Raw genomic sequence first — 113,388 nt, forward strand, 5'->3', positions numbered from 1 at the left:
GTCAATATGGAATACCGGCTGGCGCCCGCGCACACCTATCCCAGCGGCACGCAAGATGTGGCGGCGGCGGTGGCCTGGGTGCGGGAGAACATCGCTCGATACGGCGGCGACCCGCGGCAGATCCATCTGATGGGGCATTCCGCCGGCGCGGCGCACGCGGCCTCGTATGCCTATGACTCGCGCCACCAGCCTGCCGCCGGCCATGGCCTGGCGGGGCTGATCGTCGTCAGCGGCCGGGTGCGCGCGGAGAACATCGCCGAAAACCCGAATGCCCGCAAAGTGGAAGCCTATTACGGCAGCGATGCCTCGCGCTACGACGACGTCTCGCCGGTGTCGCACGCCGGCGCGCAAAGCCCGCCCACCATGGTGGCCTACGCCGAATACGAGAACCCCCTGATAGACCTGTATTGCCTGGAGCTGGCGAACCGGCTGGCCGCCGCCAAGCGCCGGTCACCGCGCATGGCCTATGCGCGCGGCCACAACCATACGTCCATCATCGCGCACTTCAATACCGCCGAGGACTGGCTGGGCGGGGAAATCATGGCCTTTATTCAAGACTGCGCGCGCCAGGCGCTACGCTAGCCGGCACGCGCCCCCTTCTACCCGCTCGGAATCTGGAGATCCATCGTGGCTAAATTGCAGTTGAGTCTGGGCGTGTGCGATTACGATCGCACGCGCGCGGTCCTGGACGGACGCGCGCCTGTCGAAGGCTGCGACATCATCGGCGTGCCGGTCGAACCGGAGGAAGCCTTCCATCGCGCCTTCCGCTTCCAGGAATTCGACATTACCGAGATGTCCCTGAGCAGCCATACGATGATGACCTCGCGCGGGCAGAACGAGTACGTGGCGATCCCGGCCTTCGTTTCGCGGCTGTTCCGCCATTCCGGCGTGTACATCCGCACCGACCGCGGCATCCGCGACGGCGCCGACCTGGCCGGCAAGAAGATCGGTCTGCCCGAGTACCAGATCACCGCCAACGTGTGGATACGCGGCATCCTGCAGGACGACTTCGGCCTGAAACCGGCGTCGGTGCACTGGCGCCGCGGCGGCCTGGAAGACGCCGGCCGCGGCGAACGCGCGCCGATCAAGCTGCCCGACGATATCGATCTGCGGCAGATTCCGGACGACAAGACCCTGTCGGGCATGCTGGAGGCCGGCGAGCTGGACGGCCTGATCAGCGCGCGGGCGCCTTCCTGTTTCCTGAAGGGCGCGCCCAATGTCGACCGGCTGTTTCCCAACTATCGCGAAACCGAGGCCGACTATTTCCGCCGCACCGGCATCTTCCCGACCATGCACGTGATCGGCATCCGCAAGTCGCTGGTGGACCAGCATCCCTGGCTTCCGGTCAGCGTCTTCAAGGCGTTCATCAAGGCCAAGGGATTCGCGATGTACGAACTGGGCCAGATCGGCCACCTGTTCAACAGCCTGCCCTGGGGTGTGGCCGAGTTCGAGGACGCGCGCAAGCTGATGGGCGAGGACTACTGGAGCTACGGCTTCGAAGCCAACAAGCACGTGCTGGAGACTTTTACCCGCTATCACCACGAGCAAGGCCTGTCGGCGCGCAAGGTGGCGCCGGAGGAATTGTTCGCCGAGTCCTCGCTGGACCTGACCAAGATCTAGCGCCTTTCCATATGCCTAGCCGGGGATAGCCGTGAAGCCCGCGCCATTCAATCTGCACCTGCCCGGCACGGTGCAGGATACCCTGAGACTGCTTGCCGGCTCGCCCAATGCGCGCGTCATCGCCGGCGGGCAGTCGCTCATGCCCATGCTGAACCTGCGCCTGGCGATGCCGGACGACGTCATCGATCTGAACGGCGTCGAAGGGCTCAGCTATATCCGCGAGGACGGCGACGAAATCGCCATCGGCGCCATGACGCGTCAGCGCGATCTGGAATTTTCCGCGCTGGTGCGCGAGCGCTTGCCGGTGCTGCACGCCGCCATCCTGAACGTCGGCCATCGGCAGACGCGCAATCGCGGCACCATCGGCGGCAGCCTGTGCCACATGGACCCTTCGGCGGAGCTGCCGACCATGTGCGTGCTGCTGGACGCGCGCATGGTGATCCAGAGCGAGCGCGGACGCCGCGAGGTGGCGGCGCGCGACTTCGGGCTGGGCCTGATGACGACCAGCCTGGCGGCGGATGAACTCCTGACGGAAATCCGCGTGCGGCCATGGCGGGCCGGGCATGGCTGGCACTTCGTCGAATACGCGCGCCGGCATGGCGACTTTGCCGTGGCATCGGCCAGCGCGCTGGTGGAACGGGATGGCGGCGGCAAGCTGAGCCGTGCGGCGCTGGCGCTGGGCGGCGTGTGCCCGGCGCCGGTGCGCCTGCCCGAAGCGGAACGCCTGCTGGTCGAAGGCAATGGCGATCGGGAGGCGCTGCGGGCCGCGGCGGAGCAGGCTCGTCTCTGCGATGCCCTGGAGGATCCCGCCTATCCCGCGTGGTACCGCCAGCGGCTGGCCGCGCGGCTGCTGCACGACGCCATGGAACAAGCGCTGGCGCGCGCCGCCGGCACGCGCGGGAGCATGCAATGAACGACGCCGACAACGAAATGAACAACGACCCCAGGAACGCGTTGCACCCCATCGTGCTGCACGTCAACGGCGAAAAGCGGCCGGCCATCGTCGAATCCCGCACCACGCTGGCCGACTGCCTGCGCAATGAACTGGGCCTGACCGGCACGCACCTGGGCTGCGAACATGGCGTCTGCGGCGCCTGTACGGTGCTGGTGGACGGCCACAGCGCGCGCAGCTGCCTGATGCTGGCGCGCCAGGCCGAGCGCTACGACGTGCGGACCGTCGAGGCGCTGGAAGAGCAAGGCCGGCTCAACACCCTGCAACAGGCTTTCCACGACCTGCATGGCCTGCAGTGCGGCTTCTGTACGCCGGGCATCCTGATGACGCTGACGGAGCTGCTGCGCGAGCAGCCGGATGCCGACGAGCCGGCGATACGCGATGCGCTGTCCGGCCATCTGTGCCGCTGCACTGGCTATCAGAACATCGTCGCCGCGGCCATGGAGGCGCTGCGCCGCCAGCGAGGTCTCTCAGCATGAACCTCAGCATGAACCCGATGTACCGTTACGACGAGAATTCCGGCGGCGCGGGCGAGGCGCGCGCCGCCAAGGATGCGCCGGCGCAGGACGCGCCGGCCACGGCATCCCGCGCGCGGGACGAAGGCAAGATCGGCCGCCGCGTGGAACGCATCGAGGACGGCCCATTGCTGCGCGGCAAGGGCAAATACGTCGGCGACGTCGATATTCCGGGCGGCCTGTACGCCGCCTTCGTGCGCAGTCCGCATGCGCACGCCCGGATCCGCGGCATCGACACGGCAGCGGCGCTGCGGCGCGAAGGCGTGGTGGCCGTCATCACGGCCGCCGAGATGTCGCGCTACCTGACCAATCTGCGCATGCCGCTGGGCTTTCCCACCACGGCGCTGCCCACCGGCATCACGCCCTTCGTGCTGACGCCCGACGAAGTGTGCTTCGTCGGCGAGGCGCTCGCGCTGGTCATCGCCACCAGCCGCTATGCCGCCGAGGATGGCGCCGGCGACGTGCAGGTGGACTATGAAACGCTACCCGCCGTCGGCGATTGCCGCCAGGCGTTGGATCCCGGCGCCCCACGCGTGCGCACGGAATTCCCGGACAATGCGCTGACCCGCTTCACCGTTGCCTACGGCGATTGCGACCAGGCCTTCGCGCAGGCGGCGCACGTGTTCCAGGATTCCCTGCACCAGCACCGCGGTGGCGCGCACCCGATGGAGGGGCGCGGGGTCGTGGCGGAATACGACGAGCTGCGCGATACGCTGACGGTATGGTCTTCCACCCAGATGGCGCACGAACTGCAATTTACGCTGGCCGAGCTGCTGGGCGTCGCGGAGACGCGCATCCGCGTGATCGCGCCTGACGTGGGCGGCGGCTTCGGCGCGAAATTCCTGATCTACCCGGAGGAAATCGCCATCGCGGCGGTGGCGTTCCATCTGCGCCTACCGGTGAAATGGATAGAAGACCGCGCGGAGCACTTCCTGTGCTCGATCCAGGAACGCGATCAATACTGGGATGTGGAAGTGGCGGTGGACGCCGACGCCCGCGTGCTGGGCATCCGCGGCCGCATGGTGCACGACCAGGGGGCCTATACGCCGCAGGGCATCAATTGCCCGTACAACGCGGTGACGGGCGTGACGGGGCCATATGTGGTGCCGAATTTTCACGTCGATGCCGTCGTGGCGCAGACCAACAAGGTCTACACCATCCCGGTACGCGGCGCCGGCTACCCGGAAGGCGCCTTCGTCATGGAGCGCCTGCTGGACCGCATCGCGCAAGGGATGGGGCTGGACCGCGCGGAAGTGCGGCGGCGCAACCTGGTGACGGTCGACAAGCTGCCTTACGTCAAGCCGCTGAAGCAGCGTTCCGGCAAGCCCATTACCCTGGATACGGGCGACTACCTGCAAAGCCAGGACACGGTGCTGCGCGCCATCGACTATGCCGGTTTCGCGCGGCGCAAGGCCGAGGCGCGCGCGCAGGGGCGCTATATCGGTATCGGCCTGGCCAATGCGGTCAAGGGTACGGGCCGCGGGCCGTTCGAATCCGCGTCGGTGCGTATCTCGGCCACCGGCCACATCAGCGCCGCGACGGGGGCGATGGCCATGGGCCAGGGCTTGCGCACCGCCATGGCGCAGATCGTCGCCGACGTGCTCCGCGTGCCGGTGGGCGACGTGCACGTGATGTCCGGCGATACCTCGGCGATTTCCATGGGCATCGGCGGCTTCGCCAGCCGCCAGACCGTGACGGGCGGGTCGTCGATGCTGTTGGCCGCGCGTCAGGTCGAGAAGAAGGCGCGCAAGGTGGCCGCCCATGTGTTGAAGGTGGACGAGCAGGACCTGGAGCTGCTGGACGGCAAGGTGCGGCTGCGCGATCAGCCCGATAAGTTCGTCACGCTGGCGCAGATCGCGCGTACCCTGCGCGGCATACCCGGCTACGACCTGCCGCCGGATACGGGGGCGGGCCTGGAAGCGACGGTGTGCTGGGAACCCGATGCCATGACCTACGCCAACGCCTGCCATGCCTGCGAGGTGGAAGTCGATCCGGATACGGGGAATGTGGCGATCCTGCGCTACGTCGCTTTGCAGGACTGCGGGCGGCTGATCAATCCCCTGATCGTGGAAGGCCAGATACACGGCGGAATCGTGCATGGCATCGGCAATGCCTTGTTCGAGTACATGCGCTATGACGAGAACGCGCAGCCCTTGACGACGACCTTCGCCGACTATCTGTTGCCGACGTCGACGGAAATCCCGCATCTGGAGCTGATCTTTACGCAGAGTCCCACGGATGCGAGTCCGCTGGGGGTGAAGGGCGTGGGGGAAGTGGGGACCATACCGGTGACGTCCGCCATTGCGTCGGCCATCGATGACGCGCTGTCGGATTTCGGTATCCATGTGACCGCGATTCCGGTGGATCCGGTGCGGCTGGTGCAGCAGATGGATGAGGCGGCCGCCTGAGGCCGGCGGCCGCGCCTGGCCGGCCGCGCCTAGCCGGCCGCGCCTGGCCAGCCGCGCCTGGCCGGCGTCAGTGGGTGCCGATGATATAGCCGATAGCCAGGCAGGCCGCCGCGATGGCGGCGACCGCGGTCGCCTGCCAGACGCGCAGCTCCTTGTAGATATCGCGGCCGGGCGCCGTGATGGCGGCGCCGCCCTGCTCCATCGCCGTGGACGGCGCGGCTTGCCGCGTGGAAGCGGCGCCGAACGAGGCGTCGCCGACCCCCGCGGCGTTGGCCGCGCCGGCGCCGGCCGGCGCGAAGCTGCCCTTGAAGCGCGCGAAGAACTCGGCCGCCATCCGCTTGGCCACGCCATCGATGAGCCTTGAACCGACCTGGGCCAGCTTGCCCGAGACTTCCGCGCTTGCGGTATAGGCCAGCTGCGTGGCGGGCGCACCGGCGTCGCCGGCGGGCGCCAGCGCAACCGTCGCGCTGCCTTTTCCGAACCCCGCCGCTCCGCCCGAACCCTCGAAGGACAGCGCGTAACCATGCGGAGGATCGGCGTCGCGAATAGCCAGCCGGCCCTGGAAACGCGCCTTCACCGGCCCGACCGCCGCGAGCATGCTGACGCGGTATTCATTGTCGGCCTGCCGTTCGATCGATTCACAGCCCGGAATACAGGCCTTCAATATCTCGGGGTCATTCAGCGCAGCCCAAACCGCATCCCGCGTGGCGGGAATGCGTTGTTCTCCGGTCATTTCCATTGCAGCCCGCTCCGGGTTCTGGGAAGGCATGCACTCTAAATTACCTTGACCATACAGTCAATAAAACAGCGGATTATCCCATCGATGGTGCGGCGTGCGGGCCGACGGTGCGGCATGGGCCGACCCGGTGCATCGCCATCGCTCGAGCGCCGCTTCAAGGCCGGCGTTCCCTTAGCCCATCCGGCACATATATGGCTGTATTGAAAGGATTTTCAGGGTCGAATAACGACATCCTCATGGGCGATCCGCATGACGGCCATAGCGTCTCCGCTCCGTCTGGCGCATGTTCCGGATGTGCCAGCCTCAGGGTAAACACTGCGTCCCGACGCGGGTTTTAATCTTGTGTTGATTAACCATGTAGTCAATAATTTCGACACCGCCGCGGCGTTCAGGGCGGCCAGATTCATTCGATATCACGAGGGGCATATGAAAACCGCAACCTTCCTGCAGCGCGCCATCCTGGGCGCGGCGATCTGCCTGGGCTTGGCGTCCGGCGGCAGCGCCGCGGCTGCCGAGAAGCTCAAGCTAGTCTTCCCGACTTCGTCCGCCACGCTCGCCCTGCCTTACCTGGTGGCGCAGAAGAAAGGCTGGCTGGACGCGGAGGCCATCCAGGTCAGCGGCGACTCCAATGCCGTGCGCGCGCTGCTGGCGGGCACGGGCGACGTCGCCATCGTCGGCGCCTTCAATGCCTTCGCCGCCGCCGGCGAAGGCGCCAAGTTCAAGGCCATAGGTACCTGGCAAGGCATCAACGACTACGAACTGGTGGTGGCCAGCGACATCGGCACCATGAAAGACATCGAAGGCAAGATCTTCGCGGGCACCGGCCCCGGCGGTCCGCCGGAAGAATTCGGCAAACTGCTGTTCCGCAAGAACGGCGTGGATGCCTCCAAGGTGCGGTTCATCGCCGTCTCCGGCGGGCACGCCAACATCGTGCAGGCCCTGATGGCCGGACGGGCGTCGGCGGGCATGGTCAACACGCTGAGCGCCGTGACCGGCGTGCGCACCGGCAAGATCAAGATCCTGGTCAGCATGGGCTCCGCCTATCCGCAGATCGGCTATGTCTACAACCTGGTGCGCAACGATCGCATCGACGACCCCGCGCTCAAACCCAGGCTGCAGCAGCTGACGCTGGCCGGCATCAAGGCGTCCCGCTACATCATGGATCATCCCGATGAGGCCGTGCAGATCCTGGTGGAGCGCTACCCGGACCTGGACAAAGGCCTGGCCACCGACGTCGTGCAGGAGCTGAACCGCAACAAGGTCTGGGGCGTGAACGGCGGCATCTCCAAGGAACAGGTGGCCGCCACGCTGGACGTCTTCAAGAGCACCGGCATGCTCAAGGCGGACGTCGATCCGGCCCAGATGTTCGATTACCGCTTCATCGATGCCGCGCTGAAGGAAGTGGGAGGGAAATAACGTGGGAAGCCTTTCTATCCTGAGGAACGCCGGCGCCGCGATGTTCACCGGCAGCGCGGCGGTCACCGCCGGCAGCGCCGCCGCTCCCATGCCCGCGCCGGGCGCGCCCATGGTCGACATCCGCGGGCTGAGCAAGTATTACTTCGTACGCGACACCGAAAGCGGCGGCGAGCCGCGCCGCATCGTCGCGCTCGACAAGGTCGACGCCACCATCGCGCGCGGCGAGTTCATCTCCCTGCTCGGTCCCAGCGGCTGCGGCAAGACCACGCTGCTGCGCATCGCCGCCGGCCTGACGCAATGGGCGGAAGGCTCCATCGCCATCGGCGGCCAGCCGGTGAACGGGCCGCGCAAGGACGCCTGTATGGTGTTCCAGCATTTCGGTCTGCTGCCCTGGCGCAGCGTCATCGCCAACGTCGGCTTCCCCCTGGAACTGGACGGCGTGCCGCTGAAGGAGCGCACCGAGCGCGGCATGGAGCTGCTGAAACTGGTCGGCCTGACCAAATACGCATCGCACTATCCCCATGAGCTGTCCGGCGGCATGCAGCAGCGGGTCGCCATCGCCCGCGCGCTGATGCGCCAGCCCAAGGTGCTGTTCATGGACGAGCCCTTCGGCGCCCTGGACGCGCAGACGCGCGAAAAGCTGCAGGAAGACTTCCTGAAGATCTGGGCGAACATCGGCACCACCGTCATGTTCGTCACGCACAGCATCGACGAAGCGCTGGTCCTGTCGGACCGGATTTTCGTTTTTACGCCCAGCCCCGGGCGCCTGAAAGCTATCGTCGATTCGCCCTTGAAGGACGAACGGCTGGGCGGCGACCCGCGCGCCCATCGGGCCTATGGCGACGCACGCCACGAACTGCGCAGCATGTTGATGGAGAGTCCGCAATGAGTTCCGCCGTAAGCGCATCCAAGCCTTCCGCCGCGGAAGCGCGGCCGGCCGGCCCGAAATGGTGGGTCGCGCATCCGAACATCGTCCGCTGCCTGTCGGTGGCGGTCTTCCTGCTGCTTTGGGAATACTTCGGACGCAAGATCGACCCGCTGTTCCTGGCGCCGCCCAGCCGCATCTTCGCGGCGGCCGTCGAACTGACCAACAGCGGCGAACTGGGCCGCGCCTTGATGGCGACGCTCTACCCCTTCGTCATCGGCATGGTCATCAGCGTGGTCGCGGGCGTGGTGCTTGGCATCGCCATGGCGCAATCCCGGCTGTTCGAGTACATCATCGATCCCTTCGTCAACGCCTTCTACGCCATACCGCGTATCGCGCTGGTACCGCTGATCATGCTGTGGGCCGGCCTGGATACCACCGGGAAGATCGTGATCCTGGTGTCCAACGCGATCTTCCCGGTGATCATCAACACCTACGCCGGTATCCGCGACGTGCGCGGCTCCATACTGGAAGTAGGCAAGGCCTATGGCGCCACGCGGCCGCAGATCTTCTTCAAGATCCTGCTGCCGTCGGCCGTGCCCTTCATCATGACCGGCATCCGCCTGACAGTGGGCCAGGCCATCATCGGCATCATCGTGGCCGAGTTCCTGACCGCTCAGACCGGCCTGGGCGGCATGATCGTCTACTACGCCAATCTGTTCGCCACCGCCAAGCTGTTCGTGCCCATCATCGTCATCGGCGTCCTGGGCGTGGCGCTGACCGAGCTGGTGCAGCTGGTCGAACGGCGCTTCTCGCGCTGGCGCAAGCTGGAGCAGGACCGTGGCTGAGCAGGAACGCGGCCGCGCGCCGCAGCGCATTGCCCTGATCGGCTTCGGCGCGATGGGCGGACACGTTCATCGCGCATTGGCGGACGACGCAGGGCTGCGCATCACGGACGTGATCGTGCCGCCCGAGCTTGTCGACGAAACGCAGGCCAGGCTGCAAGGCCAGGCCCGCGTCGTCGGCAAGGTGGGCGATATCGATACGCCGCCGGATTTTGCGCTGGAGTGCGCCGGACACCAGGCCGTCGCGGGCACGGTGCCGCAGCTGCTGGCGCGCGGCGTGGACGTGATCATCGCTTCGGTGGGCGCGCTCAGCCAGGATGGCCTGCTTGAATCCCTGGAACGCGCCGCCTTGCAAGGCGGCGCACAGCTGACGCTGGTGCCGGGGGCGGTGGCTGGCATCGACGCACTGGCGGCGGCGCGCCAGCAAGGCCTGGTGTCCGTGGAATATATCGGCCGCAAGGCGCCCGCCGGCTGGCGCGGCACGGCCGCGGAACGGAAGCTGGACCTGGACGCGCTGGCCAAACCCACCGTGTTCTTCGAAGGCACGGCGCGCGAGGCCGCGGCGCTCTATCCCAAGAACGCCAACGTGGCCGCCATGGTGGGTCTGGCGGGCATAGGCCTGGACCGCACGCGCGTAACGCTGGTGGCCGATCCAGCCGCACTGCGCAACCATCACCGCATCATCGCGCGCGGCGAATTCGGCGACCTCGACATCCAGACAGCGGGTGTCACGCTGCCGGACAATCCCAAGACCTCGATGCTGGCCGCGCTGTCCATCGTGCGCGCGGTGCGCAATCGCGTGGCGGGCGTGGTGATCTGATCCGGACGGCGCCGCTTCAGGCCGACGCGGCCTGGCCGGCGCCGTCAGGCACGGCGTCCGTGGCGTCCGCGGCGTCGGGCCGCAGATAGCGCAGCACCATTTCGGCGGCGTGATCCAGGCGCTGCTTGATACGCTGCGCCGTCATCAGCCTTTGGCCGAAGATGGCCTCGAAGGTGTAGCGGTTGCTGACGTAATGCGCGGTCAGCGAAGTAATCGAGATATACAGGTCGACCGCGTCTATGTTTTCGCGGAACAGGCCTTCGTGCTGTCCACGCCGCAGCAGGTCGCGGATGGTGTCGAGCAGCGGGTTGTACATCTCGCGGATCACGGCGGACGTGACGATGTGCTTGCCCTGGTTCAGGTTCTCGCTGGAGAGAATGCGCTGGAACTCCGGAAAGCGCACCCATACCTGCCCGGTGAACACGACCAGCCGGCGCATGCCGTTGACCGGGTCCATGCCGCGTAGCTGCAGGTCCTTCTGGCGTGAGCGGATGGCGTCGTAGGTGTACTCCAGCACCGCGGTGAACAGGTCGTCCTTGTTGCCGAAGTGGTGGTAAAGCACGTTCTTGTTGATGCCGGCCCGCAGCGCGATCTCGTCGACCCGCCCGCCGTCGTAGCCCTTGCTGGAGAATTCCGCCAGCGCGGCCTGGATAATGGTTTCGCGCGTCTTGCGCGAGCTTTCACGGCGCACCACCGGCCGCGCTTTGTCGCGCGGCGGGCGTGCCTCGATCGGTGCGTCTTGGGAGCTCATGTCGGCGTTTTGATGATCTTGCTTGATGGCGCGGCGATGGCCCGACGGTGGTCCGGCAAAGGCCCGGCGGCCGCGGCCGGCACAGTTGGCCCATACGTGGCCAATACGTGGCCGATATAGGGCGGATATGTGGCCAGTATCCGGCCGGAACGGCGGCGGCGATGCAGCGCATCGGCCTGCCGCCATTCTAGACGAGAATGCGGTCGGGGCAGCCGCGCTCAGGACAGATGGGTCGCATCCAGGTGAGCGGAGCGGCGCTTGAACAGTTCTTCGTCGGCATAGCCCATGGTCTCCGGACGGGCGCGGCCCAGCATGACCTGGAAATAGACCGGCTCCAGGCTGCGGTTCTCGTAGCCGTGGATGACCCCGGGCGGACACGCGATGCACTCCCACGGCCCCAGGCGCGTCCAGCGGGGTTCGCCGCCCTCTTCCTGAATGAAGACATCCAGGAAGCCCTGCAGGACGAAGAACACTTCCTCGACCTCGTGCGTGTGGGCGGCGTTGCCCTGCCCCGGGTTGACGAACATGATGCTGAGCGTGAAGCCCCGCGCCGGAATCACGGTGGTATCGCCCACCTTGCCCGATCCGCCCGCCCCGATGAAGCGGTGCTGGGCGCGCTTGTAGCCTTCGATTTTGGCGTCTTCGAATGCATTCCAATCGGGCACGCGGTTGGAGAACCGCGCGACGTACTTCTGCTCGATTTCTTCCAGGGTGGCGTTGGCCAATTCGGGGGGCCGCGGATGACGGGCGATAGCCATTACAGGGACTCCATGGTGGGATTTTCCGGGCCGCGACGGCGGCTTCGGCATGTCGACCAGATTAATTAAAATTGACTAAATAGTCAATTTTAAGAACCACGCGACGCGCCCCACTGGCGCCTCCCCGGAGCAGAATACGGGATTTCCCCTACGCAGCTCTCGCATGGGCGAGCCACGCCGCCGTCTGATGCCGGCTGAAGTTAGACTATTTAGACAGGAAACAGAATCACCGGAGCCGCCAAAGCAGCGCGGCCAGCACTAGGGCTGGCCGCGTGGCACGCAATGCGGTCGGGACGCGATCGCCGGATGACCGGCGTCGGCGGGCGCCCGGCGCGGGAGGCCCGGCGCCGGCGTCTTCTTACGGATACAGGCCGCGCACCTGGCGCGCCTGCAGGATGCGCGTGCACGCCACGATGAACGCGGCGGTGCGCAGCGTCACCTTGTGCTCGCGCGCCACCTGGGACACGGCGGCGTAGGCGTCGCGCATGATGCGCTCCAGGCGATGGTTGATCTCTTCTTCCGTCCAGAAGAAGCTGGAGAAGTCCTGCACCCATTCAAAGTAGCTGACCGTCACGCCGCCGGCGTTGGCCACGACGTCGGGCACGACCAGGATGCCCTTGTCGAACAGGATGTCGTCCGCCTCCGGCGTGGTCGGGCCGTTGGCGCCTTCCACCACCACCTTGGCGTTGATTCCCGCGGCGTTCGTGCTGTTGATCTGCCCTTCCAGCGCGGCGGGAATCAGGAATTCGGTTTCCAGCTTCCAGAAGTCGGCCGGATCCAGCGCCTGCGCTTTCTCGTAGCCGCCCACGCCGCCATTCTGCGAAACGTGCACCAGCAGCTCCGGCACATCCAGGCCGAATTCGTTATAGATGGTGCCGGTATGGTCCTGCACCGCGATGATCTTGGCGCCCACGCCGTGGAACAGGCGCGCCGCCGTGCCGCCGACATTGCCGAAGCCCTGCACGATCACGCGGGCGCCGTTGACGTCGAAGCCCAGGTCGCGGGCCGCCTCGCAGCCGACCACGAACACGCCGCGCCCGGTGGCCTCCACGCGGCCCAGGCTGCCGCCCAGCGCCACCGGTTTGCCGGTGACCACGCCGGTGGCCGTGGAGCCCTCGTTCATGGAATAGGTATCCATCATCCACGCCATGATCTGGGCGTTGGTATTCACGTCGGGCGCGGGAATGTCCTTGGACGGACCGATGATGACGCCGATTTCGCTGGTGTAGCGGCGCGTGATGCGTTCCAGCTCGGCCTGGGACAAGCCGCGCGGGTCCACGCGTATGCCGCCCTTGGCGCCGCCGTAGGGCAGGTTGACCGCCGCATTCTTGATGGACATCCAGGCCGCCAGGGCCATGACTTCGGACAAGGTGACGTCCTGGTGGAAGCGCACGCCCCCCTTGCCCGGACCACGAGAGGTGTTGTGCTGGACGCGGTAGCCCTCGAAATGGGCGATGCGGCCGTTGTCCAGTTCCACCGGCACGTCGACGATCAGCGCGCGCTTGGGACGTTTCAGGGTTTCGACCCAGCGGCCCAGCGCCCCGAGATAGGGCGTGACCCGGTCGACCTGTTGCAGATAGATACCCCAGGGGCCGAGATCGTCGGGATTCAGGTACGACGGCAAAGCATGGGTAGGCGTTTGTTGCATTCGAACTGCTCCTCACGTGTGGTCGCGCACATTGTAGACGCAACACAGATCGCCGTCCCCGTTAAATTAATAAATTAACTTAAAGGGGACGCATAGGAACGTTTCCAAGAAACAACGTAATTTCAACGCGACAGCGTGGGAATACTTGCCCTACATGCCCAGATACGCCTGCCGCACTTCGTCGGAAGCCGCCAGTTCGGCGGCGTCGCCCGACAGCGCGACCGCGCCGCTCTGCATCACATAGGCGCGGGTCGCCACATCGAGGGCCGCGTTCATGTTCTGCTCGACCAGCAGCACCGACAGACCCTCCTGCTTGTTCAGGGCGGCCAGCGCGTCGAAGACCTGCTCCACCAGCAGCGGCGACAGCCCGAGGCTGGGCTCATCGACCAGCAGCAGCCGCGGGCCGCTCATCAGCGCGCGGCCGATGGCCAGCATCTGGCGCTCGCCGCCCGACATGGTGCCGGCCAGCTGCGTCCGGCGCTCCTTCAGCCGGGGGAACACGTCGTAGACATGCTCCAGCCGCTGGCGGTAGACCGCCTCGCCGGGCACGGTATAGGCACCCAGGCGCAGATTCTGTTCGACGGGCTGGCGGGCGAAGACCCGCGCGCCTTCCGGAATCATCGCGATGCCGCGCTTGACCAGTTTTTCCGGGCGAGTGCCGGTAATCTCCTGCCCTTCGAAGAAAACCCGTCCGGACGCCGGGCGCACGGTGCCGACGATAGCCGCCAGCGTGCTCGATTTGCCGGCGCCGTTGGCGCCCAGCAGCGCGGTGATTTCGCCCGGACGCACCTCCAGCGAAATCCCGCGCACCGCCTGCACGCCGCCGTAGGCCACGTGCAGGTCCTCTACTTTGAGCATCGCGTCAGGCACGGTGCTTTCTCCCCAAATAAGCCTCGATCACCGCGGGATCGCGCACGATGTCCTGCGGCGGCCCTTCCGCGATGGTCTGGCCAAAGTTCAGCACCAGGACGCGCTGCGCCAGGCGCATCACCACTTCGAGCACGTGCTCGACGATGATCAGCGTGACGCCGGCGCCGTGGATGCGGCGCAGGATTTCACTGAGCGCGATGGCTTCGGTGGGATTGAGGCCCCCCGCCACCTCGTCCAGCAGCAGCATGCGCGGCTCGGTGGCCAGCGCGCGCGCCAGCTCCACCCGTTTCTGGCCCGCCACGTTCAGTCCCGCCGCCTTGACGTCGGCGCGGTCGGCCAGGCCGACCAGCTCCAGGACTTTCTGCGCCGCATGGCGGGCGTCGTTCAGGCGCGGATGGCGCAACAGCGCACCCACCATGGTGTTTTCCAGCACCGTCATCTGGCCGAAGTTGCGCGGGATCTGGTACGTGCGCACCAGGCCCATCGCCGCCACCTCCTCGGGCTTGCGGCCCAGCATGGACTGGCCGTTGAACGTCACGGTGCCGGAGGTCGGCGCATGATGCCCGACCAGGCCATTGAAGAGCGTGCTTTTGCCCGCGCCGTTCGGACCGATGATGGCAACGATTTCGCCGGCCTGCACATCCAGGCTGATGTCCTTGTTGGCGACCAGGCCGCCGAAGCGTTTGGTCAGTTGTTTGACTTCAAGCAGAGCCACGGCGCCCCCTCAAGGTGATCAGGCCGCCGGGCAGGAACATGGTCACCAGCAGAATGGCCAAACCGAATACCAGCAGGTCCAGGCCCAGGCCGGAACTGCCCCACATCACACGCGTGCCTTCGGACAGCGGCAGCAGCACGGCGGCGCCTATCCACGGCCCCACCAGCGTGCCCACGCCGCCCAGGATGGCGACCAGCACCACCTGCACCGACATGGTCAGGCTGAACGTCGACTCCGGATCGATGAAGCCGACGTACATGGCGAAGAACCCGCCCCAGGCGCCCGTCACGGCGGCCGACAGCACGAAGGCCAGCATCTTGTAGCGATCGGCGGGCACGCCGAGGCTGCGCGCGGCGGCCTCGTCGCCGTTGATGGCGCGCCAGTAGAAGCCGGTACGCGAATGCACCAGGAAATACGTCAGCAGGAAAGTCAGCAAGGCCAGCGCCACCGCGATCCAGTAGTAAGGCGTCTTGGTGCGGAACAGCAGCATCAGGGGCGAATCGCCGATGGGTGCTTCGACACCGACCGCGCCGCCGGCCCAGTCCCAGTTGATCATCAGCAGCAGGCCGATCTGCAGCAGGGCGATGGTCGCCATGGCGAAGTAGTGCCCCGACAACCGCAGGGTCGGGCCGCCAACCACCCAGGCCAGGACGGCCGACACCAGCGCGCCGGCCGGGATGCCCAGCAGCGGCGTCACTTTCAGGTGATGCAGCAGCAGGATGGTCGTGTAGGCGCCCACGCCGACGAACACGCCGTGCCCGAAGGAGATGCGGCCCAGGAATCCGCCGACCAGGTTCCACGCCGCGCCCAGCGCGCCGAACATCAGCACCAGCAACAGCACCTGGATGGTGAACTGATCCTTGATGAACAGGGGCGCCAGGGCGAACAGCACCGCCACCACGAAAGCGGCGACCAGCGGCGCGCGGGAATGCCTGGCCTTGGCCGGCATCGCCGCGGTCATATCCATTTGTTTTACGGTATTCATATCACCACCGCCCGAACAGGCCGCGCGGCCGGTACCAGAGAACCAGAATGAACAGGATGAACACCGACACCGTCTTCAAGGCGGGCGCGACGAAATAGCCCGTCATCGCCTCGATGATGCCGATCAGGATGCCCGCGATGAAGGCGCCGGGCAGCGAACCGAAACCGCCCATGCAGACCGCGACGAAGGCCAGCAGTCCGAATACGGTGCCCACCGAGGGAAACACGTAGAAGAAGGTCGTCAGCAGCGCGCCCGCCAGGCCCACCGCGGCGCTGCCCAGCATCCATACCTGCGCGTTGACGCGGTCCGGCGAAATGCCGACCAGCGCCGCGACCTCGCGGTCTTCCGCCACGGCTTGCAGCGCATGGCCCCAGCGCGTGCGATAGACCAGCACGAACAGCGCGATCACCACCAGCAGCGCGATCAGGCCCGTGACCACCTGGGGCCGCCCGATCGAGATCCCGGCCAGGGTCACGCTGCCGGACACCAGGGTGTCGGGCAGGTTGCGGTAGTCCGGCGTGAAGGCGATGAACGCCAGCTGCCGCAGCACCAGGCCCAGGCCGAAGGTGGCCAGGATGATGGCCATCGGCGGCCCTTTCTGCAGGCGCTTGATGATCAGGGCATACGTCAGGAAACCGACGAAACCCAGCAATATGGCGACCAGCGGCGCCGACAGCGTCGGGTCCACGTGGCCCAGCGTAAAGAACCAGTAGGCGGCGTACATGGCCAGCATCAGGAATTCGCCGTGGGCGAAATTGATGACGTCCGTGATACCCCAGATCAGGGCCAGGCCGACCGCCACGGCGGCGTAGATCAGGCCGTTGAACAGCCCGGCGTAAAGCGCTTCAAACATGCGGGACTCCTGCGGCGGGCCCCGGCGGACCCGCCGCGTCTTGCGTTGCACCAGCGTGCCGGCCGATTACTTCCAGGTGAAGGGAAGCGCGGGCAGCGACTTGTCGGCGTTGAAGTTGGCCGGCCATACGGTCTGGTAGCCCGGGCCCTTCATTTGCAGGATCAGGCCGGCGCCCTTGCTGTTCTGGCCCTTGTCGTCGAACTTGACGCCGGACCACGGCATGGCGATCTGGTTGCCGTTCAGGTCGGTGGCGGCCAGCGCCTTGCGGATGGCTTCGGGATCGGTGGAACCGGCGCGGTTGATGGCGTCGGCCAGCACCAGCACGCCTTGCATGGAACGGGCGTTGTTGCCGTTCAGGTCCTTGCCGGTCTTGGCCTTGTACAGCTCGTTGACCTTCTTCAGGATGGGCTGGTTGGCGGCGATGTCGTTGCTCCACACGTCGCGGGTCAGTACGCCCTGCACCTGCGCGCCGACTTCCTGCACGAAGCGCGAATCGATGAAGCCGGCGTCGTTGGCCAGGAAGATGGGCGGCGCGTACTTGGCCTCGCGCATGGTGCGCACGAACAGCATGGCGTCGGACGTGTAGCTGGCGAAGATCGCCACGTCGGGCTTGGCATTGGCCAGCTTCTGCACTTCGGAGGTCACCGAGGCCGAGCCTGCCGTGTAGGCGATGTTGGCGACGATTTCGCGCTTGTACTGCTTGGCGAACTTCTCCAGCGCCTTGTAGGTGTTGACGCCGAAGTCGGTGTTTTCGTACACCACCGCGATGCGCTTGGTCGGCTGGTCCTTGATGCCGTCCAGGAACTGCATCATGTTTTCGATGAAGGTCTCATCGGTGGGCGAGGTGCGGAAGAACCACTTGTAGCCGCGCTCGGTCAGGTCGGGACTGCTCGATTCGCCGTTCAGGTACGGGATGCCGGCCTGTTCCGCGACGCGGCTGGCCGTCTTGGTCACGGCGGACTGGTAGGCGCCGGTCAAGGCCACCACCTTTTCCTGCTGGATCAGGCGCTGCGCGTCGGCCAGGCCGACTTCCGGCTTGCCTTGCGAATCGCCGAAGACGACTTCGATCTTGGCGCCGCCCAGCTTCGGCAGACCCGCGCCTTCCGCCAGCGGCAGGCCCTTCAGTTCCGGATGCGGGTTGTTGACGATGTCGACCGCCAATTCGATGGCGGCCTTGATTTCCGCGCCGGTGGATGCCAGCGCGCCGCTGAGCGGATAGATGGCGCCGATGCGCACGGTCTTGTCCTGCGCGGCGGCGGGCTGCCCGAACGTCAGCGCGAGACACGCGGCGGCGCTCGCGATCAGCTTGAATTTCATAATTGCTCCTGGGAATCTGACAACTCAATAAAGGGAAACTGCCGACAGCAAGCTTATCCGCTGCGTCGCCGCAAGACCGCCCGAACAAACCCTGACAGAATCGGTAACGACTGCCGGGATGCAGGGCCGTTCGCGGCGGCGAACGGTGCGCCCGGCCGGCGCCGCGCGCAATGGCGTGGCGCCGGCCGGACACTTCCAAACGAGGATTGCGGCGACTCGCGCCGGGTATCGCGGATCAGGCTACACACACCGCGCGTCGCACGTACGGGGCCTGCGCCCAGCCGCGACGCCCGGCATCACAAGGCCGCGACCCGGCTGTTGATCAGGTCGGTCACCAGCATATGGCCGGGCGCGTGGGTGATGCAGAATTCCGGCTTGACCGCGGCGACGACCGATTGCGGCGTGACGCCGCAGGCCCAGAACACGGGCACTTCACCGGCACGGATGTCCACGGCATCGCCGTAATCGGGCTTATCGATGTCGGCGATGCCGATGGCCGCGGGGTCGCCGAAATGCACGGGCGCCCCATGCACGGACGGAAAGCGCGAGGTGACCTGGATGGCGCGGATGGCGTCGGCCGGCTTGAGCGGCCGCATCGACACCACCAGCGGTCCGGAAAAACGCCCGGCCGCGGCGGTCGGTACATTGGTCCGGTACATGGGCACGTTGCGGCCCTGCTCGATGTGGCGCACCGGCAGGCCGTTGTCCAGCATGGCCTCTTCGAAGGAGAAAGAGCAGCCGATCAGGAAGGACACCAGGTCGTCGCGCCACACGTGGCGCACGTCCAGAGGCTCTTCGACCAGCACGCCGTCCTTCCAGACCCGGTAGCGCGGAATGTCGGTGCGGATGTCGATGTCGACGCCCAGTTCGGGCAAGGACGGATCGCCCGGCTCGGACACCGCCAGAATGGGGCACGGCTTGGGATTGCGCAGGCAGAAGCGCAGGAACTCGTCGGCCAGGGCCTTGGGCAGGATGGCCAGGTTGGCCTGGACATGGCCGGGCGCCACGTTCGCGGTCGGACCGGTCATGGCGCCGGAGCGCGCGTCCAGCCTGGCCTGATAAGGCGCCGAAGGCGCCGCGGCGCCGGATTGATGCGGTAGAGCGGACATCATCGATTCCCCATGTGAATCATGCATTCTTGTCTGATGGCGCATTGCACCGTACCGGCTCTTGCACTGTCCAATCACATGTTCCGATGAACCGCGATCACAATTTCTTATCACGACCCCTTCCAGGCCTGTTTTCACGGGGAAAACACCCGTATCCGCGTATGGCTCACTTTTCGTCCTTGGGCGCCCTACGCCGGGTAATCCCTAGGCCGGGACCGGGCAGCGGCGCGGGATCCAGGGTGAGCGAACCGCCGCCGGCGCGGGCGGCGTCCTCGCGCGCGATGTACTGCGCGGCCTGCGCAACGGTACGCGCGACGTGGCTGTCGGGACCCTGCATCCAGCAGGCGGTGTAGTTGAGCGGCGGCAGGTCCGGCGCCTGCACGTCCAGGATCTGCAGCAGGCCCTGCGCCAATTCGCGCCCCAGGATGACGGGGGCGATGACCGCCGTACCGATGCCGTCCAGGGTCATGCGCACGATCACGCTCAGCGCGGAACTGCCGTACATGCGCGGGGCCTGCACGCCGCCTTCGATCAGGATGCGGCGTACCGCGCGGTGCGGGTCCGTGTTGGACGTATAGGTGATGACCGGCCAGCGTCCCAGCCGCTTCAGCGAGATCGGCGGACGTCCCAGCTTGAGCTGCGGGCTGGCGATCCAGGCCAGCGGGTAGCGGCACAGGTGGATGTTTTCGACGCGCGGCTCATCCATGGGGCCGAGCAGGAAGGCCAGATCGATCTGGTGCGACGACAGCTGCGTGCGCAGGGCCGTGCTGGTGTCCACCTGGATTTCCACCATCAGCGCGGGATAGGCCTCGTGCATGTATTCCATCAGGCTGGGCAGCCAGGTATGGACGATGGATTCCGAGACGCCCAGGCGCAGGGTGCCGCTCATCACATTCTGCGCCGCGGCGGCGCGCTGCATGTCGGTGCGCATCTGCAGCATGCGCTCGGCGTGCGACAGCAGTTCATAGCCCTTGGCGGTCAGCGTGATGCCGCGGGAATCGCGTTCGAACAGGCGCACGCCCAGGCCCGATTCCAGCGACGCGATGCGCTGCGAAATGGCCGGCTGGGTGGCGTTGAGCTTTTCCGCGGCGGCGCGGAAACCGCCCAGGCGGGCGACCCAGAAGAAGGTCTCTATGTTGCGCAGGTCGATCATGAACGGCGGACGCGGCGGCCATCAGGAAAATTGATCGCCGTGAGCGTATCATGGCGGCCGGCTAGAGGAGATGAAGCTTATGTCGTCGCGGGCACAACCAGCCCCTGCGCGCACGGATGCGAGGACCGCGGCGGCGCCGCTGTCTTCGTCCACGCAGCCGCTGCTGGGCATCGGCCTGCTGCTGCTTTCCATGTGGGTCCTATCCACGCTGGATGCCAGCGGCAAATGGGTGATGGCCGCCGGCGTACCCATGCTGTTGCTATCGTGGGTGCGCTATGCCGCGCATCTGGCGGTGGCCCTGGCCCTGATCGTCCCGGTGCGCGGGTGGCGCATCCTCGCCAGCCGCCGGCCACGTGAACAGGTATTGCGCGGCGGCGCCATGCTGTGCGCGACCCTGCTCTTCTTCACCACACTGCGCTACCTGCCGCAGGCCGAAGCCACCGCCATCAACTTCCTGGCGCCCTTGATCGTGCTGCTGCTCGCGCCATGGGTGCTGCGCGAACCGCCGCGCCTGTCGCGCTGGGTAGCCGCGGGCATCGCCTTCCTGGGCGTGCTTATCGTGATCCGGCCGGGCGGCGGCCTGGACCCCACCGGCACGATGTTCGGCCTGATCGGGGCATTCTGCTTCTCCGTGCAATACATCGCCAGCCGGCGCGTGGCCGCCGACGACCCGCTGACCTCGGTCATCTGGAGCGGCGGCGTCGGGACCGTGGTGCTGTCCGTCGCCCTGCCCTACGCGATACCCGCCGCGCTTCCCGTACTGCGCGACCTCGATCCCTTGCACTGGTGCGTGCTGGTCTCCACCGGCGTCACCGGGTGCATCGGCCATCTGCTGCAGATCGCCGCCTATCGGAAAGCGCCGGCGTCGACACTGGCGCCCTTCACCTACCTGCAGATCGTCAGCTCGACGACGACGGGCTGGCTGATCTGGGGGCACTTTCCTGACGCGCTGACCTGGCTGGGCATCGCCGTGATCTGCGGCAGCGGCATCACGATAGGCATCCTGGAATGGCGCCGCGCGCGGCCGCGGGCCGGAGCCGGCGGGCGCTGAGCGGTTTGCTCCGTTTGCGGTAGCAGGCGACGCCAGCCCATCCGGCGCCGGGTCGCGCGCCTATACTGGCCGTAAAAAAACACTCGCGGACAGCGGCATGCCCGGGCCGGCCGGCGTGACCGCGTTGCCCATTCCGGCGCCTGGGCCTCGATGCCCGCGCGCCGCGCCGGCCACGCACGCGGGGCGTACCCATGCCCCGTCAAAAGGGGGTATTCATGTTCACACTGTCCAGCACCGCCTTGGACGATCTCAAGGCCAACACACGCGGGCGTGTCGTCCTTCCCGCCGATCCCGACTACGACGAAGTACGCAAGGTATGGAACGCGATGATCGACCGGCGTCCGGCCGCCATCGTGCGCTGCGCCGGCGTGGCCGATATCCGCCGCGCCGTCCTGTTCGCGCGCGAACACGGCGTGCCGCTGACCATACGCGGCGCCGGCCACAACATTGCCGGCAGCGCGATTTGCGACGGCGGCCTCATGATGGACCTGTCGCTGATGCGTTCCGTCCGCATCGACCCCGCCGCGCGGCGCGCGTGGGTCGAACCGGGCGCCACGCTGGCCGACTTCGACCACGAAGCGCAAGCCTTCGGCCTGGCCACGCCGGTGGGCATCAATTCGACCACCGGCATCGCCGGCCTGACCCTGGGCGGCGGCTTCGGCTGGCTGAGCCGACGCTATGGGATGACGATAGACAACCTGCGCGCCGCCGACGTGATTACCGCCGACGGCGAACTCGTCCGCGCGAGTCCCAACACGCATGAAGACCTGTTCTGGGCCCTCCGCGGCGGCGGCGGCAATTTCGGCGCGGTGTCGATGTTCGAATTCCAGCTGCATCCCGTGGGACCGCAGATCTACGGCGGCCTGGTCGTTTTCCCGATGGCGCAGGCGCGCGAGGCGCTGCACGCGTACCGCGAAGCCGCGCGATCCATGCCGGAAGAATTGACCGTATGGGCGGTACTGCGCAAGGCGCCGCCATTGCCCTTCCTGCCGGCGGAGGCGCACGGCCAGCCGGTCATCGTCTTCGCGGTCTGCTATAGCGGCCCGGTGCAGAACGGCCCGCCGGTGACGGAGCCCATACGGCAATTCGGCACGGCGTATGGCGAGCATCTGGGCGCCATGCCCTATACCGCCTGGCAGAAGGCCTTCGACCCGCTGCTGACGCCGGGCGCGCGCAACTATTGGAAGTCGCATGACTTCGGCGACCTGTCGGACGATCTGTTCGACACGCTGATCGATTCGGCGTCGCGCCTGCCGTCCCCGCAATGCGAGATCTTCCTGGGACAGCTGGGCGGCCACGCCGGCCGCATAGCGCCCGACGCCATGGCCTATCCGAACCGCGATGCGAAATTCATCGTCAATGTGCATTCGCGCTGGGACAGCCCCGCGGACGACGCGGCCTGCATCGGCTGGGCGCGCGAGTTCTTCGGCGCGGCGGCGCCTTTCGCGCTGGGCAGCGTGTACGTGAACTTCATGACGGAAGAAGAGTCCGCGCGCATCAACGCCGCCTACGGCGTCAACTACACGCGGCTGCGCGCGATCAAGGGCCGCTACGATCCGCACAACCTGTTCCGGCATAACCAGAACATTCCGCCCGTCACGCGGGCGGGATGAAATCCCGGTGAAGGCCCGGTGGCCGCCTGACCACGCCGTCGTCAGGCGGACTCGACCACCCGTCCCGCCGCCAGCACCAGCTGCCGTTCGCAGCGCGCCGCCAGGCCGGGATCGTGGGTGACGAGTACAAGGGTGGCGCCGTGCTCGCGATGCAGTTCGAAGATGAGGTCGATGACGCGTTCGCCGGTGGCCGCGTCCAGGCTGCCGGTGGGCTCGTCGGCGAACAGCAGATCGGGCTTGACCACGAAGGCGCGGGCCAGGGACACGCGCTGCTGCTCGCCGCCCGATAGCGTCCTGGGGTAATGATGGAGGCGGTCGCCCAGGCCCACGCGCTCCAGCATGCCGCGCGCCGCGTCGCGCGCCGGCTGCCCCGCCAATTCCAGCGGCAGCATGACGTTTTCCAGGGCCGTCAGGTTCGGCAGCAGCTGGAAGGACTGGAACACGAAGCCGACGTGATGGGCCCGCAGCCGCGCGCGGCCGTCCTCGTCCAGGGCGAATAGGTCGCGGCCCGCCAGCATCACGGAGCCGCTGCTGGGAACGTCCAGGCCGGCCAGCAGTCCCAACAGGGTCGACTTGCCGGACCCGGAGCTGCCCGTGATCGCCAGGGCCGTGCCGGCCGGGACCGTAAAATCGATACTGTCCAATATGTCCAGCATGCCGCCCGCGTCGGCGACCTGCTTGCCCAGCCCACGCACCTCTATCGCGTTACCCGTATCCATGCGCCCGCTCATCCGTTTGTTGTTCGCCGCCATCCTGACCGTGCTGACGGTCCAGGTCCAGGCTCAGACCGCCGCAGCTCCCGCCAGTTCCAACGGCAATAAGACCATACTTGTGGTGGGCGATAGTCTATCCGCCGAATATGGCATCGCGCGCGGTACCGGATGGGTGCCGCTGCTGGGCCGCCGCCTGGCCCAGGAATATCCCGGCTGGTCGGTGTTCAATGCCAGCATCAGCGGCGACACGACCAGCGGCGGGCTGACGCGCCTGCCGGCCTTGCTGCGGCAACAGCATCCGGCGATCGTGATCCTGGAACTGGGCTCCAACGACGCCCTGCGCGGCCTGCCGCTGGCCATGACCGAGCAGAACCTGACGGCGATGGCGCAACAGGCGAAACGGGCCGGCGCGGCGGTATTGGTGGTCGGCATGCAAATTCCGCCGAACTACGGCCGCGCCTACACGGATCAGTTCCGCGATCTGTTCAGCAAGGTAGCCAAGGCGGAGAATGCCGGGCTGGTGCCTTTCCTGATGGAAGGCATCGCCACCAATCGGGACCTGTTCCAGCCGGATGGGATACATCCCAACGAACAGGGGCAGCCACGGCTGCTGGAAAATGTGTGGGCGGGGCTGGAGCCGATGCTGAAGTGACCGCGGGGCCGGCCTGACACGGCGTGGCCTTGGCTTGACGCAGTCTGGGGCGGCCTTGGCTTGACACGGGCCGGCGCGGCCCGGCCTGGCCCGGCCCGGCCGTAATCCGGCATCGCTGGACCGCATGGAATCGCCGCGGGCAGCGGCTTGCGGGCCGCCGCCCCGGGCGGACGATCAGCCCGTCTGCTGCTCGGTATCGCCGCCCTGCAGGACGCGCGCCGCCTCGGGCGCGATTTCCACCTTGTATTGCTGGCGCAGCATCTTCAGCACGGCTTCGTTCTCGGCCTGGCCCCAGGCGCCCGACAGTTGCTGCTTCAAGCTGGCCAGCGCGTCCGCGTCGGTCTTGCCCGGTTCCACCTTGTCGATGCGCGCGACCACATAGTCGTCGCCGTCACGCGCGCCGGCATAGGAAGGCAGCGGCGCAGCCGGTGCGCGCATCACGGCATCCAGCACCGGACGCGACATGTTCTGGGGATTCTGCCGCGACACGTCGACCGCCCCGCCGAAACCGTCGGCGGGCGCCGCGGGATTCTTGCGCAGCGTTTCCAGCGCCTGCTGGCCGGCCTTGGCGGCGGCGTCCGCGGCGCGCGTTTCGATCAGCCGCTGGCGGATCTTGTCCTTCAACTGATCCAGCGGCGGCACGTGGGCCGGCGTATTGGCGGACACGCGCACCACCACCATCGTGTCGGAGGAAAGCTCGATCACGCCGGAATTCTGCTTGTCGCGCAGGACTTCCGGGCTGAACAGGGCCTGCCGCACGCGCGGGTTGTCCAGCAGCGCCGAATCGGGGCTGGCCGATGCCGCGTCCGGACCCGCCTGGTCCTGCGGCAGCAGGCCGGTACGGGTGATGCCGCCGGCCTGGCGTATTTTCAGGCCCAGCGCATCGGCGGCCGGCTGCAGGCTGTCGCGCTGGTCGTAGACCAGCGACGTCAGCTTGGTCGCCATGTCCGAAAAGCGCGACGACGCGATCTGCTTGCGGATCTCTTCCGTGATCTGGTCGCGGACTTCCGCCAGCGGCTTGGTCTGCGCCGGCTGCAGGTCCGTCAACTGCACGATGTGCAGGCCGAACGGGCTTTCGATCACGCCGGACACCTGGCCCTTCTTCAGGCCGTCCACGGCTTTCTGCAGCGACGGCGTCAGCATGCCCGGACCGATCCAGCCCAGGTCGCCGCCCTTGCTGCTGGAACCGGCATCCTCGGAATACTTCTTGGCCAGGTCGGCGAAGGCGCCGGGATTGGCGGCGGCCTGCTTGGCGATGTCCTCGGCCTTGGCGCGGGCGGCCTTGCGCTGCGCGTCGCTGGCGTCGGCCGCCAGCTTGATCATGATGTGGCTGGCGCGCCGGCGTTCGGGCTGGCCGAAGCGGCTCTTGTTCTGCTCGTAGTACTTGGCGATGTCGTCGTCGCTGACCTTGATGCCGGCGCTGGCGGCCGCTTCGTCCAGCACGAGGTACTGGGCCTGGACCTGGTCTGGCACCTGGTACTGCTGCTTGTTATCGTCGTACCACTTCTGGATGTCGGCGTCGCTGACCTGCACCTGGCCCTTGTAGTCGGCCGCGGCAAAGCGGCGGGTCAGGACATGGCGGGTCTCGGTCAGGGCGTGATCGATGGATGCCGCCACCTCGGCCGGCAGCCGGGCCGACTGCGAGATCGGATCCAGCACCCGGCCCACGGCCAGGTCGCGACGCAGGCCGGCCTCGAAGGCGGCGGGCGTCAGGCCTTGGGCGGCCAGCGCGGCGCGGTAGCGTTCCGGGGAAAACTTGCCGTTGTCCTGCACCGCGGGATTCGACGCGATCGTATTGCGCAGGGTCTCGTCCGATACCGAAAAGCGGTTGTCGGCGGCGGCGGCCGCCAGCAGCCGCTGGTTGATCAGCTGATCGAGCAGCCGTTCGCGCATGGCCGGCGTATCGAACAGCGCGGGATCGAATTGCGCGCCCATCATCTGACGGTACTGGTCCAGCTGGTCGCGCCGGGCCTGGTCGTATTCGCGTTGCGTGATGGGCTTGCCGTTGACCGTCGCCATCTTGGGCTCTTCGGACATGAAGCTGCTGTAGCTTTGCACGCCGAAGAAGGCAAAGGTCGGAACGATCAGGATCAGCAGGATGAACTGCATCCAACGCTGATGGTTGCGGATGAAATCGAACATGAGGTCCCTGTAGCGGCGGACGCGTGAAAACACATGTGAAAAACACATGCCCGGCGCAAAAAAAAAGCGAACCGGATTCGCCTCGCTTTCTTACTGGTTAGTACCGGATCAGCGCGCTGGAGTTTAACACTTCCGGCAGGGGTGATCCGCTGCGGTATCCTTGGCGCATTGCGCTGACGAATCGCACAGGAACCGCTGTCATGGATACTCCCCTTCCCGCCTGGCCTTACCCCCGCCTGATCGCCCATCGCGGCGGCGGCAGACTGGCTCCCGAAAATACCATGGCCGCCATGCGCGCCGGCGCCGGGCACGGCTACCGGATGTTCGAATACGACGTGAAGCTGAGCAAGGACAATGCGCTGATCCTGCTGCACGACGACGACGTCGACCGCACCACCAACGGCCACGGGCCGGCCGGCGGCATGACCTACGCCGAACTGGCCGCGCTGGATGCCGGCGCCTGGCATTCCCCCGCCTTCGCCGGCGCCCGCATCCCGACGCTGGAAGAAGTCGCCCGCTATACCGTGGAACAAGGCATCGCCAGCAACGTTGAAATCAAGCCGTACCCGGGCCGGGACGCCGAAACCGGCACCGCCGTGGCGCTGGCGGCGCGCGAACTGTGGCGCGCGGCGGCGGTGCCTCCGCTACTGTCGTCATTTTCCGAAGTAGCGCTGGCCGCCGCGCATGTGGCGGCGCCGCAGTTGCCCCGCGGGCTGCTGGTCGAGCGGATCCCCATGGACTGGCGCGACCGCATGGTCCAGCACGATTGCATCGCCTTGAACGTCAACCAGAAAGACGTCACGCCGGAGCTGGTCAAGATGGTGCACGCGGCGGGCTACCGGCTGACGGCCTGGACGGTGAACGATCCGGCGCGCGTGCGTCAGCTGCTGGATTGGGGCGTGGACGGCATCTTCACCGACGAGCTGGCGGCCATCCGGCCCGACGCCTGAGCGGCGCGCCAGACCGGAGCCCCGCCTTGTTCAGCTACCGCCACGCCTTTCACGCCGGCAATCATGCCGACGTGCTCAAACACGCCATCCTGATCCACGTGCTGGATTACCTGGGGCAGAAGGACACGCCTTACTGGGTCATCGACACGCACGCCGGCGCGGGCCTGTACCGGCTCGATAGCGATTGGGCCAGCAAGAACGCCGAATTCGCCGACGGCATCGGGCGGCTCTGGGAGGCCGGCGACGCCCCGCCCCTGCTGGCCCGCTACATCGAGCGGATCCGCGACTACAACCGCGACGGCAGGCTGCGGCACTATCCCGGTTCGCCGTGGCTGGCGCTGGACGCGCTGCGCGAACACGATCGCCTGCGGCTGTTCGAAGCCCATCCGACCGAGGCCGAGGTCCTGGTCGGCAATCTGGAAAAGCACGGCGGCCTGGCTTTGCGGCAAACCACCATCTTCGACACCGATGGCTTCGAAGGCATGAAGGCGCTGCTGCCCCCGCCGCCCCGGCGGGGCCTGGTGCTGATCGATCCTTCCTACGAGGACAAGCAGGACTACCGCCGGGTGGCGCTGGCCGTGAAGGAGGGCTTGAAGCGCTTCGCCACCGGGCTGTATGCGGTGTGGTATCCGCAGGTGCAACGGCGCGAATCGCTGGAGCTGCCGCGCCAGCTGGAGAAAGCGGGCAAGCGCTGGCTGCACGTGTCGCTGTCGGTGAAGAAGCCGGCGACGGACGGCTTCGGCCTGCACGGCAGCGGCATGTTCCTGGTCAATCCGCCGTGGACGCTGGCGGCGCAGCTGAAAGAAGCGATGCCGTGGCTGACGGAACGGCTGGCGCAGGACGAACGGGCGCGCTACACGCTGGACGCGGCCGAAGGCTGACCGCGTCCAGCTCGCCCTAGCGGCTGGCCTGCGCCGGCGGCTGCTGCGCCTGGACGGTGTGCTCCGTCCAGCCGCCGCCCAGCACGCGGTACAAATCCACCAGGTTGGTCAGGCGCGACAGGCGCGTCTGCACCAGCACCTGCTGCGAGTCGTACAGCGAACGCTGCGAATCCAGCACGTTCAGATAGCTATCCACCCCCTGCCGGAAGCGCTGCTGCGACAGGTCGTAGGCGCGCTGGTTGGCCTGCACCAGCAATTGCTGCGCGCGGATCTGGTCGTCTATCGTGCCGCGCCCCGCCAGCGCGTCCGCCACGTCGCGGAAAGCCGACTGGATGGCGCGCTCGTAGTTGGCGATCTCGATGCGCTTCTGCACCTTGGCCAGGTCCAGGTTGGCCTGCAGCGAACCGCCGGCGAAGATGGGCACGGCGATCTGCGGCGCGAAGCTCCATACGCCCTGCCCGCCGTCGAACAGGCGTCCCAGGCTGGCGCTGGCGGTGCCCGCGCTGGCCGTCAGCGAGATGGTCGGGAAAAAGGCCGCGCGCGCCGCGCCGATGTTGGCGTTGGCGGCTTCCAGCTGATGTTCCGCCGCGCGGATATCCGGCCGGCGTTCCAGCAGTTCGGAAGGCAGGCCCGCCGGCAAGGTGGTGGGCATCATGGCATCGTTCAATGCCGACGGCGTTTCCAATTTGACGCGCACGTCCTGCGGCAGCGGATTGCCCAGCAGCAGCACCAGCGCATTCATATCCTGCGCCACCTGGCGCTCGAACTGGGCCTGATTGCGTTCGGCCGTGCGCACCGAGACCTCGGCCTGGCTCAGGTCGAGCGCGGTCGCGATGTCGTTGTCGTAGCTCTGCTTGGTCAGCTCGTAGGAATCGCGCTGGCTCTTCAGCGTATCGCGCGTCAATTGCAGCAATTCCTGGTCGCTGCGCAAGGTCAGGTAGGCCGTCGCCACTTCCGACACCAGCGACAGCTGCGTGGCCGTGCGCGTCTCGTCCTGCGCCAGGTAGAGCTGCAGCGCCTGCTCGCTCAGGCTGCGGATGCGCCCGAACAGGTCCAGCTCCCAGGACGAGATGCTGGCCCCGACCTGATACGTGCGGGAGGTTGCCGCGCTGCCGCTGCGCGACAGATCGGCCGGCGTGCGTTGCGCGGTTTCCTGGGCGCCCACCGCCACGGTGGGCAGCAGTTCGGCGCGCTGGATGCGGTACTGCGCCCGCGCGGCTTCGACATTCAAGGCCGCCACGCGCAGATCGCGGTTGTTCTCCAGCGACAGCGCGATCAACTGCTGCAACAGCGGATCCGTGAAGAACTCGCGCCAGCCCACATCGGCCGTCGCGACACCGCCCGCGGGCGCGGCCGCCTGGTTGGCCGACCGGTAGGCCGGGCCGCTGGGATAGGCGGCGTCAATGGGCGCCGCGGGGCGCTCGTAGTCCGGCATCAGGGTGCAGCCCGCCAGCGCCGCCGCGAAGGCGGCCGACAGGGAAAAGCGCAGCGTCGTTCTCATTGTTGTGATGGTCATTCGGCGTGTCCCCCTTCCGGGACGGACGGAGCCGAACGGTGTTTCGGATCGTTGGGGTCGTGCGGATCGCCGCGTTCGCTATGCCGCTTGACCCGGAACAGGCGCAGCATGGCCACGAAGAAAGTCGGCACGAAGAAGATGGCCAGGAAGGTCGCCGTCAGCATGCCGCCGATCACACCCGTGCCGATGGCGTTCTGGCTGCCCGAACCCGCGCCGTTGGCGATGGCCAGCGGCACGACGCCCAGGATGAAGGCCATCGACGTCATCAGGATGGGCCGCAGGCGCTGGCGCGCCGCGTGGATCGCCGCTTCGGTCAGGCTGGCGCCGGACTCGTAGTGCTCCTTGGCGAACTCCACGATAAGAATGGCGTTCTTCGCCGCCAGCCCCACCGTGGTCAGCAGCCCCACCTGGAAATACACGTCGTTCGACAGGCCGCGCAGCAACGTGGCGGCCAGCGCGCCGATGATCCCCAGCGGGACCACCATCATCACCGCGGTGGGTATCGACCAGCTTTCGTACAAGGCGGCCAGGCACAGGAACACCACGATCAGCGAAATCGCGTACAGCGCCGGCGCCTGCGAGCCGGACAGCCGCTCTTCGTACGACAGGCCGGTCCATTCGTAGCCGATGCCGGGCGGCATGGTGGCGGCCAGGCGCTGCATTTCCGCCATCGCTTCGCCCGTACTATGGCCCGGCGCCGGCTGGCCCAGGATTTCATAGGCCGGCACGCCGTTGTAGCGATTCAGCTTCTGCGGGCCGTAGCTCCATTCGGCCGAGGCGAAGGCCGAGAACGGCACCATATCGCCCTGCGCATTGCGCACGTACCACTTGTTCAGGTCGTCCGGCAGCATGCGCGAGCTGGGCATGCCCTGCACGTACACCTTCTTGACGCGGCCGCGGTCGATGAAGTCGTTGACGTAGGTCGAGCCCCAGGCGGTGGTCAACACGCTGTTCAGGTCCTGGATGGAAACGCCCAGCACCCGCGCCTTTTCGCGGTCGATCTTCAGGCGGTATTGCGGCGCGTCTTCCACGCTGTTGGGCCGCACGCCGGCCAGGATGGGGCTTTTCGCGGCTTCCCCCAGCAGCTTGTTGCGGGCATTCAGCAGGGCGTCGTGGCCCAGGCCGGCCCGGTCCAGCAGCATGAAGTCGAAGCCGGTGGCATTACCCAGTTCCAGCACGGCCGGCGGCGCGAAGGCGGCCACCTGGGCATCGCGGATATTCTTGGCGAAGTACCCCGAAGCGCGCGCCGCCAGCGCGGCCACCTTCTGATTGGCGTGCGAACGATCGCCCCAATCCTTCAGCTTCACGAACATCATGCCGGCGTTCTGGCCGCGGCCGCCGAAGTTGAAGCCGTTGATGGAGAAGACCGACGCCACCGTGTCCTTCTCGTCTTCCAGCAGGTACTTGGTCGCCTTATCGATGACCGCCTGGGTACGCTCGGCGGTGGCGCCGGAAGGCGTGGCCACCTGCACGAACAGGATGCCCTGGTCTTCGTCCGGCAGGAAAGACGTCGGAATGCGCATGAACAGGAACACCATCCCGGCCACGATCAAGGCGTAGATCAGCATCAGCCGCGGCGTGCGGTTCAGCACGCGCGCGACGGTGTTGGCGTAGCCATGGCTGCCGCGGTTGAAGGCGCGGTTGAACCAGCCAAAGAAGCCGGTCTTGGCTTCGTGGTGGTCCTTGTGGATGGGCTTGAGCAGCGTCGCGCACAGCGCCGGCGTGAAGACCAGGGCGACCAGCACCGACAAGGCCATCGACGACACGATGGTGATGGAGAACTGCCGGTAGATCACGCCCGTGGAGCCGCCGAAGAAGGCCATGGGGATGAACACCGCGGCCAGCACCATGGCGATGCCGACCAGCGCGCCGGTGATCTGCTCCATGGACTTGCGCGTGGCCTGCCGTGGCGTCAGCCCTTCTTCGGCCATCACCCGTTCGACGTTTTCCACCACCACGATGGCGTCGTCCACCAGCAGGCCGATGGCCAGCACCATGCCGAACATGGTCAGCGTATTGATGGAATAACCGAATGCCGCCAGGACGCCGAAGGTTCCAAGCAGCACCACCGGCACCGCAAGCGTGGGAATCAGCGTGGCGCGCAGGTTCTGCAGGAACAGGTACATGACCAGGAACACCAGCACGATGGCTTCGCCCAGGGTCTTGAACACGTCCTCGATGGAAAGCTCGACAAACGGCGTGGTGTCGTAGGGATAGACCACCTCCATGCCCGGCGGGAAGAACGGCTTCAGGCCATCGATGGTGTGGCGGATGGCCTCGGCGGTGTCCAGGGCATTGGCGCCGCTGGCCAGTTTGATCGCCAGGCCGGCCGCGGGCTTGCCGTTGTACAAGCTGTCGATGGTGTAGGTCTGCGCGCCCAGCGCGACGGTGCCGACGTCACGCAGGCGCACCTGCGAGCCGTCCGGATTCACTTTGAGCAGGATGTTGGCGAACTGATCCGCCGTCTGCAGGCGGCTGGGGCCGATGATGGTGGCGGTCAGGTCCTGGCCGCGCACGGCCGGCAGGCCGCCCAGCTGGCCGGTGGACACCTGCACGTTCTGCGTCGAAATCGCGTTGACCACGTCGATGGTGGTCAGGTTGTAGTTCAGCAGCTTGGCGGGGTCCAGCCAGATGCGCATCGCGTACTGCGAGCCGAACAGCTGGAAGTCGCCCACGCCGCTGGTACGGCTGATGGGATCCTGCACATAGGACGCCACATAATCGGACAGGTCGGCGCGCGTCATGCTGCCGTCGGTCGAGATGAAGCCGGCCACCAGCAGGAAGTTCTTGGTCGCCTTCGTGACCCGGATGCCCTGCTGCTGCACTTCCTGCGGCAGCAGCGGCTGCGCCAGCGACAGCTTGTTCTGCACCTGGACCTGGGCGGTATCGGGATTGGTGCCCTGGCCGAAGGTCAGCGTGATGGTCACGCTGCCGTCCGCGGCGCTTTCCGAACTCATGTATTCCAGGTTGTCCAGGCCGTTCATCTGCTGTTCGATGACCTGGACGACCGTATCCTGCACCGTCTGCGCCGACGCACCGGGATAGTTCACCTGGATGCTGATCGACGGCGGCGCGATGGCGGGATACTGTGACACCGGCAGACGCAGGATGGACAGCGCGCCCGCCAGCATCATGACGATGGCGATCACCCAGGCGAAGACCGGCCTTTCGATAAAAAACTTAGCCATGCTTGAAACTCCTTGCCGGCCTTACTGGGCCGGCGCGGCCGGGGCCGGCGCCGTCGACGTCGGCTGGGCGCTGACCTCGTTCGCCGTCACGTCCATGCCAGGGCGTATGGTTTGTACGCCTTCGACCACGACTTTGTCGCCGGGCTTCAGGCCGCTGGTCACCAGCCAGTTGGGGCCGATGGCGCGGTCGGTGGTCAGCTCGCGCACCTGGATCTTGCCTTGCGCGTCGACGACATAGGCGATCGGCGTGCCGCGCTGGTTGCGCGATACGCCGCGCTGCGGCACCAGCAGGCCTTCGGTGGCCACGCCGTCCACCAGCTTGGCGCGCACGAACATGCCCGGCAGCAGCCGATGCTCCGGATTGGGGAACACCGCCCGCAGCGTGACCGAGCCGGTGCTCTGGTCCACCGTCACTTCGGAAAACTGCAGTTTGCCGTCGTGGTTGTACTGCGTGCCGTCTTCCAGCGTCAGGACGACCTGGGCCGCCTGCTCGCCCGCGGCGCGCTTGATTTCGCCCTTGGCCAGCTGGTCCTGCAGGCGCAGCAGCTGTACGCTGGACTGCACGACGTCGACGTAGATGGGGTCGATCTGCTGGATGGAGGCCAGCGCATTGGTCTGGTTGGCCGTCACCAGCGCGCCTTCGGTCACGGTCGAGCGGCCAATGATGCCGTCGATGGGCGACAGCACCTTGGTATAGACCAGGTTGATGCGCGCGGTATCGACGGCCGCCTTGGCGGACAGCACATCGGCCTTGGCCTGGTCGCGCGACGCCACGGCATCGTCATAGGTCTGGCGGCTGATGGCGCGCGTTTCGGTCAGCGGCTTGTAGCGCTCGGCCAGCAGGGTCGCGGTCTTGACCTGGGCCTCGGCGCGCGCCAGCGCGGCGCGCTGGCTGTCCAGCGTGGCCTGGTACAAGGCGGGGTCGATCTGGTACAGCTGCTGGCCGGCCTTGACCGTGCCGCCTTCCGTGAACAGGCGCTTGAGGATGATGCCGTTGACCTGCGGCCGCACTTCGGCCACGCGGAAAGGCGACGTGCGTCCCGGCAGTTCGGTGGTCAGCGATACCGGCTGCGCCTTCAGGGTCACCACGCCGACGGTGGGCTTGGACGGGGCGGGGGCCGCATTGTCTTTCTTGCCGCAAGCAGCCAGCGTAAGCGCAAGCACGCCAACGGCGGCCGCCGCGGCCGCGCGCCCGGCAGTCTTCTTATTCATAAGATGCATTTCCTGATTCCAGCTGGAGCCGGCCGGCCATCGCCGACCGTCGTCACTATCGCGGCAGGACGTCCGGCGGAGCGCCGCGCCCGTCTTGCTGCATTGCAAAAGCCCAGATTTTGCACTATTCCATCCGCGTAACAAAGGCTGGGGCCACGAAAACATAGTTCCACTGGTGAGACAATCGGTGAGAAAATTCCGGCATGACAAAACGCCTGCAAACCATGGAGCTGTTCGTCGAAGTCGCCCGCGCGAAAAGCTTCAGCCGCGCCGCGCTGGTCCTCGGCATTCCCAAGTCCACCCTGTCGCGCCAGGTGGCGGAGCTGGAGCGGTCGCTGGGCGTGCAATTGCTCAGCCGCACCACTCGCAAGGTCGAATTGACCGATGCCGGCTCGCGCTATTTCGAGCGCTGCCAGCACATCGTCGCGGAAGCGCAGATCGCCGACGAGGAGATCCTGGGCCTGGCCAGCACGCCCGCCGGCCCGCTGCGCGTAAACATGCCGGTGGACTTCGGCACCGACTTCCTGGCCGAATCGCTGATGGCGTTCTCGCGCCGCTATCCCGACGTCACCTTCCACCTGGACATGGCGGCGCCGGAACACGCGGGCAAGGTCTTCCAGTCCTGCGACGTCGCGATCGAGATCGGCGAATTGCAATCGGCCACCCGTATCGCACGGAAGCTCGGATCGATATCGGCCTATCTGTACGCGTCGCCGGAGTACCTCGCCAGCCACGGCGTGCCGGGACATCCGGACGATCTGACGATACATGAGTGCATGGAGTTCCGCACGACCCTGGGCGCGCGCGTGACTCCGTGGCCGCTGCACAGGAACGGTGAACGTGTCGAATTCCATCCGGGAAAGCGCTTTTCGCTGAACAGCGCCAGCATGATACGGCGGCTGGCGACGCTGGGCGCGGGCATCGCGGTGCTGAGCGACGTCAGCGCGTCGCAGGAAGTGGGGGCCGGCCGGCTGCAGCGCGTGCTGCCGGACTGGGAGGTAGGGCCCTTTCCCGTCTACGCGGTGACGGAAACCCGTTTGCTGCCCGTCAAGACCCGCATATTCGTCGAGTTCCTGACGGAGCGGCTACAGCACGAGTGGTCACGCCAAGGCAAGGGTAGCGCAGCGCCCTTGCCGGCCATGTGGGCTGAAACCGACTGAAATAGCTGATACGGCCCTGCCCGCCGCAGGGTTAATGCTCCCAGGGCGGCACCGAGCGGTAATCGCTGGCAAGCCCCTTGGCGAGCCCGTCGGCAAGCCGTTCGCGCAAGTCCCGCGCGGCGTCGTCACGGCCCAGCAGCACCAGCGCGGCCAATACCTGCCAGTCCGCGCCGACTTCGAAGAAATCGCGCAGGCGCGCCCGCGTATCGCTGCGGCCGAAACCGTCCGTGCCCAGCGTGCGGTAAGGCGCGCCGACCCAGGCGCGTATCTGTTCAGGGACCGCCCGCACATAATCGCTGGCGGCCAGGGTGGGCAGCGGCGACGCCTGCCATTGCGCCTCCAGCCAGGACGGCGCCGTTTCCTTGCCCAGCAGGCGCGCGCGCTCCACCGTGCGCGCTTCGCGCGCCAGTTCCGAGAAGCTGGTCACGCTCCAGACCTCCGCGGCAATGCCGTGGTCGTCGCGCAGGCGCCGCGCGGCGACCAGCGCTTCGCCCACCATGGCGCCGGCGGCCGCCAAGCGGATCGCCGGCTTGCCATCCGCCGGGCGCATGCGATACGTGCCGCGCAGGATGCCTTCGCGTACATCGGCGCCGGCCGGCATATCGGGCTGCGCGAGGTTCTCGTTCGTGACGGTCAGGTAATAGAACTCATCGCGCTGCTCGTGCAGCATGCGCCGCAGCCCGGCCTCGACGATGACCGCGACCTCGTAGGCGAAGGCGGGATCGTAGGCGCGGCAGTTCGGAATGGTCGCCGCCACGATATGGCTGCTGCCGTCCTGGTGCTGCAGGCCCTCGCCGCCCAGCGTGGTGCGGCCCGACGTGGCGCCGACCAGGAAGCCGCGCGTGCGCTGGTCCGCCGCCGCCCAGATCAGGTCGCCGACCCGCTGGAAGCCGAACATGGAGTAGTAGATGTAGAACGGCAGCATGGGCAGGCCGTTGACGGAATAGCTGGTGCCCGCCGCGATCCATGAGGACAGCGCGCCGGCCTCGGTAATGCCTTCCTCCAGGATCTGGCCGTCGCGCGCTTCGCGGTAATGCAGCACGGAGCCGATGTCTTCCGGTTCGTACAGCTGGCCTTGCGACGAATAAATCCCGACCTGCCGGAACAGGTTCGCCATGCCGAAGGTGCGCGCCTCGTCGGCCACGATGGGCACGATGCGCGGGCCGATATGCGAGTCTTTCAGCAAGGCCGTCAGCATGCGGACGATGGCCATGGTGCTGGACATTTCCTTGCCGCGCGGCGCCAGCGCGAAAGCGGCCCAGGCGTCGGCCAGCGGCGTCGGCAACGACGGCGCGGAGGACCGGCGGCGCGGCACGCAACCGCCGAGTTCGGCGCGGCGTTCGCGCAGGTAGCGCATTTCCGCGCTATCCGCGTCGGGACGGTAGAAGGCCAGCGCCGCGCACTCGGCATCGCCGATAGGCAGGGCGAAGCGATCGCGGAAGGCCAGCAAGGCTTCCACGTCCAGCTTCTTTTGCTGATGCGTGGTCATCTTGCCCTGCCCCGCCTCGCCCATGCCGTAGCCCTTCTTGGTCTGCGCCAGGATCACGGTCGGTTGTCCGGCATGCCGCACCGCGCGGTGATAGGCCGCGTGGATCTTGGCGATATCGTGGCCGCCGCGGCGCAGCCTGTCGATGGCCTCGTCCGACCAATCGGCGACCAGCGCCGCCAGCGCCGGATCGCGATCGAAGAACTGGCGGCGGTTGTAGGCGCCGTCCTTGGCGGCGAAAGTCTGGAACTGGCCGTCGACGGTATGGGAAAACGCCCGCGCCAGCGCGCCTGTCGTATCGCGGCTAAGCAGCGGATCCCAATCGCTGCCCCAGACCAGCTTGATGACGTTCCAGCCGGCCCCCGCGTACAGCGTTTCCAGTTCGTCGATGATGCGGCCGTTGCCGCGCACCGGCCCGTCCAGGCGCTGCAGATTGCAGTTCACGACGAACACCAGATTGTCCAGCCGTTCGCGCGCGGCCAGGGTCAGCGCGGCGACCGATTCGGGCTCGTCCATCTCGCCGTCGCCGAAGATGCCCCAGACCTTGCGATCGGAAGGCGGCACCAGCCCGCGGTGCTCCAGGTAGCGCATGAAGCGGGCTTGATAGATGGCGTTGATGGGACCGATGCCCATGGACCCGGTGGGAAACTGCCAGAAATCCGGCATCAGCCAGGGATGCGGATAGGAAGACAGGCCGCGCAGGCCGTGCTCGGCCGCGGTGATCTCGCGGCGGAAATGCGCCAGGTCCGCCTCGCCCAGGAAGCCTTCCAGGAAAGCGCGCGCGTAAACGCCGGGGGCGGAATGCGGCTGCATGTACACCAGGTCGCCGCCATGGCCGGCGGTGGGCGCGCGCCAGAAGTGATTGAAGCCGACTTCGAACAGATCCGCGGCGGACGCATAGCTGGCGATATGCCCGCCGAGTTCGCCGTGTGCCTGGTTGGCGCGAACCACCATGGCCAGGGCGTTCCAGCGGTTGATGGAGGCGATGCGTTCTTCGATGCGCAAATCGCCCGGAAACGGCGGCTCCAGTTCCGCCGGGATGGTATTCAGGTACGCGGAGGCGACGGGGCCGTGCCCGCGCACACCGAGACGGGCGGCATGGGCCAGCAGTTCTTCCAGCACGAACGCGGCGCGCGCCGGGCCTTCCGCCGCGACCAGCGAGGCAAGCGCGTCGCGCCATTCGGCGGTTTCCACGGGGTCGCTGTCCCGCGGGATGCGGAGGCCGGCGGCCGCGCCAGGGGCGGCGCTACCGGGTGGCGCGTCGCCGGCCACGACGGCCTTGGCCATGCTCGCGCGCTGCGCGGTATCGGTATCGAACATGCCGGTCTCCGTTGGTATGGCGGCGCGCGGTAGGACCTCGCGGCGGCGCAGGACTGAATTACCCCCCGATCATGCTAATCGCGCGACCACGGCATAGGGCTTTGAAATATGCACACGGCGGACCTCTGTACGGCATAAAATGCCGCCACATAACACCCTGGAGGCATTTCATGCCGACACCTGTTCTGGACGCCATTGATCGCCGCATCCTGGAAGTCCTGCAGACCGACGCCAGCATCACCAACGTGGAACTGGCGCGCCGCGTACACCTGTCGCCTTCTCCCTGCCTGGCGCGGGTGAAGGCGCTGGAAGCCGCCGGCGTGATCCGCGGCTACGTGGCCCTGGCCGATCCGCTGACGCTGGGCCTGAGCCTGAACGTGTTCATCCAGGTCAGCCTGGAAAAACAGATCGAACCGGAACTGGAGCGCTTTCAGCAGGCGATGGCGGCCTACCCCGAGGTCATGGAGTGTTATCTGATGACGGGCGATGCCGATTACCTGCTGCGCGTCGTGGTGCCGGATATGCGCGGGCTGGAGCGCTTCATCGTCAGCGACCTGTCGCGAATACCGGGCGTGAAGAACATCCGGTCCGGATTCGCGCTCAAGCAGGTGAAGTACCAGACGGCGCTGCCCTTGCCGCAGTGAACCGGCGCGGCTCAGCCCGCGGCCGCGCCGCGCAGGCCGGAGATCGTCAGGCGCGGTGACAGCGCGTCCTGGCTGACGCGCAGCTCCAGCAGCGCCGGCTTGCCCGCCGCCCGCGCTCGTTCGAAGGCAGCGGGGAAATCATCCGTGCGTTCGACCACCTCGCCATACGCCCCGTAGGCCTGCGCCATCCGGGCGAAGTCCGGATTGCGCAGTTCGGTGGCGCATACCCTGCCGGGATAATGGCGTTCCTGGTGCATGCGGATACTCCCGTACATGCCGTTGTTGACCACGATCACCAGGATATTCAGCCCGTACTGCACCGCCGTGGCCAGCTCCTGCCCGTTCATCAGGAAGCAGCCGTCGCCGGCGAAGCAGACCACGGTGCGATCGGGATGCGCCAGTTGGGCGGCCACCGCCGCCGGCATGCCGTAGCCCATGGTGCCGCTGGTGGGCGCCAGCTGGGTGCGCATCCCCCGGTACTGGTAGAAGCGCTGCACCCACAGGGTGTAATTGCCGGCGCCATTGGTGATGATGGCGTCGGCCGGCAGGTGCTCGCGCAGGAAAACCATGACGCGGCCCATATCGACCGGGCCCGGCATGGCGCCGGGTTGCAGATTGTCCAGATAATCGGCGCGCGCGCTTTGCGTCCATTCCCGCCAGGGCGCGGGCGCGGCGGGCGCCGGCAGGGCCGCGGCGGCGGCGGCGAATGCCGGCATGGCGGCGTTCATGATGAGATCGGCGTGGTAGACATGCCCCAGCTCTTCCGGATCCGCGTGGATGTGGATCAGGCTTTGCGCGGGGCGCGGCACGTCCAGCAGGGTATAGCCGTTGGTGGTGGTTTCGCCCAGGCGCGCGCCGACGGCCAGGATGAGGTCGGCTTCCTTGATGCGCCGGGCCAGGCGCGGGTCCATGCCCAGGCCCGCTTCGCCGACGTAGTTCGGATGCTGGTTGTCCAGCAGGTCCTGGCGGCGGAAGGCGCAGGCCACCGGCAGATCGAAGGCCGCGGCGAACGCGCCCAGGTTTTCGCTGGCCTGGCGCGTCCAGCCGCCGCCCCCCAGGATGACCAGCGGCCGCCGCGCCCGCGCCAGGCGCTCGCCCATTTCGCGCATGGCGTCGGCGGGCGGACTGGCCTGGGCGCGCTGGAACGGCGGGCTGTCCGCGACGGCGGCGCTTTCCGCCAGCATGTCCTCCGGCAGCGCCAGGACCACCGGGCCCGGACGTCCCGATGTCGCGACATGGAAGGCACGGTTGATGTATTCCGGGATGCGCGCCGCGCTATCAATCTGGTCCACCCACTTGGCGATGTGGCCATACATGTGCCGATAGTCGATTTCCTGCCAGGCTTCGCGGCCCATGCAATCGCGGGCTACCTGGCCGACGAACAGGATTAGGGGCGTGGAATCCTGCCGCGCGGTGTGCACGCCGATGCTGGCATTGGTGGCGCCCGGGCCGCGCGTGACGAAGCAGATGCCCGGCTTGCCGGTCAGTTTGCCGTGGGCCTCCGCCATATGGGCCGCCCCGCCCTCCTGCCGGCACACCACCAGGCGGATGGCGTCGCGCGCGTCATGGAAGGCGTCGATGGCCGCCAGAAAGCTTTCGCCGGGCACGCAGAAGGCCGTGTCGACGCCATGAATGCGCAGCGCGTCTATCAGGATCTGGCCGCCGGTGCGGGATGCGGGCTGGGTGGGGGTCATGGTGTCTCCTTATCAATTATCAATAGTCGATGCCGCCGCGCGCGCGGTCCGCGATGTTGTCCGCCATGCGCGCATCGGCGCCGTCCGCGATGTCGCCCGCCATGCGCGCGGCGCCCGCGCGTACATGCCGGTCAGTACGCATGCCTCGGCCTGCGTCCGCGCCGGCCATGGTCGTGGAAGCCGCCGGGCCGGCGCCGTGCGCGGCCGATAGCGGGGTATCCGCGCGGCACAGGAAGCCGTGCCGCAGGCCCGCCACGTCGGGGCAGCCGAGCAAGGCCAGATCGACATCGATCTCGCGGCGCAGCAGCGTCAGCGCGTGGGCAACGCCGCGCTGGCCGCCGGCAGCCAATCCATACAAGGCGGGCCGGCCGACGAAGGCCGCGGCGGCTCCCAGCGCCAAGGCCTTGAGCACGTCCGTGCCGCGGCGCACGCCACCGTCCAGGAGCAATGTCAGCCCCGGCGCGGCGGCGGCGATGGCCGGCAGCGCGTCCAGCGATGCGATGCTGCCGTCCAGCTGCCGGCCGCCATGGTTCGACACGAAAATGCCGTCCAGGCCGAGCGCGCTCGCGGTCGCCGCGTCCTGCGCGCGCAGCACGCCCTTGACCAGCAGGCGGCCGCGCCAGCGGTCGCGTATCCACGCGATCTCCTCCCAGGTCATGGCGGCGCGGCCCGCCCGATGGTCGCCCCGCGTCGCCGTGATGATGGGCCCGCCCCGGTCGGCGGTGAAGTTCTCGAAATGCGGAATGCCCTGCCGCAGCAGCGTGCGCGCAAAGGTCTGCAGGGCCCAGCGCGGCCGGATGGCGCCGCCCCACAGCAGGCGCGGGCTCAGCCGCAAGGGAATGCTGAAGCCGTTGCGCAGTTCGTTCTCGCGCGTGGAGGCGATGGGCACGTCCACCGTTACCACCAGCACCGGTATGCCGGCCCGTTCCAGCCTTTGCAGCAAGGGCGCGATCACGTCACGCCGCGCGGGCAGATAGCCCTGGTACCACATGTCCGGATTGGCGGCGGCCACGCGCTCCAGCGGCGTCGTCGACGCGGCGCTGAGCACGAAAGGCACCTGCGCGGCGCGCGCCGCCTGGGCCAGCGCCACGTCGCCGTCGTAGCCGCACAGGCTGACCACGCCCATGGGGCTGATGCCGATGGGCGAGGCATAGCGCACGCCGAACAGCTCCACCGCCTGCGAGCGCACCGAGACGTCGACCAGCGGCCGCGGCAGGAAGCGCCAGCGATCAAAGGCGTCGCGATTGGCGCGCAGCGAAGCGTGATCCTCGCTGGCGCCGCTGACGTAGCCGTAGATGCTGGGCGGCAGACGGCGCCGGGCGGCGTCCGCCAGGTCGGCGATGGACAGGGCCGATTCCACGGGCATGGCGTGTCCCTCCTCGTTATCGAGCCACGGCGCCCGCGCCCCGCGCGCCGGGCCGGCCCGCGCCGGCGTCGATGCCTCCGGCGGTTTCCGGAACGATGAACGCGCCGATCAGGTACACCAGCGTAATGCCGGCGATGAAGCAGGCCAGCGTGAGCGGCAGGTCCGCGGGCGTGCCGGCGAACAGCGAGACGAAGGTCGGCATCATGCCGCCGATGGCGAAACCCATGTTCCAGGATAAACCCGTGCCGGTGGCGCGCACTTCGGTGGGAAAGCGTTCATTCAGGAAGATCAGGATGGGCGCGTAGCCGATGCTGCCCAGCGCGCTGAGCAGCACCACATAGGCGCCAGCCGTCATCGTACTGGTCGTCCCGGGCAACAGCATGTACAGCGTGGGACTCGCCAGCAGCTGCAGGATGCCGACGACGATAAACGTGCGCTTGCGTCCGATCAGCGTGCTCAGATGCCCGATGAGGATGCTAGCCACCACCACGACGACGCTGCCCAGCATGAGCATGGCGGCGGCCGTCCCGTTGGGCACCTGGTTGACCACCTTCAGGAAAGTCGGCAGATAGCCGGACGTCAGGTAATAGCTGCTGCCGCCGCCCAGCGTCAGCAGCAGATTGACGAACAGGATGCCGCGATAGTCGCGCGAAAAAATGGCGCGCAGCGGGGAACGTGCAAGCCCCTGCGCCGGCGCGCCATCCGCGCGTCCGGCCTGCGCGGCGCGCGCTGCCTTTTGCGCGGCCAGCGTCTTCCATAGCGGCGATTCCTCCAGGCGGCTGAAGACGAACAGTCCCAGCAGCGAGCTGATGATGCCGGTAAAGAACATGCAGCGCCATCCCCAGGTATCGAAGCTGGGGCCGGGGAACAGGGCCGACATCGCCAGGTACGTCAGCGAAGCCAGCAAAGCGCCCACGCCGGCGCCGCCGCCGCCGATCAAGCCCGACACGGCGCCGCGGTGCCGCTCGGCCACCGACTCGGTGCCTATGGTGTGGGTGGACGCCACGACGCCGCCGACGAACACGCCTTGCACCAGCCGCAGCACCAGGAACAGGATGGGCGCCAGCAGGCCGGCCTGGGCCACGGTGGGCAGCAGGCCGAAGGCGGCGGTGGACACACCGACGCCCACGACGGCCACCGTCATGGCGCCCTTGCGGCCCTTGCGGTCGGCGTAGGAGCCGAACAGCGCCGACCCCAGCGGGCGCATCAGCAGCGTCACGGCGAAGGACGCATAGACCGCCGCCAGGGACAACATGGCGTGCTCGGATGGAAAGAACAGCCGCCCCACCACGGGAGCGACATAGAGCAGGACGAACAGATCGAACAGGTCGAGCGCCCACCCCATGCACGACGCGACCACCGCGCCGATGACTTGCCGGTTGCTCGGCGGCGTCGCCGTCTCCTGGATTACCGCGGACATTTGGTCTCCTCTTTGATTGTCGCGCCGCGCGCCTTGCGCGGCGATGCTGCGTATGGCGGGCTCATCACGGCGTGCCGGCCCGTGCCTGGCGCGCCATGGCGTCGGCGATTTTTTCGGCGATCATGATGGTCGGGATATTGGTATTGGCCGCGGGCAGCCGCGGCATCAGCGATGCATCCACGACCCGCAGGCCGGGTACGCCGTGGACGCGGCCCTGCGTATCGGTCACGGCCGCGCGGTCGCGCGCATCGCCCATGCGGCAGGTGCCGCTGGCATGCCAGACGCCGAACACGTACGACTTGATGAAGTCGGCCAGCGCGCGGTCGTCGGCCAGCAGCGGCGCCATGCGCAGGCCGCGCGTGACGAAACGCTCGATCAGTCCCTGGCGCAACGGGCCTGCCGCGTCCAGCGCCGCGCCTAGCGCCGCGGTCAGCCAGGCATTGCCGCGGCCGACGCGGCTCAGCGCCTTGACGCGCGGCGAGAACGCGGCGGGAAAGAAGTCGCGCGGGTCGCCGCCGAAACCGGCGGCGCGCACCACCCCGGCCAGCATGCGCACGCCGACCATCAAGCGCGCCATATCGCGCTCGTCGTCCAGCAGATTCAGGTCCACGCGCGGCGGCGCCTGCGGATCGACCGGATCCAGCGCTACGCGGCCGCGCGAGTATGGCCGGTTGCACCACAGGAAAAACAGGCCGAGGCGGCTGCCCAATGCATGCCAGGCCGCGCGCGTCGCGCTGGACAGGTACAGGTCGGAGGCCTCGCAGCCCGGCACGCCGGAAGACAGGCGCGCGGCCGTCATGCTGGCGCGGCGCTGCGTCCGCGGCGCACGCCAGCGCGGCGCCAGGTAATGGCAGAACGTCAAGGAAGGATGGTCCTGCAGGTTGCGGCCCACGCCGGGCAGGTCCGCCACACAGGATATGCCCAGGGCGTGCAGGCCGGCGGCATCGCCGATGCCCGCGCGCAGCATCAGCGCGGGCGTCTGCAGCGCGCCCGCGCACAACACGACCTCGCGCGCGGCCAATTCCAGCCGGGCGCCGCTGCCCGCATCGCGCGCCGACACGCCCGTCGCGCGGCCACGGTCCATCCGTATCCCTTCCACCCGCACCCTGGCCAGGATGTCCAGATTGGAACGCGCGCGCGTGGCGGCATCCAGATAGGCGGTGGCGCTGGACACGCGGCTATCGTCCCGATTGGAAAAGGCGCCCGGAAAGCAGCCGTCGCCGAACTCGCCGTTCTGGTCACGCAGCAGCGGCAACCCGTTGCGGCGCAGGCCATCGGCGAAGGCCGTGCAGAACGGCGGCCAGTCGGCCGGCGCGATGCGCCGTATCGCGATCGGCCCGTCGCGGCCATGCAGGTCGCCATCGGGAAAATCCAGGTCGCATTCCAGCCGGCGGAAGTACGGCAGTACATCGTCCCACCCCCAGCCGGCGGCGCCGCTCGCGGCCCAATCGTCGTAGTCGCGCGGCAGGCCGCGGTTGGCCGACTGCACATTGATGCTGGAGCCGCCGCCCATCACCCTGCCCTGCTCATAGACGCGCGGCGGCGCGCCGGCCGTGGGGCTGGCCTTCAGCTCCGGCCAGATCCAGCGATCGCCGCAGAAGACCGGCATGGGGTAGCTGTCGAGGATCTCCGGCGGCACGCGGCCGGGCGGCGTGTCGTCGCCGGCTTCGAGCAAGGCCACGCGCACGTCCGGCCGCGCGGACAGCCGATGCGCCAGCACGCAGCCGGCCGATCCGCCCCCCACGATCACATAGTCGTACATCGCGCCTGGCGAGCCCGCCATCGACGCCTCCTGGTCATGAAAAGGGTTGGCGATGATGCGGCCTCAACTGCCGCGGAAGGTCGGCGCGCGCTTGCCGTGGAAGGCCTCGACGCCCTCGCGGAAATCGTCGCTGCTGCGCAGGCGGCTATAGCAATGCCCTTCCAGCTCGATGGATGCCGACAGCGAGGCGTCCTCGGTGTCGTTCAGCAGCTTCTTGGCGGTGCGCTGCGCCAGGGGCGAGAAGCCCACCAGTTCGGCCACCAGCTTGTCGGTGGCGGCTTCCAGCTGGCCGTCGGGCACGATTTCCGTTGCGATGCCCCAGTCGTAGGCCTGCTGGCCGGAGATCCGGCGCGAACGCATGACCACGTCCTTGGTGCGCGTGATGCCGACCATTTTCTGCAGGCGCGCCGAGCCGCCGGAGCCTGGTATCTGGCCGAGCTTTTGTTCGGGAAGCGCGTACTGCGTAGTTTCGGTGACCAGGCGGAAATCGCAGGCCAGGGAGATCTCGAAACCGACGCCGAAGCAATAGCCGCGGTTGGCGGCGATCACCGGCTTGGCGCAGCGCGCCGGCGCGGCGATGTTCCAGGCCAGCTTGGACACGTGCTCGGGCGAGGCTTCCAGGAAGCCCTTGATGTCGCCGCCGCTGGAGAAATGTTCGCCGACGGCGCGCAGCACGATCACGCGCACGCGGTCGTCGGCATCCAGGGCCTCGAACACCAGGCGCAGCTGGTCGCGTTCCGCCATGGAGATGATGTTGAAGGGCGGCCGCTCCAGCACGATATCGGCGCGCGCCCGGGCCGCATCGATGTGGACCTGGAAGCCATCGAATTCGTCGAGCAGCGTGTGGGCGGGATGGTTGATTTGCGGCATCAGAGCAATCTCCTGATTCGGTTGGATGTTCAGTGGCCCGTATCCGGGGCGTCGCCGGAAGGACGCAGTCCTTCCCAGCGCCGCACGAGGCCGGCGGGTTCGATATCGAAAAGGTCCAGTACGCGGCCGACCGTGTGATCGACCATGTCTTCGATCGAGGTGGGACGCGCATAGAAGGCCGGCACGGGCGGCAGGATGATGCCGCCCATGGTCGTGACGGCGGTCATGTTCTGCAGATGCGCCAGGTTCAGCGGCGTTTCGCGCACCATCAGCACCAGCCGCCGCCGCTCTTTCAGCACCACGTCGGCGGCGCGGCTGACCAGATTGTCGGCAAGGCCGTGCGCCACGCTGGCCAGGGTCTTCATGGAGCAAGGCGCCACCACCATGCCGGCGGTGCGGAACGATCCGCTGGAAACCACCGCGCCGATGTTCTTGACGTTGTGCACCACGTCGGCCAGCGCCTCGATATCGCTACGGCGCATGTCCAGCTCCTGGGCGGCCGTCAAGGCGCCCGAGGCCGACATCACCAGGTGCGTTTCCCATTCCGGCATGGCCTTGAGCACTTGCAGCAGGCGCACGCCATAGACGGCGCCGCTGGCGCCGGTGATGGCGACGATCAGCCGCTGCGTCATTGCCCCGCCCCGGCGCCGGTGAAATCCACGCGCGCCGACGTATCGATCTCGGCCGCCAGGTCGACATCGTCTTCGCCCGGCACGCGCACCTTGGTGAATACATGTTCGTGATAGACCACCGGGCGGGTGGCGTCCAGGCCCATCTTGGCGCTGATGCCCTGCTGGTGGGACGGCGCCGTCTCGCCGTCGCCGCGATCCCAGCCGACGGTCGTGGACGGGTCCAGCACCGAACCCTGGGCCCCGGGGATCACCACCAGGTCGCGGTCGGCCTGGAAACGCGTGGCCACCGCCCATTCCACCTGCTGCGGATCGTGGACTTCCACGTCGTCATCGACGACGATGACCTGCTTGATGTCGTAGTGCGCGCCGAAGGCCGCGCAGATCACGTTCTTGGGCTGGCCTTCGTGCGTCTTGCGCAGCTTCACGTACAGGTGATAGCGCCCTACTCCGCCGATGGCCAGGTGCACGTCCAGTACGTTGGGAAAGCTGCGCTGCAGGTGCGCCAGCAGGGTCGCCTCGCGCGGGATGGAGCCCAGCAGCAGGTGCTCCATTTCCGCCGGAACGATGGTGTGGTAGATGGGATCGCGGCGATGCGTGATGGCGTCCACCGTGATGACCTCGCGCTCCTCGCGCGCGCTGTAGTACTTGGGAAACTCGCCGAACGGCCCTTCGGGTTCCAGCTCGCCCGGCACGATGCGGCCCTCGATGACGATCTCGCTGTCGGCCGGCACGCGCACCTCGTTGGTCCGGCACTTGACCACGCGCAGCGGCGCGCCGTGCAGGGCGCCGGCGATCTCCATTTCGTCGCTGTCCAGCGGCGCGATGGCCTGCGAGGCCAGCATGGTCAGGGGGTCAACGCCGATGGCCACGGCGACTTCCAGCGGCTGCTTGCGCGCCTCCGCTTCCTTGTAGAACGCCCACAGGTGACGCGGCAGCATCAGGATGGCCATGCGCGTCGGCGCGTGCACCTGGATGCGGTGTATCGACACATTCTGCGCGCCCGTGACGGGGTTGCGGGCGATGACCAGGCCGGCGGTGATGTAGGGCCCGTTGTCGTGCTCGCTGTGCGTGGGTACCGGCAGGATTTCGCGGACGTCGCGACCGCGGTGAATGACCTGCTGGCATGGGGCCTGGTCCTGCGGGATCTCCTGCCACGGGACCGGATGCTCGGCCGCGTCGCGGAAGCGTTGCAGCAGCTGCGATTCGGGCACGCCGATGGCTTCGGCGATCCAGGCGCGGCGCGCCATGAAACCCGAGACCACGGGCATCGCGTGGCCGCCGGGCTTGGGGAAGTAGGCCGCCTGCTTGCCGTCCAGGCGCTTGGCGATGGCCGCCAGGCGATGTTCCAGCGGCACGCCTTCGCGTATCACCGCCACGCGGCCGGTGCCGGCCAGATGGGCCAGCCAGTGGCGCAGGTCCGTGAACGGCGCGCCGGGTGCGGAAGAGGAAGATGCGCGGGTGCTCATGATGTTTCTCGGGCAGGGTTGGATGGCGCCGCGTCGGCCTGCGGGCACGGCGTGCCCAGGGCCTGGTATTCGCCCGCGGCCAGCTTGCGGCGCAGGATCTTGCCCACGGGCGATTTGGGAATGTCGGCGACGAAGACGTATTCGCGCGGCCGCTTGAAATTGGGCAGGTCCGACTGCCGGCAGTGCATGTCCAGGGCCTGCGCGTCCAGCGCGGGAAGCGCGTCGCTGCGCGTCACGAAGGCGACCACGCGCTGGCCCCAGCGCTCGTCCGGCAAGCCGGCCACGGCCACTTCCGCCACGCCGGGACACAGTGAAATCACCGATTCGATGTCGACGGGCGAAATGTTCTCGCCGCCGCTGATGATCATGTCGTCGACGCGGCCCGTCACGAAGAGGTCGCCATCGGCATCCAGGTAGCCGATGTCGCCGGTGTAGTACCAGCCGTCGCGCAGGGACTTGGCGTTGGCGTCCGGCCGTTTCCAATAGCCTTCGAAGGCTTCGTCGCCGCTCAGGTCGACAATGATCTGCCCTTCCTCGCCCACCGCGGTAACGTCCTGCGCGCCGCACGCGTCCAGGCGCACCACGCGCAGCCGGGTATTGATGCCGGCGCGCCCGGCGCTGCCGGGCTTGCGCAGGGCGTCCTGGTCTATGGAGAAGGTGTAGACCTCGGAAGAGCCGTAATGGTTGACGAAGATCCGGGGCTGGAAGGCGCGCTGCAAGCGTTGCAGCAGCGCGTCCTGCATGGGGGCGCCGGCGAAGCCCAGCTTGGTGACGGAGGCCAGGTCCGGGCCGGGTCCCGTGCCGCCGCCCTGCCGCTCGCGCTGCACCATCATGTCGTGGTAGAGCGTAGGCACCAGGTACAGGCAGGTCAGGCGTTCGCGCGCGATCAGGGCCAGCGCGCCCGCGGTGTCGAAGCGCGGCATGCAGACGAAGGCGCCGTCGACCAGGGCCATGGCCAGCAGCGAACGCACGCCCATGGTGTGGTACAGCGGCATGACGCCCAGCGTGCGCTCGCCGCGCCCGTACAGGTTCTGCGCCACATGGGCCAGTGCGGCGGCGCGTTCCTGGCGGTGGCGGCGCGGCACGCCCTTGGGCCTGCCGGTCGTGCCGGAGGTATACAGCATCAGGGAGAAATCGTCGGCGCGCGCTTGCGGTTCCAGCGCCGTGCCGGCATGGTCCAGCAGGTCGTCCCAGGTCAGGTCGGCGCCGGCCGGTGCGGCCGCGACGCCGCTGGCAGGCGTTATCCCGACGGCGATGCGCGGCAAGGGCCGCGCCGCCGCGCTGCCTTGCACCGCGTCCTGGCTGGCCTGCTCGTAAAAGATGGCCTTGACCTCGGCGTCGGTGACGCAGTAGTCGACTTCCTCCGGCTTGGCGCGCCAGTTCAGCGGGACGATGGTCACGCCCATGAACTGGCAGGCCCAATGGAGCGTGGCGGCCTGGTGGCGGTTCTGCAGGACGGAGAGCAGGCGGTCGCCGTGTCCCAGTCCCAGTTGCCGCAGCCCGGCGACCGTGCGCGCGATGTGATGGCTCCACGCGGCGTAATCCAGGCGCAGGTCGCCGTCGACCAGCGCCAGCGCGTGCGGGCTGCGCTCCACGCTTTGCAGAAAGGTTCTTCCTAGATCGAGCATGTCAGGATTCCGTAGACGACGTGACTGGGGACTCCGACGGCGCGGACGCGTCCGTCGCGGCGCGGCGCTGCGCGGCGGTCTCCAGGACCGCGCGCACGATGGGCGTGTATCCCGTGCAGCGGCACAGATGCCCCGACAACATCTCGCGGACTTCGGCCTCGGTCGGATCCGGGCGCCGGCGCAGGTAGTCGTCGCAGGACATCAGAATGCCGGCCGTGCAGAAGCCGCATTGCAGGGCATGGTGGCGCTGGAAGGCGGCCTGCAGGTCGGACAGCGGGCCGTCGGCGGCGCACAGTCCTTCGACCGTATCGACGCGCCGTCCTTCGGCCTGCACCGCCAGGGTCATGCACGAGCGCTGGGCGACGCCGTCGATCTGCACGGTGCAGGCGCCACAGACGCCGTGTTCGCAGCCGACGTGGGTACCGGTCGCGCCCAGGCCTTCGCGCAGGAAATCCGATAGCAGCGTGCGCGAGGCGCAGGGCGCGCCGCGTTCGACGCCATTCAATTGCAGCCGCACGGTGTGCAGGCTGTCGCGGGCGATCTGCTTCATGTGTTCGATGTCTCCATCACCTGGTGCAGCACCTGCCCGCCCAAACGCCGGACCAGATGGCGTCGGAAGCTGGCGCTGGCATGCGCGTCGCCCTGCGCTTCGAGCTGCCAGGCGAAATCGTTGAGGGCGGCCGCCAGATCCGCGCCGCGCAGATCGGCCGGCCAGCACGCCAGCCGCGGCCGGTCCGCCACGCCGCCCACGGCCAGGCGCAGCCCGTCGGGGCCGGCCACGGCGGCGACCGCGACGATGGCGAAATCGCCATGGCGCGCGGAGAACTCCGTGAAGGCGCAGCGCTGTCCCTTCACGGTCAGCGGAAACCGCACCTCCTCCAGCAATTCATCGGGCGCGCGCGCCGTCATCAGCATGCCCTGGAAGAAATCCTCCGCCGCCACCGTGCGCCGGCGCGCCGCGTTCCGCAGCACGACCTCGCCGCCCAGCGCCAGCAGGGCCAACGGCAGCTCCGCGCTGGGATCGGCATGCGCCACGGAGCCGCACACCGTGCCGCGATTGCGGATCTGGAAGTGCGAGATATACGGAAAGGCCTGCCGGAGCAGCGGGACTTCGCGCGCCAGCGTGTCACGCCACTCCACGCTGGCCTGCGTCGCGGCCGCGCCCACCGCCAGCATGCCGCCGCCGGTCCGCACATAATCCAGGTCGGCCGCGCGGGAAATATCGATCAGCGCGGCCGGCTGCGCCAGGCGCATGTTCAGCACCGCCATCAGCGATTGCCCGCCGGCCAGGATGCGGGCGTCCTCGCCCAGCTCGCGCAGTTGCGCCACGGCCTCGTCGGCGCTGTCGGCGCGCAGGTAGTCGAAAGCGGGCGGCTTCATCGCGATACTCCCAGGCGGCGCAGCAGGCGCCGCCACCAGGACGCGGGCGTGGCGGTGGCCGTGCCGGCACGCCCGCCGCCGGCGGCCTGGCGTCCCAATTGCTCGAACAGCTGACGCAAGACGATCTTGGCGGCGCCCTCCAACATGCGGCCGCCCACCGCCGCGACCTTGCCCGATACCTGGGCTTCATAGTCGTAGCGCAGCAGACAGCCGCCATCGCGCGGCTCCAGCGACACCAGGCCGCTGCCCTGCGCCGCGCCCATGCCGGACAGGCCGGAGCCCGCCAGCCGCAGGCGATGCGGCGGATCCAGGTCGCTCAGCGCCACCTCGGCCGCGTACCGGGCCTTGATCATGCCCACGCCCACCGTTACGTCGGCGCGGTAGCGGTGCGGCGCGATTTCTTCCAGGGCGTGGCATCCGGGGATCACGCGCGCCAGCGCGGCCGGATCCATCAGCACGTCGAATACGGCTTGCGGCGTCGCCGCCAGCTGGATCTCGCCGCGCGCCGACAAGGCCTTGCCGCCGGCTCGTCCCGCGCCCTGGCCGCCGCCGCCCTTGCCGGCCGCGCCGGTCTTGCCAACCGTGCTACCTGTGCCACTCGCGCCACCCGTGGCGTCCGGACCACCCGCACCGCCCGGGCCTGTAGCGCCATGACCCATGCCGCCCGACTCGCCCCATGCGCCGTCCGCGCCCGCCGTGGCCGCCTCCAGCGATGCCGCCACCGCCGCCGACGGCGGCGGATCGTCGATACCGAGCAGCGCCATCACACGCGCCGGCGTCAGGGGCAATTCGATGTCGGCGCAACCCAGCGCATCGGCCACCGCATTGGCGATACAAGGCGGCGTGCTCATGTTGTTGCCCTCACCCAGCCCCTTGGCGCCCAGCGGCGTGAAGGGACTGGGCGTTTCCAGGTGCAGGATCATCGGCTCGGGCACTTCGCAGGTGGTGGGCACCAGATAGTCCGCGAAGGTCCCGGTTTGGAAACTGCCGTCGGCGCCGTAGCGGAATTCCTCCATCAGGGCCGCGCCCAGCCCCTGGGCGAAGGCGCCACGGATCTGGCCGTCGGCCAGCGCCGGATTCAGCAAGGTGCCCGCATCGTGCGTCGTGACGTAGCGATCGATGCGCACGCGGCCCGTATCGCGATCGACCTCGACCGCGCAGATATCGAAGGCGAAGCCATAGGCCGCCGAGGTATTGACGCGATCGTCCTCGTCCGGCGCGGTCAGTTGCGGCGGCGTCCAGAAGGCGGTCTCGCGCAAGCCGGGCTCCTCGCCCGCGGGCAGCAGGCCCGGCGCCCAGTGCGGCCCGGCGGCGAAGCGCGAAAACGGCAGCGCGCGATCCGGCGCGTGGCGCGGATACACCTTGCCGCCTTCGAATTCGATGTCGCCGGGTTCGCACGCCAGCGCCGCCGCCGCGATGCGCGCCAGCTTGTCGCGCAGGCGCCGGCAGGCGATATGCAGCGTCCCCGCCACCGCGCCGGCGAAGCGGCTGGAATAGTTGCCCGCCGCTACCGACCACGCATCCTTGGTCGTGTCGAACTCCACGTTCACCATGACGTCTTCGAGCGCCACGCCGAAGACCTCCGCCGCGACCTGCGCGCACACGGTCCGATGCCCCTGCCCCGCCGGCGAAGACGCGACGGTGACGGTAATGCCGCCCAGCGGATCGATGGCCACGGTGGCGGCCGCGATGCCGCCGTTCTTGGGCCCGGCCTTGGCGCGCTGCTCGCGCGTCAGGGCCGTGGTGATGTAGCCCATATTGGAAATCGACGGCTCGACGATGGCGGCGAAGCCTATGCCGTACAGCCGGCCCTGCGCGCGCGCGACGGCCTGGCGGGCGCGCAGTTCGTCCAGCCCGCCCTCGCGCACGGCAAGCTCCAGCGCCTTCTGGTAATCGCCCGAGTCGATCAACGCGCCGGCCGCGGCGCGATACGGGAAGGCATCGCGCGCGATGAAATTGCGCCGGTAGACATCCAGCGGGTCCATGTCCAGCTCGACGGCGATACGCTGCGCCAGCCGTTCAAGCACGAAATAGGTCTGCGCGCCGCCGAAGCCGCGCACCAGACCGGTCGGGGTCTTGCTGGTCAGAACCACGCGGTTGCGCACGCGCAGGTGCTCGATCGCGTACGCGCCGGTCAGGCAGCCGTGCATGCGGTAGAAAGTGGCGGGCTCCGGCGCGCGCAGATAGCCGCCGCAATCGTCGAACTGGTCGAGCGACAGGGCCAGGATGCGTCCGTCCTCCGCGACCGCCGCCTCCGCATGACACAAGCGCGCGGTGGCCGAGGTGGCCGCCGCCAGATGTTCCAGGCGATCTTCCACCCATTTCACGGGCGCGCCGGCCTTGCGCGCCGCCAGGCACATCAGCACGACGGCGCTCATCACCGCCTGCTTGACGCCGAAGCTGCCGCCGGAATCGGCGAAAGTGCGGTGGCGCAGCCGGTTGCCCGGCACTTTCAGGGCCATGGCCATCACGGTATGCAGCGAGAACGGCCCCATGAAATTCGACTGGACGTCGTAGCCGTCCTGCTCGGAAATGTATTGCGCCACCACCACGGCGGTTTCGATGGGCGTGCACGAATTGCGCGGGTAGCGCAGCGTCAGCGCCACGCGCCGCGGCGCGGCCGCGAACGCGCCGTCCGGATCGCCATAGCAGAAGTCGCGATCGCTGACCACGTTGCTGCCGACCTGCTCATGCAGCACCGGCGCGTCCGGCGCGATGGCGCTTTCGATATCGATGACCGCGGGCAGCGGCTCGTAGTCGGCTTCCACCAGCTCGGCCGCGTCTTCCGCCAGATAGCGGCTTTCCGCCACCACCACGGCCACCGGCTCCCCCACGTAGCGCACCTTGTCCACGGCCAGCGCCCACAGGTCCATCGGCTGCTTGACGCCGACGATGAAGGGCTTGGACCAGCGGCGCACATCGGCGCCGGTCAACACCGCGCGCACGCCCGGCATCGCTTCGGCGCGCGACGCGCGGACCTCGATCAGCCGCGCATGCGCATGCGGCGAACGCACCACCGCGGCATGCAGGGTGCCGGGCCGAAGCGCCGCATCGTCGCCATAGCTGCCGCGGCCGGTCAGCAGCGCGCGGTCCTCGACGCGCGCGGCGGCGCGTCCAAGATGACGCCCGCGGTCCGGCGCGGTTGCGGAGGTGGGATCCAGCGTGGTAACCGTCATGGTGCTGCGCTCACTCGGCCCGGATGCCGGCCTTCTTGATCACCGGCTCCCATTTGGCGTCCTGGGCCTGGAAGAATTTGTCGAAGTCCGCCGTGGAGCCGCCCAGTATCTGCACGCCCTGCGCGTCGAAAACCGACTTCACGTCCGCATCCTGCAGGGCTTTGTTCAGTTGCGTGTTGAGCTTCTCGACGATGGCCTTGGGCGTGCCGCGCGGCACCGCCAGGCCATACCACACCGAGACCTCGAAGCCGGGATAGCCTTGTTCGGCGACTGTCGGGATGTCGGGCACCGAGGGCAGGCGCTTGGCCGTGGTGATGCCCAACGCGCGCATCTTGCCCGCCTTGATCTGCGGCAAGGCGTTCGGCAGGTTGTCGAACATGACGTCGACCTGCCCGCCCAGCAAGGCAGTGACCATGGGCGCGCTGCCCTTGTACGGGATCTGATTCATGTCCGTACCGGTCACGTTCTTGAAGTATTCCATCGCCAGATGCAGCGAGGTGCCATTGCCGGCGGACGCATAGTTCATCTTGCCCGGGTTGGCCTTGGCCCTGGCCACCAGGTCGGGCAAGGACTTGATGGGCGATTCGCTGCGCACCAGCAGTACGTTGGGTGTCTGCCCCGCCAGCAATACCGGCACGAAGTCGCGCTTCGTGTCATAGGGCAGCTTGGAATAGATGTACTGGTTCACCACCAGCGGGAATCCCACGACCACCAGCGTATAGCCGTCCGGGTTGGCGCGGGCGCCCGCTTCCGTGCCCACCACGGTGCCGGCGCCGGGCCGGTTTTCCACGATGACGGGCTGGTGCCAGGCGTCGGTCAGCTTCTTGCCCAGCACGCGCGCCATGGTGTCGTTGAAGCCGCCCGGCGTATACGGCACGATGATGCGCATCGCGTTGTCCGGGTAATTGGTCGCGGATGCGCCCTCCGCGGCCAGCGCTACGTTGGCGCTGCCCAACGCCAGGCCCAGGCACGCCGCGGCCAGTACCGCGCCGCAGCGGCGCGCGATGTTCATGGATTGCATATGTCCCTCCTCGTTATAGATATATGCCGGCCTGGACCGATGTCCGGACGGCCGTGCTCTCAAGCCACGCCCACCTGCTGGTAGATGTGCTTGATTTCCTGGAAATCGATCAATGCGTCGTAGCCATGCAGGCGGCCCAGGCCGCTGCGGCGATAGCCGCCTGTTTCGGCCTCCGCGAACAGCTTGTTGTGTTCGTTGATCCACACCGTGCCGTTCTTCAGCGCCCGCGCCACGCGCATGGCGCGGGCGCCGTCGCGCGTCCAGACGCTGGCCGACAGGCCGTATTCCGAATGATTGGCGCGCGCGATGGCCTCGGCCTCGTCCTCGAAGCGTTCGATCACCACCAGCGGTCCGAATATTTCTTCCTGGATGAAGAAGGCGTGCGTATCGCGATGCGCGACCAGCGTCGGACTCAGGAAGGCGCCGCCCGCCAGCGCGCCGCCCAGCCGCTCGCCGCGCAGCACCACTTCGTCGGCGGCGTCCATGGCCTGCGCGATGCGCGCGCCCACGCTATCGGCGGCGGCCGCGTCGATCAGCGGCCCCATGCCGACGCCTTCGGCCAGGCCAGGCCCGACCCGCTGCGCGCGCAGCGCATCGGCCAGGGCCTGCTTCATGGCCTCGTAGTGCCGCGCATGCACCAGCACCCGGCGCGCGGCCGTGCATTGCTGGCCGCTGATGATGGTGGCGGCCGCGGCCAGCGCGGGCGCCACCGTGGCGATGTCGGCGTCATCGAACACCAGGCAGGACGATTTTCCGCCCAGTTCCAGCGAAAGCTTTTTCATGGTCGGCGCGGCCGCGGCCATGATGCGCTGGCCGACGGCGTTCGAGCCGGTGAAGCTGATGACATCCACGTCCGGCGACTCCACCAGCCGCGCGGCCACCTCGTGTCCCGCTTCACTGACCAGATTCACGACGCCGGGCGGCAGGCCTTGCGCCTCATGCAGGGCGGCGAGCAGCGCCGCGCTGAGCAGCGCCGTTTGCGGCGCCGGCTTGATGACGGCGGTGCAGCCCGCCGCCAGCGCGGGCGCCAGCGAACGGATCAGCAGCACGGCCGGCGCGTTCCACGGCACGATGATGCCCGCCACGCCGGCCGGCTCCTTCAGCAGCGTCGAGAACGCGCCGGGTTCGACTTCGAATACATGGCCCGGCATATAGCGCGTCAGGCCGGCGTAATAGCGGATCTCCGACACGGCGCCGGCGATCTCGCCGCGCGACTGCGCCAGCACCTTGCCGTTCTCCGATGTCAGCAGGCGCGCCAGCGGGTCGGCGCGCGCTTCCATGGCGTCGGCCCAGCGCAGCATGACCATCTGGCGCAGGCGCGGGTCGCGCGCCCACGACGGCCGGTCGAAGGCGCGCCGCGCGGCGGCGATGGCGGCATCCGCGTCGGCGCGCGCGGAAGCGGCGTAGCGCCCCAGCACGGCGCCATCCGCGGGGTTGACGCTATCGCCCCATTGCCCGGCCTGGGCGTCCTGCCACCGTCCGTCGATCAGATTGTTCGCCTGCGTATAGTCCATGTTGCGGTCCACTGCCTTATTCCACCGTGATATGGCCGTCACGCACGACCTTCTTCCACAAAGCCATCTGGCCGGCGATAAAGGTGCGGAACACCTCCGGCGTACCACCATCCGGCACCACGCCCTGTTGGGCGAAAGCCTCTTTGACGTCCGGCATGGCCAGGACTTCATTCAGGTCGCGATTCAATTTGTCGATGATGGCGGGGGGCGTGCCGGCCGGCACGACGAAGCCGTGCCAGGACTGGACCTCGTAGCCCGGCAGGCCGGCTTCGGCGGCGGTGGGCAGCTCCGGCATCAAGGGCGTGCGCGTCGCGCTGGCCACCGCCAGCGGGCGCACCTTTCCTGATTTCAGGAAAGGCAGCGCATTCGGCAACAGGTCCATCGCCACGTCGAACTGGCCGCCGGCCAGGTCCGTCAGCATGGGCGTGCTGCCTTTGTAGGGCACCTGCGTCATCTTCGTGCCGGACAGGCTCTCGAACAGGGCCATCGCCAGATGGTTCGACGAACCCGGTCCGGATGAGCCGTAGTTCAGGCTGCCGGGCTTGGCCTTGGCCTTCGCCAGCACGTCCTTGAGGCTGTGGAAGGGGCTGCCGGCATGCGTGACCAGCATCATCGGCGAACGGCCGGCCAGGATGACGGGCGCGAACGCCTTCTCCGTGTCGTACGGCAGCTTGTACAGCGAAGGATTCGACGCAAAGGGAAACTGCACCACCAGCAGCGTGTAGCCGTCCGGCGGCGCCATCGCCACGGCCTGCGTGCCTATCACCGTGCCGCCGCCGGGCTTGTTCTCCACGATCACCGGCTGCTTCCATTTGGCGCCGAGCTTGGCGGCGGCCAGCCGGCCCAGCGTGTCGTTGAAACCGCCCGCGGGATACGGCACCACGATGCGGACAGCCTTGGCGGGATAGGCATCGTCCTGTGCCCGGGCCGTACTCATACCCATGATCAGGCCCGCGGCCAGAATGGCGGCGGTCAACGTCAGGCTGCGGCGGAATGCATGCATACCAGGTCTCCTCGATTTTTTATGGATAGGTCGGCGCGCGCGGCATGCGCCATACGGTCATGCGTAGGCAGGTCCCTCGATGGCCGGGTGGGCGGCGATGAAGGCCTCGTCGACCTCCACGCCTATGCCGGGACCTTGCGGCGGCGCCACGCAACCATCCTCGCCGATGGCGAAAGGCGTGGCCACCAGCACATCGCGGAACAGATTGCCGCGCGACACGTCGGCCTCGAAATAGCCGCCGTGGTCGATGGCCGCCAGCACATGCAGCGTAGCCGCCATGTTGATGCCCGTCATCGACGAGTGCGGATGCACCGGCAGCTTGTAGGCCGATCCGAGCGCGGCGATGCGCAGGGTTTCGGTAATGCCGCCGGTTTTGGACAGATCCGGCTGCAGGATGTCGACCACGCGGTCGTCGACCAGCCGGCTGAACTCGAAACGCGTGTAGTGGTTCTCGCCCGCGGCGAAGGCGATCCGCCCGAACGCGCGCGCCCTTTCATAGTTGCGGTAGTCATGCGCGGGGAAAGGCTCTTCCAGCCAACCCACGCCCAGTGCGTCCAGCGCCGGTATCGCCTGGCGCGCGTCGTCCAGCGTGTACGCCGCATTGGCGTCCGCGAGAATGGTCAGATCGCCGCCGAAGGCATCGCGCACGGCCTGCACGCGCGCCACGTCGCGCGCGACGGAGTCGCCCAGGCGCAGCTTGACGGCCTTGTAGCCGGCCCGTACATGCGCGCCGGCTTCTTCGACCAGCGCGGCGGGTTCCTGCCAGCCCAGCGCCACACCGCCGGCGTAGGCGGGAATGCGCCTGGCCGCGCCGCCCAGCAGGCGATACAAGGGCCAGCCCACCGCCTTGGCGCGGATATCCCACAAGGCCATGTCGATGCCGCTCATGGCGATGGCGCACCCGGCGCCTATGCCATGGCTGGCCAGCTGGCGCGCGTAGACGCGCTGCCATACGCCGTTGACGTCCGCCGCGTTCATGCCCGCCACCATGGGCGCCAGGGCGTGATTGACGAAATGGGCGATGCTGGAATGCGCGCGTCCGTGATGCGATTCGCCCCAGCCCACCAGCCCGCCCGCCGTCGTCACCTTGACCACGACCGCGTCCCGCTTCAGGGTACGTCCCACGCCCAGCCGGACGCTGTGCGCCTGCGGGACCGGAAAGGACGTCGCCCATGCCTGGACGGCGACGATGGCGAGTTCCGGTGCGTCGGCTGTGTGCGCCTGCGCGGGCATGGGCTGCATGAATCCTGTCTCCTGGTCGCGGCCTCGATCGGGCCGGTGCAAGAAAGTTTAGGAAGCTCGCCGCATCATGACAATTAATATTAAGTTATCCTGTCTATCAATCCATCTGATAGTCCGAACAGAGAGGCCCGGCCGTGGAATTCCGGCAGATCCAATACTTCGTATGCCTGTATGAAGAAGGCTCGGTGACGCGCGCGGCGCGCCGGCTCAATATCGTGCAGCCCGCGCTCAGCATGCAGATCGCGAAACTGGAGCAGGAGACGGGGCGCCAGCTTTTCGTGCGCAGTTCCAGCGGCATGCAGCCCACGCCGGAAGCACGGCAGATGTACCGCATATTCAGCCCGGTACTGGCGGATTTCGCCCGTGCGCGCGAACAGGTCCTGGAGACCGACGCGGAGCTCAGCGGCCAGGTCCGGGTGGGCATGATCGCCACCATCGCCCAGGGCGTGATGGTGGACGCCTTGATGGCCTTTACCCAACTGCATCCCAAGGTCGCGCTGGCCCTGGTGGACGGCTATAGCGGCGGCCTGATCGATGCGGTCGCCGGCGGCCAGCTGGATGCGGCGGTCATCAACAAGCCGCGCCGCCCGCTCGCGCTGGCGACCGAACCCATCGCGGAAGAAAACCTGGTGCTGGTCACGGGCAACCAGCACGCCGACCTGCCGGCCGAAGTCCCCCTGCGGCGCCTGGCCAATATGAAGCTGGTGCTGCCCACGCGCCAGCATGGCCTGCGCGGCATTATCGAAAGCTTCGCGCAGGCCGAAGACGTGGACCTGGCCCCCGCCGTGGAAATCGACTCGATCAGCGCCATCCTGAAGCTGGTGCACGGCAGCGATTTCGCGTCGCTCCTGCCGCAGGTCGCGGTGCGGGGCGAGATTGCCCTGGGCCGCGTGCGCAGCCACGCCATCGTGCGCCCGCGCCTGACGCGGCAGATCGTGTGCGTGACGCATCCGCGCCGCACGCCGGGCGCGGCGGCGTCCGCCTTCCTGCGCGTGCTATTGGGACATGTGCGCGAGATGACCAGCGCATAAGTGCCGCGACCGGCCGCGCACGCCTTGTCAGAAGCGTTCGTCGTCCCGCAGATAGCGCCATTGGCCCGGCTGCAGGTCGCCCAGCATCACGCGGCCGACGCGCACGCGCTTCAGGCCGATCACCTTCAGCCCGACCAGTTCGCACATCCGGCGGATCTGGCGCTTCTTGCCTTCCTTCAGGATGAAACGCAGCTGATCCTGGTTCTGCCAGGCCACCCTGGCCGGCCGCAAGGGCTTGCCGTCCAGCGACAGGCCATGGTTCAGCAGCGCCAGCCCTTGTTCGCCCAGGCGCCCCTGGACGCGCACCAGGTATTCCTTTTCGATGCCGGAGTCCTCGCCGATCAACTGCTTGGCGATGCGGCCGTCCTGCGTCAGCACCAGCAGGCCGGTGGAATCGATGTCCAGCCGCCCCGCCACCGCCAGTCCGCGCAGATGGGCCCGGTCGAAACGCAGCGGCGCACGATCGTTGGCCGCGCGCGACCGCGGGTTGATCAATGCCGCGGCGGGTTGATAGCCGTCTTCCGCCTGGCCCGATACGTAGCCCATGGGCTTGTGGATCAGGATGGTGACGCGCTCCTGCTGCCGCGCCTGCGCGGCGCGCTCCAGCGTGATGGTCTGGCTGGGATAGGCCTTGGCGCCCAGTTCGGACACCACTTCGCCGTCCACGCGCACCCAGCCGCGCTCGATATAGCTGTCGGCCTCGCGCCGGGAACACAGGCCGCGTTCCGACATGAGCTTGGAGATGCGTACTTTTTCCATGAAGCGTGTCGCGAAAGCCGACATTCTAGCGGCTTTGGCGATACCGCCCCGCGCTTGCGGGATAATACGTCGCCATGAAGATTCCTCATCCCGGCAGTCGCGGCTGGATGCCGCTCCCCCCGCCTTCCTGCACCTTCACCCAGAAATTCTGGCTGTTCCGTCCCGGCGCATTGACCGCCGGCCTGCGCCAAGTGGGCGAATTCCGCCTGCGCGTGCTGGCCGAGTATGCGCAGGCCGCGCCCGGCGAAGAAGCGCGCGCCATGCGGCTGCGGCCCGGCGCCATGGTATGGGTGCGTGAAGTCCTGATGTCGGTCGACGGCATCGACGCCGTGGCCGCGCGCAGCCTGACACCGCTGGACGCGTCCCGCGGCACCTGGCAGGGCATGCGGCGCCTGCGTACCCGGCCGTTGGCCGATATGCTCTATCACGACCGCACCGTGCGGCGTACGGCATTCGAATGCCGGCGCCTGGCGCCGGGCGTGCCCTTCTACGACACCGCGCGCGCGGTCCTGGCGGAAGCCGCGGTCATCGGGCAAGACGGCAAGGTCGTGGATATGCGCGATTGGGCGCGGAACGCGGACGCGGCCGGCAGCCGGGCAGCCGTAGCCGGAGAAATCGTCAACCGCCAGCTCGCGATCCGCGCGGCCGTCGATCGCGAATCGCGCATTCTCGCGCGCCGATCGGTGTTCTGGCGCCACGGGCAGCCTTTGCTGGTGGCGGAAGGATTCATGCCCGGGTTCTGGTCCAAGGCCGGCGATCGCCGGCCCGCATAGCGCGCGGTCAGACGCCGGCCGTCTCGGCGTCCTTGTCCCGCGATGCCTGCTTCTGCGACTCGGCGCTGTCCTTCAGCCGCTGCGCGACCTGCGCCGCCACTTTCGCCTGCTCTTCGGGCGACATGGCGTCGTACTGTTCCTGGCTGATGCCCATGCTCGCCAGCATCATGTAGAACATGCGCTTGCCCAAGGGCATGGACAGATAGTCGGATAGCTGCTCCGCGGCGGCGGACCGGGCGCCCGGGTTGCCGGCGGGCGCGCCGTGCGATGCCGCCCACTGTTCGGGGTCCGCCATGCCGCGGCGTTGGCCTGCGCCGGCCGCGCCGCTCGATCCGGGCTCGGCCGCGGAGCCCGTGGCCCGGTTGTCCGCCGCGTGTTTGAACAACTGGTCGAAGCCGCCATCGGCGCCGCCCAAGCCTTGCACGCCGCTGCCGCCCATCCTGTCCGGCCGGCGCCCGTCCAACAGGCCGCCGGCGGCATTGGCGATGTCCTGCAAGCCGAAATTCCCCATTCCCCTTCCTTTACGCGAATGGCAAGGCCGGCCGCCTCGGTGCGTGGCATCGGCGCCGGCGTGCTCTGCAATGGGCGGATCATAACGCCGCGGCCCCGCCGCGCGAGCAACCGAACAAGAGGCCGGAAGCGCGCTTATTCGGCGGACCCGCGATGCCGGCGTCAGCGCTACTCGCGCCAGGTCTCGGGCGTGACGGCGACGCTGCCGGCGTCCGCGGTGACGAAGATCTCACCGTCCTGCACGTTCAGATCCAGCGACATGGTGCGTTCGGCGAGCGCCCCCAGCGCCTGCGTCTGCTGCGACGGCAGATTGATCACTTTCAGATTGCGCGCGCGCGACAGGCGGTCGCGTATGCCGTCCCACCAGATGCGGCTGGCCGAGCCGCCGTAGCAATAGATCAATACCTGACCGGCCCGGCCGCAGGCCTTCAGGATGCGGCGCTCATCGGGCTGGCCGACCTCTATCCACAGCTCTATCGCGCCGGTGAGATCCTTGCGCCAGACATCGGGCTCATCGGTTTCGCTCAAGCCCTTGGTGAACGCCAGCGACTCATCCGCATTCAACGCATAGGCGAGGATGCGGACCATCATCCGTTCGTCCGTCTCGGAGGGATGCCGGGCCACGGTCACGGCATGGCTGCCGTAATAGCGGCGATCGTTGTCCGCGATGTTCAGGTCCGCTTTGTAGATGGTCGCGCGCAATGCCATGGGTGTCTTGTCCGCCAGTGAAGCCCGGCATGATACCGCCAGGCGGTGCCCCGCGCGCATGCGCCGGTGCCGGGCCCCTGGCCGGCACGGGCGCACGGATCACTGGATACGATGCACCCGGGACACGTAGGCCCCCGGCGTGGCATCGCCCGCGGCCTCGTCCGTTCCGCGCTGATCGAAATCGCTGCGCGCCGCCTCGATCGCATCGAGATGGCTCAGGGTCCAGCTTCCAAGCGGGTCTATCGATGCCAGCATGGACACGCCAAGTCCGGTCAGTTCGTATTCCACGCGCGACGGCACTTCCGGGAATACCGTGCGCTTGACCAGCCCGTCGCGCTCCAGGTTGCGCAGGGTCAAGGTCAACATGCGCTGCGAAATGCCTTCGGTGCCGCGCTTGATTTCGCTGAAACGCAGCGGCCCGCCCCGCAATCGGCCCATGACGCGCATGGACCAGCGATCGGCGATCCGCGACAACACGCCGGAGATTTTCTCGCAGACCTTGGGGTCGTGATCAGCAGTGGGATCGGTCACATCCGTGTACCTCGGTATAAAAAAAGTGCCTTCTTGTAGAGCCCGGCCCGGGCGTCGAACATGCGGCCACCGAAACCACGGATCACTCCGCATCATGAAGCTTCTGCACATCGACGCCAGCATCACCGCGACGCTATCGGTCAGCCGTACATTATCGGACGCCATCGTACGGCGGCTGCGCCATACGATACCCGACCTGCAAGTTATCCGCCGCGACCTCTACGCGGATCCCCTGCCCCATCTGTCCCTGTCCAACCTGCCGACCAGCCACCCCATGGCGGCCGCCACGGCGGAAAGCCCGGATGCCGCCGCGGCCAGCCAGGCCGTGCTGGACGAATTCCTGGCGGCCGACATCGTCGTGATCGGCGCGCCCATGTACAACTTCACCATCCCCAGCCAATTGAAGGCCTGGGTCGACCGCATCCTGGTTCCCGGCCAGACCTTCGCTTACGGCGCCGACGGCGTCAAAGGCCTGGCGGCCGGCAAGCGGGTCATCCTGGCCATTTCGCGCGGCGGCATCTATGGCCCGGATTCGCCCGCGGCGGCGGCCGAGCATGCCGAATCCTATCTACGGACGATATTCGGCTTCATCGGCATCACCGCCCCGGAGCTCATCGTCGCCGAGGGCCTGCAAATGGGGCCGGAACAACGCGGCCGCGCCCTGGAGGCAGCACACCGTATGGCCGAGGCGCTCTAGCCTAAGATAAATCTGATTCTTTACGGGGCATTTTTACCGGAGCATGTAGGCCAGACTCGATTGCGTCGGCTATTCCTTACGCCGCCCGGCAGGGACGGCGGGGGCGATGGCCGCCGCGCAACCTCCTGCTCATGCCTCTTCCTACCCAATACGACGCCACCGCGGGCTTTCCGGACGTCCACATCGCCGCCTTCAAGCAAGTCAGCAGCGCGAACCGCATGGTGATTTCCTCGCGCGGCCTCAATCCGCTCTGCACGGATCTGCTGCTGGAAGGCTACGCGGCCAAGGGCTATCACATCAAGGCCAAGACCTGCGATTGGGGGCCGATGGCGGGCTTCGTACCGGCGGACCATCGCTACACCAAGGCCGGCCAATCGCCGGAGAAACAGCGCGCGGCCGTCGCCGACGCCCTGCGCGCGGGTGCGCGGCGCACGCCGCTGGTCATCTCGTCGGCACGAATGGAATCGCTGCGCGGGCTGGGGAAATTCATCGTCACCGCGCATAGCGGCCGCCTGATGACCGTCGATGCGGCGCCGGGGCCGGGGCAGGCGCCGCACACCTTCATACTGGTGAAGCAGATCGATTGCCGGTATTGGGCCATCTGCTATCCCAGGCCGGCCGGCGCCACTACCGGCGTCGCGCATGGCGCAGGCGTGCAAACCGCGGGGCTTGAGCCGCTGCGGGGCCTGACCAACCCCGGACGAGGTCCCGCCGCCATCAAGGGCGCGGCGGAATTCCGGTCGGCGGTGTGCGGCGACTACGACCTGTGGTGCATATTCCCCCACGCCACGCTGGAATCGCCCGGCATCAACGACCGCCAGGCGTCGCTGAAGGCCACGTTGACCGGACCGGCGGCGCGGCATTCCGACGGGATCGTGGCGAGCCGTGCGCTACAGGCCGGCCTCATCCTTCCGCCCGTACCGGATCCCGCGGACATGGCGGATCTGCTGGGCGACCCGCACCTGGGCAATATTTCGCACGCGGTCCTGCGCGTCCGCCAGCAACTGAACCGGGCCTGCCACGCCCCTGGCGGCGATGTGGTGATGCACGCCGACTATGGCGGCTACGCCTTCGGCGCCATCGATTACCCGATTATTTTTTTCATACCGCGGCCCGATACCGGGTTCCAGCAGGTAGACCATGCCGTCGCCACGTCGCTGGCCACGCTCAAGCCCTTGCTCAAGCGCATCGAGGCCATGGGATATCGCGTCGAACCGAATCCGGCCTGGTCGCTGCCCAACGTGCCGCCCGGACGCAGCCGTACGGCGGCCGATCTGGCGACGGCCGGCGCCTAGTCGCCGGCGGGGCGCCGGCGCGCCGGACCCGTCGCAGGTGGCCGCCGCGCCTTCGCGACCGCTCCTGCCAGCGGCGGTGACCTTATCCCGCTACATGGCGGGATAAGCCCCCACCGCATGCCGCGCCACGAAGTGGCCGGCGGACACCGGCACCAGCGGCTTGACGACGGGCTCGTCGCCCACCTTGCGCACCGGACTGGGAATCTCATCGACCAGCAGCGAACGCTGGCGATGGCGCCGTTGCGGATCGGCGATCGGCACCGCCGCCATCAGCTTCTTGGTATACGGGTGCTGGGGATTCTCAAAAATCGCCCGGCGCGGCCCGATCTCGACGATCTGCCCCAGGTACATCACCGCCACCCGGTGGCTGACGCGTTCGACCACCGCCATATCGTGCGAAATGAACAGGAAGGACACGCCCAGCTCGCGCTGCAGGTCCAGCAGCAGATTGACGATCTGCGCCTGGATCGACACGTCCAGCGCCGACACCGACTCGTCCGCGATCACCACCTTGGGATTCAGCGCCAGCGCCCGGGCGATACATACCCGCTGCCGCTGCCCGCCGGAAAACTCGTGCGGATAGCGGCCTATCATTTCCGGCACCAGCCCGCACTTGTCCATCAGCCAGCGCACGCGCTCCTGCGCCTTCGCGCCCTTGGCCACGCCGTGGATCAGCAGGGGCTCCATGATGGAATCGCCGACCGTCATGCGCGGGTCCAGCGAGCCGAACGGATCCTGGAAAATGAACTGGATATGCCGCCGCAGGGTCTGCATGGCCGCCCCGCGCAGCGCGCCGATATTACGGCCGTCGAACTCGATGGTGCCGCCCTGGCTGTGCACCAGTTGCAGCAGCGAGCGACCGGTCGTCGTCTTGCCGCAGCCGGACTCGCCCACCAGCGACAGCGTCTCGCCCGGATAGAGATCGAAACTGACTTTTTCCACCGCGTGCACGCGGCGCTGCACGCGCCCCAGGATGCCGCCGGCGATGTCGTAGCGCGTGACCAGGTCGCGCACCTTCAGCACCGGGCCGTTTTCCCGCCGTACGGTGCTTTCCACCACGCGGCGCTCGGGTGCCGGTTCCGACTGCCCCTGCTGGACGTCGCTGATGGTCAGCAGCGGAAACGGCGCCGGCTCGTCCGTGCCCTGCATGGCGCCCAGTCGCGGCACGGCCGACAATAGCGCGCGGGTGTAGGCATGGCGGGGATGGGCGAAGACCTCGTCCGAGCCGCCTTCTTCCACCTTGTCGCCGCGATACATGACCAGCACGCGATCGGCCACTTCCGCCACCACGCCCATGTCGTGCGTGATGAAGATCACGCCCATGTTCATCTCTTCCTGCAGCTGGCGTATCAACTGCAGGATCTGCGCCTGGATGGTGACGTCCAGCGCGGTGGTCGGCTCGTCGGCGATCAGCAGTTGCGGCTTGCACGACAGCGCCATGGCGATCATCACGCGCTGGCGCATGCCGCCGGACAGCTGGTGCGGATAGCGGTCCAGCACGGATTTGGCTTCCGGGATGCGCACGCGCTCCAGCATGCGCAGCGTTTCGGCGCGCGCTTGCGCGGCATCCAGGCCCTGATGCAGCCGCAGGGCTTCGGCGATCTGCACGCCGGCCGTGAAGCTGGGGTTCAGGGACGTCATCGGCTCCTGGAAGATCATGGCGACGTCGGCGCCGCGCACGCGCTGCAGCGTGGCTTCGTCGGCGGCGGTCATGTCCAGCATCTCGCCGTTGCGGCGGCGCAGGCGGATCGCGCCGTTGACGATCCTGCCGCCGCCATACTCCACCAGGCGCATCAGCGCCAGCGAAGTCACCGACTTGCCGGACCCCGATTCGCCGACGATGGCCAGCGTTTCGCCCCGATCGACGTGAAAGGACACGTTGCGCACGGCCTCGACGGTGCGGTCGTGCGTCTTGAAGCGCACGGTCAGGTCGTTGACCTCAACGACGCGGTTCGATTCCATCGCTTGCATCGCGCTTACTTCTCCTGACGCGGGTCCAGGGCGTCGCGCAAGCCATCGCCCAGCAGGTTGAATCCGAGCACCGCCAGGAAGATGGCGGAGCCGGGGAAAATCGACATCCACGGCGCCTGCGTCATGAAGTTCTTGGCCGTATTCAGCATGGAACCCCAGGACGGATTGGGCGGCTGCAGGCCCAGCCCCAGAAAGGACAGGCTGGCCTCGGCGATGATGGCCGTGGCGATGGTGATGGTGGCCTGCACGATCAGCGGCGGCATGATGTTGGGCAGGATATGGCGCACGATGATGCGCGTATCCGATGCGCCCAGGGCGCGCGCGCTGGCCACGTAGTCTTCGTTCTTGACCGCCAGCACCTGTCCGCGCGCCAGGCGCACGAACTTGGGCGCGGCCGATACGCCGATAGCCACCATCGCGTTGATCAGGCTGGGGCCCAGAAAGGCGGCCAGCGCGATCGCCAGGATCAGGAAGGGAATGGCCAGCAGCGCCTCGGTGACGCGCGAAATCGAGCTATCCACCCAGCCGCCGAAGTAGCCGGACAGCAGGCCGAACGGCACGCCGACGATCATGGCGATGACGACCGAAGCCAGGCCCGCCATCAGCGACGCGCGCGCGCCGTACAGCATGCGGGTGTAGATATCGCGGCCCAGCTCGTCGGTGCCCAGCCAGAAATTGGCCGACGGCGGCTTGCGGATGGTCGTAAAGCTGGTCTGGAAGGGATCGTGGTTGGCCAGCAGGGGCGCGAAGATCGCCACGATGACGAAGAACAGCACGATGGCCGCGCCTATCATGGCGATGCGGTTGCGGCGGAATTTGGCCCAGGCCCGGTTGGCGCGCCTGGGCGTCGCGCCACCGGGAACGGCGACAGCAGGTGTAGCGCTCATGAGTGCCTCAAACGGGGATTGACGACGATGTACAGAATGTCGGCCACCAGGTTCATCACGATGAAGCCGACGGCCACGCAGAGCACCACGCCCTGCACCACCGCATAGTCGCGGTTGAACACCGCATCGACGACCAGTTTGCCGAAGCCGGGGATGGTGAACACCTGTTCGGTCAGCACCGCGCCGGCCAGCAATTCGCCGAACAGCAGCGTGACCAGGGTCACGATGGGCATCAGGGCATTGCGCAGCGCGTGGCGCAGCACCACCTGGCGCGGCGACACGCCCTTGGCGCGCGCGGTGCGCACGTAGTCGGCGCCCAGCGCTTCCAGCATGGCCGAGCGCGTGTGGCGCATCAGGTAGGCGGCCAGCGCCGTCGACAACACGATGGCCGGCATGATCATGGTCTTCATGGACAGCCAGAAGTCCTCGAAAGGCGAGACATAGCCCGATGCCGGCAGCCAGCGCAATTGCACCGACACGATCATGATCAGGATGATGCCCAGCCAGAAGTTGGGAATGGACATGCCCGACAAGGCCGCCACGTTGGCCCCGTATTCGAGGAGTTTGCCTTTGCGGACCGCGGCCAGGATGCCCATCGGTATGCCCACCAGCAGCGCGATGATCATGGCCATGGCGGCCAATTGCAGCGTCACCGGCAGCTTCTGCGCGATCAGCGAGGTCACCGGCACGTCGGTGCGCAGGGATTTGCCCAGGTCGCCGACGGCGACCTGCTTTACCCAGGCCACGTATTGCACGGGCAAGGGGTCGTCCAGATGGTATTTGTCGCGCAGATAGTCCAGCACGGCGGGATCGCGCTCTTCGCCCGCCAGGGTCAATACCGGATCGCCCGGCAGAAGCTTCTGCAGCAGGAAGACGATCATCGACACCAGGATCAGCGTCGGGATCGCCACCAGCACACGGCGCAGGATGAGTTTGAACATGAAGAAAAACCGCTAAAAACATAAAGAGCGAAGCGCCGGGACACAGGTCCCGGACGCCCCGCCCGGCCAAAAGCCAAAGACTGTAGCGCCTTAATTCGCGAAGCTCACGCCCTTCAGGCGGATCATGCCGTCAGGATACGGCAGGAAACCCTTGACCTTCTTCTGCATGGCGAACGGCCATGGCTGGAAGTACAGGAAGGCGTCCGGCATTTCCTTCTGCATGATGGCCTCGGCCTGCTCGTACAAGGACTTGCGCTTGGTTTCGTCCGGCACCGTGCGGGCTTCGTTCAGCAATTCGTCGACCTTGGGATTGCAGTACTGGCCGTCGTTCAGCGCGCCCTTGCAGGTGACGAAAGGATAGACGTTGCCGTCCGGATCCGGACGTCCCGACCAGCCGCGCAGCGCGACTTCGAAATTGCCGCCGCGCATCTGCGTCAGCAGCGCCGCGTAATCGGTGGGCCGCAGGCTCAGTTCGATGCCCGCCTCGCGCGCCATGGCCTGCATCATTTCGGCGATCGCCGCCGTCGTGGTGTTGTTGCCGAAAGCCAGTTCCGCCTTCACCTGCGTCACGCCCGCCTGCTTGAGCAGCGCCTTGGCCTTGGCCACGTCGCGCTTGGGCACCGGGAACTTGTCGCTGTGATACGGGCTGGCCGGCGGGAAGGCCTGGTTGGCGGGCTGGTAGATGCCGCCGCCGATGACTTCATTGATGGCGTCGCGATCGATGGCCAGGCTCAGCGCCTGGCGCACGCGCTCATCGCGGAAGGGGTTGTTCTTGGCGCGGTCCCCGTTGTTCTGGTTGAACACGATTTCCTGGAAACCCAGCCCCGCCACCGACGAGAAGTGCAGGTTGCTGTCCTTCTTGACGTCGGGCGCGTCCGACGGATTCAGGCGTTCCAGGATGTCCAGCCCGCCCGAACGCAGGTTCTGCAGACGCACGGTGGTATCCGGGATGGGCAGGAAAGTGATCTTGCTGAACTGGTACGACTTGGCGTCGTAGTACTTGTCGAACTTCTCCAGCACGATGCGGTCGTTCTGCACCCGTTCGACGAACTTGTAGGGTCCCGAGCACACGGGCTTGCGGCCCACGGCATTGGTGTCCTTGTCGTTGAAAATGGCGGGCGACAGCATCATGCCGGCGCGGTCGGTCAGCTGATACAGCAGCGTGGCGTCCGGCTGCTTCAACTTGAGCACCAGCGTCTGCGCGTCCGGCGCCTGCACGTCCTGCACGGACGCCAGTTCGCCCTTGCGGAAGCTGTCGGGCAGCGTGCGCGCGCGGTCCAGGTTGGCCTTGGCCGCGGCCGCGTCGAACTTGGTGCCGTCATGGAACAGCGCGTCGCCGCGCAGCTTCATGGTCAGCTCGGTATTGTCGGCGTTCCAGGTCCAGGACGTCGCCAGCTGCGGCACGATGTGCAGCTTGGGATCGATGTCCACCAGCTTGTCGCACAGCGACGTGAAAACGATGCGGCCCACATAGGTGCGGGCGCGCGCGGGATCCAGCACGTCCGGATCTTCCTGCAGGCCGACGCGCAACTCCTGCGCCACGGCCGAACCGGCCGCCAGCGCCATCAGGGCGGCGCTGATCACGGAACCCAGTTTTCTCATTGCATTCCCCTTGTCAGTGCACATGCATACGCGATCAGAAACCCACCGCCTGGCCGTCACGCCGGCTGTCGCTGGCGGCGACGTAGCCGAGCTCGTTGTCGTCTTCCGACATGCGCCAGATGAACTGGCCCGAACCGAAGTCCATGTAGGGATCGTTGACGCTCTTCAGGGTATGGCCCAGGCTCTTCAGGCCTTCCACCGTACTGGCGGGCATGGTCGCTTCCAGATCCACGGTGAAGTCGCGATTGACCTTCCAGCGCGGCGCGTCGCAGGCCGCCTGCGGGTTCTGATGATAGTCCAACATACGCACGACGGTCTGCAGATGGCCCTGCGGCTGCATGTCGCCGCCCATCACGCCGAAGCTCATGACCGGCTTGCCGCCGCGCGTCAGGAAACCGGGGATGATGGTGTGGAAGGGACGATAGCCGCCCTTGACCACGTTGACCGCCTTCGGGTCCATGGAGAAGCCGACGCCGCGGTTCTGCAGGCTGATGCCGGTGCCCGGCACCACCACGCCCGAGCCGAAGCCCATGTAGTTGGACATGATGAAGGAAATCATCATGCCGCTCTCGTCGGCGGCCGTCATATAGATGGTGCCGCCGGCGTGGGGCCGGCCGGCGGCGAAGTGCGTGGCCTTGTCCATGCTGATCAGCTTGGCGCGCGACGCCAGATAGGCGTCGTCCAGCATCTGCTCGGGGGTGACTTCCATGCTGCGCGGGTCGCCCACGTACTTGTACAGATCGGCGAAGGCCAGCTTCATGGCTTCGATCTGCAGATGCTGCGAACGCACCGAATCCACTTCCAGCCCGGCGACGTCGAACTTGTCCAGGATGCCCAGCGCGATCAGCGCGGCGATGCCCTGCCCGTTCGGGGGAATCTCGTGCAGTTCATAGCCGCGGTAGGAGCGCGAAATCGGCTTGACCCAGTCGGGCCTGTAGTTGCGCAGGTCGTCCAGCGTCATCGCGCCGCCGCATTCCTTGCTGAAGGCGACCAGCTTTTCGGCGATCTCGCCTTCGTAGTAGTCGCGGCCCTTGCTGGCGGCGATGCGGCGCAGCGTCCACGCGGCGTCGGGAATGCGGAAATGCTCGCCCACCTGCGGCGCGCGGCCGTTGGGCATGAAGGTCTGGGCGAAGCCGGGCTGGTCCTTCAGCTCCGGGACGGCGGCGGCCCACTTGCGGCCGACGATGGGCGGCACGGTATAGCCGCGCTCGGCGATTTCGATGGCCGGGTCGAACAATTGCTCGAACGGCAGCTTGCCGAACTTCTCGTGCAGCGCCGCCCAGCCCGCGACCGCGCCGGGGACCGTCACGCTATCCCAGCCGCGCTTGGGCTGCTTGGCCAGGCCATCGGCCCCGGTACCGTACTTCTTCTTGAAGTAGTCCACACTCCACGCGGCGGGCGCCACGCCCGACGAGTTCAAGCCCTGCAGCTGCTTGCCGTCCCACACAATGGCGAAGCAGTCGCTGCCCAGGCCGCAGGACACCGGCTCCGTCAACGTGATCGTCGCCGCCGCGGCGATGGCGGCATCCACCGCGCTGCCGCCCTTGAGCAGCATGCGCAGCCCGGCCTGCGCGGCCAGGGGATGCGAAGTCGAGACGAAATTGCGCGCGAACTGCGGCGCACGGATGGTGGGATACGGGTTTTCCCAGAGGAAGCTCTTCATGGTGTCGGCAATGACTCGGTGGAACGGCGGGGAACAAACCGTGCAAGGTACACGCGTGGTTTAATTAGATCAATTTGAATTTTTTTCGCGTCACAAAAGAATTTTTTATAAGTCACTGGCGGCCGCTCGTACGTCGCGAAATCGACCCTGCCGTGTCTCAGGGCATACCCTAGGGCGGCCACCACGCCAGCGCACCCGCTATTCATGAGCACCGTCCGTTTTCTGCGTACCTTCATGGCGGTCGCCCGCTATGGGTCCTTTTCCGAAGCCGCCGAACGCGTGGCCCTGACTCAGGCCGCCGTCAGCTTCCAGATGCGCGCCCTGGAAGAAGAATTGGGCCGCGAGCTCTTCGACCGCAGCGGCCGGCTGGCCCTGCTGAACGCGGCCGGCCGCGAGCTGCTGCCGGAGGTCAAGCAGCTGCTGGACCTGTATGACCGCATGCGCCTGCCGCGCAAGCCCGGTCCCGGCGAACTGGCCGGGTCGGTGGCCTTTGGCGCCATCGTGTCCTGCATGGGCGCCTTGTCCAAGGTGGTCTCGCAGCTCAAGCGCCGGCACGACAGCCTGGACGTGCGGCTGTTCTCGGGCAAATCGGGCGAGCTGGCCAGCAAGGTGGAAAGCGGCGAGCTGGACGCCGCGCTGGTGGTGGAATCGGGCCGGCGCATGGCCAGCGTGCGCTGGACGCCGCTGCATGAAGAACCGCTGGTGGTCCTGGCGTCGCCCGCGGCATCCGGCCGGACCGTGCGGGAAATCCTGGAGCGCAACCCCTTCCTGCGTTTCGACCGCACCCAGCGCACCGGCCTGCAGATCGATCGCGTGCTGCGGCGGATGAACGTGCACGTGCACGACTTCCTGGAATTGAACGCCATCGAAACCGTGGTGGAGCTGGTGCGGCAGGAAGTGGGCGTCAGCCTGCTGCCGCAGCTGATGTGGGCGCAATGGCGCACCGCGCCGGACTTGCGTGTATGGGATTTGCCGGAAGACATCAGCCCGGTGGTCCGGGCCGTGGGCATGATAGAACGCCGCGAACATGCGCGGCAGAACATCACGGAATCGATCTTCAAGGAATACGCGGCCCTGCACCAGGGGCGCGACGACAAGCGCTAGGGCTTGCCTTGCCGGGATGTCAGGACGAGCCCACCAGCAGATCCATGAACCGCGCCATCTGTACGTCCTGCGACGTCACGCCGCCCGCGTCATGCGTGGACAGCACGACTTCGACGCGATTGTAGATATTGGACCATTCGGGGTGATGGTCCATCTTGGCCGCCATCAGCGCGACGCGCGCCATGAAACCGAAGGCGGCGTCGAAATCGGCGAATACGAAGGTCTTGGCGATCGCGTCGCGGTCCGCGACGGCGGTCCACCCGGACAATTCCCGCACGGCCCGATCGGCGCCTATCCTGGCAAGGTCACTCATGGCGGTACTCCGGCTTATCCGTGGTCACAGGGCGTCGTCGTCGGATTCGCCCGTGCGGATCCGGATGGCCTGCTCGACCGGGGTCACGAAGATCTTGCCATCGCCGATCTTGCCGGTGCGCGAGGCCTTGACGATGGCTTCGATGGCGTTGTCCACCATCTCATCGGGCAGAACGACTTCGACGCGTATCTTCGGCAGGAAGTCGACGACATATTCCGCGCCGCGATAAAGCTCGGTATGCCCTTTCTGGCGGCCGAAACCCTTGACTTCGGTCACGGTCAGGCCGCTGACGCCCACTTCGGCCAGGGCTTCGCGAACTTCGTCCAGCTTAAAAGGTTTGATGATGGCGGTTACTTGTTTCACGTGCAGTCCTCGATTCTATTTATGTCGGATGGGTGGCGGGATCAGGTCGTTTCCCGAAAGCCGTTCGTGACAGGATAGCGCCAATCCCTGCCGAACGCCCTGGGAGTAATACGGGGGCCGGGGGGCGCCTGGCGCCGCTTGTATTCGCTGATGCGGATCAGCCGCACCACCTGCTCGACCGCGTCCTCGGGGAAACCGGCGGCCACGATATCGGCGGCGGACTGATTGCGCTCCATATAGCGCTCCACGATCCCGTCCAGGATGTCGTAGGGCGGCAGGCTGTCCTGGTCTTTCTGGTCGGGCCGCAATTCGGCCGACGGCGGCCGGGTAATGATGCGCTGGGGAATGATCTCCTTCTGGCGGTTGCGCCAGTTGGCCAGGCGGTAGACCAGCGTCTTGGGTACGTCCTTGATCACCGCGAAACCGCCCGCCATATCGCCGTACAGCGTGCAGTAGCCGGTCGTCATCTCGGACTTGTTTCCGGTTGTCAGCACCAGGCGTCCCGTCTTGTTGGATAGCGCCATCAGCAAGGTGCCGCGCACACGGGCCTGGATGTTCTCTTCCGTGGCGTCCGGCGCCATGCCCGCGAAGTGCGGCGCGAGCGCGGATTCGAAGCCTTCCACGACCGGGCCGATGGCGATCACGTCGTAGCGCACGCCCAGGCGCTTGGCCATATCCGCGGCGTCGGTCTGCGAGATGTCCGCGGTATAGCGCGACGGCATCATCACGGCGCGCACATTGTCCGCGCCCAGGGCGTCCACGGCGATGGCCAGCACCACGGCCGAATCGATGCCGCCGGACAGGCCGATGATGGCGCCCGGAAAGCGGTTCTTGCCCAGATAGTCGCGCACGCCCACGACCAGGGCCTTCCAGACCTGCTCTTCCGGCTCGCTGGGCCGCAGGTCGGCCCGCGCGTCGACGGGCGTGACGCTGCCATCGGCGCCGACGTCCACGGCATGCACGCAGGCCTCGAATTCGGGCAGGCGCGCGCGCGGCTGTCCCTGCGCATCAACCGCGAAGGAGGCGCCGTCGAACACCAGTTCATCCTGGCCGCCCACCATGTTGGCGTAGATCACCGCGCCGCCGCTCAGGCGGGCGCATTCGGCCACGACTTCCATGCGCTGGGCCTGCTTGCCGGTATTGAACGGCGACGCATTGGGCACCAGCAGCACCTGGCTGCCCGCGTCGCGCGCCGCCTGCGGGGCATGCGAGAACCAGATATCTTCGCAAATCACCACGCCGAAGCGCACGCCCTTGACGTCGAAGGTAAAGGGCTTGCCGTCGGCAATGAAATAACGCTGCTCGTCGAAGACGGAGTAATTCGGCAGTTCGCGCTTGCGGTAGGTGCCCAGCACCTGGCCTTCCAGCAGCACCGAGGCGGCGTTGTACAGCACGTGCCGGCCGGTGCGGTCGGCGAAGGCATAGGCCTTGGCGCCGCAGGTATCGCCGTCGACGTGGCCGACGACCACGTGCAAGCCCTTGAGTCCGGCCAGCTCGCGGCGCAACTCATCCAGTTGCTGCTGTTGCTCGCAGACGAACTGCGGCCGCAGCAGCAGGTCTTCCGGGGGATAGCCGGTCAGTACGAGTTCCGGCGTCAGCAGTATGTCGGCGCCCATCCGGTGCGCATCGCGGGCCGCCTGCAGGACACGCTCGGCATTTCCGCAGATGTCTCCGACACAAGAATTGATCTGGGCGATCGCCACGCGGGGTGCGGTCATGGGGTTGCTTCCGTAAAGAGTGTGACGGACCGCCGGCGGAACGGCCGGCAGCGCCGTTGGAACGTGAATCGATTATCTCACCATCGGCCGGCGGTGCCGGGTCGATTATCTCACCGCCCTCCACGCCGGGCTCTATAATCCCCGTCACTATGTCGACGCCCTCCTCTCCCTCCCAGAACCAGTTCGCCAACAAGGCGCAAGCCTGGTCCGCCCGGTTTTCCGAACCGGTCTCCGATCTCGTCAAACGCTATACGGCTTCCGTGGATTTCGACCAGCGCCTGGCGCGCCACGACATCCAGGGTTCCCTGGCCCATGCGGACATGCTCGCCGCCCAGGGCATCATTTCGGCGCAGGACAAAGCCGATATCGAGCGCGGCATGGCGCAGATCCTGGCGGAAATCGACGCCGGCAGCTTCCAGTGGCTGCTGGATCTGGAAGACGTACACCTGAACATCGAAAAGCGACTGGTTGAACTCGTGGGCGATGCCGGCAAGCGGCTGCACACCGGCCGCTCGCGCAACGACCAGGTCGCCACCGATATCCGCCTGTGGCTGCGCGGCGAAATCGACATCGCGCTGGATTTGCTGCGTCAGCTGCGCCACGCCCTGGCCACCGTGGCGGCCGAGCATGCCGACACCATCATGCCGGGCTTCACCCATCTGCAGGTGGCCCAGCCCGTGACTTTCGGCCACCACCTGCTGGCCTACGCCGAAATGTTCGGGCGCGACGCCGAACGTCTGCAGGACTGCCGCCGCCGCGTGAATCGCCTGCCGCTGGGCGCCGCGGCGCTGGCCGGCACCAGCTTTCCGATCGACCGCGAACGCGTCGCCGCCACCCTGGGCTTCGACGGCGTGTGCCGCAATTCGCTGGACGCCGTGTCGGACCGCGACTTCGCCATCGAGTTCTGCGCCGCCGCCGCGCTGGTGATGACCCATGTCTCGCGGCTGTCGGAAGAACTGGTGCTGTGGATGAGCCCGCGCGTCGGCTTCATCGATCTGGCCGACCGCTTCTGCACCGGCAGCTCCATCATGCCGCAGAAGAAAAACCCCGACGTGCCCGAACTGGCGCGCGGCAAGACCGGCCGGGTCAATGGCCATCTGGTGGCGCTGCTTACCCTGATGAAGGGCCAGCCGCTGGCCTACAACAAGGACAACCAGGAAGACAAGGAAGGCCTGTTCGATACGGCCGATACGCTGCGCGACACCCTGACGATCTTCGCCGACATGGTGGGGGGCATCAAGGTCAAGGCGGAAAACATGCGCGCGGCCGCGCTGCAGGGCTACGCCACCGCCACCGACCTGGCCGATTACCTGGTCAAGCGCGGCATCCCCTTCCGCGATGCGCATGAAGTGGTCGCGCATGCCGTGCGCGACTGCGAACTGCGCGGCTGCGACCTGGCCGACCTGACGCTGGCGGAACTCCAGGCCTACCACGCGTCCATCGGCGAGGACGTGCACCAGGTGCTGACGCTGGAAGGCTCGGTCGCGGCGCGCAACCACGTCGGCGGCACCGCGCCGCAGCGCGTGCGCGAAGAAGCGCAACGGGTGCTGGCGCAGACCGCCGCCTGACCTATTGCCACCGCCCCCGGCGCCGGGGGCGAGTGCGTCAAAGGCCGCCGATCAGGCGGCCTTTTCTTCGGCCTCGGCCTGCGCGGCCTCGCGGCGCTTTTCCGCCGCCTGCTGCTGCGCGGCCGCTATCGCGGCCGCATCGCCGGACTCGAATACCGCGATGGATTCCACATGCCCCGTATGCGGGAACATATTGATGACGCCCGCGCTGAGCAGGCTGTAGCCGCCTTCATGCACCATGATGGCGGCGTCGCGCGCCAGCGTGGCGGGATTGCAGGACACGTACACGATGCGGCGCGGCCGCTCGGCGGCGGATAGCTCCGCCAGCGCCTGCGCGACGGCCTGCGCGCCTTCGCGCGGCGGATCGATCAGCATGCGGTCGAAGTGGCCCAGGCCGCGCAGCCACCGCACATCGACCTCGAACAGGTTCAGGGTCGCGAACGAAACGCGCTCGCCCAGGCCGTTGCGCGTCGCGGCTTCGTGCGCGCGGTCCGTCAAGGCCTTGCTGCCCTCCACGCCGACGACTTCCCGCGCCCGCGTGGCCAGGGGTAGCGTGAAGTTGCCCAGGCCGCAGAACAGGTCGGCGACGCGCTCGTCGGGCCGCGCTTCCAGCAAGGACAGCGCCCGCGACACCAGCGCGCGATTGATGGCGTGGTTGACCTGCGTGAAATCGGTAGGCTTGAAGGGCATGCGCAGGCCGAATTCCGGCAAGGTATAGGCCAGCGTCTCGGCATGCTCCCGTTCGAGCGGATGACAGGTGTCCGGGCCCTTGGGCTGCAGCCACCATTGCACGCCGTTTTCCCGGGCGAAGGCGCGCAGGATCTCGATGTCGCCCGGCGTCAGGGGGAGCAGGTGGCGCAGTACCAGTACCGTGGCGGCATCGCCCACGGCGACCTCGATCTGCGGCATCCGGTCGGGCGCGGACATGGCGCTGATCATCGCCCGCAAGGGCATCAGCAGCCGCGCCACATGAGGCGGCAGGACGTGGCATTCGCGCATGTCGGCGACGTAGCTGCTCTTGCGCTCATGGAAGCCCACCAGGACGCCGCCCTTCTTGGGCACGACACGCACCGAAAGCCGGGCGCGGAAACGGTAGCCCCAGGTCGGTCCGTGCAGCGGCGGCAGGATGCGCTGCGGGCGCAGCTTGCCGACGTGCCAGAAGGTGTCCTCCAGCGCGCGCTGTTTGATCGCGACCTGGGCGGCTGGCTCCAGGTGTTGCATGGCACAGCCGCCGCATACGCCGAAATGCGGACAGCGGGGCGTCACGCGCTGGGACGAGGGACGCAGCACCTCTACCGTGCGGGCGATTTCGTAGGACGGCTTGCGGCGCACCGTTTCGCCGACAACACGCTCGCCGGGGAGCGCGCCTTCGACGAACACGACCTTGCCTTCGCGGCGGGCGATTCCCCTGGCTTCCAGGTCCAGGGATTCGATATTCAGGACTTCGGACATCGGCTATCTCATGAGAACAGCCCGGCATTGTAGAAGTTCTGCGGAGCCGGCGCGCGGCCCGGGCTGGCGCCAGTCCCGAGGGGCGTTTCCGCCTTGGGGCGGCCCGGCGGCGGAAAGGCCCCCACGCCGCGCCGGTAAACCGGCTTGCTGCCCCCCAAGGGGGCTTTCCGCCTTGGGGCGGCCCGGCGGCGGAAAGGCCCCCCACGCCGCGCCGGTAAACCGGCTTGCTGCCCCCCAAGGGGGCTTTCCGCCTTGGGGCGGCCCCCGGCGGCGGAAAGGCCCCCCACGCCGCGCCGGTAAACCGGCTTGCTGCCCCCCAAGGGGGCTTTCCGCCTTGGGGCGGCCCGGCGGCGGAAAGGCCCCCACGCCGCGCCGGTAAACCGGCTTGCTGCCCCCCAAGGGGGCTTTCCGCCTTGGGGCGGCCCGGCGGCGGAAAGGCCCCCACGCCGCGCCGATAAACCGGCACGAAAAAAAACGTCCGCCGGATGGCGGACGTTTCCCCTTGGGAGCGCGGTCAAGCCGCTTTTGGTATGCGTGGCGCGGCCGCTTAGAACGTGCGCGAAATCGAGGCGACCAGCCCCAGCCGGCCGGCTGGATGGTCGTACTTGGTGTTGTACCAGTTGTCCTTGGAGGCGCCGACGGCGGCCAGCCCGAAGATCCAGCCCTTGACGTCCTTGGTGACGCCCAGCTTGTAGTCCACGTAATGGCCGAGCTCGTCGCCGTCCGTATCGACCTGGTTCTTCAGCTTCTGATACCCCACGTGTCCCACCAGACCCCAGCCTTCGCCCAGATCCCAGGTGGCCGACGCATCCAGGTACCAGGTGCCCTTCGAATTCGGCGTGCTGAAGAAATCGCTCGGCGTATAGGAGTACTTCAGCGAGTAGCCGCCATAAGTGCCGGCGATATACAGGTCGGTGTTGTTGTAGTTGCCGCCCTTCGGCGACGTCGAACCCGGGTAGTAATAGTGCAGCGCGCCGACGTCGATGCCGAAGCCGTTGTAGACCTCGCCACGCCAGCCGCCGTAGAAGTCCATCTCCAGGTTGCCTTCCGTATACAGGGTGCTGGAGACATTCGAGTTCCAGTTGCCAAGGTAGAAGCCCGACGAGTGCGTCAGGTCCAGTCCCAACTGTGCCGCCGGCCGGAAGTCGGTCTGCGAATAGCCACGGAAACGATAGTCGTTGGTGATGGTGGCGTTGCCGCTCAGCGAAAACCCGGCACCCAGGTCGGTCGGATCGGCGTGGGCAGCGGCGGCAAAACACGTGGCAAGAACAAAGGGGACTGCGCGCAGCGTCTTCTTCATGGCAAGGATCCTAGTCTCAATGATGCGTGTATGTAGGCATGACTCGGCGGGCGAACCCGCCGAGCCATGGCGCAGCGGAAATGACAAGAAGTTCGAAACCGCCGCGGCCACGCCCCATTCGCATGGAGAGTCGCCGCACCTCCTCGGCTTCTCCACGTTCAAAGCGAAATTCGTGCCAACTTTTCACACCTTGAAGGATCCATAAACAGCCGCTCGCAGCCGCGCGAGCCCGCACCAAGGCGGTGCAAAGGGCGCCCCGCGGGCCCGCGCGAACGACGCCCCACAAAAGGGAAACGCCCGGATCCGTGCATCGGATCCAGGCGTCGTGCCCGTTATCGGAGAGACTCGTGCGGCCAGCCAGGTGCGGTGGGACTAGGTGCTGCTGCCCGCGTGCTGCCGCCCGGGGTGCGGCAGCCCGGATGCGGCCGGCCAGGTGCGGCCGGCCAAGCCTCGTACAGCGCTTAGCTGGACGTCGCCGGTGCGGCCGGGGCCGGCCGATGGTTGGCGCCGGTGCGGCCTTCCTTGCGGTGTTCCTCCCGGCGCTCCTGCATGCGCGCCTGGCGGTCCTTGACGAACTGCGTCACCTGCTGGCGCTGCCCGTCATTCAGGCTATCCCACACGGCCAGCCACTTCTGCCGGACCTCATCGGCCCTCGCCTGGGTCTGCTGCCGAGCCTGCGTCTGCGCGTCCATCAGCGCATGCGGATCCAGCTTGCCGGCCTGCAGCTGCTGGTCCAGGACCTTGTGCCGGCTGGCCATGCCTTCCCGCATGGACTTGTCGAAGTCCTGCTGCGCCTGCTGGGCGGACGTGAACAGGGACTGCTGGTTGGCGTCCAGCTTCAGCGCCGCGACTTCCTTCTTGCCGACGGGGCCGACGCCGGGCACCCACAGCGCATCGCGCATGCCTTGCATGGGGTGGAAATGACGGCCGCCCGCGTCCTTGCCGGGCTGCGCCGCGCTGGACTGCGCCGCGCTGGACTGCGCCGCGGACGAAGACGCATCCGGCGCCGCCGAGGCAGCCCCGGCGAAAGTGCCGGCCGCGACGGCGAGAGCCAGGCTGGCGACAACGGGACGAATGGCGAATCGGTTCATGAAAGGTCTCCTGTGGAGTGAGAGTGCGAGACCATTGTCATGGCGGGCCGATTACGCGCCGGTTTCGCGCATGGCCCTGTCTGTTTCAGTCGATTGCGCCCCGCCCAGGGCGGGCAGCCGTAGTGACAGGGGCGAAGCGCCGGCCCCGCGTTATAGCGGGCAACGGGTGGCGATCCCCGATCAGGGCGCCGCCCGGTCCTGGTCCCAGGCCGCCAGGTATTCCTTCCAGTGCGGCGCCGGGCTGGCCGCCAGCGTGTCGCGCACCAGGTCGATTTCTTCCCGATAAGAAGCGGCATCGAGCTCGCCGCGCAGGAAGCGCCAGCGGCAATACACCAGCCAGGTATTGACCACGTCCGTCTCGCAATAGGCGCGGACGTCGTCGGCCTTGCCCTGGTTCCAGGCCTCCCACACCTTGCCGCCGTCCATGCCCAGCTTGCCGGGAAACCCGCACAGCTTGGCCAACTGGTCCAGCGGCGCATTGGCGCGGCCGTTGTACTTGGCAAGCACATCCATCAGGTCGATGTGGCGGGTGTGGTAGCGGCCGATGTAATTGTTGAACTTGAATTCGCGGTCGTCCTCGCCCAGGTCCCAATAGCGGGGCGCCGCCACGCCGTGGATCAGGCTGCGATAGTGCAGCACGGGCAGGTCGAAGCCGGACCCGTTCCAGCTGACCAGCTTGGGCGTATAGCGTTCTATCGTTTTGAAGAAACCCGCCAGCAGCGCGGGTTCATCGTCATCCGGCTTGCCCAGCGTGCGCACCCGAAAGCCCTGGTCGTCGCGAAACACGCAGCCGATCACCGCCACGCGATGCAGATGCAGCGGCAGGAAATCGCTGTTGCCGCCCGTGGCCTCGCGCCGTTCGGCGAAGGCGCGTTCGGCGACTTCGCTGTCGGGCACGTCCGCGCCCCAGCCATTCAAGCGGCGCAGCCCCGCCACGTCGGGCAAGGTTTCCAGATCGAAGACCAGGGTGGGCGTCATGGTCAGCGCTGCGGCAGGTATTGCAAGGGATCGACCGGCGTGCCCTGGCGGCGGATCTCGAAGTGCAGGCGCGGCGACGCCGCGTCGGTCTGGCCGATCTCCGCGATCTTGGCGCCCTTCTTCACTTCCTGCCCGCTCTTGGCCAGCAGCGCGCGATTGTGCGCATAGGCGGTGATGAAGCCGTTGGTGTGCTGGACGATGATCAGATTGCCCAGGCCGCGAACGCCGTTGCCGCTGTACATGACCTTGCCGTCGGCGGCCGCCACGACCGGATCGCCCGGGTTGCCGGCGATATCGACGCCCTTGGTACTGTTATTGAAAGTCGCGATCACCTGCCCCTGCGCGGGCCAGCCCCAGTTGATCAGGCCGGCATCCGACGCGCGGGCCGGCTTGGGCGTTTCCGCCGGCGCGGGCGTAGGCGTGGCCGGCGTCGTGTTTGCCGGCGGCTGCTGCGCGGGCGCGGGCTGGGCCGGCTGCTCGCCCGGCGGCGGCAGCGGCGTAGGCTCGATACGGTTGTCGGCCGGCTTGACCGGCGTGGGCGCGGGCTTGGCGCCGCCGGCTGCCGCGGGCCCGGCCGCCCCACCGGACGGCGCGGACAGCTTCAACACCTGTCCCACCGCCAGATGGTTGGAATCCGCGATGTTGTTCCAGCGTTTCAGGCTTTCGACGTCGACCCCATTGGCGCGCGAAATACCGTACAGCGTGTCGCCGGGCTTGACCACATAGGTGGCGCCCGTGGCGGCCGGGGTCGCCGGCGTGGGCGCGGTATTCAGGTCGACGACCGGCGCGCGCTCCGTGCGCGATGCGCAGCCCGCCAGGACGAGGCAAAGAAGTCCCACCCAGATCACTGCGCGGGACGAGCGCGCGGCCTGCGCGCCCGGGAATTCGGTGGCGGTCAGCTGCAACTGCCCGTCGAGCATATGATTCTCCTGGTTGCTCACGATTGTATGCCGGCCCTTAGCGGGACAAATCGAACGGCTTCGAGTTCCACGCGTTTCCAGCTGGACGCCCCGGTCCGCTCCACCAGCACCAGGCGCTGGTCGGAACCGCCTTCGGGCGCGATCAGCCGGCCGCCCGGCGCAAGCTGCGACAGCAATGCTTGCGGTATGGCCAGGCCGGCGGCGGCCACAACAATAGCATCGAAAGGCGCCGTATTCGGCAATCCCAGCATGCCGTCGCCATAGGACAGGCGCACGCGCGTGGTCAAACGTAGTTGCCGCAAATGACCGCGCGCCAGTTCGTACAGTCCGCGTATGCGTTCGATCGCGTAGACGTCGCGGATGAACTGCGCCAGCACCGCGGCCTGGTAGCCGCAGCCCGCGCCGACTTCCAGCACGCGCGTGGGTTCGCGGTCTTCGCAAACGGCGGCGATCATGCGCGCCACCACCCAGGGCTGCGAAATCGTTTGCGAATGCCCTATGGGCAGCGCCGCGTCTTCATAAGCGCGGCTGGCCAGGGCCTGGTCCACGAACAGATGACGCGGCACCGCCTCCATCGCGTTCAGGACCCGATCGTCGGTGATGCCCTGGTCGCGCAGGCGCTGCACCATCGCGCGGCGCAGGCGCTCCGAGTTCAAGCCGAGGTTGCCGCCCGCGTTGGGCACCGCCGGGGCGCCGCCGGGCAGCGTCGGCACGGTGCGCGGCAGCGTGGCCGCGGAAATCCGGGTATTGCTGTTGGCGGCGGTATAGCCGGGCCCCAGGCTGCCGGACTGGTAGGTGCCGCTGCGCGACCTGACCGGCGGGCTGGCCGGCGGAATGGGTTCCGGGTCTACCCTTTTGCGCATAGAGGCTCCGCCCAGTTGCGCAGTTCAGGCAGCATCGCCTGATGCGTCAGGTCCAGCCGCAGCGGCGTGATCGATACCGCGCCGTCGGCCACCGCGTGGAAATCCGTGTCCGGGCCGGCGTCCAACGCCAAACCGGCGGGGCCTATCCAGTAGACGGTATCGCCGTAGGGCGTGGTGGTGCGCACCACGGGCTCGGAAGGATGCCGTTTGCCTAACCGCGTCACGCGCATGCCCTGCATGGTCTGCAGCGGGCGATTGGGGATGTTCACATTCAATAGCACGGGGGCCGACAGCGGTTGGGCGATCTGGTGTTCGACCACGCGGCGCGCGGTCGCGGCGGCGGCATCCAGGTGGGCCCAGCCTTTTTCGTGCAGGGAAAACGCGATGGCAGGAATTCCAAACAGATAGCCCTCGATGGCGGCGGCCACGGTACCCGAATAGAGGGTGTCGTCGCCCATGTTGGCGCCGTTGTTGATGCCGGAAACAACCAGATCCGGCCGTCCGTCCACCAGCCCGCCCGTGAGGGCGACGTGGACGCAATCGGACGGCGTGCCGTTGACGTAGAGAAAACCATTGGCGGCTTCGCGCACCGACAGGGGCCGGCTCAGGGTCAGGGAATTGGAGGCGCCGCTATGGTTGACCTCCGGCGCGACCACGGTCAGGTCGCCCAAGCCCCGCAAGGCATCCACCAGCGCCTGGAGGCCGGGCGCCGAATAGCCATCATCGTTGGAAACCAGAATCCGCATTCTGCGTCGAAAAGAAAATTATGGCGGCGGGTCGCGTCGAATTGTACTGTAGGCAGCCGGCGCGGCAGCACCACGGTAGAATCCGCGCCTGTTTCTTCCCGTGGAAAGGTCCATGCTGCAGATCCACTATCCGATCGCCTACAACGTCGGCCTTGTCGTACTGGCCTATCTGATTGGCTCAATCCCCTTCGCCGTGGTGGTGACAAGGCTGATGGGGATGCAGGATCCGCGCACCTATGGGTCCGGCAACCCGGGCGCGACCAATGTGCTGCGTTCCGGCAACAAGACCGCGGCGGCGCTGACGCTGCTGGGCGACGCGGCCAAGGGGTGGTTCGCCGTATGGCTGATTCAACGCATCGGCAGCCCGGTCGGCGTGACCTGGAACGTCATCGCCCTATCGGCCGTGGCGGTGTTCCTGGGGCATTTGTTTCCCGTTTTTTTGAAATTCCAGGGCGGCAAGGGCGTGGCGACGGCGCTGGGCGTGCTGTTCGCGGTATCGCCCTGGCTGGCGCTGGCCACGGTGGCGACGTGGATCATCATCGCCGTGTTCTTTCGCTATTCGTCGCTGGCCGCGCTGGTGGCGGCGGTGTTCGCGCCGGTGTATTACCTGTTCGGATCCAAACTGGCGTGGTACGCGGAGCCGCCGCTGTTGGCGGCGATCACGGTCATCAGCGCCCTGCTCATCCTGCGCCATCGAGCCAACATCAGCCGCCTGCTGAACGGCACGGAATCGCGGATCGGACAGAAAAAGAAAAGTTGAGCAGTGCGGCCGGCCAGGTGCGGCCGGCCAGGTACGGCCGCTGATCAGGCCGCCACTGACACTTCTTCAAGGTCCCAGCGCGGACGGACGGTGAAGGCATGGCTGCCTCGATCCAGCACCGCCAGCCCCGCCTTGACACGCTCACCCGCGGCGAACGCGATCATGGCGCCGTTGTCCGTGCACAGGGACAGCGGCGGAAAATAGGCCCGCGCCTTCAGCCGCGGCAGGGACGCCGCCAGGCGCTCGCGTAGCGCCTTGTTGGCCCCCACTCCGCCCGCGACCACCAGGCGCCGCAAGCCGGTTTCCTTCAGGGCGCGCGCCGCCTTGGCGGCGAGCACGTCCACGATGGCCGCCTGGGTGGCGGCCGCCAGGTCGGCGATCGACGCGGCATCCGGCGCGCCGCCCGAACGCTCCATCGCCTTGACCCGAGTCAACACCGCCGTCTTCAGCCCGCTGAAGCTGAAATCCAGGTCGCCGCTGTGCAGCATGGGACGCGGCAGATCGAACCGCGTGGGATCGCCCTGCTCCGCCACCCTGGCCAGCGCCGGCCCGCCCGGATAGCCCAGGCCCAGCAGCTTGGCCGACTTGTCGAATGCCTCGCCGGCCGCGTCATCCAGCGTTTCGCCCAGCAGGGTGTAGCGCCCCACCCCGTCCACGCGCATCAGCTGCGTATGGCCTCCCGACACCAGCAGGGCCACGAAGGGAAACTCCGGCCGCGGATCCGCCAGCAGCGGCGACAACAGATGCCCTTCCAGGTGATGCACGGCAATGGCGGGCAGGTCGCGCGCCCAGGCAAAGGCCTGCGCGACGCTGGCGCCCACCAGTAGCGCGCCCGCCAGGCCGGGGCCCGCGGTATAGGCGACGGCATCGATGTCCGACACCGCGAGGCCGGCTTCGCGCAATACCTGGCGCGTCAGCGGCACCACGCGCCGCACGTGGTCGCGCGACGCCAGTTCCGGCACCACGCCGCCGTATTCCTGATGCATGGCGATTTGCGTATGCAGCGCATGCGCCAGCAGGCCGCGTTCGGTGCACACCGCGGCCACGCCGGTCTCATCGCAGGAGCTTTCAAAACCGAGAATGATCATGGGCGCGAGTTTACTGCGATGCCTGCCTTTCTCTCGTCGACGCGGCGTCGCCGCCGGGTCCATTGCTTGCGGCGGCGCCCGCCTTCAACGCCATGGCGGCGCGCAGGCGCCGAAAGAGCCCCGCGGAAATGGTATGTTCGCGCCTTGGCCGATCACTCCCGCGACGACGGGACTGCCTGGGAGAAGCGCATGCTGGAACGACTATTCAGATTGACGGAACACGGGACCACAACGCGCGGGGAGGTCGTCGCGGGACTGACGACCTTCCTGACGATGTCCTACATCATCTTCGTCAATCCCGACATCCTGTCGACCACCGGCATGGACCGCGACGCGGTCTTCGTCGCCACCTGCCTGGCGGCCGCCCTGGGTTCGCTGATCATGGGGCTGCTGGCCAACTGGCCCATCGGCATGGCCCCCGGCATGGGATTGAACGCCTTTTTCGCCTTCACCGTGGTCAAGGCCATGGGCTACTCCTGGCAGCAGGCGCTCGGCGCCGTCTTCATATCAGGTTTGATATTCCTGCTGCTTACGGTGACCGGCGTGCGCGGCTGGCTGATCAAGGGCATCCCGCAATCGCTGCGCAGCGCCATCGCGGCGGGCATAGGCCTGTTCCTGGCCATCATCGCCCTGTCCAACGCCGGCATCGTGGTGGCCAACCCGGCCACCAAGGTCAGCCTGGGCGACCTGCGCACGCACGGCCCGCTGTTCGCCGTCCTGGGCTTTTTCATCATCGCGGCGCTGGACGCCCTGCGCGTGCGCGGCGCCATCCTGATCGGCATCCTGGTGGTCACGGTGCTGTCCATGGCCCTGGGCTACAACAACTTCCAGGGCCTGTTCTCCACGCCGCCCAGCCTGGCGCCCACGCTGATGCAGCTGGACATCGCCGGGGCGCTGCACAGCGGCTTCTTCCACGTAATCCTGGTCTTCGTGCTGGTGGAAGTCTTCGACGCCACGGGCACGCTGATCGGCGTGGCCAAGCGCGCCGGCCTGATTCCCGAAGGCAAGCCCAATAACCTGGGCCGCGCGCTGTTCGCCGACAGCGCGGCCATCGTGGCGGGCTCGGCGCTGGGCACCAGCAGCACCACGGCCTATGTCGAAAGCGCCTCCGGCGTGCAGGCGGGCGGCCGCACCGGGCTGACAGCGGTCGTGGTCGCCCTGCTCTTCCTTGCGGCGCTGTTCATTTCGCCGCTGGCCGGATCGGTGCCGGCCTACGCCACGGCGCCCGCCCTGCTCTACGTGGCCGGCCTGATGATGCGCGAGCTGATCGAAGTCGATTGGAACGACGTTTCCGAAGCCACGCCCGCGGCGCTGACGGCACTGGTGATGCCCTTCACGTACTCGGTGGCCAACGGCCTGGCGTTCGGCTTCATCAGCTACGTGGTGCTGAAGACGCTCACCGGCAAGGCCCGCGAGGTGCATGCGGCCACCTGGCTGGTCGCCGCGCTGTTCGTGATCCGTTTCGCCTTCTTCGCCGGCTGAGGCGGGCCCCGTATCCGCTTCTTCCACGGCATCGCGGCCACCGCCTCGCGCACCATCGGCGCTGTCCCGCGGCGGAGCAGGCAAACGGGCCCGGCAGCCCGACCCGCGCTAAAATAGCGGGTTTTACAGACCCGCTGTCTTCATGACCTACGCCGTCAAGGAAATTTTCAAGACCCTGCAGGGCGAAGGGGCGCAGGCGGGACGAGCCGCGGTCTTCTGCCGCTTCGCGGGCTGCAACCTGTGGTCCGGCCGCGAAAGCGACCGCGCCACCGCCGCCTGTACCTTCTGCGATACCGACTTCATCGGCACCGACGGTCCCGGGGGCGGTAAGTTCGCCACCGCCGAGATGCTGGCCGATGCGCTCGCCGCCGAGTGGGGACCCGACACCGCCCTCCGCTACGTGGTCTTCACGGGCGGCGAACCGCTGCTGCAGCTCGACCGTGCCCTGATCGCGGCGGTGCACGCGCGCGGCTTCACCATTGCCATCGAAACCAACGGCACCATGGTGCCGCCGGAAGGCATCGATTGGATCTGCGTCAGTCCCAAGGGCAAGGCGCCCGTGCTGCTGCGCGCGGGCAATGAGTTGAAGCTGGTGTTTCCGCAGGCCGACGCGCGCCCCGAGTCCTTTGCCGGCCTGAAGTTCGATCACTTCTTCCTGCAACCCATGGACGGGCCCGAACGGGCGGCGCACACGCAAGCCATCGTCGAATACTGCAAGCAGCATCCGCAATGGCGGCTGAGCCTGCAAACCCATAAATACATAGGCATTCCATGAGCAGCCCCCCGCGCCCGGAACCCGGCACGATCTCCGTCACCCGCAGGCTGGAATTCGACGCCGGCCACCGCATTCCGGACCATCGCAGCCAATGCCGCAATATGCACGGCCATCGCTACGTGCTGGAAGTCACGCTGGAAGGCCAGGTCATCGACGCGCCGGGCGCCTCGGACAACGGCATGGTGATGGACTTTTCCGACATCAAGGCGATCGCCAGCGAACACGTGGTGGATCGCTGGGACCACGCATTCCTGGTGTACGCGGGGGACGACGCGGTGCGCGGCTTCCTGGAAACCCTACCGGGCCACAAGACCGTGGTGCTGGACCGCATTCCCACGGTGGAAAACCTGGCGCGCATCGCCTTCGACATCCTGCGGCCGCATTACCATCGCCAATTCGGCGGCGACCTGCGCCTGGCCCGCGTGCGGCTGTATGAAACGCCCAATTGCTGGGCCGATTGCGAAGGCTGACGACCCGCTTGTTCAGGACCCGGCCTGATCCGCGGCAAGCGGGGTATCGGCTTCCTGATATTCCAGCAGATCGCCCGGCTGGCATTGCAAGGCGCGGCATATCGCTTCCAGGGTGTCGAAGCGCACGCCCCTGACCTTGCCGGATTTCAGCAGGGACAGGTTTTGTTCCGTGATGCCGACGATGGCGGCCAGGTCCTTGGACTTCATCTTGCGCTTGCTGAGCATGACGTCCAGTGTGACGACGATGGGCATTGCAGTCCTGTCGCGGTATGGGGTGCCGTGTCGCGGATCGCTACACGAATTGCTGGTTTTCCCGATAGACCTCGGAGGCGCGCTGCAGAATGCGGCCGATGATGGCGATGCAAGCGGCGACGAACAGCGCCACCAGTGCCGACGTGTCCAAGGACAGCGCCACGATACGGTGGCCCGGTTCGGCGCGTATCGTCAGCCATATGCTCAGCACCGGCTCGGTCAGGAACTGCACCACTACCCACAAGGCGATCGAACGGCCCACCGCGGCCAGATGGCGTCCGGCCTGCATGGAGAAGTAGGCGCCTTCGGCATAGTCGCTGAACAGCGTGCGCAGATGGCTGAGCCCGCGCATCAGCACCAGCAGCGGAATGCTGGAAATCGCCATGGCGCCGATGGTCTGCCACGCCGGGAACCGCGCCAGGTCTATCGATCCATCCGCAAGCCAGCGCGAGGTCAGCCCGAAGCTGAAACCATAGCCGTGCGGACCGTAAGGCGGATAAATCCAGTTGACGATGTTAAGCAGCAGCAAAGCGGCCATCACCACCAGGGTGAGGCCCGCCATGCGGTGGCTGAGGCCGGCCAGACGATCGGGCATAAGGCTGCGACGGGCGCGGGCGCGGTTGAACAGGGTCATAAGGAACCTCTTGAAGAATGGCGGCTTGGCGCCGGGCAACACCGTCGATCGCGGATCGCCGATAAGCCATCGCCCATCGTTGCGGCGCTTGCCCAGCGCGCACGCATCATAGCAAGAATATTATCGTAAAACAATAATTTATTGCCGCCTGGGATTAATCGAAACGTGCGTAGCCCGCCACGGCCGGCCCGCCCATCGCCGGATCGGAAACCCCGTCGGCGCCCGTTTCCATCCGGCCCGCGAAACGCCTCGCATAGGCAGGACCATCCTCCCGCTTCAACGTGAAGTCGTACCAGCAATGCGAGGCGGCCAGGGGCCAGCGCCATTCGGCTTGCTCGCCCGCCGGGATATCGCGGCGCCAGGCCGCGCCGTCGAAGTAGGCGTTGTCGTTGACGGCAACCGCCATGCTGGCCTTGGATGGATTGAGTATCGTCAACACCAGCGCGCCCTCGCCCGGCGCATAACGGACGCGCGCCACCGGTGATGGCCCCGCGGTTTCGCGCGGCAAGGTGCCGGCGAAATGCCGGTGAAAGCCGTTGGGGCCCAGCACCCAGAGGTTGTAGCGTCCGTCCGGACCCACCGCGCCGTCCGGCAAGGGCGGCCAGAGATCCTCCAGCGCCCTGCCCGGTTCCACCGTATAGCGGCGCGGCAAGGCGTCCAGCCGGTGGATGTCGTACACATGTAAGACGGCGGCCCGCCCGCCCGTATTCGAGAAATGCAGACGCACGCGGCGCATCGGCCCCGGCGTGGCGGCGGCCGCGTCGCCATGCGCCAGGATGTCGTCGTCCACATGCAGTTCGTACGGCAAGGCGCGCGAAGGCCGCGTGCCCCTGGCCTGCGCGGGCAGTTCGAGCGCCGCCGGCGCGACGGGCGCGGTCGTGCCCGGCAGCGAACGGCTGCGGCCGTCCAGCGTGGCGGTATCCGGCAGGTGCGCCAGCACGGCGGCATGATTCGGTGTGGCGAAATCGAAGCACGACATCAGGTCGCCGGCGACGGCCCGCCGCCACGGGCTGATATTCGGCTCATCGACGCCGAACCGGCGGGCGATGAAACGCAGCACCGACGTATGGTCGAAGACCTCCGAATTCACCCAGCCGCCGCGGCTCCAGGGCGAGATCACATACATGGGCACGCGCGGCCCCATGCCATAGGGATGATGGCGATACGCCAGCGTGGACGGTATGCCGCCAACGTCGTCGCCCAGATAGTCGTCGGAGACATCCACCGTGCTGGCGCCCTGCGGATCGCGCGCCGCCGTGCCGCCTTCGGTGCGCGCGTACGACGGCGGCGCGGGCGGCGGCATATGGTCGAAGAAGCCGTCGTTCTCGTCGAAGTTCAGGATAAGCACCGTGCGGCTCCACACACGCGGATTGCACGTCAACGCCTCCAGCACCTGCGCGGTGTAGGCGGCGCCCTGCGCCGGACTGGAGGGCTGCGGATGTTCGGAAGCCGACGAGGGCGCGCAGATCCACGAGACCTGCGGCAGGCGGTCCGCCATGACATCGGCCCGCAACGCCGACAGGTTGCGCGTGCGTATGCCTTTTTCGTACAGCGCGCGTTCGCGCTCCGTGCGCTCCGGCAGCACGGCGGGGACGCTGCGCGCATGGGCCTGCCGGAAGGCCTTGAAGCCGAACAAGGGATTCAGCGCGTAGAACTCGAACTCATTGTCCTGGTACACCTGCCAGCTGACGCCGGCGTCCTGCAGGCGCTCCGCATAGGTCATCCAGGTGTAGCCGTCCTTGTGCGCGCCATTGCCCAGCTTGTTGTAGCTATTGTCCAGCGCCGGACCGTTGTAGACGCCCGGCCGCGCGGGATCGCCGCGGCCGTGGTTGGTGCCCGTGTAGATGAAGCATCGATTCGGGTTGGTGCCGCCGGTCAGCGAACAATAATAGGCATCGCACAGCGTAAAGGCATTCGCCAGCGCGAACTGGAAGGGCATGTCCGCCTGGGCGTAGTACACCATGGACGCATTCTTCTTGAACTGCGGCCAGTGCGTCATGCGCCCGCCGTCCCAGGCATCCTGGGCGTCGGGATACAAATGAGGCGTACCCGCCGTGCGCATCAGGCGGAAATCCACCGCCGTGTCGTTGTGCTGCGGTGCGAGGATGGCCGGCAGTCCCGCCGGCTGGCCGTCATGACGCTGGTACCACACCGTCCGGCCCGCCATGCCCGGCGCATCGGGCACCGGAATGGGAAAGCGGTCGCCGAAACCGCGCACGCCGGACAGCGTGCCGAAGTAATGATCGAAGGAGCGGTTCTCCTGCGTCAGGACGACGATGTGTTCGACGTCCTGCAAGGTACCCGTGCGGCGGTCGGCCTCGATCGCCAGCGCCTTGCGTATGGCGGGCGGGAACATCGACAGCGATGCGGCGGCGGCCGCGCCGCGGCTCGACTTGCGGAAGAATTCACGGCGACGATGGTCGATCGGCATAGGCGAGGCTGGCTCCGTGTATGCGGCGGTCGGCCGCCCGTTTGCAGAAGCGGTTTCTCCGGGACCGCTGGCTCGCATGATAGCGGCAGCCGCGCCGCCCGCATGCGTCAGGCGCAAGTATGCATGGATTCCCGGCACATTCAGCTGACTGTCCCGGTGCCGCGTCCGGACCGGTTTCTTCATCCACCGCCAGCGATTACAGTGGAGGCTCGCCGGCGCCAAGCCAGCGCCACCAGCCGGTTTCTCGTCCACCGCCGCTTGCGCGGCGCGCCAAGAGAGGTAAGACATGAGCACGCAGCCGACGAACGCCCCGCCCCAGCCGACCGCCGCCAACGCGCCCGATGTATCGAAGGCGTCCAGCCATTTCGACGCCATCATCATCGGCGCGGGCCAGGCCGGGCCGCCCCTGGCCGGGCGGCTGACGCAAGCGGGCCAGCGCGTCGCGCTCATCGAACGCAAGCACTTCGGCGGCACCTGCGTCAACACGGGCTGCATGCCGACCAAGACGCTGGTGGCCAGCGCCTACGCCGCCCATCTGGCCCGGCGCTCCGCGGACTTCGGCATCACGCTGCCGGGCCAGATCGGCGTGGACGCCACGCGCCTGAAGGCGCGCAAGGACGAAGTCGTCATGCGCGCGCGGGGCAACGTCGAGAAGTGGCTGCGCGGCATGGACAACTGCACGGTGCTGCGGGGCCATGCACGCTTCACCGGGCCGCATGAGCTCGACGTCGACGGACAGCGCCTGTCGGCCGATCGTATCTACATCAACGTCGGCGGCCGCGCCAATATCCCCGACATGCCGGGCGTGCGCGATATTCCCCTGCTGACCAACACCAGCCTGCTGGAGCTGGACAGCGTGCCGCGCCATATGGTGGTCATCGGCGGCAGCTACATCGGCCTGGAATTCGCGCAGATGTATCGCCGATTCGGCGCGGCGGTCACGGTCGTGGAGAAAGGCCCGCGGCTGATCTCCCGGGAAGACCCGGACGTCTCGGATGCGATCCTGAAGATCCTGGAAAAGGAAGGCATCCGCGTACACCTGAACGCGGAATGCATACGCTTCGAAGCGCATGCGGACGGCGCGGTCGTGCGGGTTTCCTGCAAGCAGGATCCCGGCCCCATCGTCGGCTCGCACGTGCTGATGGCGGTCGGCCGCGTGCCCAACACGGCCGACCTCGGGCTGGAGGCCACCGGCGTAAAGACCGATGAACGCGGCTACATCGTCGTCGACGACGAACTGCGCACCAATGTCCCGCATATCTGGGCGCTGGGCGATTGCAATGGACGCGGCGCCTTCACGCACACCTCATACAACGATTTCGAAATCGTCGCGGCCAATCTACTGGACCAAGACCCGCGCCGCGTCAGCGACCGCCTGCCCTGCTATGCCCTGTACATCGACCCGCCCCTGGGCCGCGTCGGCATGACCGAAGCCGCGGTGCGCGCCAGCGGCCGGCCGGCGCTGGTGGGCATCCGTCCCATGACCCGCGTCGGCCGTGCCGTCGAAAAAGGCGAAACCGAAGGCTTCATGAAGGTCGTCGTCGACGCCGAAACCAAGGCCATCCTGGGCGCGGCTATCCTGGGCACCGGCGGTGACGAAGCCATCCACGGCATCCTGGACATCATGTCCAGCAAAGCCCCCTACACCACCTTGCAACGCACCGTGCATATCCATCCCACGGTGTCGGAGCTGATACCTACGGTGTTGGGGGAGTTGAAGCCGCTCGCGGATCAGAACGACACTTCCAGCGAAACTCCCGAATAGTTGGCGCGCGGCGCCAATTGACGACCCGGACTTTGTTCGGAATGGAGTCCGACAACACCTGAGCAAGACTCTCCATGGATTGAAACCAAACCTTGGGTTCGCCTGCTCGCGGCCGGTATTCGCCCCTTGGCAGGCCTCTTAGCTGGCCGCGCCGGACGGAGCGACGGTGCTCCAATACACCATGATCGTCGCATCGTTGAAGCCGCTTTCCGGCGGATAAGCGCCGCCGCCGGAGGGATAGTTTTTCTCTCCGCCGATATTCACGAACTCGCAGTCGGCCATCTTCTGCGTCGGAATCCAGCTCAACTGCATCTGGCCGTTCTGGCTGTCGAACATTTGTATTTGCACGCCGCGGGTACCTCCTGACGCCGCGCTCCCGGCGGGTATGACCTTGCCCTGGATGCCGCCAGGAGGCACGACGATATCCACGGCTTGCCCGTCGATGATGACCTTGACTGTCCGCTTCCACTTTTCTTCGTTTTGCACGGAAACATACAGCGGCCTGTTGGCCGGCACGTTGAAATCACACTCTTTACCAGGATTCGGATTGCTCATCGTCTCACCTCACGATTCAAGTATTCGTTCGCGGCAGCCCGACCAGGGATACCGCATGCACGTGCAGGGGTCTGCATCGATGCCTTTCCAGGCTACCGTGGAACGGTCTGCAGGTCGGTGACGCCCGCGGTAATTTCACTGCACAAAGTGTCACGGCGCTGCCCATCGTTGCACGCAACGGCGCAACAACGTCGCAACATTGAATTACGCCCCCTTCGGGACCGTTTGCGCACCGCTCGGCTACCCTGCCATCCTCGGCATGGCGCCTGGCGGACGAGAATGGCATGGATGGATCGGAGCCCGTATTTCCCATGGCAAGCGCCGGCAGCCGCGAGGCCGGTAGCGAGAACGCCTGCGGCGTACCCGCCTGGCGGGATGGCCACGGCATCCGTTTCGATTTCAACCTGGGATGCCGCTTGTTCCTGCCGGAACGATCCGACGGACTGTGGAAAGTACGCATGTCCGATGCGGATACCGGTAATTGTTTGCTGGAGAAAGAAGTCGTCAGCGGCTGGGTGTGCAGCGACACCACCTACTTCGTGCCCTGGCTCATCGAAATCGATGTAAACGGACAACGGGTTTTCGAACACCGGTTCCAGGCGCGGGATAAGGACGTCCTGGTGCGAATGCCCTTCGGGGCGCTCGGCGACACGATCGCCTGGTTTCCATGCGCCGTGAAATTCCAGCGTCAGCATGGCTGTCGGTTGACCTGCGCCATGCCGGCATGGCTTATCCCGCTTTTTCGCGACGCATATCCGGACATCGGATTCGTCACGCCGGAAAGCGCCACGGCCGGGCGCTTCTACGCGACGTACACCTTGGCGATTTATTCCGCGGCCGACGCCTGCCGCCATCAGCCCACCGATTTCAGGCTGGCGGGGCTGCAGCGGGTGGCGGCGTACATCCTGGGCGTCGATACCGCCGAGACGCCGCCACGCATCGACGTCCCGGATCACGGCCGCCCGATCCAGCAGCGCTATGTCTGCATAGGCGCGCAAAGTACGGCGCAATGCAAGATGTGGAATAACCCGTCCGGGTGGCAGGAGATCGTGAATTTCCTGAAAGCGCAGGGCTACCGGGTTGTATGCATCGACAAACATCCGGTCTACGGCGCCGCACCGGTATGGAATCACATACCGGCAGGCGCGGAAGACGAAACGGGCGACCGCCCGCTACGCGAACGGGCGCATTGGCTGAAGCATGCCGACTTTTTCGTGGGGCTATCCAGCGGGCTGTCCTGGCTGGCCTGGGCGGTCGGAACACCCACCGTATTGATCAGCGGCTTCACGCATCCGCTAAACGAGTTTTCGACGCCTTACCGGATCATCAACCAGCATGTGTGCAATAGCTGCGGAAACGACATGCGAGAGCTATTCGATGCGGACGATTATTTCTGGTGTCCGCGGCATGCGGATACGCCGCGCCAGTTCGAATGCACCAGGCGCATCACCGCGGAGCACGTGCTCGGCGCCATACGGCGAATTCCTTCATTCGGATCGTTCACCAGCCCGGCACCGGTCCGAAGCACAGGCGCCGGCTCTCCCCCGAGAGCCGCGCCTGAAGAGGACGCCGGAGTGCTTCAGCCGCCGGAACCCGCCGGCTGCGTCAGGGACCATGAGACGGTGACCAGGACGTCGTTGAACCCGGTTTCCGCCGCGTAGCCGCCGGCGGCTTTGTCCTTCTCCGCCCCGATGTTGACGAATTCGCTTTGGCCCACGACGACGGGCGGATTCCAGCCCAACAGCATTTGGCCGCCTTGGCTGTCCTGAACGCCTATGCAAATCGTGCTGCGTCCTCCCGCATTGGCCAGTGCAGGGCCTGAAACATAGGTCTTCGACTCAGCGGCGTAGCCGGCTGGCATCGCGATCGGGTTGGCCACTTTGTTTATGTAGACGGTGACCGTCCTGGGCCACTTTTCCTGGTTGGTGACGCTGACGGAGAAAGGCGTATTGGGTGGAAGATTGAAACAACACTGCCGTCCGGTCTGATGCGGCGTGCCACCCGAACCGCTCGATCCGCTGGAGCCGCTCGATCCGCTGGAGCCGCTCGATCCGCTGGAGCCGCTCGATCCGCTGGAACCGCTCGATCCACCGGAGCCGCTCGACCCACCGGAGCCACTCGACCCACCGGAGCCACTCGACCCACCGGAGCCACTCGACCCACCCGAGCCGCTCGATCCACCTGCATCGACGGTGGTATTGCGGATCCGCCACCAACCGGTGTACAGGTTCGCATCGGTTGTCAGTGTTCCCGGACCTAACTTGCCGTACGCCGAAACTTTATTGGCGATCAGGTAATAGCAATCGTCGCCGACCTCTACGGGGCTGACGGCATCGCCAGCGTCCAGACCATTCTGTCCGGCATTGATGCTGTTGGTGCACATGACCGACCACTGCGCCGCCGAATAGTCGGGATCCGTCGGATTGGCCGCGCCGACGAACAACTTCCCGCTAGCGTCTCCATGTAGATAATGGCCGGCGCTCACGCTACGAATAAGGACGACGGAGCCGTAGGGTATCGGCCCCGTGGCGCCCGTATCGGACGGCGATATGAATTCCCACTGGCCCCATGGTCCTTCGAATCCCGAAGGCGGCTGGATGGAAAGACTTCCATCTACATTGCTCAGCGTCAGGTAGCAATTGGCGCTGAACGGAGCCGCGCCGGCGGTGCCATCGGCGCCACCGCCAGCGCCCTTGCCGTTCTGCAAATAGAAAACGCTTTGGAAATTGAGGATTGAGTCAGCCATGTCGGCCCCCACGAAGAAGTCAATCGGGTCACGCGCGCCACGCGATACACCGGCGGGTGCTTCCGCCGGTGGTACCTCGCATGTCCGATTCACTTTATGCGCGGATTGCAATGACGACGTTGCGACGCGGGTAATCTATCGGCACGACAGGTAACGTCCACGCCCCGAAACAGCGCGATGGCAGCGCCGCCCTTGCATTCAAGCCGCTATGGCGCCTTGCTCGCGTGATCGGCGATCAGCGCCCCGCGCTTGCTCAATCCACTGTCGCGCCCGAGGCCTTGACTGCCTTGCCCCACGTACCGATTTCCTTGATTACGTACGAATGGAATTCGGCCGGCGTCATATGCATGGGCTCCACACCCAGCGTCGCGAGTTGCTCCTTGACGTCGGGGGCGTTCAGGATGTCCTGCACTTCCTGGTTCATGCGCTTGGTGATGGCGTCGGGAATGCCCGCGGGTCCCAGCAGCCCATACCACGGTTGGGCGTCGACACCCTTGATGCCGGTTTCGGCCAGCGTGGGCACATCAGGCAAGGCCGCCGAACGCTGGGCGCCGGTGACAGCCAGGACTTTCAGGTTGCCGGCCTTGACCTGCTGCATGATGGGCAGCGGGTTTTCGAAGGCCAGCGGCACCTGGCCGCCCACCAAATCATTCAACAAAGGACCGGAGCCCTTGTACGGGATGTGGCGGATCTTGGTCCCCGCGGCGGTGTTGAACATTTCGCCGATGATGTGCTGGGGCGTGCCGGAACCAGCCGAGCCAAAAACCAGATCGCCCGTCTTGCCCTTGGCGATGATGTCCTTGATGGAATTGAGCCCGGACTTGGCGTTGACGGCCACCACGAAGCTGGTGCGCGCCAGCGGCGCGACTTCGGTGAAGTCCTTGGCGGGGTCATAGGGCAGCGACTTGTACAGCGTGCCGGCGATCACGATGGGACCGCTGGCCGCCAGCAAGTACGTATAACCATCCGGCTTGGCCTTGGCGACATACGCGGTGCCGATATTGCCGCCGGCGCCCGCGCGGTTTTCGACCACGACGGTCTGCTTCAGCTTGTCGTGCAGGCGGGTTGCCAGCAGCCGCGCCAGCACGTCGGTCGTGCCGCCGGGCGCGTACGGGGAAATCAGCGTGATGGGCTTGTCGGGCCAGGCGTCCGCCGCCTGCGCCCCAGGCGCGGCAGCGAGGACAGCGGTGGCGAATAGCGCCGCGAAGCAGCGGTTGTAAGCACGGCTCATGGGTTTGTCTCCTTGGTTTTCTAATAGCGCGATCGCGCGGATCGCGTTCGGGCCGAAGCACCGAATCGGCAGAATAACCAGGGAAACGTGTCGAGGATAGTCGGGTATTCCGCGCGTTGCGCGGCGCGAACGAAGCAGCCGGAATGCCGCGCGTCGCGCGGCGCCGCCGATACAGCCGATAGTCAGCCAGCAAAGCGCCCTAGCGGCGCGCCCGGCGAACGCGGATCACCCGGTTGTACACGGCGCCCAACGCCATCAGCAGGCTGGTCCCCAGGAACACCGACCGCATGCCGAAATGCCCGCCAACGAAGCCGCCGGCCAGCGGCCCGACCACCTGCCCCACATACTGCGCGGAGGTCGAGTACCCCAGCATCGCGCCCGCCACGCGTTCCGGCACGTTATGCCGGATCACCGCCGCTATGCACGGCAGCAGGCCGCCCAGCGACAACCCCATCAGGAAGCGCAGCACCACCAGTTGCCAGCTTGCCGTAATGAAAGCCTGCGGGATCAACAGCAGCGCGGACGCCAGCAGACAGCCGATGATCACATTCCAATGCCCTACCCGATCCGCCAGCCGCCCCAGGCGCGAGGCCGACAGGATGCTGCCCAGGGCCGCCGCCGACATCACCAATCCCGCGACCATCGTCACATGACTTGCTTCGGCGAACTGCGCGACGTATACGGTGATGATGGGCTCGATCGACATATTGGCCAGCATCAGCAGCATGCCGGTGAACAGCATCGCCAGCAGCGGCCCCTTGTCCGGCACCGCGGCCAGGCCGGCCTTGGGCTTGTCGGCGGCCTTGCCGGCCTTGGGACGCCGCTCTTCCTTGATCAGGAAGGTGGTCACCAGGAAGGCCACGAAGATCAGCGCGCCCGAGGCCAGGAAGGTCGCGCGTATGCCGATCAGCGGCGGCAGCGCCCCGCCGATCAAAGGCCCCGCCAGGTTGCCGGCCATGATGCCGGACGACAGCACGCCCAGCGCCCAGCCGGTACGATGCTTCGGCGTCTGCGTGGCCACCAGCACCATGGAGCCGGACGCATAGCCGCCCAGCAGCCCGGCCAGCAAGCGCAGGCCGACCAATTGGTAAACGTTATCCGCCATGCCGATCAGCGACATGGCGATGGACATGCCCAGGCTGGCACGGATCAGCATCAGCTTGCGGCCATAGCGATCCGCCAGCCGGCCCCACAGCGGCGCCGTGAGCGCGGCGGTAAAAAAAGTAGCGCCGAAGGCCACGCCCGACCACTGCACGATGGCCGCGTGATCCTTCACCCCCAATTGCTCGACATACAGCGGCAGGAAGGGCAGCAGCAAGGTCATGCCGATGATGGTGGTGAATGATCCGAACACACAGACGGCAAGGTTGCGCATCCAATGGTCGGAGCCTTGCTCCAGCAAGGTGGCGTTGTCGGCGGTGGACGTAGTGCTGGCGCTGCTCATGGGGCGATGGACGGCGTGGTTCGTGGGAGACGCACAAGGCAGCTGGCTACTATACGCCGCCGCATATCGGCTGCCAGCCGAGCGGCCGTACCGTAATAGCGCACACCGGCATGAGCGATACTGGAATGGATAGCACCAGGATAGGGATGCGCCGCCCACGCCGGCCCCGATGCAGCTGAACCCTTGCTGAACCTGAAGAACCTGGTTTCGCGCATGTCTCGAAAGAGGCACAATCCATGCGGGGGATCTTTCCAGCGGCACCATGCGCCCGCAACGCGCCGCCAAAAAAACGATAACGCGAGACACCGGAAGATCATCATGAACACAGCATTCCTGCGCCGCGGCGCCCGCATCGCCATCGCGCTGTCCGCCTGCCTGGCCGCCGGCGCCGCCGTGGCCGCGGACTGGCCCAGCCATCCCATCACCTTCGTCGCGCCCTTCAGCCCGGGCGGCGGCATCGATCTGGCCGCGCGGCTGGTCGCCAAGTCCGTCGGCGAACAACTGCACCAATCCGTGATCGTGGAGAACCGCCCCGGCGCGGGCGGCGCCATCGGCGCCGCGCACGTCGCGCACAGCGCGCCAGACGGCTACACCTTTCTGGTAGGCGGCAATAGCGTCATCACCAATAGCCTGATTCATCCGAACCAGCCGTACAAGGACGAAGAGCTGACACCCGTCGTGCTGATGACCGTGACGCCGTCTGTCATCGTCACCAGCGCCGCGAATCCGGCCAACAACCTGAAGGAATTCCTGGCCGAAGCCAAAAAAGAGCGCAAAGGCCGCATCACCTTCTCGACCGCCGGCAACGGCAGCGCGCCGCAGTTCGTCGCCGAGATGCTGCGCGAAGCCACGGGGCTCGACGTCGAGCCCATTACCTACAAGAGCGGCGGCGAAGGCGTTACCGCGGTGGTGTCGGGCCAGGTCGACGCCACATCCGAAGCCAGCGTCGCCACCCTGCCCCTGATCAAGGGCGGCAAGCTGAAAGGACTGGCGATCACCGGCGACAAGCGCATGGCCAGCGCGCCCGACATACCGACCACGGCGGAACAAGGCCTGCCCACGCTGCGCATCGTGCACTGGGCCGGCCTGCTGGCGCCCACCGGCACGCCCGACGATGTGCTGGACAAGATGAACGCCGCCGTGAACGCGGCGCTGAAAACACCCGAAGTGCAGCAGGCGCTACAGCGCAGCAGCCAGGATGCCGGCGGCGGCACGCGCGCATCGTTCGCGAAGTTCACCAAGGACGAACGCGAACGCCTGGGCCAGATCGTCAAGACCGGCCATATGCGGACCGACTGAACAACGCCGCGGCCGGACCGCGCCTGCAGCGTATGAGACCCGGCGCGCCTCAGATCGCCTGCTCGACGCCGCGCCGCAGGATGCGCGCCGGCCGGTGCGTACCATGGCTGTAGCAAAGCTCAGCCAGCTCCGGCACCTGCCAGAACGCCAGGTCGGCCCACTTGCCCGGCGTCACGCTGCCCACGTCATCCTGCAGCCCCAACGCACGCGCCGCCGCCTGCGTCACGCCGTTGAGGGCCTCCGCCGGCGTCAGCCGGAACAGCGTGCACGCCATGTTCAGCATCAGCAGCAGCGACGCGAACGGCGACGTGCCGGGATTGCAGTCGGTGGCCACGGCCATGGGCACGCCATGCCGCCGCAGCAAATCGATCGGCGGCACCTTGGTATCGCGCAGGAAATAGAAGGCGCCAGGCAGCAGCACCGCCACGGTCCCCGCTTCGGCCATGGCGCGCGCGCCCTCTTCGTCCAGGTGTTCGAGATGATCCGCCGATAAGGCCCGATAGCGCGCGCCGAGCGCCGCCGCCCCGCACAGATTCAACTGCTCGGCATGTACCTTCACCGGCAACCCCAACGACGCCGCCGCGCGATAGACCCGCTCCGACTGCGCCGCATCAAAGCCTATGCTCTCGTGGAACACGTCCACGGCATCCGCCAGCCCCTGGCGCGCGGCCTCCGGCAATACCTGCGTGCAGACGAAGTCGATGTAGTCGTCGGCGCGGCCCGCGTACTCGGGCGGCAGCGCGTGCGCGCCGAGGAAAGTCGTGCGGACCGTCACGGGCAGGCTGGCACCGAGTGCGCGCGCCGCGCGCAGCATGGCCAGTTCGGTATCACGGTCCAGTCCATAGCCGGACTTGATCTCCACCGTGGTCACGCCTTCGCGCAGCAAGGCGCGCAGGCGTGGCAGCGCCTGGGCGATCAAACCGTCTTCTCCCGCCGCCCGGGTCGCGCGCACCGTCGACACGATGCCGCCGCCGGCGCGGGCGATGTCTTCGTATGACGCGCCGTTCAGGCGCATCTCGAACTCCCGCGCGCGGGAGCCGGCATAGATCAGGTGCGTGTGGCAGTCGATCAGGCCGGGCGTGATCCAGGCGCCTTCCGCATCGATCAGCCGGCCCGGCTGGCCCGCGCGATCCGACCATGCGTCAGCGGGCGCATCCGCCGCCTTGCCTATCCAGGCGATCCGTCCTGCCTTGATGGCGATCGCATCCGCGTCTTCCCGCACGCCGTAGCACGCGGCGGCGGCCGCGGCCCGCGCGCCAGACGCGGCGGCGGCGCCGAGCGGGACGCCCGGATCGAAGGTCGCGATACGGGCATTGACGACAAGGGCGTCGGCGTCATGGATCTCTATGGTCATGATGTCCTTTTCCAGCGCATATGGCTTTATCGCGCATCAACGCGATCCCGCCTTCCTCGGGTTTTCCATAGCCGGATGGTACTTGCCTATACTTGTATATTCAAGTTAGAGTTTGCCCATCCCAGCAGTCGCCCACGGAACCAGATGCCCGCCGCCAGCCTTCCTCTTCCCCCATACGCCCGCATCAAGCAGCACATCGTCGCGCGGATCGAGGCCGGCCAGTGGGCGGTGAACGACCAGGTGCCCTCGGAGAACCAGTTGGCCGCGCAGTTCGAGGTCTCCCGCATGACGGCGCGCCGCGCCATCCTGGAACTGACCCAGGAAGGCATCCTGGTACGCAGCCAGGGCCTGGGCACCTTCGTGGCGGCACAGAAGCCCGCCCTGCCCGTCCTGGAAGTCCGCAACATCGCCGAAGAAATCGCCCAACGCGGCCACCGCTATTCCAACCGCGTGCTGCGACTGGAGCGCGTCACCGCGCCGGAGGCCATCGCGTCCGCGCTGGAGCTGTCCATCGACAAATCGGTCTACCACTCGCTGATCCTGCACCTGGACAACGACGTGCCGGTGCAGTTGGAAGACCGCTACGTCAACCCGCGCGTCGCACCCGATTACATCGAGCAGGACTTCAGCCGCGAAACCCCCAACGCCTACCTGAGCCGCGTCGCGCCGCTGACGGCCGTCGAACACACGATCGAAGCCATTCTTCCCGACGCCCGCGTCGCCGGCTGGCTGGGCCTGAAAGCCCCGCAGGCCTGCCTGCAGGTGCTGCGCCGTACCTGGTCCGGCGAGCACGTCGCCACCTTTGCCCGCCTTATCCATCCGGGCGACCGCTACCGCCTGACTGGCCACGCCGTCATGCCCATGCGCCCCGCCCCCGCCAAGATTTCCGGAGATCAAGAGCCATGACCGCCACGCAAAACACCCGCGTCGACCCGTCGCGCAAGATCCGCGCGCCGCGCGGCAATACCCTGAGCTGCAAGAACTGGCTGATCGAAGCCGCCTACCGCATGATCCAGAACAACCTGGATGCGGAAGTGGCCGAGCACCCGGAGCAATTGGTCGTGTACGGCGGCATCGGCCGCGCCGCGCGCGACTGGCCGTCCTTCGACAAGATCCTGGAAGTGCTGCGCCGCCTGCAGCCCGACGAAACGCTGCTGGTCCAGTCCGGCAAGCCGGTCGGGGTGTTCAAGACCCATGAAGACGCGCCGCGCGTGCTGCTCGCCAACTCCAATCTGGTGCCGCACTGGGCCACCTGGGAACACTTCCACGAGCTCGACCGCAAGGGCCTGATGATGTATGGCCAGATGACGGCCGGCAGCTGGATCTACATCGGCTCGCAGGGCATCGTGCAAGGCACCTACGAAACCTTCTACTCCGTGGCCAATCGCCATTTCGGCGGCGATCCAAAGGGCCGCTGGATCCTGACGGCCGGCCTGGGCGGCATGGGCGGCGCGCAGCCGCTGGCCGCCACCATGGCGGGCTTCAGCATGATCGCCGTCGAGTGCGACGAGTCGCGCATCGATTTCCGCCTGCGCACGCGCTATATCGACGTCAAGGCGAAGACGCTGGACGAAGCGCTGGGCCTTCTTGAAGAGGCGAAGAGCCAGGGTCGCGCGGTGTCGATCGCCCTGTTGGGCAATGCCGCCGACGTGCTGGCCGAAATGGTTCAACGCGGCATCACGCCGGATTGCGTGACCGACCAGACCTCCGCGCACGATCCCTTGAACGGCTATCTGCCCCAAGGCTGGACGATGGACGAGTGGAAGGCGCGCCGTACCTCGGAGCCGGACGCCGTCGTGCGCGCGGCCAAGCAATCCATGGCGGGCCATGTGCGGGCCATGCTGACGCTGCAGGAACGCGGCGCGGCCACGCTGGACTACGGCAACAACATCCGCCAGATGGCCCTGGAAATGGGCGTGGAGAACGCCTTCGACTTCCCCGGCTTCGTGCCCGCCTATATCCGTCCGCTGTTCTGCGAAGGCATCGGGCCGTTCCGCTGGGCCGCGCTGTCGGGCGATCCCGAGGACATCTACAAGACCGACGCCAAGGTCAAGGAGCTGATTCCGCACGACAAGCATCTGCACAACTGGCTGGACATGGCGCGCGAGCGCATTGCCTTCCAGGGGCTGCCGGCGCGCATCTGCTGGGTCGGCGTGCGCGACCGCGCACGGCTGGGGCTGGCGTTCAATGAGATGGTGCGCAACGGCGAGCTCAGCGCGCCGGTCGTTATCGGCCGCGATCATCTGGACTCCGGCTCGGTGGCCAGCCCGAACCGCGAAACGGAATCGATGCGCGATGGCTCGGACGCCGTGTCCGACTGGCCGCTGCTGAATGCCCTGCTGAACACCGCGGGCGGCGCGACGTGGGTGTCCCTGCACCATGGCGGCGGCGTGGGCATGGGGTTCTCACAGCACGCCGGCGTGGTCATCGTCTGCGATGGCACCGAAGCGGCGGATCGCCGCATCGCGCGCGTGCTGCACAACGACCCCGCGACGGGCGTGATGCGGCATGCGGACGCCGGGTACGAAGAAGCCATCGCCTGCGCGCGCGACACGGGGCTGGATCTGCCGATGTTGGGTCGCTAAGAACAATATGCCTTGAACGCATTCAAACGCCGGCCGTTCACGGCCGGCATCAAGCAGCAGTAGACATACATACAAGGGGAATACCATGAAACTGTCTCTGAGCCTGCGCCTGGCGGCCTACGCCACAGGCGCCTTCATCGCGGCGTCCACCGCGCCCGTACACGCGGCGGATACCTATCCCGCCAAACCCGTCACCATCATCGTGCCCTTCGGCGCGGGCGGCGTCGCCGACGCGATCCCGCGCATCGTCGGGCAGAAGCTCAACGAAATGTGGGGCGTGCCCGTCATCATCGAAAACCGCCCCGGCGCCTCCGGCAACCTGGGCATGGGCCAGGTCGCCCGCGCCGCCGCCGATGGCTACACGCTGGGCCTGGCGCCCGCCGGCAACCTGACCGTCAACCCGCTGCTGTACACCAATCTGAACTTTGACACGGCCCACGCCTTCGCGCCCATTACCCTGCTGGCGACCTCGCCCAACATCCTGGTCGTGAACCCGGCCGTCCCGGCGCAGGACTTCAAGTCCTTCATCGAGTACGCCAAGAGCAAGCCCGGCAAGCTGAACTTCGCCAGCCCCGGCGCCGGCAGCGGCGCGCACCTGGCCGGTGAATTGCTCAACCAATCCGCCGGCATCAGCACCATGCACATTCCGTACAACGGCATGGCCCCGGCCGTCACCGACGTCGTCGCGGGCAACGTCGACATGATGTTCGCCGGTGTCTCCACCGTGCTGCCCTTCATCCGCGGTGGCAAGCTGCGCGCGCTGGCCATCGCCGGGCCACATCGTCTGCCGCAACTGCCCGACGTCCCCACCGTCGCCGAAAGCGGCTATCCCGGCTTCGACGTGACGTCCTGGTACGGCCTGGTCGCGCCCGCCAAGACCCCGCCCGCGGTCCTGGCCAAGCTGGAGCGCGACATCGCCACCGTCCTCAAAGACCCGGCCGTGCGCCAGAAATTCGAAGACCAGGGCGTGGAGCCCGCCAATATGAGTTCGCAAGCCTTCGCCGCCATGATCCAGGACGAGTCCCGCAAGTGGGCGGGCATCGTCAAGACGGCGGGCATCAAGCCTATCCAGTAAGTCCGGAGACATCATGCAGTCCATCGACATTACCTATTTGAACGGCCCCGACGTCAAAGCCCTGGACATCACCGATGCCGAGATCCTGGCCGCGGTGGAAGGCGCCCTGCGCGCGCAGGGCCTGGGCAAGACCGTGATCGAGCCGCGCGTGCACCTGGTGCCCGAGTCCTCCGACAAGGGCCACTTCAACGTCCTGCGCGGCTACATCGAGCCGCTGCACGTGGCGGGCGTCAAGGTCGTCAGCGACTTCGTCGACAACTACAAGGTCGATCTGCCGTCCGAAATGGCGCTGTTGAATCTGTTCGACCCGGTCACCGGCAAGCCGCTGGCCATCGTCGATGCGACCGCGATCACCGACATGCGCACCGGCGCGGTGACGGCGCTGGGCGCCAAGCACCTGGCGCGGCGCGACAGCAAGATCCTGGGCCATATCGGCGCGCGCGGCACCTCGTACTGGAATGTGCGGCTGCTGGACAGCATCTTCGATTTCGATGAGATCCGCGTCCATTCGCGCCGTCCTGAAAGCCGCCAGGCCTTCGGCGACCGCCTCTCGCGCGACCTGGGCAAGCCGGTCAAGGTCGTGGACGATTGGGAATCCTGCGTGCGCGACGCCGACATCGTGGTCGAGGCCTCGCGCCTGCCCAAGCCCACGCCGCTGCTGAAGACCGAATGGATCAAGCCCGGCGCACTGGTCATGCCCTACGGCACCATGAGCGCCGTCGAACTGTCGCTGACGGACATCATGTCCAAGGTGGTGGTGGACGATTGGGGCCAGTGCCGCAAGGGCCTGCCCTTCGGCTCGCTGCGCGCCCATGTGGATAGCGATCGCATCACCCAGGAGAATCTGCACGCGGAGATCGGTCAGATCGTCGCCGGCTTGAAGCCGGGACGCGAGAACGATCAGGAGACCATCCTGTTCTGGCATCGCGGCCTGTCGACGACGGACATCGCGCTGGGACAGGCGATGCTCGACAAGGCCAAGCGGCTTGGGATCGGGCAGACCTTGAAATACGCCTGATCGATAGACCGGGGCCGCCATGACCGACACATCGCTGATCGCATCGACCCGCATGTACGACGTGGCGCCGTCCGCCAAGGCGGCATGGCATGCGCTGCTGGCCGAGGCGCATCGGCGCGCGGGCTTGAACGTCACCTTTGTCGAACACGGTTGGCCGACGCCCATCGGCGAACTGTGGTCGCGGCCGGGCCTGTGCGGCGCATTCATGTGCGGCTGGCCGTTCGCGCAGGCCATGCGCGGTGGCAAGGCTTATACGGCGGTGGCCGCGGTCGTGCCGGATTTGCCAGAGTATGAAGGTAAGGCGCGCTATCGCAGCGAATTCCTGGTGCGCAACGATGTCCCCTGGCAGCGGTTGGAAGACGCGTTCGGCAGCCGCTACGGCTGGATGGTACGAGACTCTCAATCCGGCTGGAACGCGCCCAGGCGCCTGCTCGCCCGCCATGCGGCCGCGCGCGGCGGCTCGCTATTCCAGGAAGTCAAAGGCCCCTATGGCAACCCACGCGGCCTGCTGCGCGCCTTGCGCGATGGCGAAATCGACCTGACGGCCGTGGACGGGTGGTATCTGGACCTGCTGCGCCTGCATGACGCGGACGCGCTGCAGGGCCTGCGTACGATCGGATATACGGATTGGACGCCGAACCCGCTACTCGTCAGCGGACCGGATGTCGATCCCGCGACGTCGGAGCGCCTGACCGCCGCGCTGCTCGGCATGCACGCCGATGCCAGCACCAGGGAATTGCTGAGCGCGGCGCACGTCGCGCGTTTCACGGCCGCGGATCCGCGCGCCTACGAAGTACTGCTCGACGACGATAGCGACCGCAGCTATCCAGAGATCCGTTAGTTCACGCCCGCTATCCGGCAATTGAATAGCGGCGATTGGAGATGCCTCCAACCGCCGCCGATTCGACGCTGTTCCGCGCCGCCCAGACTGCTTAAATGACGTGGAACAGCCAAAGCAGAATGATGACCGGGATGGGGATCCCCAACAGCCAGAGCAGAATGCCTCGCATGGCGCTCTCCTTTCTCGGTTGCCCGCTACGTATGGCAGGCTTCGGGTCACGGTGGAGCAAGGGTCGTGCCCGCCTTGGAATTGCTTACCTCAAGTCAACAATCCATTGACATCCAGGCTGTGTACGCACGACTCTCCGAGTGCTCCAATGACAACGGACACAACACAAGGAGCTCTCAATGGCCGATCAGAAAACCGTTCTTATCCTGGGCGCCTCGCGCGGACTGGGCCTGGCGCTGGCCCACGAATATTGCAGCAAGGGCTGGCACGTCATCGCCACCGCGCGCAGCCAGTCTCCTCAACTGGAAGCCCTGCGCGAACGCAGCGTCTGCGAGCTGGAAATCCAGTCCGTCGACATCACTGATATCGACTCGGTACGCGAGCTGCGCGCGCGCCTGCAAGGCCGCACGCTGGATACGCTGTTCGTCAATGCCGGCATCTGCAAGGCCAACGAACTGACTCCGCTGCAAGTCGACGAACAGGACTTCATCGACATGATGCTGACCAATGCGCTCAGCCCCATGCGCGTCATCGAAGTCTTCCAGGACATCGTTGCGCGCGACGGCGTCATCGCTGTCATGTCGTCCGAGCTCGGCAGCATTACGAACAACCAGGGCTTCTGGGAGCTGTACAGCTCGAGCAAGGCCGCGTTGAACATGCTGATGAAAGCCTACGCGTCGCGCCACGCCGGCGGCAGGCGTGCGCTGCTGCTGGTCGCGCCCGGATGGGTGCGCACCGACATGGGCGGCAGCAACGCCGCCCTGGACGTCTCGGAAAGCATCCCGTTGGTGGTCGACACGGTCGAGCGCCATGCGGGCAGGCCAGGACTGCGCTTCATCGACCGGCACGGTGAAACCTTGCCCTGGTAACGGCTGGAGCGTCTACAGCGGCCGGATCGCCAGGTCCCCCCGATACACCGTATTCGCCAGCGTCTCCGCATGCGCGCGGTGGGGATCCGGCTCCGGCGCCAGGTTCAGCGACAGCGTATGCTCCGCCAGTTGCTGGCAGGTCATGAAGCGCACATCGCCCAGCTGCTTGAGCTCGGTCAGCAACGTATCCAGCACCGCGATACGCGCCGCCCGCGTCGAACCGAAATCCCCGCGCAAGTTCAAGGTGAGCGGAATCAACGTGCCTTCGGCGTGCATCGCCGCGATCTCATCACGCCAGATCGTCTGCAGACGCGCATGCGTATGGCGAGCCGAATACACCGGCGCATCGTCCAGCGCGAACGTCGAAGGCAACTCAACCAGCTTCTTGTCCCCCGACAAGCCGAACACGTAGGGGTAATCGGCGTCCTGGAAGCTGGCGTCGTAGATAAAGCCCAGATCCGCCAGATGATCCAGCGTCCTGGACGACAACTCGCCGCCCGGCGCGCGGAAGCCCTGCGGCGCCACTCCGGCAACATCGGCGAGAATGTCGCGCGACGCCTTCAGCACCTGCGTTTCCTTATCGCCCAGCGTCGCGAAGTTCTCCAGATCCACGCCACGCGCCGCGATCTCATGGCCGTTGGCGACCAGCTCGCGGATCAGCTCGGGATGCCGCCGCGCATCCGTGCCGGGCACGAAGAACGTCGCCGGCACGTCATGCTTCTTGAACAGCTCCACCAGCCGCGGAAACCCCGCGCGCACCGCATAACGGCCATAGGAATAGCGGCCGAACATGCGTTCGGTGGGGACTTCCTTCAGATCGAAGGACTCGGCGTCGAAGTTCACGGTCAGCAGGACGACCGCGCGGGCGCCATGGGGCCAGGTATACGTGCTCATGCGAACGACACCTCTTCAAGATGGTTGCTGTTGTCCAGGCACCATTGCGCGAAGGCGCGCGACTCCATGAACTGCACGCCGTCGTGCGTCTTCATGTAGGCGATCAGGTCGGACAGCGCCTTGGTGCGCGACGGCGTACCGGAACCCCAGCCCGCGCGCGGATGCAGCGACATCACGAAGAAGCGGTCGTTGCGATAGATGGCGTCGAATTCCGACTTCCATTGCGCCAGCACTTCCGACGGCGGCGTGTAGCTGAACTTGTAGAACGGAAAATCGTCCAGGCTGTAGGTGTTGTTCGGCAGCTCGACGATGACGTCGTCCTGCGCCTTGCCGAAACGCAGCCGGTACGGCCGGTCGTAGTCCTTGTCGCTGGAATCGTAGATATAGCCCAGCGACTTCAGCACCTTCATGGTCTTGTCGCTCTTGCGGCCGGACGGCGAGCGCCAGCCCAGCACGGGCTTCTTGATGATGTCACGCAGGATGCCATCGGTCTTGCGCAGCAGGGCTTCTTCGTCCTCGGCCTTCAGTTCCCAGGCCTCGTGCAGATAGCCGTGCGCGGCGACTTCGAAGCCGTTGCGATCGATGTCCTCGATGGTCGTGGGATGGCGTTCGGCGTCGTAACCGGGGACGAAGAACGTGCCCTTGATATTGTGGCGGTCCAGCATCTCCATATGTCGCGGCACGCCGCAGCGGGCGGAGTAGTTACCCCAGGAATGCTTGCCCAGCGGCGCGATGCCGCGCCCCACTTCGTGGCTGGGACCATCGAAGTCGATGCCGATCAGCACGACGCAGCGCATCGCTTCCGGAAATGTCGTTTGTCTCATCCTTGATCCTTGATGATCGTTGAGGATTCGCCATCAATCCAGCTTGATGTTCGATTCGCGCACTACGGTGCCCCACTTCTGGCGTTCGTTCACCAGGAATTTGTCGAACTCCGCGGGCGGCATATGCGCGATATCGAAGGAACGCGCGCGCATGGTGGCCTGGAAATCGGGCGATGCGTAGACTTTCTCGATGGCCTTGTAGAGCGTATCGACCGTCGATTGCGGCATGCCCGCCGGCCCGAACAGGCCGACCCAGCCCACCGCGCTGAAACCAGGATAGCCGGATTCCGCGATGGTCGGCACCTCGGGCAGCACGGCATTGCGTTTCAGCGCCGTCGTGGCGATGGGCCTTACCTTGCCGGCCTTGATGTTGCCGATCTGCGTGCCGACCAGGTCCAGCATATAGTCCAGGCGGCCGGCCAGCAGGTCCGTCGTGGCCTGGCCCGCGCCGTTGTACGGCACGCCGCTGGCCTTGATGCCGGCGTCGCGGTTGAACTTTTCCACCGCCAGGTGCGATGAACTGCCCACCGTGGTCACGCCATAGTTCAGCTTGCCTGGATTGGCCTTGGCCATATCGACCAGCTCTTTCAGCGTGTGCACCTTGGACGATTCCGGGACGACAAGCACATTGTCGAAGGTAGCCAGCACCGTGATCGGCGTGAAGTCCTTCACCGGGTCATAAGGCAGCTTGGAGTACAGGAACTGGTTCGCGCCGTGCGTGCCGGTCGATCCCACCAGCAAGGTATAGCCGTCCGGCTTGGCCTGGCCCACGAAGGCCGCGCCTATGCCCCCGCCGGCGCCGGGGCGGTTCTCGACCACGATGGTCTGGCCCAGCACCTTGCCCACTTCCTGCGCGACGATGCGCGCCTGGATATCCGTGCCGCCGCCCGCCGCGAAAGGCACGATCAGGCGGATCGCATGCGAAGGATACTTGTCGCCGTCCTGCGCCGTGGCGATGCCCGGCGTGGCGATGGCCGCCGCCAGTCCCAGCGCCGCCGTCATGCGGGCGAACTTGCCCGCGAAAATGCCGCCGCGCGGCAGATCGAATATGTAGGCCTTTTTCATGGCTGATTCCCCTGTGATGTTCTGGAAAATTCCTTACCGCTGCCGCTGCGGCAACTCATACCTGGTGAAGGTGGGATCCAGCGCCGGCAGATTCGCCACCTCCATCACCCCCAGCGCAGGCTGCATGACCACGGTAGACACCGTCGCGCTGCGCGTATCGCGCCCGAAATCCCCGCGCGGCGGCCGGCACACCGACCACGGCGACTGGAAATCATCCAGCAGCGCCCGCTTGACCGAATCCACGGTAATGCGGCCCACATCCGGCGTCAGCAGATCCCGCACGCGCTGCTCGCGATACAGCGTGCATGGCGAAAACGCGATACCCGTGTCCTTCAGCTTGCCCAGCGCGATCGGGCTCAGCCAATGATTCGAATGCACCAGCAGGCCATTCTCCGGCAGCAGCTGGAACGTCTCGTCCGGCGCGCATTCGAAGTTGATCGCGATGCCTTCGTGATGGCACACCGCCATATTGTTCGACCCCGTCTTCGGCGTCGCATACACCGCGTGCAGCGCCCAGGCCAGATACGGGCTTTCCAGGGCCTTGCGGCGGATCAAAGGCAGCGGCACGCCGATCTGCCGGTAATCGCGATCGCACTCCAGGTTGTTCCCCGTGATCGAAATGCCCGCCGAATTGAAGCCCGAACGAGCCAGCATCCCCGCTTCGGTAAACGTCAGCACGTCCGGCCCATCGTCACGCAGTATGCGCAGCACCACGCCGGTCTCCGAGCATTCTTCCTTCCAGTCCCAGTTCTGCGCGTGGATCAACTGGCCGTCGGCGGTCGCCTCGCGCATCACCTTCACCGACGTGCAGCCATCGTTGGTCTCGCCCAGCAGACGCGCGCGCAGCTCCGGCTTGAATGCGAGCTTCATCACTTCCGTACGCGCGTTCAGCAGGAAGATATCCTCCAGGCGCACGCCGGCGCCCTCGGCGATGCCCT

99 protein-coding genes (2 of these 99 running past the window's edge) are annotated in these 113,388 nt (G+C 67.0%); 35 read left to right on the forward strand and 64 right to left on the reverse strand.

Going from position 1 to position 113,388, the window contains the following annotated elements:
• The 5 genes in view from ACNA0R_RS03465 to ACNA0R_RS03485 are tightly spaced (at most 42 nt apart) and all read left to right on the forward strand, a layout consistent with a single transcriptional unit that may run on beyond the window.
• Positions 1 to 582: the 3' portion of an alpha/beta hydrolase gene (locus tag ACNA0R_RS03465; RefSeq protein ID WP_415824522.1), read on the forward strand. Its footprint begins 339 nt before the window's first position; 582 of the gene's 921 nt are visible here — the last part of the coding sequence; its start codon lies beyond the left edge, outside the window; the stop codon is at positions 580 to 582.
• Between the two features lie 42 nt (positions 583 to 624).
• A complete protein-coding gene (locus ACNA0R_RS03470) occupies positions 625 to 1,620 on the forward strand; it encodes an ABC transporter substrate-binding protein (RefSeq protein ID WP_415825011.1) in 996 nt (331 codons plus the stop codon).
• A gap of 31 nt (positions 1,621 to 1,651) precedes the next feature.
• Complete coding sequence (locus ACNA0R_RS03475) at positions 1,652 to 2,533, forward strand: FAD binding domain-containing protein (protein WP_415824523.1); 882 nt, start codon at positions 1,652 to 1,654, stop codon at positions 2,531 to 2,533.
• Positions 2,534 to 2,550: 17 nt separating this feature from the next.
• Complete coding sequence (locus ACNA0R_RS03480; RefSeq protein WP_415825012.1) at positions 2,551 to 3,051, forward strand: (2Fe-2S)-binding protein; 501 nt, start codon at positions 2,551 to 2,553, stop codon at positions 3,049 to 3,051.
• The gene (locus tag ACNA0R_RS03485; RefSeq protein ID WP_415824524.1) at positions 3,048 to 5,495 is read left to right on the forward strand and encodes a xanthine dehydrogenase family protein molybdopterin-binding subunit; all 2,448 of its coding nucleotides are present in this window, start codon (positions 3,048 to 3,050) and stop codon (positions 5,493 to 5,495) included. Before ACNA0R_RS03480 ends, ACNA0R_RS03485 begins: the two co-directional genes overlap by 4 nt.
• Positions 5,496 to 5,562: 67 nt before the next feature.
• Here the strand turns inward: ACNA0R_RS03485 and ACNA0R_RS03490 are convergent, their stop codons facing one another.
• On the reverse strand, positions 5,563 to 6,234 hold the full coding sequence (locus ACNA0R_RS03490; RefSeq protein WP_415824525.1) for a CoxG family protein: 672 nt from the start codon (positions 6,232 to 6,234) through the stop codon (positions 5,563 to 5,565).
• A gap of 426 nt (positions 6,235 to 6,660) precedes the next feature.
• Here ACNA0R_RS03490 and ACNA0R_RS03495 point away from each other — a divergent pair, with 426 nt between their 5' ends.
• The 4 genes from ACNA0R_RS03495 to ACNA0R_RS03510 are packed head-to-tail and all read left to right on the forward strand — an operon-like array spanning position 6,661 to position 10,180.
• On the forward strand, positions 6,661 to 7,650 hold the full coding sequence (locus ACNA0R_RS03495; protein WP_415824526.1) for an ABC transporter substrate-binding protein: 990 nt from the start codon (positions 6,661 to 6,663) through the stop codon (positions 7,648 to 7,650).
• A gap of 1 nt (position 7,651) precedes the next feature.
• Complete coding sequence (locus tag ACNA0R_RS03500; RefSeq protein WP_415824527.1) at positions 7,652 to 8,539, forward strand: ABC transporter ATP-binding protein; 888 nt, start codon at positions 7,652 to 7,654, stop codon at positions 8,537 to 8,539.
• Complete coding sequence (locus ACNA0R_RS03505) at positions 8,536 to 9,363, forward strand: ABC transporter permease (protein WP_415824528.1); 828 nt, start codon at positions 8,536 to 8,538, stop codon at positions 9,361 to 9,363. Before ACNA0R_RS03500 ends, ACNA0R_RS03505 begins: the two co-directional genes overlap by 4 nt.
• Positions 9,356 to 10,180 (forward strand): aspartate dehydrogenase, encoded by an 825-nt coding sequence (locus ACNA0R_RS03510; protein ID WP_415824529.1) that lies wholly within the window; start codon positions 9,356 to 9,358, stop codon positions 10,178 to 10,180. The genes ACNA0R_RS03505 and ACNA0R_RS03510 overlap by 8 nt, the downstream gene beginning before the upstream one ends.
• 16 nt (positions 10,181 to 10,196) lie before the next feature.
• Here the strand turns inward: ACNA0R_RS03510 and ACNA0R_RS03515 are convergent, their stop codons facing one another.
• From ACNA0R_RS03515 to ACNA0R_RS03560, 10 genes are all read right to left on the reverse strand, one after another.
• Positions 10,197 to 10,931, reverse strand: a complete 735-nt coding sequence (locus tag ACNA0R_RS03515; RefSeq protein WP_415824530.1) for a TetR/AcrR family transcriptional regulator — start codon at positions 10,929 to 10,931, stop codon at positions 10,197 to 10,199.
• Positions 10,932 to 11,149: 218 nt separating this feature from the next.
• Positions 11,150 to 11,689, reverse strand: a complete 540-nt coding sequence (locus ACNA0R_RS03520) for a cupin domain-containing protein (RefSeq protein WP_415824531.1) — start codon at positions 11,687 to 11,689, stop codon at positions 11,150 to 11,152.
• A gap of 358 nt (positions 11,690 to 12,047) precedes the next feature.
• Positions 12,048 to 13,337 carry a Glu/Leu/Phe/Val family dehydrogenase gene (locus ACNA0R_RS03525; RefSeq protein WP_415824533.1) on the reverse strand — a complete coding sequence of 430 codons (1,290 nt, stop codon included), beginning with the start codon at positions 13,335 to 13,337 and terminating at the stop codon, positions 12,048 to 12,050.
• Positions 13,338 to 13,487: 150 nt separating this feature from the next.
• A complete protein-coding gene (locus tag ACNA0R_RS03530; protein WP_415825013.1) occupies positions 13,488 to 14,195 on the reverse strand; it encodes an ABC transporter ATP-binding protein in 708 nt (235 codons plus the stop codon).
• 4 nt (positions 14,196 to 14,199) lie between these two features.
• On the reverse strand, positions 14,200 to 14,922 hold the full coding sequence (locus tag ACNA0R_RS03535) for an ABC transporter ATP-binding protein (protein WP_415824534.1): 723 nt from the start codon (positions 14,920 to 14,922) through the stop codon (positions 14,200 to 14,202).
• Positions 14,909 to 15,871, reverse strand: a complete 963-nt coding sequence (locus ACNA0R_RS03540; RefSeq protein WP_415825014.1) for a branched-chain amino acid ABC transporter permease — start codon at positions 15,869 to 15,871, stop codon at positions 14,909 to 14,911. The genes ACNA0R_RS03535 and ACNA0R_RS03540 overlap by 14 nt, the downstream gene beginning before the upstream one ends.
• A 37-nt stretch (positions 15,872 to 15,908) precedes the next feature.
• Positions 15,909 to 16,760, reverse strand: a complete 852-nt coding sequence (locus ACNA0R_RS03545; RefSeq protein WP_415824535.1) for a branched-chain amino acid ABC transporter permease — start codon at positions 16,758 to 16,760, stop codon at positions 15,909 to 15,911.
• Positions 16,761 to 16,826: 66 nt separating this feature from the next.
• Entirely contained in the window at positions 16,827 to 18,077 is a 1,251-nt protein-coding gene (locus tag ACNA0R_RS03550; RefSeq protein ID WP_415824536.1) for an ABC transporter substrate-binding protein, read from the reverse strand.
• 296 nt (positions 18,078 to 18,373) lie between these two features.
• Complete coding sequence (locus ACNA0R_RS03555) at positions 18,374 to 19,189, reverse strand: putative hydro-lyase (protein WP_415824537.1); 816 nt, start codon at positions 19,187 to 19,189, stop codon at positions 18,374 to 18,376.
• Between the two features lie 163 nt (positions 19,190 to 19,352).
• Positions 19,353 to 20,339, reverse strand: coding sequence for a LysR family transcriptional regulator (locus tag ACNA0R_RS03560; protein ID WP_415824538.1), 987 nt, complete (start codon positions 20,337 to 20,339; stop codon positions 19,353 to 19,355).
• Positions 20,340 to 20,418: 79 nt separating this feature from the next.
• On the opposite strand from ACNA0R_RS03560, the gene ACNA0R_RS03565 reads away from it, so the two are divergent.
• Together ACNA0R_RS03565 and ACNA0R_RS03570 are read left to right on the forward strand one after the other, a co-directional pair.
• Complete coding sequence (locus ACNA0R_RS03565; RefSeq protein WP_415824539.1) at positions 20,419 to 21,390, forward strand: DMT family transporter; 972 nt, start codon at positions 20,419 to 20,421, stop codon at positions 21,388 to 21,390.
• 215 nt (positions 21,391 to 21,605) lie between these two features.
• Entirely contained in the window at positions 21,606 to 23,003 is a 1,398-nt protein-coding gene (locus tag ACNA0R_RS03570; protein ID WP_415824540.1) for an FAD-binding oxidoreductase, read from the forward strand.
• A gap of 41 nt (positions 23,004 to 23,044) precedes the next feature.
• On the opposite strand, the gene ACNA0R_RS03575 is transcribed toward ACNA0R_RS03570, so the two are convergent.
• On the reverse strand, positions 23,045 to 23,722 hold the full coding sequence (locus ACNA0R_RS03575) for an ABC transporter ATP-binding protein (RefSeq protein WP_415824541.1): 678 nt from the start codon (positions 23,720 to 23,722) through the stop codon (positions 23,045 to 23,047).
• Here ACNA0R_RS03575 and ACNA0R_RS03580 point away from each other — a divergent pair.
• A complete protein-coding gene (locus ACNA0R_RS03580) occupies positions 23,721 to 24,368 on the forward strand; it encodes an arylesterase (RefSeq protein WP_415824542.1) in 648 nt (215 codons plus the stop codon). The two genes, ACNA0R_RS03575 and ACNA0R_RS03580, sit on opposite strands and share 2 nt — an antisense overlap.
• A 174-nt stretch (positions 24,369 to 24,542) precedes the next feature.
• Here ACNA0R_RS03580 and ACNA0R_RS03585 read toward each other — a convergent pair whose 3' ends face one another.
• On the reverse strand, positions 24,543 to 26,510 hold the full coding sequence (locus ACNA0R_RS03585) for a SurA N-terminal domain-containing protein (RefSeq protein ID WP_415824543.1): 1,968 nt from the start codon (positions 26,508 to 26,510) through the stop codon (positions 24,543 to 24,545).
• A 200-nt stretch (positions 26,511 to 26,710) separates the two neighbouring features.
• Between ACNA0R_RS03585 and ugpQ the strand changes: the two genes are divergently transcribed.
• Together ugpQ and ACNA0R_RS03595 are read left to right on the forward strand one after the other, a co-directional pair.
• Entirely contained in the window at positions 26,711 to 27,460 is a 750-nt protein-coding gene (gene ugpQ, locus ACNA0R_RS03590; protein ID WP_415824544.1) for a glycerophosphodiester phosphodiesterase, read from the forward strand.
• A 26-nt stretch (positions 27,461 to 27,486) separates the two neighbouring features.
• Positions 27,487 to 28,341 (forward strand): 23S rRNA (adenine(2030)-N(6))-methyltransferase RlmJ, encoded by an 855-nt coding sequence (locus ACNA0R_RS03595; protein ID WP_415824545.1) that lies wholly within the window; start codon positions 27,487 to 27,489, stop codon positions 28,339 to 28,341.
• A gap of 16 nt (positions 28,342 to 28,357) precedes the next feature.
• Here ACNA0R_RS03595 and adeC read toward each other — a convergent pair whose 3' ends face one another.
• The 3 genes from adeC to ACNA0R_RS03610 are packed head-to-tail and all read right to left on the reverse strand — an operon-like array spanning position 28,358 to position 34,257.
• On the reverse strand, positions 28,358 to 29,857 hold the full coding sequence (gene adeC, locus ACNA0R_RS03600; RefSeq protein ID WP_415824546.1) for an AdeC/AdeK/OprM family multidrug efflux complex outer membrane factor: 1,500 nt from the start codon (positions 29,855 to 29,857) through the stop codon (positions 28,358 to 28,360).
• A complete protein-coding gene (locus ACNA0R_RS03605) occupies positions 29,854 to 33,045 on the reverse strand; it encodes an efflux RND transporter permease subunit (RefSeq protein WP_415824547.1) in 3,192 nt (1,063 codons plus the stop codon). Before ACNA0R_RS03605 ends, adeC begins: the two co-directional genes overlap by 4 nt.
• A gap of 21 nt (positions 33,046 to 33,066) precedes the next feature.
• Entirely contained in the window at positions 33,067 to 34,257 is a 1,191-nt protein-coding gene (locus ACNA0R_RS03610) for an efflux RND transporter periplasmic adaptor subunit (RefSeq protein WP_415824549.1), read from the reverse strand.
• 224 nt (positions 34,258 to 34,481) lie between these two features.
• Between ACNA0R_RS03610 and ACNA0R_RS03615 the strand changes: the two genes are divergently transcribed.
• A complete protein-coding gene (locus tag ACNA0R_RS03615) occupies positions 34,482 to 35,417 on the forward strand; it encodes a LysR family transcriptional regulator (RefSeq protein WP_415825015.1) in 936 nt (311 codons plus the stop codon).
• Between the two features lie 31 nt (positions 35,418 to 35,448).
• Here ACNA0R_RS03615 and mdeB read toward each other — a convergent pair whose 3' ends face one another.
• Positions 35,449 to 38,190, reverse strand: a complete 2,742-nt coding sequence (gene mdeB, locus ACNA0R_RS03620; protein ID WP_415825016.1) for an alpha-ketoglutarate dehydrogenase — start codon at positions 38,188 to 38,190, stop codon at positions 35,449 to 35,451.
• Positions 38,191 to 38,393: 203 nt separating this feature from the next.
• Here mdeB and ACNA0R_RS03625 point away from each other — a divergent pair, with 203 nt between their 5' ends.
• The gene (locus tag ACNA0R_RS03625; protein ID WP_415824551.1) at positions 38,394 to 38,867 is read left to right on the forward strand and encodes an Lrp/AsnC family transcriptional regulator; all 474 of its coding nucleotides are present in this window, start codon (positions 38,394 to 38,396) and stop codon (positions 38,865 to 38,867) included.
• Positions 38,868 to 38,878: 11 nt separating this feature from the next.
• Here the strand turns inward: ACNA0R_RS03625 and ACNA0R_RS03630 are convergent, their stop codons facing one another.
• The 15 genes from ACNA0R_RS03630 to ACNA0R_RS03700 form a co-directional block, all read right to left on the reverse strand.
• A complete protein-coding gene (locus ACNA0R_RS03630) occupies positions 38,879 to 40,561 on the reverse strand; it encodes a thiamine pyrophosphate-binding protein (protein ID WP_415824552.1) in 1,683 nt (560 codons plus the stop codon).
• 19 nt (positions 40,562 to 40,580) lie between these two features.
• Positions 40,581 to 41,927, reverse strand: coding sequence for an alpha-hydroxy acid oxidase (locus ACNA0R_RS03635; RefSeq protein ID WP_415824553.1), 1,347 nt, complete (start codon positions 41,925 to 41,927; stop codon positions 40,581 to 40,583).
• 16 nt (positions 41,928 to 41,943) lie between these two features.
• On the reverse strand, positions 41,944 to 43,347 hold the full coding sequence (locus ACNA0R_RS03640; RefSeq protein WP_415824554.1) for an MFS transporter: 1,404 nt from the start codon (positions 43,345 to 43,347) through the stop codon (positions 41,944 to 41,946).
• A gap of 64 nt (positions 43,348 to 43,411) precedes the next feature.
• Positions 43,412 to 45,130, reverse strand: a complete 1,719-nt coding sequence (locus ACNA0R_RS03645; protein WP_415824555.1) for a GMC family oxidoreductase — start codon at positions 45,128 to 45,130, stop codon at positions 43,412 to 43,414.
• A 42-nt stretch (positions 45,131 to 45,172) separates the two neighbouring features.
• Entirely contained in the window at positions 45,173 to 45,979 is an 807-nt protein-coding gene (locus ACNA0R_RS03650; protein WP_415824556.1) for an enoyl-CoA hydratase/isomerase family protein, read from the reverse strand.
• A gap of 29 nt (positions 45,980 to 46,008) precedes the next feature.
• Entirely contained in the window at positions 46,009 to 46,611 is a 603-nt protein-coding gene (locus ACNA0R_RS03655) for a UbiX family flavin prenyltransferase (protein WP_415824557.1), read from the reverse strand.
• On the reverse strand, positions 46,608 to 48,077 hold the full coding sequence (locus tag ACNA0R_RS03660; protein ID WP_415824558.1) for a UbiD family decarboxylase: 1,470 nt from the start codon (positions 48,075 to 48,077) through the stop codon (positions 46,608 to 46,610). The genes ACNA0R_RS03655 and ACNA0R_RS03660 overlap by 4 nt, the downstream gene beginning before the upstream one ends.
• Positions 48,074 to 49,705: an AMP-binding protein gene (locus ACNA0R_RS03665; RefSeq protein ID WP_415824559.1), complete on the reverse strand. Its 1,632-nt coding sequence runs from the start codon at positions 49,703 to 49,705 to the stop codon at positions 48,074 to 48,076. Before ACNA0R_RS03665 ends, ACNA0R_RS03660 begins: the two co-directional genes overlap by 4 nt.
• A 1-nt stretch (position 49,706) precedes the next feature.
• Positions 49,707 to 50,255 carry a (2Fe-2S)-binding protein gene (locus ACNA0R_RS03670; protein WP_415824560.1) on the reverse strand — a complete coding sequence of 183 codons (549 nt, stop codon included), beginning with the start codon at positions 50,253 to 50,255 and terminating at the stop codon, positions 49,707 to 49,709.
• Positions 50,252 to 51,085 (reverse strand): FAD binding domain-containing protein, encoded by an 834-nt coding sequence (locus ACNA0R_RS03675; RefSeq protein WP_415824561.1) that lies wholly within the window; start codon positions 51,083 to 51,085, stop codon positions 50,252 to 50,254. The genes ACNA0R_RS03670 and ACNA0R_RS03675 overlap by 4 nt, the downstream gene beginning before the upstream one ends.
• Positions 51,082 to 54,261, reverse strand: a complete 3,180-nt coding sequence (locus ACNA0R_RS03680; RefSeq protein WP_415824562.1) for a xanthine dehydrogenase family protein molybdopterin-binding subunit — start codon at positions 54,259 to 54,261, stop codon at positions 51,082 to 51,084. Before ACNA0R_RS03680 ends, ACNA0R_RS03675 begins: the two co-directional genes overlap by 4 nt.
• A 10-nt stretch (positions 54,262 to 54,271) precedes the next feature.
• Entirely contained in the window at positions 54,272 to 55,282 is a 1,011-nt protein-coding gene (locus ACNA0R_RS03685; protein WP_415824563.1) for a Bug family tripartite tricarboxylate transporter substrate binding protein, read from the reverse strand.
• A 59-nt stretch (positions 55,283 to 55,341) separates the two neighbouring features.
• On the reverse strand, positions 55,342 to 56,796 hold the full coding sequence (locus ACNA0R_RS03690; RefSeq protein ID WP_415824564.1) for an aldehyde dehydrogenase family protein: 1,455 nt from the start codon (positions 56,794 to 56,796) through the stop codon (positions 55,342 to 55,344).
• 16 nt (positions 56,797 to 56,812) lie between these two features.
• On the reverse strand, positions 56,813 to 57,799 hold the full coding sequence (locus tag ACNA0R_RS03695; protein WP_415824565.1) for a tripartite tricarboxylate transporter substrate binding protein: 987 nt from the start codon (positions 57,797 to 57,799) through the stop codon (positions 56,813 to 56,815).
• A 57-nt stretch (positions 57,800 to 57,856) separates the two neighbouring features.
• Complete coding sequence (locus tag ACNA0R_RS03700) at positions 57,857 to 59,041, reverse strand: mandelate racemase/muconate lactonizing enzyme family protein (protein ID WP_415824566.1); 1,185 nt, start codon at positions 59,039 to 59,041, stop codon at positions 57,857 to 57,859.
• A 134-nt stretch (positions 59,042 to 59,175) separates the two neighbouring features.
• Between ACNA0R_RS03700 and ACNA0R_RS03705 the strand changes: the two genes are divergently transcribed.
• Positions 59,176 to 60,072: a LysR family transcriptional regulator gene (locus tag ACNA0R_RS03705; RefSeq protein ID WP_415824567.1), complete on the forward strand. Its 897-nt coding sequence runs from the start codon at positions 59,176 to 59,178 to the stop codon at positions 60,070 to 60,072.
• Positions 60,073 to 60,099: 27 nt separating this feature from the next.
• On the opposite strand, the gene ACNA0R_RS03710 is transcribed toward ACNA0R_RS03705, so the two are convergent.
• Positions 60,100 to 60,831: a pseudouridine synthase gene (locus ACNA0R_RS03710; protein ID WP_415824568.1), complete on the reverse strand. Its 732-nt coding sequence runs from the start codon at positions 60,829 to 60,831 to the stop codon at positions 60,100 to 60,102.
• A gap of 74 nt (positions 60,832 to 60,905) precedes the next feature.
• Between ACNA0R_RS03710 and ACNA0R_RS03715 the strand changes: the two genes are divergently transcribed.
• Complete coding sequence (locus ACNA0R_RS03715) at positions 60,906 to 61,604, forward strand: chorismate--pyruvate lyase family protein (RefSeq protein WP_415824569.1); 699 nt, start codon at positions 60,906 to 60,908, stop codon at positions 61,602 to 61,604.
• 7 nt (positions 61,605 to 61,611) lie between these two features.
• Here ACNA0R_RS03715 and ACNA0R_RS03720 read toward each other — a convergent pair whose 3' ends face one another.
• From ACNA0R_RS03720 to ACNA0R_RS03730, 3 genes are all read right to left on the reverse strand, one after another.
• Positions 61,612 to 62,115 (reverse strand): hypothetical protein, encoded by a 504-nt coding sequence (locus ACNA0R_RS03720; protein ID WP_415824570.1) that lies wholly within the window; start codon positions 62,113 to 62,115, stop codon positions 61,612 to 61,614.
• Positions 62,116 to 62,282: 167 nt separating this feature from the next.
• Entirely contained in the window at positions 62,283 to 62,822 is a 540-nt protein-coding gene (locus tag ACNA0R_RS03725; protein WP_415824571.1) for a YaeQ family protein, read from the reverse strand.
• Between the two features lie 99 nt (positions 62,823 to 62,921).
• Positions 62,922 to 63,353 (reverse strand): winged helix-turn-helix transcriptional regulator, encoded by a 432-nt coding sequence (locus ACNA0R_RS03730; RefSeq protein WP_415824572.1) that lies wholly within the window; start codon positions 63,351 to 63,353, stop codon positions 62,922 to 62,924.
• 94 nt (positions 63,354 to 63,447) lie between these two features.
• Between ACNA0R_RS03730 and ACNA0R_RS03735 the strand changes: the two genes are divergently transcribed.
• Positions 63,448 to 64,050, forward strand: coding sequence for an FMN-dependent NADH-azoreductase (locus ACNA0R_RS03735; protein WP_415824573.1), 603 nt, complete (start codon positions 63,448 to 63,450; stop codon positions 64,048 to 64,050).
• A 131-nt stretch (positions 64,051 to 64,181) separates the two neighbouring features.
• Entirely contained in the window at positions 64,182 to 65,345 is a 1,164-nt protein-coding gene (locus ACNA0R_RS03740; RefSeq protein ID WP_415824574.1) for an anthrax toxin-like adenylyl cyclase domain-containing protein, read from the forward strand.
• Between the two features lie 90 nt (positions 65,346 to 65,435).
• Here ACNA0R_RS03740 and ACNA0R_RS03745 read toward each other — a convergent pair whose 3' ends face one another.
• The 5 genes from ACNA0R_RS03745 to ACNA0R_RS03765 form a co-directional block, all read right to left on the reverse strand.
• Positions 65,436 to 67,307 (reverse strand): dipeptide ABC transporter ATP-binding protein, encoded by a 1,872-nt coding sequence (locus tag ACNA0R_RS03745; RefSeq protein ID WP_415825017.1) that lies wholly within the window; start codon positions 67,305 to 67,307, stop codon positions 65,436 to 65,438.
• A gap of 14 nt (positions 67,308 to 67,321) precedes the next feature.
• The gene (locus ACNA0R_RS03750) at positions 67,322 to 68,203 is read right to left on the reverse strand and encodes an ABC transporter permease (RefSeq protein ID WP_415824575.1); all 882 of its coding nucleotides are present in this window, start codon (positions 68,201 to 68,203) and stop codon (positions 67,322 to 67,324) included.
• On the reverse strand, positions 68,200 to 69,144 hold the full coding sequence (locus ACNA0R_RS03755; RefSeq protein ID WP_415824576.1) for an ABC transporter permease: 945 nt from the start codon (positions 69,142 to 69,144) through the stop codon (positions 68,200 to 68,202). Before ACNA0R_RS03755 ends, ACNA0R_RS03750 begins: the two co-directional genes overlap by 4 nt.
• Positions 69,145 to 69,234: 90 nt before the next feature.
• A complete protein-coding gene (locus tag ACNA0R_RS03760) occupies positions 69,235 to 70,746 on the reverse strand; it encodes an ABC transporter substrate-binding protein (protein WP_415824577.1) in 1,512 nt (503 codons plus the stop codon).
• Positions 70,747 to 70,780: 34 nt separating this feature from the next.
• A complete protein-coding gene (locus ACNA0R_RS03765; RefSeq protein WP_415824578.1) occupies positions 70,781 to 72,409 on the reverse strand; it encodes a gamma-glutamyltransferase family protein in 1,629 nt (542 codons plus the stop codon).
• A 204-nt stretch (positions 72,410 to 72,613) separates the two neighbouring features.
• Here ACNA0R_RS03765 and ACNA0R_RS03770 point away from each other — a divergent pair, with 204 nt between their 5' ends.
• Positions 72,614 to 73,513, forward strand: coding sequence for a LysR substrate-binding domain-containing protein (locus ACNA0R_RS03770; protein ID WP_415824579.1), 900 nt, complete (start codon positions 72,614 to 72,616; stop codon positions 73,511 to 73,513).
• A gap of 19 nt (positions 73,514 to 73,532) precedes the next feature.
• Here the strand turns inward: ACNA0R_RS03770 and ACNA0R_RS03775 are convergent, their stop codons facing one another.
• The 3 genes from ACNA0R_RS03775 to ACNA0R_RS03785 are packed head-to-tail and all read right to left on the reverse strand — an operon-like array spanning position 73,533 to position 75,907.
• A complete protein-coding gene (locus tag ACNA0R_RS03775; protein ID WP_415824580.1) occupies positions 73,533 to 73,826 on the reverse strand; it encodes a 4a-hydroxytetrahydrobiopterin dehydratase in 294 nt (97 codons plus the stop codon).
• A gap of 24 nt (positions 73,827 to 73,850) precedes the next feature.
• The gene (locus ACNA0R_RS03780) at positions 73,851 to 74,189 is read right to left on the reverse strand and encodes a P-II family nitrogen regulator (protein ID WP_415824581.1); all 339 of its coding nucleotides are present in this window, start codon (positions 74,187 to 74,189) and stop codon (positions 73,851 to 73,853) included.
• A gap of 41 nt (positions 74,190 to 74,230) precedes the next feature.
• Positions 74,231 to 75,907 (reverse strand): NAD+ synthase, encoded by a 1,677-nt coding sequence (locus ACNA0R_RS03785; protein ID WP_415824582.1) that lies wholly within the window; start codon positions 75,905 to 75,907, stop codon positions 74,231 to 74,233.
• Between the two features lie 149 nt (positions 75,908 to 76,056).
• Between ACNA0R_RS03785 and argH the strand changes: the two genes are divergently transcribed.
• Complete coding sequence (gene argH / locus ACNA0R_RS03790) at positions 76,057 to 77,475, forward strand: argininosuccinate lyase (RefSeq protein WP_415824583.1); 1,419 nt, start codon at positions 76,057 to 76,059, stop codon at positions 77,473 to 77,475.
• Between the two features lie 51 nt (positions 77,476 to 77,526).
• Here the strand turns inward: argH and rlmD are convergent, their stop codons facing one another.
• The 7 genes from rlmD to surE form a co-directional block, all read right to left on the reverse strand.
• Positions 77,527 to 78,927 carry a 23S rRNA (uracil(1939)-C(5))-methyltransferase RlmD gene (gene rlmD, locus ACNA0R_RS03795; protein WP_415824584.1) on the reverse strand — a complete coding sequence of 467 codons (1,401 nt, stop codon included), beginning with the start codon at positions 78,925 to 78,927 and terminating at the stop codon, positions 77,527 to 77,529.
• Between the two features lie 547 nt (positions 78,928 to 79,474).
• On the reverse strand, positions 79,475 to 80,227 hold the full coding sequence (locus tag ACNA0R_RS03800) for a TorF family putative porin (protein ID WP_415824585.1): 753 nt from the start codon (positions 80,225 to 80,227) through the stop codon (positions 79,475 to 79,477).
• A 461-nt stretch (positions 80,228 to 80,688) separates the two neighbouring features.
• Positions 80,689 to 81,318 (reverse strand): hypothetical protein, encoded by a 630-nt coding sequence (locus ACNA0R_RS03805; RefSeq protein ID WP_415824586.1) that lies wholly within the window; start codon positions 81,316 to 81,318, stop codon positions 80,689 to 80,691.
• 180 nt (positions 81,319 to 81,498) lie between these two features.
• A complete protein-coding gene (locus ACNA0R_RS03810) occupies positions 81,499 to 82,296 on the reverse strand; it encodes a 3'-5' exonuclease (protein WP_415824587.1) in 798 nt (265 codons plus the stop codon).
• Positions 82,297 to 82,298: 2 nt separating this feature from the next.
• Positions 82,299 to 83,216, reverse strand: coding sequence for a peptidoglycan DD-metalloendopeptidase family protein (locus tag ACNA0R_RS03815; RefSeq protein WP_415824588.1), 918 nt, complete (start codon positions 83,214 to 83,216; stop codon positions 82,299 to 82,301).
• 17 nt (positions 83,217 to 83,233) lie between these two features.
• Complete coding sequence (locus ACNA0R_RS03820) at positions 83,234 to 84,079, reverse strand: protein-L-isoaspartate(D-aspartate) O-methyltransferase (protein WP_415824589.1); 846 nt, start codon at positions 84,077 to 84,079, stop codon at positions 83,234 to 83,236.
• Complete coding sequence (gene surE, locus ACNA0R_RS03825) at positions 84,064 to 84,825, reverse strand: 5'/3'-nucleotidase SurE (protein ID WP_415824590.1); 762 nt, start codon at positions 84,823 to 84,825, stop codon at positions 84,064 to 84,066. Before surE ends, ACNA0R_RS03820 begins: the two co-directional genes overlap by 16 nt.
• A gap of 112 nt (positions 84,826 to 84,937) precedes the next feature.
• On the opposite strand from surE, the gene plsY reads away from it, so the two are divergent.
• The gene (gene plsY / locus ACNA0R_RS03830; protein WP_415824591.1) at positions 84,938 to 85,585 is read left to right on the forward strand and encodes a glycerol-3-phosphate 1-O-acyltransferase PlsY; all 648 of its coding nucleotides are present in this window, start codon (positions 84,938 to 84,940) and stop codon (positions 85,583 to 85,585) included.
• A gap of 44 nt (positions 85,586 to 85,629) precedes the next feature.
• On the opposite strand, the gene tsaD is transcribed toward plsY, so the two are convergent.
• Complete coding sequence (tsaD, locus tag ACNA0R_RS03835; RefSeq protein ID WP_415824592.1) at positions 85,630 to 86,673, reverse strand: tRNA (adenosine(37)-N6)-threonylcarbamoyltransferase complex transferase subunit TsaD; 1,044 nt, start codon at positions 86,671 to 86,673, stop codon at positions 85,630 to 85,632.
• A gap of 189 nt (positions 86,674 to 86,862) precedes the next feature.
• Between tsaD and ACNA0R_RS03840 the strand changes: the two genes are divergently transcribed.
• The 3 genes from ACNA0R_RS03840 (at position 86,863) to queD (ending at position 89,400) form a co-directional block, all read left to right on the forward strand.
• Complete coding sequence (locus tag ACNA0R_RS03840; protein ID WP_415824593.1) at positions 86,863 to 88,155, forward strand: NCS2 family permease; 1,293 nt, start codon at positions 86,863 to 86,865, stop codon at positions 88,153 to 88,155.
• A gap of 142 nt (positions 88,156 to 88,297) precedes the next feature.
• Entirely contained in the window at positions 88,298 to 88,930 is a 633-nt protein-coding gene (gene queE, locus ACNA0R_RS03845) for a 7-carboxy-7-deazaguanine synthase (protein ID WP_415824594.1), read from the forward strand.
• Entirely contained in the window at positions 88,927 to 89,400 is a 474-nt protein-coding gene (gene queD, locus ACNA0R_RS03850) for a 6-carboxytetrahydropterin synthase QueD (protein ID WP_415824595.1), read from the forward strand. The genes queE and queD overlap by 4 nt, the downstream gene beginning before the upstream one ends.
• Positions 89,401 to 89,412: 12 nt before the next feature.
• On the opposite strand, the gene ACNA0R_RS03855 is transcribed toward queD, so the two are convergent.
• From ACNA0R_RS03855 to ACNA0R_RS03865, 3 genes are all read right to left on the reverse strand, one after another.
• Positions 89,413 to 89,652: a helix-turn-helix domain-containing protein gene (locus ACNA0R_RS03855; protein ID WP_415824596.1), complete on the reverse strand. Its 240-nt coding sequence runs from the start codon at positions 89,650 to 89,652 to the stop codon at positions 89,413 to 89,415.
• 40 nt (positions 89,653 to 89,692) lie between these two features.
• Positions 89,693 to 90,286, reverse strand: a complete 594-nt coding sequence (locus ACNA0R_RS03860; protein ID WP_415824597.1) for a DUF2975 domain-containing protein — start codon at positions 90,284 to 90,286, stop codon at positions 89,693 to 89,695.
• A 154-nt stretch (positions 90,287 to 90,440) separates the two neighbouring features.
• A complete protein-coding gene (locus ACNA0R_RS03865; RefSeq protein WP_415824598.1) occupies positions 90,441 to 92,717 on the reverse strand; it encodes a phosphocholine-specific phospholipase C in 2,277 nt (758 codons plus the stop codon).
• 286 nt (positions 92,718 to 93,003) lie between these two features.
• Between ACNA0R_RS03865 and ACNA0R_RS03870 the strand changes: the two genes are divergently transcribed.
• On the forward strand, positions 93,004 to 94,482 hold the full coding sequence (locus ACNA0R_RS03870) for an FAD-containing oxidoreductase (RefSeq protein WP_415824599.1): 1,479 nt from the start codon (positions 93,004 to 93,006) through the stop codon (positions 94,480 to 94,482).
• Between the two features lie 138 nt (positions 94,483 to 94,620).
• On the opposite strand, the gene ACNA0R_RS03875 is transcribed toward ACNA0R_RS03870, so the two are convergent.
• The gene (locus ACNA0R_RS03875; RefSeq protein ID WP_415824600.1) at positions 94,621 to 95,037 is read right to left on the reverse strand and encodes a hypothetical protein; all 417 of its coding nucleotides are present in this window, start codon (positions 95,035 to 95,037) and stop codon (positions 94,621 to 94,623) included.
• A 284-nt stretch (positions 95,038 to 95,321) separates the two neighbouring features.
• Here ACNA0R_RS03875 and ACNA0R_RS03880 point away from each other — a divergent pair, with 284 nt between their 5' ends.
• On the forward strand, positions 95,322 to 96,698 hold the full coding sequence (locus ACNA0R_RS03880; protein ID WP_415824601.1) for an autotransporter strand-loop-strand O-heptosyltransferase: 1,377 nt from the start codon (positions 95,322 to 95,324) through the stop codon (positions 96,696 to 96,698).
• Here the strand turns inward: ACNA0R_RS03880 and ACNA0R_RS03885 are convergent.
• The 3 genes from ACNA0R_RS03885 to ACNA0R_RS03895 form a co-directional block, all read right to left on the reverse strand.
• On the reverse strand, positions 96,617 to 97,783 hold the full coding sequence (locus tag ACNA0R_RS03885) for a fucose-binding lectin II (protein WP_415824603.1): 1,167 nt from the start codon (positions 97,781 to 97,783) through the stop codon (positions 96,617 to 96,619). The two genes, ACNA0R_RS03880 and ACNA0R_RS03885, sit on opposite strands and share 82 nt — an antisense overlap.
• Before the next feature lie 253 nt (positions 97,784 to 98,036).
• Positions 98,037 to 99,014, reverse strand: a complete 978-nt coding sequence (locus ACNA0R_RS03890; RefSeq protein WP_415824604.1) for a Bug family tripartite tricarboxylate transporter substrate binding protein — start codon at positions 99,012 to 99,014, stop codon at positions 98,037 to 98,039.
• 199 nt (positions 99,015 to 99,213) lie between these two features.
• Positions 99,214 to 100,458, reverse strand: coding sequence for an MFS transporter (locus ACNA0R_RS03895; RefSeq protein WP_415824606.1), 1,245 nt, complete (start codon positions 100,456 to 100,458; stop codon positions 99,214 to 99,216).
• A 318-nt stretch (positions 100,459 to 100,776) separates the two neighbouring features.
• Here ACNA0R_RS03895 and ACNA0R_RS03900 point away from each other — a divergent pair, with 318 nt between their 5' ends.
• Positions 100,777 to 101,757, forward strand: coding sequence for a tripartite tricarboxylate transporter substrate binding protein (locus ACNA0R_RS03900; RefSeq protein ID WP_415824608.1), 981 nt, complete (start codon positions 100,777 to 100,779; stop codon positions 101,755 to 101,757).
• A 49-nt stretch (positions 101,758 to 101,806) separates the two neighbouring features.
• On the opposite strand, the gene hutI is transcribed toward ACNA0R_RS03900, so the two are convergent.
• Positions 101,807 to 103,111 (reverse strand): imidazolonepropionase, encoded by a 1,305-nt coding sequence (gene hutI / locus ACNA0R_RS03905; protein ID WP_415824609.1) that lies wholly within the window; start codon positions 103,109 to 103,111, stop codon positions 101,807 to 101,809.
• Positions 103,112 to 103,255: 144 nt separating this feature from the next.
• Here hutI and hutC point away from each other — a divergent pair, with 144 nt between their 5' ends.
• From hutC to ACNA0R_RS03935, 6 genes are all read left to right on the forward strand, one after another.
• Complete coding sequence (gene hutC, locus ACNA0R_RS03910) at positions 103,256 to 104,017, forward strand: histidine utilization repressor (RefSeq protein ID WP_415824610.1); 762 nt, start codon at positions 103,256 to 103,258, stop codon at positions 104,015 to 104,017.
• On the forward strand, positions 104,014 to 105,696 hold the full coding sequence (gene hutU, locus ACNA0R_RS03915) for a urocanate hydratase (RefSeq protein WP_415824611.1): 1,683 nt from the start codon (positions 104,014 to 104,016) through the stop codon (positions 105,694 to 105,696). The genes hutC and hutU overlap by 4 nt, the downstream gene beginning before the upstream one ends.
• Positions 105,697 to 105,781: 85 nt before the next feature.
• Positions 105,782 to 106,771, forward strand: coding sequence for a Bug family tripartite tricarboxylate transporter substrate binding protein (locus tag ACNA0R_RS03920; RefSeq protein ID WP_415824612.1), 990 nt, complete (start codon positions 105,782 to 105,784; stop codon positions 106,769 to 106,771).
• 13 nt (positions 106,772 to 106,784) lie between these two features.
• Positions 106,785 to 107,789: an ornithine cyclodeaminase family protein gene (locus ACNA0R_RS03925; protein WP_415824613.1), complete on the forward strand. Its 1,005-nt coding sequence runs from the start codon at positions 106,785 to 106,787 to the stop codon at positions 107,787 to 107,789.
• Positions 107,790 to 107,808: 19 nt separating this feature from the next.
• Positions 107,809 to 108,630: a phosphate/phosphite/phosphonate ABC transporter substrate-binding protein gene (locus ACNA0R_RS03930; protein WP_415824614.1), complete on the forward strand. Its 822-nt coding sequence runs from the start codon at positions 107,809 to 107,811 to the stop codon at positions 108,628 to 108,630.
• Between the two features lie 347 nt (positions 108,631 to 108,977).
• Entirely contained in the window at positions 108,978 to 109,667 is a 690-nt protein-coding gene (locus ACNA0R_RS03935) for an SDR family NAD(P)-dependent oxidoreductase (RefSeq protein WP_415824615.1), read from the forward strand.
• A 12-nt stretch (positions 109,668 to 109,679) separates the two neighbouring features.
• Here the strand turns inward: ACNA0R_RS03935 and ACNA0R_RS03940 are convergent, their stop codons facing one another.
• The 4 genes in view from ACNA0R_RS03940 to ACNA0R_RS03955 are tightly spaced (at most 33 nt apart) and all read right to left on the reverse strand, a layout consistent with a single transcriptional unit that may run on beyond the window.
• Positions 109,680 to 110,561 carry a polysaccharide deacetylase family protein gene (locus tag ACNA0R_RS03940; protein WP_415824616.1) on the reverse strand — a complete coding sequence of 294 codons (882 nt, stop codon included), beginning with the start codon at positions 110,559 to 110,561 and terminating at the stop codon, positions 109,680 to 109,682.
• Complete coding sequence (locus tag ACNA0R_RS03945; protein WP_415824617.1) at positions 110,558 to 111,385, reverse strand: polysaccharide deacetylase family protein; 828 nt, start codon at positions 111,383 to 111,385, stop codon at positions 110,558 to 110,560. Before ACNA0R_RS03945 ends, ACNA0R_RS03940 begins: the two co-directional genes overlap by 4 nt.
• Before the next feature lie 33 nt (positions 111,386 to 111,418).
• Complete coding sequence (locus ACNA0R_RS03950) at positions 111,419 to 112,450, reverse strand: Bug family tripartite tricarboxylate transporter substrate binding protein (RefSeq protein ID WP_415824618.1); 1,032 nt, start codon at positions 112,448 to 112,450, stop codon at positions 111,419 to 111,421.
• 33 nt (positions 112,451 to 112,483) lie between these two features.
• A protein-coding gene (locus ACNA0R_RS03955; protein ID WP_415824619.1) for a C45 family autoproteolytic acyltransferase/hydolase crosses the window boundary here: on the reverse strand, positions 112,484 to 113,388 show its 3' portion. 229 nt of this gene lie beyond the right edge of the window; only the last 905 of its 1,134 coding nucleotides appear in the window; its start codon lies off the right edge, out of view; it ends in the stop codon at positions 112,484 to 112,486.

This window comes from Bordetella sputigena (assembly GCF_965137885.1).
Taxonomy (GTDB): domain Bacteria; phylum Pseudomonadota; class Gammaproteobacteria; order Burkholderiales; family Burkholderiaceae_B; genus Bordetella_C; species Bordetella_C sputigena.

Coding starts and splice junctions, on each gene's coding strand:
- ACNA0R_RS03480 (WP_415825012.1), top strand. CDS start 2,551: ATGAACAACGACCCCAGGAACGCGTTGCACCCCATCGTGCTGCACGTC.
- ACNA0R_RS03485 (WP_415824524.1), top strand. CDS start 3,048: ATGAACCTCAGCATGAACCCGATGTACCGTTACGACGAGAATTCCGGC.
- ACNA0R_RS03490 (WP_415824525.1), bottom strand. CDS start 6,234: ATGGAAATGACCGGAGAACAACGCATTCCCGCCACGCGGGATGCGGTT.
- ACNA0R_RS03495 (WP_415824526.1), top strand. CDS start 6,661: ATGAAAACCGCAACCTTCCTGCAGCGCGCCATCCTGGGCGCGGCGATC.
- ACNA0R_RS03505 (WP_415824528.1), top strand. CDS start 8,536: ATGAGTTCCGCCGTAAGCGCATCCAAGCCTTCCGCCGCGGAAGCGCGG.
- ACNA0R_RS03515 (WP_415824530.1), bottom strand. CDS start 10,931: ATGAGCTCCCAAGACGCACCGATCGAGGCACGCCCGCCGCGCGACAAA.
- ACNA0R_RS03520 (WP_415824531.1), bottom strand. CDS start 11,689: ATGGCTATCGCCCGTCATCCGCGGCCCCCCGAATTGGCCAACGCCACC.
- ACNA0R_RS03525 (WP_415824533.1), bottom strand. CDS start 13,337: ATGCAACAAACGCCTACCCATGCTTTGCCGTCGTACCTGAATCCCGAC.
- ACNA0R_RS03530 (WP_415825013.1), bottom strand. CDS start 14,195: ATGCTCAAAGTAGAGGACCTGCACGTGGCCTACGGCGGCGTGCAGGCG.
- ACNA0R_RS03540 (WP_415825014.1), bottom strand. CDS start 15,871: ATGCCGGCCAAGGCCAGGCATTCCCGCGCGCCGCTGGTCGCCGCTTTC.
- ACNA0R_RS03545 (WP_415824535.1), bottom strand. CDS start 16,760: ATGTTTGAAGCGCTTTACGCCGGGCTGTTCAACGGCCTGATCTACGCC.
- ACNA0R_RS03550 (WP_415824536.1), bottom strand. CDS start 18,077: ATGAAATTCAAGCTGATCGCGAGCGCCGCCGCGTGTCTCGCGCTGACG.
- ACNA0R_RS03555 (WP_415824537.1), bottom strand. CDS start 19,189: ATGATGTCCGCTCTACCGCATCAATCCGGCGCCGCGGCGCCTTCGGCG.
- ACNA0R_RS03560 (WP_415824538.1), bottom strand. CDS start 20,339: ATGATCGACCTGCGCAACATAGAGACCTTCTTCTGGGTCGCCCGCCTG.
- ACNA0R_RS03565 (WP_415824539.1), top strand. CDS start 20,419: ATGTCGTCGCGGGCACAACCAGCCCCTGCGCGCACGGATGCGAGGACC.
- ACNA0R_RS03570 (WP_415824540.1), top strand. CDS start 21,606: ATGTTCACACTGTCCAGCACCGCCTTGGACGATCTCAAGGCCAACACA.
- ACNA0R_RS03580 (WP_415824542.1), top strand. CDS start 23,721: ATGCGCCCGCTCATCCGTTTGTTGTTCGCCGCCATCCTGACCGTGCTG.
- ACNA0R_RS03575 (WP_415824541.1), bottom strand. CDS start 23,722: ATGGATACGGGTAACGCGATAGAGGTGCGTGGGCTGGGCAAGCAGGTC.
- ACNA0R_RS03585 (WP_415824543.1), bottom strand. CDS start 26,510: ATGTTCGATTTCATCCGCAACCATCAGCGTTGGATGCAGTTCATCCTG.
- ugpQ (WP_415824544.1), top strand. CDS start 26,711: ATGGATACTCCCCTTCCCGCCTGGCCTTACCCCCGCCTGATCGCCCAT.
- adeC (WP_415824546.1), bottom strand. CDS start 29,857: ATGACCATCACAACAATGAGAACGACGCTGCGCTTTTCCCTGTCGGCC.
- ACNA0R_RS03605 (WP_415824547.1), bottom strand. CDS start 33,045: ATGGCTAAGTTTTTTATCGAAAGGCCGGTCTTCGCCTGGGTGATCGCC.
- ACNA0R_RS03610 (WP_415824549.1), bottom strand. CDS start 34,257: ATGAATAAGAAGACTGCCGGGCGCGCGGCCGCGGCGGCCGCCGTTGGC.
- ACNA0R_RS03615 (WP_415825015.1), top strand. CDS start 34,482: ATGGAGCTGTTCGTCGAAGTCGCCCGCGCGAAAAGCTTCAGCCGCGCC.
- mdeB (WP_415825016.1), bottom strand. CDS start 38,190: ATGGCCAAGGCCGTCGTGGCCGGCGACGCGCCACCCGGTAGCGCCGCC.
- ACNA0R_RS03625 (WP_415824551.1), top strand. CDS start 38,394: ATGCCGACACCTGTTCTGGACGCCATTGATCGCCGCATCCTGGAAGTC.
- ACNA0R_RS03630 (WP_415824552.1), bottom strand. CDS start 40,561: ATGACCCCCACCCAGCCCGCATCCCGCACCGGCGGCCAGATCCTGATA.
- ACNA0R_RS03635 (WP_415824553.1), bottom strand. CDS start 41,927: ATGCCCGTGGAATCGGCCCTGTCCATCGCCGACCTGGCGGACGCCGCC.
- ACNA0R_RS03640 (WP_415824554.1), bottom strand. CDS start 43,347: ATGTCCGCGGTAATCCAGGAGACGGCGACGCCGCCGAGCAACCGGCAA.
- ACNA0R_RS03645 (WP_415824555.1), bottom strand. CDS start 45,130: ATGGCGGGCTCGCCAGGCGCGATGTACGACTATGTGATCGTGGGGGGC.
- ACNA0R_RS03650 (WP_415824556.1), bottom strand. CDS start 45,979: ATGCCGCAAATCAACCATCCCGCCCACACGCTGCTCGACGAATTCGAT.
- ACNA0R_RS03655 (WP_415824557.1), bottom strand. CDS start 46,611: ATGACGCAGCGGCTGATCGTCGCCATCACCGGCGCCAGCGGCGCCGTC.
- ACNA0R_RS03660 (WP_415824558.1), bottom strand. CDS start 48,077: ATGAGCACCCGCGCATCTTCCTCTTCCGCACCCGGCGCGCCGTTCACG.
- ACNA0R_RS03665 (WP_415824559.1), bottom strand. CDS start 49,705: ATGCTCGATCTAGGAAGAACCTTTCTGCAAAGCGTGGAGCGCAGCCCG.
- ACNA0R_RS03670 (WP_415824560.1), bottom strand. CDS start 50,255: ATGAAGCAGATCGCCCGCGACAGCCTGCACACCGTGCGGCTGCAATTG.
- ACNA0R_RS03675 (WP_415824561.1), bottom strand. CDS start 51,085: ATGAAGCCGCCCGCTTTCGACTACCTGCGCGCCGACAGCGCCGACGAG.
- ACNA0R_RS03680 (WP_415824562.1), bottom strand. CDS start 54,261: ATGACGGTTACCACGCTGGATCCCACCTCCGCAACCGCGCCGGACCGC.
- ACNA0R_RS03685 (WP_415824563.1), bottom strand. CDS start 55,282: ATGCAATCCATGAACATCGCGCGCCGCTGCGGCGCGGTACTGGCCGCG.
- ACNA0R_RS03690 (WP_415824564.1), bottom strand. CDS start 56,796: ATGGACTATACGCAGGCGAACAATCTGATCGACGGACGGTGGCAGGAC.
- ACNA0R_RS03695 (WP_415824565.1), bottom strand. CDS start 57,799: ATGCATGCATTCCGCCGCAGCCTGACGTTGACCGCCGCCATTCTGGCC.
- ACNA0R_RS03700 (WP_415824566.1), bottom strand. CDS start 59,041: ATGCAGCCCATGCCCGCGCAGGCGCACACAGCCGACGCACCGGAACTC.
- ACNA0R_RS03710 (WP_415824568.1), bottom strand. CDS start 60,831: ATGGAAAAAGTACGCATCTCCAAGCTCATGTCGGAACGCGGCCTGTGT.
- ACNA0R_RS03715 (WP_415824569.1), top strand. CDS start 60,906: ATGAAGATTCCTCATCCCGGCAGTCGCGGCTGGATGCCGCTCCCCCCG.
- ACNA0R_RS03720 (WP_415824570.1), bottom strand. CDS start 62,115: ATGGGGAATTTCGGCTTGCAGGACATCGCCAATGCCGCCGGCGGCCTG.
- ACNA0R_RS03725 (WP_415824571.1), bottom strand. CDS start 62,822: ATGGCATTGCGCGCGACCATCTACAAAGCGGACCTGAACATCGCGGAC.
- ACNA0R_RS03735 (WP_415824573.1), top strand. CDS start 63,448: ATGAAGCTTCTGCACATCGACGCCAGCATCACCGCGACGCTATCGGTC.
- ACNA0R_RS03740 (WP_415824574.1), top strand. CDS start 64,182: ATGCCTCTTCCTACCCAATACGACGCCACCGCGGGCTTTCCGGACGTC.
- ACNA0R_RS03745 (WP_415825017.1), bottom strand. CDS start 67,307: ATGGAATCGAACCGCGTCGTTGAGGTCAACGACCTGACCGTGCGCTTC.
- ACNA0R_RS03750 (WP_415824575.1), bottom strand. CDS start 68,203: ATGAGCGCTACACCTGCTGTCGCCGTTCCCGGTGGCGCGACGCCCAGG.
- ACNA0R_RS03755 (WP_415824576.1), bottom strand. CDS start 69,144: ATGTTCAAACTCATCCTGCGCCGTGTGCTGGTGGCGATCCCGACGCTG.
- ACNA0R_RS03760 (WP_415824577.1), bottom strand. CDS start 70,746: ATGAGAAAACTGGGTTCCGTGATCAGCGCCGCCCTGATGGCGCTGGCG.
- ACNA0R_RS03765 (WP_415824578.1), bottom strand. CDS start 72,409: ATGAAGAGCTTCCTCTGGGAAAACCCGTATCCCACCATCCGTGCGCCG.
- ACNA0R_RS03770 (WP_415824579.1), top strand. CDS start 72,614: ATGAGCACCGTCCGTTTTCTGCGTACCTTCATGGCGGTCGCCCGCTAT.
- ACNA0R_RS03775 (WP_415824580.1), bottom strand. CDS start 73,826: ATGAGTGACCTTGCCAGGATAGGCGCCGATCGGGCCGTGCGGGAATTG.
- ACNA0R_RS03785 (WP_415824582.1), bottom strand. CDS start 75,907: ATGACCGCACCCCGCGTGGCGATCGCCCAGATCAATTCTTGTGTCGGA.
- argH (WP_415824583.1), top strand. CDS start 76,057: ATGTCGACGCCCTCCTCTCCCTCCCAGAACCAGTTCGCCAACAAGGCG.
- rlmD (WP_415824584.1), bottom strand. CDS start 78,927: ATGTCCGAAGTCCTGAATATCGAATCCCTGGACCTGGAAGCCAGGGGA.
- ACNA0R_RS03800 (WP_415824585.1), bottom strand. CDS start 80,227: ATGAAGAAGACGCTGCGCGCAGTCCCCTTTGTTCTTGCCACGTGTTTT.
- ACNA0R_RS03805 (WP_415824586.1), bottom strand. CDS start 81,318: ATGAACCGATTCGCCATTCGTCCCGTTGTCGCCAGCCTGGCTCTCGCC.
- ACNA0R_RS03810 (WP_415824587.1), bottom strand. CDS start 82,296: ATGACGCCCACCCTGGTCTTCGATCTGGAAACCTTGCCCGACGTGGCG.
- ACNA0R_RS03815 (WP_415824588.1), bottom strand. CDS start 83,216: ATGCTCGACGGGCAGTTGCAGCTGACCGCCACCGAATTCCCGGGCGCG.
- ACNA0R_RS03820 (WP_415824589.1), bottom strand. CDS start 84,079: ATGCGCAAAAGGGTAGACCCGGAACCCATTCCGCCGGCCAGCCCGCCG.
- surE (WP_415824590.1), bottom strand. CDS start 84,825: ATGCGGATTCTGGTTTCCAACGATGATGGCTATTCGGCGCCCGGCCTC.
- plsY (WP_415824591.1), top strand. CDS start 84,938: ATGCTGCAGATCCACTATCCGATCGCCTACAACGTCGGCCTTGTCGTA.
- tsaD (WP_415824592.1), bottom strand. CDS start 86,673: ATGATCATTCTCGGTTTTGAAAGCTCCTGCGATGAGACCGGCGTGGCC.
- ACNA0R_RS03840 (WP_415824593.1), top strand. CDS start 86,863: ATGCTGGAACGACTATTCAGATTGACGGAACACGGGACCACAACGCGC.
- queE (WP_415824594.1), top strand. CDS start 88,298: ATGACCTACGCCGTCAAGGAAATTTTCAAGACCCTGCAGGGCGAAGGG.
- queD (WP_415824595.1), top strand. CDS start 88,927: ATGAGCAGCCCCCCGCGCCCGGAACCCGGCACGATCTCCGTCACCCGC.
- ACNA0R_RS03855 (WP_415824596.1), bottom strand. CDS start 89,652: ATGCCCATCGTCGTCACACTGGACGTCATGCTCAGCAAGCGCAAGATG.
- ACNA0R_RS03860 (WP_415824597.1), bottom strand. CDS start 90,286: ATGACCCTGTTCAACCGCGCCCGCGCCCGTCGCAGCCTTATGCCCGAT.
- ACNA0R_RS03865 (WP_415824598.1), bottom strand. CDS start 92,717: ATGCCGATCGACCATCGTCGCCGTGAATTCTTCCGCAAGTCGAGCCGC.
- ACNA0R_RS03870 (WP_415824599.1), top strand. CDS start 93,004: ATGAGCACGCAGCCGACGAACGCCCCGCCCCAGCCGACCGCCGCCAAC.
- ACNA0R_RS03875 (WP_415824600.1), bottom strand. CDS start 95,037: ATGAGCAATCCGAATCCTGGTAAAGAGTGTGATTTCAACGTGCCGGCC.
- ACNA0R_RS03880 (WP_415824601.1), top strand. CDS start 95,322: ATGGATGGATCGGAGCCCGTATTTCCCATGGCAAGCGCCGGCAGCCGC.
- ACNA0R_RS03885 (WP_415824603.1), bottom strand. CDS start 97,783: ATGGCTGACTCAATCCTCAATTTCCAAAGCGTTTTCTATTTGCAGAAC.
- ACNA0R_RS03890 (WP_415824604.1), bottom strand. CDS start 99,014: ATGAGCCGTGCTTACAACCGCTGCTTCGCGGCGCTATTCGCCACCGCT.
- ACNA0R_RS03895 (WP_415824606.1), bottom strand. CDS start 100,458: ATGAGCAGCGCCAGCACTACGTCCACCGCCGACAACGCCACCTTGCTG.
- ACNA0R_RS03900 (WP_415824608.1), top strand. CDS start 100,777: ATGAACACAGCATTCCTGCGCCGCGGCGCCCGCATCGCCATCGCGCTG.
- hutI (WP_415824609.1), bottom strand. CDS start 103,111: ATGACCATAGAGATCCATGACGCCGACGCCCTTGTCGTCAATGCCCGT.
- hutC (WP_415824610.1), top strand. CDS start 103,256: ATGCCCGCCGCCAGCCTTCCTCTTCCCCCATACGCCCGCATCAAGCAG.
- hutU (WP_415824611.1), top strand. CDS start 104,014: ATGACCGCCACGCAAAACACCCGCGTCGACCCGTCGCGCAAGATCCGC.
- ACNA0R_RS03920 (WP_415824612.1), top strand. CDS start 105,782: ATGAAACTGTCTCTGAGCCTGCGCCTGGCGGCCTACGCCACAGGCGCC.
- ACNA0R_RS03925 (WP_415824613.1), top strand. CDS start 106,785: ATGCAGTCCATCGACATTACCTATTTGAACGGCCCCGACGTCAAAGCC.
- ACNA0R_RS03930 (WP_415824614.1), top strand. CDS start 107,809: ATGACCGACACATCGCTGATCGCATCGACCCGCATGTACGACGTGGCG.
- ACNA0R_RS03935 (WP_415824615.1), top strand. CDS start 108,978: ATGGCCGATCAGAAAACCGTTCTTATCCTGGGCGCCTCGCGCGGACTG.
- ACNA0R_RS03940 (WP_415824616.1), bottom strand. CDS start 110,561: ATGAGCACGTATACCTGGCCCCATGGCGCCCGCGCGGTCGTCCTGCTG.
- ACNA0R_RS03945 (WP_415824617.1), bottom strand. CDS start 111,385: ATGAGACAAACGACATTTCCGGAAGCGATGCGCTGCGTCGTGCTGATC.
- ACNA0R_RS03950 (WP_415824618.1), bottom strand. CDS start 112,450: ATGAAAAAGGCCTACATATTCGATCTGCCGCGCGGCGGCATTTTCGCG.